Raw genomic sequence first — 115343 nt, 5'->3', positions numbered from 1 at the left:
GTTGGAACCAGTCGCGGCAGGTCACGCGGTTGCCCGACCAGTTGTGGAAATACTCGTGGGCAACGATCGCTTCGACCCGCTGGTGGGCGGCATCGGTGGCGGTTTCGGCGCGGGCCAGCACGGCGCTGGAGTTGAAGATGTTGAGGCCCTTGTTCTCCATGGCGCCCATGTTGAAATCGTTGACCGCGACGATCATGAAGATGTCCAGGTCGTACTCGCGCCCGTACACCTCTTCGTCCCAGCGCATCGATTTCTTCAGGCTGGTCATGGCGTGCTGGCACTTGTCGATGTTTTCCGGCTCGACGTAGATGCGCAGCGCCACGGTGCGCTCGCTCAGGGTGGTGAACGTGTCTTCGACGCACCACAGGTCACCGGCCACCAGCGCAAACAGGTAGGCCGGTTTCTTGAACGGGTCTTCCCAGGTCGCCCAGTGCCGGCCGTCTTCGCCGGGGCCGCTGGCAATCGGGTTGCCGTTGGACAGCAGCACCGGATAGCTGTGCTGCTCGGCCACCACGGTGGTGGTGAACTTGCTCATCACGTCCGGACGGTCGAGGTAATAAGTGATCTTGCGGAACCCTTCGGCCTCGCACTGGGTGCAGAACATGCTGCCGGACTTGTACAGGCCTTCCAGGGCGGTGTTTGTTTCCGGGTGGATCCGCACGGTGGTGTCGAGCGTAAAGGCCTGGGCCTTGGGGTGCACGGTCAGGTGACTGTCGTCCAACTGATAGTCGCTCGGGCCCAGGTCGGCATCGTCGAGCTTGAGCGAGACCAGTTCCAGGTGCTGGCCATCGAGCACCAGCGGCGGCAGCCCGGCGCCGCGCTCGGGGTTGCGGCGCATCACCAGTTGCGCATGGACCAGGCTGTGGTCCTCGAACAACTCGAAGGTCAGGTGTGTTTCGTCGATCAGGTACTCGGGGGCCTGATAATCCTTGAGGTAAATCATCTTCGGTTGTTCGGTGCGCATGGGTCGAATCCTTCTACTGATGCACGGCGAGCTGGTAGGCCGTGTATTTACGAATGTTGATCACGCCGGTGTCGAAAATCAGGTACTGGCCCTTGATCCCCAGCAGCGTGCCCTCGGCGATCGGGTTCTTGTCCAGGTTGAAGCTGACGATCTTGGTCGGGTATTGCTCCACCGGATAACGGATCTCGATGGGTTCGACGTCCGCTATGGTCTGGATCGCTTGCAGGCCGAATCGTTCCTGCAAGCCCTGCAATCCCTGGGCGCAGCTGTCGAACAGCCCGTCGCGGATCGCGGGCAGATCCACCGCCGCCGCGTCGCCCTTGAGCAAGGCGCGCCAGTTGGTCTTGTCCGCCACCTGGCTGCGAAACAGGTCTTCGACGAAGCCCGACTGCTGACGGGTGGCGACCCGCAGGATCGGCAGCGCCTGGCTCGCGCCCTGGTCCAGCCAGCGGGTCGGCAACTGCGTGGCACGGGTGATGCCGACTTTCACGCCCGAGGAGTTGGCCAGGTAGACCACATGATCGGTCATGCAGAACTGCTCGCCCCAGGCCGGATCACGGCACGTGCCGGCGTCGAAATGGCAACGCTCGGGGCTCATGATGCACAGGTCGCACTGGGCCAGCTTGGTCATGCACGGGTAGCAATAACCCTGGCTGAAGCTGGTCTTGGTCCGGCGCCCGCAATGGGTGCAGTGGATCGCACCGAGGTATTCCAGGCGGATCGTGCTGCCGATCAACGGATTGACCGGCACCTCGACCTCGCCCAGGCGAAAGGCGTATTGAACGGTCGGCCCGTCAAGGCGCGCCGACATCTTGCTGATTGCACCGCGGCCAATCTCGATCAATGGATGGCGTCCGACTTGAACAGGATATTTGGCACTTCGGTGGCTTTCGATTGGCACTCCTGCGGGCCCATGTAGCCGGTGCGCTCTTCTTCGGGCAGGTTCTGGATTTCCCAGGCGATCATCGCCTGCAAGGACAGTTCGCGCTGCTCGGCGGTGAGCTTGTTGCCATCGGCCCATTTACCGATTTCCACGGCCAGTTTCAGGCTCCGGTAGATATCAGGCGTGATGTTCTGGATCATTTCGTTGAAGGAAGACATGGGTTCTCCGCGCAATCGCGCATTCTCAAAAGACACAGGCGCCGGTCAAAGGGCCATTTTACGGCGAGCGAACAGCCCGCCCAACAACCCAGTGAAGCAGCCGACGAGCAGCCCGCCGACGTGGGCCGCGTTGGCGATCTCACCAAAACCGATCAGCGAAACCAGCCCCGACAGGCACAGCAGCAACCACACCAGCATCATCACCAGCACCCCGCGGGGCAAGTGATACGCCGGGTTCGGTGCGAGCAGTTGGTAGATCCAGCAATGGCCCAGCAGGCCGTACAACACCCCGGACAACCCGCCAAACAGCGTCGCACCGCTGAAAAAGTACTGGGCGAAATTGGAGACAAGGCTGAACAGCAATGTCAGCCCTAATAAGTTGATGCCACCCTGGCGCGCTTCGATCCGCCGCCCCAGCTCCCAATACCACATGCCGTTCATGGCGATGTGCAGGAAACCGAAGTGGATCAGCATCGGCGTCACCAGGCGCCACCACTGCCCCGCCGCCAGGCTGTCGGCCAATGGCGTGAACTGGATGTAGTCGCCAACGACGCGGAACTCGAGGAAGGTCAGCCAGCGCAGGGTTTCAAGATTATCTCCCAGCAGGGTGACCGCGCTGACGATCAGGCTCAGCAACAGCACCGCGGCCGTCACTGGGCTGCGAACCAGTTGCTGGACGAACCCCGCGCGCCGGGACGTGCTGGCGGTGTCCGGCAGTTCCAGTTGCTGATCGGGGTCGCCAGCAGGAAAACGCGCATACAACGAACGCACGTCCTCACTGATCTCGTCCGGCACCCAGAGCACCTGCTCGCCCGCCTCTTCACTGACGCGATGGGGCACCTGCATGCGTTGCAGCAGCTTGACGAAGCCGCTCAGGTCGACCGCCAGGGGCAGGCGCAAAACCGCGACAGCACTCATTGCACCACCTCCGGCCGTTCGACATCGACCCAGACGAACTTGTGCGGATCCAGGCGGCTTTCCTGGTCGAGGCGATAAGCGACCAGCTTGCCGTAGAGCACCGCACTGTAGTCCAGGCAGGCCAGGTTCGGGCGGATTGGCGCGGGTTTGCCGCTGCGCCAATAATGGCCTACGAACAACAGCGGCTCATCGACGCCATAACGCAGCAGGTTGTTTTTTTCGTCCGGCGACAGCGGCGTGCGGGCGACCGGCTCCGGCAAGGCGTCGGGCTGGAACACGATGTCGCCGTAGGTCTGCGGGTTGTCTTCCCAGAACTTGGTACGGAAAAACGAACGGGTCAGGCCATCGCCCCCGGTCAGCGTCAGGCCGTGGGGCAGGCGCATGTCCGTGCCGCGCAACAAGCGATCGAACACCGTGCAGGCGAAACTGCCCGATTCGGCCGAGGCCTGGAGGAAATGCTCGTCGATGCAACCGTCCGGGAACAACCCCCGCAGCGGTTCGATCAGGCCCGCATCCCAACAGGCATGCACCACCCGGAAACGGCCGGCGTCGACAAACAACGGCAGCTCGTAGAACCATTTGAGAAAGTCATGCCAGTCGCCGGGATGCTGCTCGAACTGGGTCAGGGTCTCGTTGAGCAGGCGGGCATGGCGCGGCGTGTGTTCGCGCACGTAGCGCTGGCCGCTGCCCGGCAATGCCGGTGTGCTCCAGCCCAGGGCGTTGAACTCGTGGTTGCCCATGATGCACAGCGCCTGGCCGGCCACGACCATGTCATGGACGATGTGCAGCGCCTCGCGAATCCGCGGGCCACGGTCGATGATGTCCCCCAGGAACACGGCCATGCGCGACGGATGCCGCCAGACCCCGCCCTGCTTTTGGTAACCGAGTCGGTCCAGCAGGTGTTCCAGGGTCAGGGCGCATCCATGCACGTCACCGATCAAATCGTAACTGCGCGCAGGATCGAGCATCAGTCGCCTCCACCCCCCAACCGACTGCCCCAGCCGAGCTTGGTCCGGCAGACTTCGTAGTAATTGTGATCCAGCGGGTGGATCAGGCGCAGCTTCTGCGCTTTTTTGCTGACGGTGATGGTGTCACCCGGCGCGCAGGTGAAATGGTTCTGGCCGTCACAGGACACTTGTGGGTAGATCTGCATATCCTTGGACACGACGATTTTCAGCTCACTGTTGCCATCGACCACGATGGGTCGCCCAGACAAGGTATGGGGGTACATGGGCACAATCACAATAGCGTCGAGCTTGGGGTGCATGATCGGCCCGCCGGCCGACAGCGCATAGGCGGTGGAACCGGTGGGGGTGGCGACAATCAGGCCGTCGGCCTTCTGGCTGCAGACGAACTGGCCGTCGATGTACAGCTCGAATTCGATCATCCGCGTGGACTTGCCGGGGTGCAGTACCACGTCGTTGAGGGCGTCGCCCTGGCCGATGGCCTCGGCGTGACGACGGACTTCGGCTTGCAGCAGGAAGCGGTTTTCCACCAGGTAGTGGCCGTCCAGCACCTCGGCGACCTTGATCTCCAACTCGTCAGGGCGGATATCGGTGAGGAACCCCAGGCTGCCGCGGTTGATCCCCAGCACCGGGATATTGTGCCGCGCCAGGGCCCGGGCGGCGCCCAGCAGGCTGCCGTCGCCGCCCACCACGATCACCATGTCACACACCTCGCCGAGCATCTTGCGCGACGAGGTCTGCAGGCCATGGCCCGGCAGGACTTCGGCGATGGTATCTTCGAGGATCACGTGCAGGTGCCGCTCCAGGAGGAAACGCTTGAGCCGGCGAACGGTGTCCAACACCTGCGAACTGCCCAGGCGACCGATGATGCCGATATTACGAAATTGCTCCATGAGGCTCCTGCGAAGGTCTGCGGCGGGCGAAAACACGATTATGGGCGAAAGCGCGCCGTAGACAAAATCCTTTAAGCCTTCAGCGCAACGGCTATGCTCGCAAGATGATCCTGTTCCCTGAATTGCTGGACCTGCCCCGTCGCCTGCGCCATCCCGAAGTGCGTGACCTCGCGTGGGCGATCATCGCCCCGCCGATGCTCATCGACACGCCCTGGTCCCAGCGCCATCCGCTGGCCGGCAGCGACTGGGTGCAGGAGCCTGGAAGACTCGAACACTGGTTGCGGCAACTGGACCGTGACAGCTATCCCTTGCTGCATTGTCTATCCCAAGGGCGGACGCGACGCCTGGGGCTGTATTACGAAAGGCTGTGGCAGTTTGCCGCGCAACACGCCCCGGGCATCGAACTGATCGCCGCGAACCTGCCGATCCGGCGCGAAGGCCATACCCTGGGCGAACTGGACCTGCTGCTGCGCGATCGCGACGGCATCCACCACCTGGAACTGGCCATCAAGTTGTACCTCGGCCCACAGCACGGTAACGGACTGGACGCCGCGCAATGGCTGGGCCCCGGCTGCCATGACCGGCTCGACCGCAAGCTGGCGCATCTGCGCGAACACCAACTGCCGATCTCGGCCCGCCCGGAAAGCCGCGAGGCGCTGGCGACGCTGGGGATCGAGTCGTTTCGCTCACACTTGTGGCTCGGCGGCTACCTGCTCTATCCCTGGCCGGGCGAGGCCGAACCGCCGAGCGGCGCCCACCCCAGGCACTTGCGTGGCCGTTGGCTGCGCCAGCGGGACTGGCCCGGATTCATCGCCCAGCGTCCGCCAGGCCGCTGGCAACCCCTGCCCCGCGCCGCCTGGCTGGCCCCGGCGCATTATCCGGCCGAGCAGACCTGGAGCACCGCGCAACTGGACGCCTGGCGATTGGCCCTGGCCCCCATGGCGCCGGCGCAGTTGATGGTACGCCTGAACGAAAACGCCGAGGGCGAATGGGAAGAAGCCGAGCGGGTGTTCCTGGTGGCGGATCTTTGGCCGAATGTGCCGGGTAGTGGCTGAGTCTTGTGCCGCCTGCCAGGGCCTCATCGCGAGCAAGCTCGCTCCCACAGGTTATGTGTTGATCATCAATTCTGTAGGCAACACAAATCCACTGTGGGAGCGAGCTTGCTCGCGATTGAAGCCAACGCGGTCTAGATGGACAACCGCACAGCCAAAGCCGCCAACGTCACCAGCAACACCGGCACCGTCAGCACGATCCCGACCTTGAAATAATACCCCCAGCCGATCTGGATGTTCTTGCGCGCCAGCACATGCAGCCACAGCAACGTCGCCAGGCTGCCGATCGGGGTGATTTTCGGGCCCAGGTCGCTGCCGATGACGTTGGCGTAGATCATCGCCTCCTTCACCACCCCAGTGGCCTGGCTGGCGTCGATGGACAAGGCTCCGACCAGCACTGTCGGCAAATTGTTCATGACCGACGACAGCAATGCAGTCAGCACGCCGGTGCCCATCGCCGCGCCCCACACGCCATATTCGGCGAATCCATCGAGCCACTGGGCCAGGTAACCGGTCAGCCCGGCGTTGCGCAAGCCATAGACCACCAGGTACATGCCGAGGGAGAAGATCACGATCTGCCAGGGCGCTTCCTTCATCGCCTTGCGGGTGGAAATCTTGTGGCCGTAGGCCGCGACGCCCAGCAGCAACGCAGCACAAACGGCCGAGATAGCGCTGATGGGAATCCCCAGCGGCTCCAGGGCAAAGCAGCCCAGCAGCAGGATCACCAACACCACCCAACCGGCGTAGAACGTTGCCCTGTCGTGGATCGCCGTCGCCGGGTCGTCCAGTTGACCGGGGTCGTAGTCGCGCGGGATGTCGCGGCGAAAGACCCACATCAGGATCGCCAGGCTGGCCGCCACGCTGACCAGGTTCACCGGCACCATGACCGCCGCATAGCGGTTGAAGCCAATGCCGAAGAAATCCGCCGAGACGATGTTCACCAGGTTCGATACCACCAGTGGCAAGCTCGCGGTGTCGGCAATGAATCCAGCCCCCATCACGAATGCAAGCGTCGCCGCCGGGGAGAAACGCAACGCCAGCAGCATCGAGATCACGATGGGCGTCAGGATCAGCGCCGCTCCGTCATTGGCAAACAAGGCCGACACCAGCGCCCCCAGCAGCACCATGAACGCAAACAGCTTGCGCCCACTGCCCTTTCCCCAGCGGGCCACATGCAGGGCCGCCCAGGCGAAGAACCCGGCCTCGTCCAGCAGCAGGCTGATGATGATCAGCGCGACAAACGTACCGGTGGCGTTCCAGATGATCTGCCAGACCAGGGGAATGTCACTGATCTGCACCACCCCGCTCAACAAGGCCAGCAGCGCGCCCAACGTCGCGCTCCAGCCCACGCCCAGCCCCTTGGGCTGCCAGATGACCAGCGTAATGGTCAGCAGGAAAATCAACGACGCGACGAGCATGCGTAACAACCAGGAAAGAGAACGTTAAAGACAGGAATCACCAGCAGTGCAATGCACAGGCGAGTGTTGTCGGCGAGCGCCTTGAAGACATCGACAGGGCTTGGGTAGTCAGGCACAGCGAACGACATCCCGGATGAGCGAACGGCGAAGGTATGGAATTCAGGCAATACAGTAAAGCAGGGATTGCAGGCGCAAATATATCGTGGCGAGGGAGCTTGCTCCCGCTGGACTGCGCAGCAGGCCCAGGTTTTGTGCTGCGGCGCAGATTTTGGGGCCGCTTCGCGACCCAGCGGGAGCAAGCTCCCTCGCCACAGAGTCTACGCGGGTTCAGATTTTCTTGTGCTGCTCGACCCACTTGCCATAGGCGTCGATGAATTTCTGCAGGAACGGCCGCAACGAATCCGACAGGTTGCCCGCCTCGTCAAACGCCGTTCCGGCGCCGCTCAAATAGGCTTCCGGTTGCTGCATGCAGGGCACGTCAAGGAACACCAGCGACTGGCGCAGATGATGATTGGCACCGAACCCGCCCATGGCGCCCGGTGAAGCGCTGATCACTGCGCCCGGCTTGCCGCTCAGGCAACTCTGGCCGTACGGACGCGACCCCACGTCGATGGCATTCTTCAACGGTGCCGGCACCGAGCGGTTGTATTCAGGCGTGACGAACAACAAGGCATCAGCCGCACCCACCTGCTGGCGGAATGTGGTGTAGGCTGCCGGCGGCGTGACGTCGATGTCTTCGTTATAAAGTGGCAATTCACCGATCTCGATGATAGTCAGCTTGAGGTTGGCGGGCGCCAAGTCAGCCAGTGCCAGCGCTATCTTGCGGTTGATCGAGGCCTTGCGCAGGCTGCCCACCAAAACGGCCACTGTGTACACGTTGCTCATGAGAGGCTTCTCGACTGTCGGCTCAAAGGAGCCTGTAGTTATAGATGATCGGCGTGACAATTGGACCAGTGGAGCGACGAAAACCGGCCGGTTCGACTATTTTTTTCATGTAGGAAAACTTACCACGCTTGGGCAAGGTCTACAGAACCGCAAATCGAGTGATCTATTTCCAGAGGTTCTAAGCAATGGCAGCAGTACTTGTCGGACAATTTCATGCGCGGGACGCCGAAGGTCGCGTCTATTCGGTGCATGAGTTCCAGGAATCGGAGCCGTCTGCGGACGGTAGCGGCAAGGATGTCGTCACTTATAAACTGGCGATCGGTGATCGCGTCAACAAACTCGACGAGGACCGATTCCTCCTGGTTCAGTCTGGCATCGAACTGAAACGCGAAGCCACAACCTTCACCAGCGAACCTGAAGCGCAGATAGCGCTATAACCGGTTGTTAGAGCAGAAGTCATGCCCGGACTTGGGTTAGGATTCAGCCACTCTATGGCTCACCCGCCGAACACGGACTTCCTGCATGCGTTTACGCCACATCGAAGTAATCCAGGCGCTGTTGCAGACCGGCCACCTCGGCACGGCGGCCGAATGGCTGCAACTGCCGGTGGCGGAGGTCGAGGCGATCCTGCGCGATGCCGAGGCCCAATTGGGCTTCATGCTGTTTGCCAGCGTGCGCGGGCGCTTGCAAGCCACCCGTGAAACCCTCGAACTGCGCGACGGCATCACGCGCGTGTACGACACGCTCGAACCGGTGCAACGCCTGGCCAGCAGCCTGAAACACCATCAGGCACCGCCCTTGCGCATTATCTGCACTCCGCCGCTGGCCCAGCAGTTGTTGCCCCAGAGCATCGCCGCCTTGCGCCGCCGCCATCCGGATGCGCCGTGCACCCTGCTCAGCCAACCGACCCGTGACATCGTCCACAGCCTGCTGTTGCGTGAAAGCGACCTGGGCCTGAGCCTGCACGACCCTGAACATCCCGACATCCATTGCCAGATGATCGCCCAGGGCAAACTGCAATTGCTCGCGCCCCACGGCTGGCTGCAACCCCGGCAAAAATACATTTCGATCCAGGACCTGGCGGGCCAACCGTTGGTAGGCCTGGATGGCCATGACCCGCTGAGCCCTGCGTTCGAGCACAAGTTGGCGGCGCTGCGTCCGGCGCCGATGATCCAGATCCGCGTCCAGACCCATCAGATGATGCGCGCCATGGTCGAGGCCGGCGAAGGCCTTGCCATCGTCGACCCGTTCACCGCCTCGGGTGCCAAGGGCGGCGGTCTGGATGTCTGCCCGCTATCGCCCGCCGTCGCGATTGGCCTCTATGCCCTGAGCCTCAACGGCGCCCCCTCTTCACCCGCCCTGCAATCGCTGCTGGAGCGGGTTACGGAACAAGCCGAGGCGTTGCTGAGCCACTGATCGACATGCCCAGCGGGTCGTCGAACAACCGGTACCAGAACAACGCCACTTCGGCGGTATGCCGGTCAATGCCGCGATAGCGCAGGTGGTCGATGCCACCGAGCACGTAACCGCATCGCTCATAGAGCCGGCAGGCGCCCAGATTGTTGTTCTGGGTCTCGAGCATGATGCCAGGCAGTTTTTTCTTGCGGCTCCAGAACTGGGCAACGTCGAGCAACGCCTTGGCCACCCCATGGCGACGGGCCGGGGCGTGCACCGCCAACTCGTCGATGTGGGCATAGCCGTTCCAATTGGTACTGATCACCAGGTGCCCTACCGGCTGGTCATCGAGGTAGGCCATGAAGATCTCGCTGTCCGGAGCGTTGCGGAAACTGCTGAACTCTTCGGGATCGATGCCATAGCACTTGCGATAGGGAACAATGGGCGTCACCGGCCATTGGCTGACAGGACGACCGATCTGCGCCGTTGCGTAGTCGTTGACTTCAAAACTGAAGTCACTGCCCCAGATGTAGGCGGCAAAGCCGTCATCGACGACTCGCACCGACAACCCGGGGTGCTTGGGATTCATGACCGGTTGCATACTGGGGAAGGTCCTCATTCCTTGAGGCAACCAACGGCGTGGTGCCATCCATTGCCCTTATCTTTCAAATCTTCACACATCAAGCGGGATCCGTAGCCTGCCCGTTCCCTCAGGGTAGAAGGTCGTGGCGATTGTGGCGAGAAATGAACGATGGATAACCTTGTGGGAGCGAGCTTGCTCGCGATGACGGCGGCACATTCAGCATTGATGCAAGCTGAACGACCATCATCGCGAGCAAGCTCGCTCCCACAGGAAGAGGTTTCATCAGTGCGTGGCGGCCTGCGACTCGGCCAACTGCGTCCACAATGCCGGAGCACCTGCGGACTTGGCGATGGCTTCCAGACGCGCGGCATGCTCGGCCAGGTCGTTTTCGCTGGCGCGGATGATCCGCGAGGGCTGGCGATCAGCGGGCAAGCGACGGATTTCCGTGGCCTGGTTGCCGGAGCCTTCGCCAGTACCATTGCCGTCCGAGGCGTTGCCGGCCAGGGACAGGCTGGTCTGGCCGCCGGTCATGGTCAAGTAGACGTCGGCCAGGATCTCGGAGTCGAGCAAGGCGCCGTGCAGTTCACGGCCGGAGTTGTCGACGCCGTAGCGCTTGCACAAGGCATCGAGGCTGTTGCGCTGGCCAGGGTGGCGTTCCCGAGCCATCATCAGGGTGTCGAGGATGGTGCAATGCCGGGTAATGTCGGCCCGGTCGTGCTGGCCCATCAGGGCGAATTCGTTGTTGATGAACCCGACGTCGAACGCCGCGTTGTGGATGATCAACTGCGCGCCCTGGATGAATTCGAAGAACTCATCGGCCACTTCGGCGAAACGCGGCTTGCCCACCAGGAATTCGTTGGTGATGCCGTGGACGCCGATGGCGCCCTCGTCACTTTCACGGTCCGGTTGCAGGTAAACGTGGAAATGGCGACCGGTCAGGCGCCGGCCGATCAGCTCGACACAACCGATTTCAATAATCCGGTGACCATCGGTCACCGGCATGCCGGTGGTTTCGGTATCCAGTACTACAGATCTGTTGGCCATCAGTGTTCAGCTCTCAACGGGCAGTCTTGCAAAAGCGCGGATCTTAACACGCTCACATAGGGGATGAACCGGAGCCTGCTTTTTGTGGCGAGGGGATTTATCCCCGCTGGGCTGCGAAGCAGCCCCGAAGTCAGAAACTGTGGTGTGTCAGGCAGATTAATAGGGCCGCTTCGCGCCCCAGCGGGGATAAATCCCCTCACCACAAATCCATCCTGTCCAGATCCTGATAACGCCTCTATCAAGCCTGCTTATAGCCCCGCACCTCATCCACCCCACGATTGGCCAACTGATCGGCCCGTTCGTTGCCGTGGTGGCCGATGTGGCCACGCACCCATTTCCAGGTGACGTTGTGGCGGTTGACCTGCTCGTCCAGCAACTTCCACAGGTCGGCGTTTTTCACCGGTTCCTTCGCCGCCGTCTTCCAGCCGCGCTTCTTCCAGTTGGCCATCCACTCGTTGATGCCTTTCATCACGTACTGCGAGTCGGTCACCAGCAGCACATCACAAGGCCGCTTGAGCTCTTCCAGGCCACGGATGGCGCCCATCAGTTCCATGCGATTGTTGGTGGTATTGGCTTCGCCGCCCCAGAGTTCCTTCTCCACGCCCTTGCACACCAGCAACGCGCCCCAGCCACCCGGGCCGGGGTTGCCCTTGCAGGCGCCATCAGTGAAGAGTTCTACGCTATCGCTCATGCCAATCTATCCAGAAAAAATGCAAAGGCCCGCCCATCGGGCCCGACAAAACCCGCAGCCCAATGCCGGCAAGAACCATCAGAAAAAGGTTACGGCTCGATGTGGCGACGATTGACCTTGGCCATTGGCAAGGGAATCAGCTTGCCCATCGGCTCGCGTCGCGCCTGACGTACCGGGCGCAACCCGACCGCGATCTTGCGCGCCACCAGCAGGTAGAAACCGCCGCCGGACAGCTGCCAGTCGCCAGCCTTGCGCTCCCAGCCGGCCAGGCGTGCCTGCCACTTGGGTGACGCAAGCGGCGGACGATAGCACCCGAAGCGGCGTTTCTCCAGCGCGAAGCCCAGCAGGTTGAGCCAGTCGCCGACCCTCGACGCCGAGATGCAGCGGGCCTGGCGCAAGGCGTCGTGGGCAAATACATGACGCAAGCCCCAGGTGCTCCAGGGGTTGATGCCGATGATCAGTAGATGTCCGCCGGGACGCACACTGCTGGCGGCCTCGCGGAGCAAGCCGTGGGGTGACAGGCAGAAATCCAGGCCATGCTGCATGACCACCACGTCGGCGGCATGCTCGCTCAGCGGCCAGGCCTGCTCTTCGCAGACGATTTCCACCCCGGGCAACGGTGCCCCCAGGCGAACGTTGCGCTGGACCTGCGGCGCCGACGGCGGCGTTTGCGCCGACGGCCCGTAATGCACCAGATAGCCGCCGAAGAACCGGCCCAACTCGTCTTCGAGCATGCGCCGTTCTTCATCCAGCAAAAATTGCCCCACCGGGCCGGACAGCCATTCACGGGCGGCGCTGATCAACGCCAGCCAGTCAGGATCAGCCTGAGCGAACGCTTCATCGGTCATTGCATTCTCCAACGCGTCAGGAAGTTCTAAGATGCGCCTTTGTTTTCCGCTTGGCGAATTCCGCGATGATACAGATCAGTGCCCTGCCCGCGTTCACCGATAACTACATCTGGTTGTTACAGGATCACTCCACCCAGCGCTGCGCCGTGGTCGACCCGGGGGATGCCGCGCCGGTACAGGCCTGGCTCGACGCCCATCCGGGTTGGGTCCTGAGCGACATCCTCATCACCCACCATCACCATGATCACGTCGGCGGCGTCCAGGCGCTGAAAAAGGCAACGAACGCCACCGTCTACGGCCCGGCCAGTGAAAACATCCCGGCGCGGGACCATGCGCTGAATGATAACGACAAGGTCCACGTGCTGGGCTGGGACTTCGATGTCCATGCCGTGCCCGGCCATACGCTGGGGCACATCGCCTACTACCACCATGGCCTGCTTTTCTGCGGCGACACCCTGTTCGCCGCCGGTTGCGGCCGACTCTTCGAAGGCACGCCTGCGCAAATGCACCACTCGCTCAGTCGCCTCGCCGCCCTGCCCGAAGATACGCTGGTCTACTGCACCCATGAATATACCCTCAGCAACCTGAGGTTCGCCGCTGCCGTGGAACCCGGCAACCCGGACATCGCCGCCCGCCTGGAAAAAGTCAGCCGACAACGCGACGAAGGCGTCATCACCCTGCCTTCGACCCTGGCCTTGGAGAAACTCACCAATCCATTCCTGCGCACCGCTGAAACATCCGTTAAACAAAAAGCGGACGAACGGAACGACCAGCGAAACCAGACGCCGAGTGAGGTTTTTGCGGCCTTGAGAGCTTGGAAAGATACGTTCTAAGGCAGCTATCGATTGATACAAAAATTCTGAAAGGTTGACCTGTTGGGGTGCGCTTCCTAGAATCGGCCGACATTTTTGCCCGGAACTTACTTCCAGCCAATGTCGTCATCTATACGCAGGTCCGTCCAGTCAGACACATTGACCCGCTTGGCTCAAGCCATCGCGGTGGCTGTGTCCGCCACTTTGGCGGGCTGCCAGAGCACGAGCCAGCTGCCGCAGACCGACGCGGCGCACACCCCGAATATCGCCGCTCGCGCCAAGCAGAAGCCAGTATGGCTCACCGAGAAACCCAGCCCCCAAGTGCCCCAGGACGTCTGGGAGCGCATGCGCCAGGGCTTCCAATTGCAGGAAACGGCCGGCGTCAACCCGCGTATCGAGCAACAGCGCCTGTGGTTCGCCAGCAACCCTTCCGTCATGGAAAACGCCGGTGAGCGCGGCAGCCTGTACATCCATTACATCGTCGAACGCCTCGAAGAGCGCAACATGCCCCTGGAGCTGGCCTTGCTGCCGGTGATCGAGAGCGCCTACAACCCCATGGCCTATTCCCGGGCGCACGCAGTGGGCCTGTGGCAGTTCATCCCTTCCACGGGGCGGTACTTCAACCTGCGCCAGACCCGCTTCTACGACGGACGTCGCGACATCACCGCCTCCACCACGGCCGCCCTGGACTACCTGACTCGCCTGCACGACATGTTCAACGGCGACTGGTTGCTGGCGCTGGCGGCCTACAACGCCGGGGAAGGCACGGTCAGCCGCGCCATCGAGCGCAACGAGAAACTGGGCTTGCCCACCGACTACTGGAACTTGCCGCTGCCCAGCGAGACCCAGGCCTATGTGCCGAAGTTGCTGGCGCTGTCCCAGGTGGTGCTCTCGCCCGACGCCTACGGTGTGAACCTCAACCCGATCGCCAACGAACCTTATTTCCAAGTCGTCGAGATCAACCAGCGCATGGACCTGTCCAAGGTCGCGGCGGTGGCCAACATCGACGAAGACGAGCTGTTCCAGCTCAACCCGGCCTTCAAGCAGCGCACCACCATCGACGGTCCCCAGCATTTGCTGGTGCCGACGTCCAAGGCCCAGTTGCTGACTGCCAGCCTGTCGACCATGCGCCCGGAAGAGTTGATCAGCCAGCGCTCGCTCAAGCCGGTTTTCGAATCCGCCGACGACAGCGAAGTGGAAGGTGCCAGGCGCACCTACCGCGTCAAGCGCGGCGACAACCTGGCCCAGATCGCCAAGGCCAACAAGGTCCAGACCAAGGACCTGCAACGCTGGAACAAACTCAGCGGCAACAAACTCAAGGTCGGCCAGACCTTGGTGATGCAGGACACCAGGGCCAGCAAGACCACCGGCAAGCGCATCAGCACCGTGGTGGCCGCCAACAGCAAGAACCAGAAGAAGCAAACCCAGTACAAGGTCAAGCAAGGTGATTCCCTGTACGTGGTCGCCAAGCGCTTCAACGTGGAAATGCAGCACCTCAAGCGCTGGAACCCGCGAATGGGCAAGGCGCTCAAGCCTGGGCAGATGCTGACGGTTTACTCGCCGCACTAAGCCATCGATGGTTGAAGGGGCTGTTTATGCCCGAGAAGCTTTTGTGGCGAGGGAGCTTGCTCCCGCAGGGCTGCGCAGCAGACCCGAATCTGGCACCTCGGTGTGACAGATGGATTGGGTCACGGCTTTTGGGGTTGCTGCGCAACCCAGCGGGAGCAAGCTCCCTCGCCACAAAGCGTTCACGCGCCGGTTTCGAGTAATCCGAGACGCTTTGGCACCCCGCCTTTTTCCTGTCGATACAAGCTGTTACTGTACAGGCCATAAAAGCCCAAGCCGCCTGGATCGGATCTCAGACTTGATACGTCCCCTCCTCCTGCTCCTGATCAGCCTGGCCTTGAGCTCTCCCGCCAGCGCAACCATCAGCGAAAGCCATGGTTATGCGCAGTTCGGCACGCTCAAGTACCCGGCCAGGTTCACCCACTTCGACTGGGTCAACCCGCAAGCGCCCAAGGGCGGAGTCTTGCGGGTCATGGCATTCGGCACCTTCGATACGCTCAATCCCTACACATTCAAGGGCAGCAGCCCGGTTTCCACCCCCAATTTCCTGCAATACGGCATCAATGAGCTGAACGAACCGCTGATGGTCGGCACTGGCCAGTATGCACCGTCGGGTGACGAACCAACGTCGAGCTATGGGCTGATCGCCCAGTCGGTGGAATACAGCGAAGATCGCAGCTGGGTGGTGTTCAACCTGCGCCCCGAGGCGCGGTTCCACGATGGCGTGCCCATCACCGCTTATGACGTGGCGTTCTCCTACCGGACGCTGCTCAAGGACGGCCACCCGCAATACCGCACCAACCTGCAGGAAGTGTTGCGGGTCGACATTCTCAACCCGCTGAAAATCCGCTTTGTCTTCAAGCGCGCGGGCAATCCGCTGCTGATCCTGCGCCTGGGTGAGCTGCCGGTGTTGCCCCAGCATTACTGGAAAGGTCGCGATTTCAAGGCGACGACCTTCGAGCCGCCCCTGGGCAGCGGGCCGTATCGCATCACCAAAGTGCAACCCGGTCGCCAACTGGTGTTCGAACGGGTCAAGAACTACTGGGGCAAGGACCTGCCGGTCAATCGCGGCAAGTACAACTACGACCGCATGGAGGTGGAGTTCTACCGTGACAGCGAAGTCGCCTTCGAAGCCTTCAAGGCCGGTGAATTCGACATCTACATCGAGCACCAGGCCAAGAACTGGGCCAACGGCTATCAATTCCCGGCGGTCAACCGCGGCGACGTGATCAAGGCACAGATTCCCCACCAGATCCCGACCCAGACCCAAGGCCTGTTCATGAACACCCGGCGCGGCACGTTCGCCGACATCAAGGTGCGTGAAGCCCTGGGGCTGATGTTCGATTTCGAGTGGACCAACCGCACCCTGTTCAGCGGCGCCTACAAGCGCACCCTCAGCTACTACCCCAACAGCGAATTCTCCGCCACCGGCCTGCCGGTGGGCCATGAATGGCTACTGCTCAAGCCGTACCGCGAACAACTGCCACCTGAACTGCTCACCGAACCCTTCAGCTTGCCCAAGACCGACGGGCGCGGCATCCCTCGGGAAACCTTGCGCAAAGCATTGGGACTCCTGAAGGAGGCCGGTTGGAGCCTCAACGGCCAACGCCTGCTGAACGCCGATAGCCAGCCCCTGAGTTTCGAAATCCTGCTGGTGAACCCGAACCTGGAGCGCATCCTGCAACCCTACGTCGAGAACCTCGCCAGCATCGGCATCCAGGCACGGCTGCGCACAGTGGACCGAGCCCAGTACAAGCAGCGCCTGGACCAGTTCGACTTCGACATGATCCTGCTGACCTTGGGCCAGACGCTCAGCCCCGGGCTGGAGCAGTGGCAGTACTTCCATTCCAGCCAGGTCGGGGTCAAAGGCAGCAAGAACTACGCCGGGATCGCCAACCCGGTGGTCGACCACCTGTTGGAAAAACTGCTCGCCGCCCAGACCCGCGACGAACAGGTCGCCGCCGGCAAGGCCCTGGATCGCGTGCTGTTGTGGCAGCATTACTGCATTCCCAACTGGTATCTCAATTATCATCGCCTGGCATACCGCAACCGGTTCGCCTTCGTCACCACGCCGCCCTACACCCTGGGCCTGAGCGCCTGGTGGCTGAAATCTTCGGAGAAAGATCAATGAAGCCTCTACGTGCCCTGCTCCTGCAGGCCAGCTGCCTGTTATTCGCCGGGCTGGCCTGCGCCGCGCCGCAGCACGCCTTGACGCTGTACAACGAGCCGCCGAAGTACCCGGCGGATTTCAAGCATTTCGACTACGTGAACCCCGATGCGCCCAAGGGTGGAATATTCCGCCAAGGCGGGTTTGGCAGCTTCGACAGCCTCAACCCGTTCATCAGCAAAGGCGTACCGGCCGACGACATCGGCCTGATCTACGACACCCTGGCCAAGCAGGGCCTGGACGAACCGTTCACCGAATACGGGTTGATCGCCGAAAAAATCGAGAAAGCCCCAGACAATGGCTGGGTGCGCTTCTACTTGCGCCCCGAAGCCCGCTTCAACGATGGCCACCCGGTACGCGCAGAAGACGTCGTCTTCAGCTTCCAGACCCTGACCAAGGACGGCGCCCCGATGTTCCGCGGCTATTACAACGACGTCGCCGAAGTCATCGCCGAAGATCCGCTCAAGGTCCTCTTCAAGTTCAAGCACACCAATAATCGCGAGCTGCCATTGATCCTCGGCCAGTTACCCGTCCTGCCCAAGCATTGGTGGGCCAGTCGAGATTTCAGCAAGGGCAACCTTGAGATCCCTCTGGGCAGCGGTCCCTACAAGGTCGCCGAAGTGAAGGCCGGACGCTCGATCCGCTATGAGCGCGTGAAGGATTATTGGGGCAAGGACCTGCCGGTCAACCGTGGCTTCTACAATTTCGACGTGCTGACCACCGACTATTACCGCGACAACACCGTGGCCGTGGAAGCGTTGAAAGCCGGGCAGTTCGATTTCTGGCTGGAAATGGCCGCCAAGAACTGGGCCAACGCCTACAACATTCCGGCGGTGACCGAAGGTCGGTTGGTCAAGGAACAGATCCCCAACGGCAACCCTACCGGCATGCAGGGCTTTATCTACAACCTGCGTCGCCCGGTTTTCCAAGACGTGCGGGTACGCAAGGCCCTAAGCCTGCTGCTGGACTTCGAGTGGACCAACAAACAGCTGTTCCATGGCGCCTACGCCCGCACCCGCAGCTATTTCGAGAATTCGGAGATGGCGGCAACCGGGCTGCCTGGCGAAGACGAATTGAAAATCCTCGAACCCTTGCGTGGCAAGATTCCCGAGCAGGTCTTCACCGAAGCCTTCCAGCCTTCGATGTGTGACGGCAGCGGCATGATCCGCGACCAGCAACGCAAGGCCTATCACCTGCTGCAGGAGGCCGGATGGCGCATCGTCGACGACAAGATGGTCGATGCCCAAGGCAAGCCCGTGGTGCTGGAGTTTCTGCTGGCCCAGACCGAGTTCGAGCGAGTCTTGTTGCCATTCAAGCGCAACCTGAGTGACCTGGGCATCGAACTGGTGATTCGCCGCGTGGATGTATCCCAGTACATCAACCGTGTACGCTCGCGGGACTTCGACCTGGTGGTGGGCAGCTTCCCGCAATCCAGCTCGCCAGGCAATGAACAGCGCGAGTTCTGGATGTCCGCCGCCGCCGACAAGCCCGGCAGCCGCAACACCATGGGCTTGAAGGACTCGGCTGTGGACCAGTTGGTGGAGCAATTGATCAACGCCGATTCGCGCAAGAGCCTGGTGGCCCATGCCCGGGCATTGGACCGCGTCCTGCAATGGGGCTACTACGTAATCCCCAACTGGCACATCAAGACCTGGCGCGTGGCCTATTGGAACCACATCGGCCACCCGAAAGTCACGCCGACCTACGACATCGGCACCACCACCTGGTGGGTCAAGCCGGAGGTCAAACCGGCCGATGAAGTAGAAAAGCAGGTCATCGAGCAGCAAGTCGCCGCCCCTGCGAGCGTGGAGTAACAAGATGCTGGCTTATATTTTTCGGCGACTGCTGCTGATCATTCCCACCCTGTTCGGCATTCTGTTGATCAACTTCGTCATCATCCAAGCCGCGCCCGGCGGGCCGGTGGAGCAGATGATCGCCAAGCTCGAGGGCTTCGAGGGCGCCACCAGCCGCATCGCCGGCGGCGGTGCCGAAGTATCGGTGGCCGGTTCTTCCTACCGCGGCGCCCAGGGCCTGGACCCGGCGTTGGTCAAGGAAATCGAACGCATGTACGGCTTCGACAAGTCGGCGCCCGAACGCCTGTGGATCATGATCAAGAATTACGCCCGCCTGGACTTCGGTGACAGTTTTTTCCGCGACGCCAAGGTCATCGACCTGATCAAGGAAAAGATGCCGGTGTCCATCTCCCTCGGCCTGTGGAGCACGCTGATCATGTACCTGGTGTCGATCCCGCTGGGGATCGCCAAGGCCACGCGCCATGGCAGCCATTTCGACGTGTGGACCAGCTCGGCAATCATCGTCGGCTACGCGATCCCGTCGTTCCTGTTCGCCATCCTGCTGATCGTGGTGTTTGCCGGCGGCAGTTATTTCGACTGGTTCCCGTTGCGCGGACTGACTTCCAACAACTTCGACGAATTGAGCATGGGCGGCAAGATCCTCGATTACTTCTGGCACCTGGCCTTGCCCGTGACCGCCCTGGTGATCGGCAACTTCGCTACCATGACCCTGCTGACCAAGAACAGCTTCCTCGACGAAATCAACAAGCAATACGTGGTCACCGCCAAGGCCAAGGGCCTGACCCGCCATCGAGTGCTCTACGGCCATGTCTTCCGCAACGCCATGCTGCTGGTGATCGCCGGTTTCCCCTCGGCATTCATCGGGATCTTTTTCACCGGCTCGCTGCTGGTGGAAGTGATCTTCTCCCTCGACGGCCTCGGCCTGATGAGTTTCGAAGCGGCCATCAACCGCGACTACCCGGTGGTGTTCGGCACCCTGTTCATCTTCACCTTGCTGGGACTGGTGGTGAAACTGATCGGCGACCTGACCTACACCTTTGTCGATCCGCGCATCGACTTCGAAAGCCGGGAGCATTGAGATGAACCTGTCCCCTCTCAATCGCCGTCGCTTCGAACTGTTCAAGGCCAACAAGCGTGGCTGGTGGTCGCTGTGGCTGTTCCTGGTCCTGTTCGGGCTGAGCCTGGGCGCCGAGCTGATCGCCAACGACAAGCCGTTGGTGGTGCATTACGACGACGGCTGGTACTTCCCGGCCCTCAAGCGCTACCCGGAAACCACGTTCGGCGGCGAGTTCCCCCTGGAAGCCAACTACAAGAGCCCCTACATCCGCGAACTGCTGGCCGCCAAGGACGCCTGGGTGCTGTGGGCGCCGATCCCCTTCAGCTACCAGAGCATCAACTACGACCTGAAGGTCCCGGCCCCGGCCCCCCCTTCTGCCATGAACTGGCTGGGTACCGACGACCAGGGCCGCGATGTCCTCGCCCGGATCATCTACGGCTTCCGCATTTCGGTGCTGTTCGCCCTGACGCTGACGCTGCTCAGCTCGATCATCGGCGTGATCGCCGGCGCCCTGCAGGGTTTCTATGGCGGCTGGGTGGACCTGGCCGGCCAGCGCTTCCTGGAAATCTGGTCCGGACTGCCGGTGTTGTACCTGTTGATCATCCTGGCCAGCTTCGTGCAGCCCAATTTCTGGTGGCTCCTGGGGATCATGCTGCTGTTTTCCTGGATGAGCCTGGTGGACGTGGTCCGCGCCGAGTTCCTGCGCGGGCGCAACCTGGAATACGTGCGCGCCGCGCGAGCACTGGGCATGCAGAACGGCGCGATCATGTTCCGCCACATCCTGCCCAACGCCATGGTCTCGACCATGACCTTCATGCCGTTCATCCTCACCGGCGCCATCGGCACCCTCACCGCCCTGGATTTCCTCGGCTTTGGCCTGCCGCCGGGCGCGCCGTCCCTGGGCGAGTTGGTGGCCCAGGGCAAGTCCAACCTCCAGGCGCCATGGCTGGGCATCAGCGCGTTCGCCGTGCTGGCCCTGATGCTGAGCCTGTTGGTGTTCATCGGCGAGTCCGCTCGCGATGCCTTCGATCCGAGGAAGTGATATGAACCAGGACAACCTGATCGAAGTGCGCGACCTGGCGGTGGAGTTCGTTGTCGGCGAACGCCGCCAGCGCGTGGTCGAGGGCGTGAGTTTCGATATCCAGCGCGGCGAAACCCTGGCCCTGGTGGGTGAAAGCGGCTCGGGCAAGTCGGTCACCGCCCACTCGATCCTGCGCTTGCTGCCCTACCCCCTGGCCCATCACCCCACCGGGACCATCCAGTACGCCGGCCAGGATTTACTGGGGCTGAAGGAAAAAACCATTCGCCATATCCGCGGCAACCGGATCGCGATGATCTTCCAGGAGCCGATGACCTCCCTCAACCCGCTGCACTCCATCGAAAAACAGATCAATGAAGTGCTCGGCATCCACAAGGGCCTGAGCGGCAAGGTCGCGACCCGCCGGACCCTTGAGTTGCTGGAGCTGGTCGGCATTCCCGAGCCCCACAAGCGCCTCAAGGCCCTGCCCCACGAGTTGTCCGGCGGCCAGCGCCAGCGGGTGATGATCGCCATGGCCCTGGCCAACGAGCCGGAACTGCTGATCGCCGACGAGCCGACCACCGCCCTGGACGTCACCGTCCAGCTGAAAATCCTCCAATTGCTCAAGGAATTGCAGGCGCGCTTGGGCATGTCGCTGCTGTTGATCAGCCACGATTTGAACCTGGTGCGAAGAATTGCGCATCGCGTATGTGTCATGCAGCGCGGTTGCATCGTCGAACAGGCATCGTGCGAAGAGTTGTTCCGCGCGCCGCAGCATCCGTACACTCGGGAACTGCTGGGCGCTGAACCCAGCGGCACCCCGGCGAACAATGTCGTCGGCCCGCCGCTGTTGCAGGTAGAGGACCTGAAAGTCTGGTTCCCGATCAAGAAAGGCCTGTTCAAACGCACGGTGGACTACATCAAGGCCGTGGACGGCATCCGCTTCAGCCTGCCCCAGGGCCAGACCCTGGGCATCGTCGGCGAAAGCGGCTCCGGCAAGTCCACCCTGGGGCTGGCAATCCTGCGGTTGATCGGCAGCCAGGGTGGGATCCGCTTCGAAGGCAAGTCGTTGGACAGCCTGACGCAGCAGCAAGTCCGACCGCTGCGCCGGGAGATGCAAGTGGTGTTTCAGGACCCCTTCGGTAGCCTGAGCCCACGGATGTGCGTCAGCCAGATCGTCGGCGAAGGCCTGCGGATCCACAAGATCGGCACCGAAGCCGAACAGGAACAAGCGATAATCGCGGCATTGAAGGAGGTAGGCCTGGACCCGGAAACCCGGAACCGCTACCCCCATGAATTTTCCGGAGGGCAACGGCAGCGTATCGCCATTGCCCGGGCCCTGGTGCTCAAGCCGGCGTTGATTCTGCTGGATGAACCAACGTCGGCGCTGGACCGTACCGTGCAACGCCAAGTGGTGGAGCTGTTGCGGTCGTTGCAAACCAAGTACAACCTGACGTACCTGTTTATCAGCCATGACCTGGCTGTCGTCAAAGCGCTGAGCCACCAGCTGATGGTGGTCAAGCATGGCCAAGTGGTCGAACAAGGTGATGCCCGCAGCATATTCGCCGCGCCGCAGCACCCCTATACACAGCAGTTGCTGGAGGCCGCCTTCCTGGCCCCAACAACTGCCGAATAACCTGAAAAGAGGAGCAACACATGGGTTTTCTCGCCGGTAAGCGCGTACTGATCGTCGGTGTCGCCAGCAAGCTGTCCATCGCATCCGGCATCGCCGCCGCCATGCATCGCGAGGGCGCTGAGCTTGCCTTCACTTATCAGAACGACAAACTCAAGGGTCGTGTCGAAGAGTTCGCACAAGGCTGGGGCTCGAGCCCTGAGCTGTGCTTCCCGTGCGACGTGGCCAGCGATGAAGAAATCGCCAAGGTCTTCCAAGAGCTGAGCAAGAAGTGGGACGGCCTGGACTGCATCGTGCACTCCGTGGGCTTCGCCCCGGGCGACCAACTGGACGGCGACTTCACCGAAGCCACCACCCGTGAAGGTTTCCGCATTGCCCACGACATCAGCGCCTACAGCTTCGTGGCCCTGGCCAAGGCCGGTCGCGAAATGATGAAAGGCCGCAACGGCAGCCTGCTGACCCTGTCGTACCTGGGCGCCGAGCGCACCATGCCGAACTACAACGTCATGGGCATGGCCAAGGCTTCCCTGGAAGCTGGCGTGCGCTACCTGGCCGGTTCCCTGGGTCCGGACGGCACTCGCGTCAACTGCGTATCGGCAGGCCCGATCCGCACCCTCGCCGCTTCCGGCATCAAGAACTTCCGCAAGATGCTGGCCGCCAACGAAGCGCAAACCCCGCTGCGTCGCAACGTCACCATCGAAGAAGTCGGCAACGCCGGCGCCTTCCTGTGCTCGGACCTAGCGTCGGGCATCAGCGGCGAAATCATGTACGTGGACGGCGGCTTCAACACCACCGCCATGGGTAATATCGAAGAGTAATCTTCACGCGCACCACGCTTGAAAAACGCCGCTCGTCCTGGAAAGGGCAAGCGGCGTTTTTTATTCGATTGCCTGATTGCACCGCCATTCCCTGTGGGAACGAGCTTGCTCGCGATGGCGGTATGTCGGTGATATGGCCCCGTGGCGAGGGAGCTTGCTCCCGCTCGGCTGCGAAGCAGTCGTGAACCGGCGGGTGCGGTGTCTCTGACGCTCCGCATTCGGCAGGTTTTGGGGCCGCTTCGCGCCCCAGCGGGAGCAAGCTCCCTCGCCACGGATTGTCGACGACCTTAAGTAAACAGCGTTACCTGTGGGAGCGGGCTTGCTCGCGAAAGCGGTGGGTCAGCTTGCATTGATATTGAATGTACCGACGCCTTCGCGAGCAAGCCCGCTCCCACAGGGATTAGCCTGTGCTAGCTGCGCAGCGCCTGCTTCTGCGCATACATCGCCGCATCCGCGTCAGCCAGCAGGTTATCGATCGACCGATGGCGCTGGGCGTCGTACTCGATCTGGCCGACGCTGAACCGAATGTCATAGCCGCGCTGCAACATCGCATTGCGCTCATGAAGGATTTCCTGGAGCCGTGCCATGATCGTCGCTGTCTCGACATGGGAGGAGCCGGTGAGCAACGCCACGAACTCGTCTCCGCCCAGACGACCGATCACATCACTTTCGCGAAAGGCGATGCGCAGCACGTCGGCGAAGGTTTTCAGCGCGCTGTCACCCTCGGCATGCCCATAGCGATCATTGATCGGCTTGAAGTCGTTGAGGTCGAAGAACAGCAGCGTCGCCGGTCGCGACAAGCGATCACACACACTCAACGCATGCTGGGCCAGCGTCCTGAAGCCGCGGCGATTGGACAACAGCGTCAGCTCGTCCATGCTCGCCATCTGCACCGCGACCATTTCCTGCTCGGCCATGCGCGCCAGGTCACGCAGCAGTTCGCGTTCTTCGTCATTGAGCCGGCGCGGCTTGGTGTCGAGCAGGCACAACGTGCCCAGCTTGCTGCCATCCTCCAACCCCAGCGGATGCCCTGCGTAGAAGCGAATGCCAGGCGTGTCCGTGACCAGTGGGTTGTCGTGGAAGCGCTCGTCCTGTTCCGCATCGCAGATCTCCAGGATCTGATCCTGCAAAATCGCATGCCCGCAAAACGAAACTTCCCGCGAGGTTTCGCTGGCCTCCAGGCCAGCGCTGGACTTGAACCACTGCCGGTTGGCGTCCACCAGCGACACCAGGGCGATGGGCACGTCAAACAGGCGCCGGGCAAGGCGGGTCAGGCGATCAAAGCGCTCTTCGGGTGCGGTATCGAGCAGTTTGAGCGAGTGCAGATTCTTGAGGCGAACGGCTTCGTTGTCCGGTTTACCTGGCGCAAGCATCGGAAACTCCATTGGCGGGACTTTCTGGAGTCTAGTCCAGGAAGTACCGCCGATGAACAGAACAGCCAAATCCAACGGGCATTTGCCGGCCAGGGCTAATACACTGCCACACAGGTTCACGACGAGGATGCTGACCGATGAAGCACGCCAACCCTGACGCCGCCCCACGCTTCTGGCGCGACGCGGCCCTGCCCTTCATCGAAGCCCGGGCCATCGACGATGGGCGCAAGGTCTGCTATTCGCGTCACTCCCATGATCACTTCTCCATCGGCGCGATCACCGCCGGGCGCAGTACCTATATCCACGGACGCTCGAGTTTCCAGGTGGAAAGCGGCACAGTGGTGCTGATGAACCCCGGCGACGTCCATGCCTGCAACCCGATCGACGATCAGCCGTGGTCCTACGTGATGTTGTACGTCGACACCCAGTGGCTCAGGGATCTGCAGCGCCGTATCGGCTTTGACGAAAACCTCGATTTCCAAGGGTTCGCCACCACCCACAGCCGCGACGCAGAGCTGTTTGCCGCGTTGGGACGGTTGTATGGGCAATTGGTGGACGAGCAACTCGACACGGCCGGCAAGCACGCCGCCGCCGAGGCTTTTTTCATGGACCTGCAACAACGCCTCAACCCGGCCGGCCGTCCGGACCGGGGCAGTCATCCAGGGCTGATGCGTGCGGCGCAATTTATCCATGACCATTGCAGCGAAGCCTTGAAGCTCGAAGACATCTGCACCGCCGCGCAGTTGTCGCCGTCCTACCTGAGCCGAGCCTTCAAGCGCCATTACGGGATGACACCCCATGCCTTCCTGGTCAACCGCCGGATCCAGTTTGCCCGGCGCCAATTGCGCGAAGGCAAGCTGATCGCCGACGTTGCGCTGGACAGTGGGTTTGCCGACCAGGCGCACTTCCAGCGCGCCTTCAAGCAACACCTGGCAGCCACGCCCGGGCAATATCGCGGCTGATACCGCAGCCCGGAAATGGGGTGAGTCCCCCTGTGGCCAGAGATTGCTCCCGCTGGGCTACGCAGTAGCCCTCGATTCTGGGCGACTGCTGCGCAGTCGAGCGGGAGCAAGCTCCCTCGCCACAACAGCATCCCTGCCTCGAAAGAGCGGACCGCAGCCACAACTGCACGCCCTCTGACATGCCCCGGGTTACCGCCACTTCAGTTCACGGCAACAACAGATACACCGCACTCATCACCAACAAGGCCGCCATCGCCCGGTTGAACAGGCGCATGGTCGCCGGATTCCCCAGCCACGAGCGCAGGAAGCTCCCCGCATAGGCCCAGCAGCCCACCGAGACGTAGCAGATCACCAGGTAGATCGCCGCAAACTGCCACACCAGCCGCACCTCGCCATCGGCGACGAATGCGCCCATTCCCGCCACACAGGCCAGCCAGGCCTTGGGATTGAGCCATTGCATCAGCGCGCCGTAGAGCATCGACGGCGCACGCCCCTCGTCCCGCCCTCCCAGCTCGCCATTGTCCATCGCCAGTTTCCAGGCCATGAACAGCAGGAAGGCCACACCCGCCAGTTGCACCACGCGCGTAAGCCCCGGCCAACGCTGCAACACTTCATGCAACCCCAACCCCATCAAGACCAGCAGCAGGACAAAACCGAGGGTAGCGCCGGCCACGTGCCGCAACGTGGCCCGAAACCCGTACCGGGCCCCGGAGCTGAGGGCGACGATATTGACCGGGCCCGGGGTAATGGAAGCCACCAGCGCAAAGGTCGCCATGGAAAATATCAAGCTCATCACATATCTTCTTCAGTTCAGGAACGAGTCCCAAAGGTAAAGGGGCCCGCTTCGGGGGTATTGAAGAAAACTGCCTTGTCATCGAGCGTCACCGTCTATTTTTTTACGCAAACTTTACGCGCTAGCCGATTAACCAAATCGATACTGTGCGGCTCAATGGATCAGGCGTTTCTCATGTCGATTGCGGTTCTGCGTCTCATCGGTTTCATCCTCGGGATTTTCCTGATTACCCTGGCGATCAGCATGGCGATTCCGCTGTTCACGCTGATGTTTTACGAGCGCAACGATGACTTGTCGGCGTTTCTTTGGTCGAGCCTGATTACCTTCGTGTGTGGTATCGCCCTGGTCGCCCGTGGACGACCGGAACATGTCCACATGCGCCCCAGGGAAATGTACCTGTTGACCACCGCCAGTTGGGTGGTGGTCTGCGCCTTCGCCGCCCTGCCGATGGTATTCATCCAGCACATCAGTTACACCGATGCATTTTTCGAGACGATGTCGGGCATCACGACCACCGGCTCGACCATCCTCACCGGGCTGGATACGGCATCCCCCGGCCTGTTGATCTGGCGTTCGATGCTGCATTGGCTCGGCGGCATCGGCTTTATCGGCATGGCCGTGGCGATCCTGCCGCTGCTGCGGGTCGGCGGCATGCGGTTGTTCCAGACCGAATCATCGGACTGGTCGGAAAAGGTCACGCCGCGCTCTCACGTCGCGGCCAATTACATTCTTTGGATCTATGTCGCGCTGACCGCCTTCGCGACCTTGGCGCTGTGGCTGGCCGGCATGACCCCCTTCGAGGCGATCAACCATGCGATGTCCTTGATTTCCACCGGTGGCTTCTCCACCTCCGACGCTTCCCTGGCGCACTGGACGCAACCGGCCATTCATTGGGTATCGGTGATCGTCATGATGGCGGGATCGCTGCCCTTTACGCTGTATGTCGCGACGCTACGGGGGAACCGGCGTGCGTTGCTCAAGGATCAGCAGGTTCGGGGCTTCATTGGATTTTTGGTCGTTACCTGGCTCGTGGTCGGTACCTGGCTGAGCCTGAACAGTGATCATGGTTGGTGGGACGCGGTTCGCATCGTGGCCGTCAATGTCACCTCTGTCGTCACGACCACAGGCGTGGCGTTGGGTGACTACACGCTGTGGGGCAGTTTCGCCCTGTTGCTGTTCTTCTACTTGACGTTCGTGGGCGGCTGTTCGGGGTCCACGGCCGGCGGGTTGAAAATCTTTCGTTTCCAAGTCGCCGGAGCACTGCTGATGGGCAGCCTGAAGCAATTGATCCACCCCCGGGCGGTGATCCGGAAAAAATACAACAACCATCCCATCGACGAAGAAATCGTCCGCTCGCTGCTGACCTTTTCGTTTTTCTTCACCATCACGATTGGCGCCATTGCCCTGGGCCTGGCGCTGATCGGCCTGGATTGGACAACCGCCCTGACCGGCGCTGCGACCGCGGTGTGCAACGTGGGCCCAGGCTTGGGCAACATCATTGGGCCGGCCGGCAACTTCTCGACCCTGCCCGATGCAGCAAAATGGCTGTTGACCATCGGCATGCTGCTGGGGCGATTGGAGATCCTGACGGTGCTGGTGTTGTTCACGCCGGTGTTCTGGAAATATTGAACGCGATGGGCATGCGTAACTGACAGACGAAAAAAAGCCGCGACACCTTGCAGGCATCGCGGCTTGTTCGGGCGATCAGCGATCGTTCTTGATCGAAGAGCTGGTCGCGTTGGTCAGGCCCTTGGTGTTGTGGGTGCCTGGCGTGGCAGTGGAAATCGCCGACGCCTTGGTCAGGCCGCGCGTATCACGGTCCTTGGCGATGGTCGACGTCAACGACGCCTTGCTGGTACGGTCGGTGCGGGTGGCACCGGTGTGCTTGCCGCTCACGCCATGGTCCCGGGTGCGGGTACGAGTGCCGGTGTGGTCGCTGGCCAATCCTTTGCCAAGGCCGCGGGCGTCGCCCGACTTGTCATGGCCCTGGCCACCGCCAATGCCAGCACCGTGGCCGCCGCCATTACCACCACCGTTTCCTCCGCCGTGACCGCCACCACCGCCATTGCCGCCGCCACCGCCACCGCCATTGCCCGCGGCGTAGCTCGAACCGATCGGCGACAGGTCGGCCGGCAACAAGGCCGAGGCACCGAACGCCAAGGCACAGACAGCAACGGCAATCAGGGATTTCTTATGTTTGGACATGATGTCTCCGAAAGACAAAAACAGCGGGTGAACCTTTAAGACTCGAAGGTTCAATTTTTGTTCGCGACCACCCGACAAACAACCAGAAAATTCACTGTCGATTTTTCGGTGGAGTCGTTCCGGTCACGGTTCTATGCTCTGCCTCATGAACCTACACGACTCGCTGCTCCCACCCCATGCCGAGATGGTCCGCGCCATGCTCGAACGAGACACCGCCTACGAGGGGGTGTTCTTCACTGCGGTCAAGACCACCGGCATCTTCTGTCGCCCCAGTTGCACCGCGCGCAAGCCGAAACCGGAAAACGTGGAATTCTTCGCCCACGCCGACGAAGCCATGTCGGCCGGTTACCGCGCCTGCCTGCGCTGCAAGCCGCTGGACGCTGCTGCAATTGCCCCGGACTGGATCCAAGCCCTGCTCAAGGCGGTGGACGCCGAACCCGACCTGCGCTGGACCGACGCCGTGCTGCTGGAGCAAGGCGTCGAACCGCTGAAATTGCGCCGCTGGTTCAAACAACATTTCGGCATGACCTTTCACGCCTACCTGCGCACCCGTCGCCTGGGCATTGCCTTGGGCGGTATCAAGGACGGCACTTCCATCGACAATGCCGCGTTCGATTCCGGCTATGAATCGTTGAGCGGGTTTCGCGACGCCTTCGTCAAATCCTTCCACATCACGCCGGGCCGCGCGGCCCTCAGCGAACCCTTGTTGTTCGCCCGCCTGACCACGCCATTGGGGCCGATGCTGGCCATGGCCGAACGACGGGGCCTGGTGCTGCTGGAGTTCCTCGACCGTCCGGCCCTGACCAAGGAACTGGAAGAACTGCAGCAGCGCTACGGCTACACGGTCGCGCCAGGGCACAACACTCACCTGCAACAGATCGAAACCGAACTGGCCGAGTATTTCGCCGGCAAACTCACGACGTTCACCGTCCCGCTGCACATGCCCGGCAGTGCATTCGCCATACGAGTCTGGGCTGAACTGCAAAAAATTCCCTACGGCGAAACCCGCAGCTACGGCGGCATCGCCACGGCCCTGGGCAGCCCGGGTGCCAGCCGCGCCGTGGGCTTGGCCAACGGGCAGAATCGCCTGGCCATCGTCATTCCCTGCCACCGGGTGATCGGTGCGGATGGCTCGTTGACCGGCTATGGTGGCGGCCAACCGCGCAAGGCGTTTCTGTTGCGGCTGGAAAAAGCCGCGGTGCAGGTTTCGCTGCCCCTGGCGTTTTGAGCGCCCCGGAGAATGAATACCTGATGCCCGTGCCCTACCACGACGCCAGCGCCTTCCTGGCCAATCTCGACGAAGACTGGCGACGGCACGTCGAGACGATCGGTCCTTGCCTGCTGCAACCCAAGCCGGCCCGGGATCCCTATGAAGCCTTGGTCCGGGCGATTGCCTACCAGCAACTGCACGCCAAGGCAGGCGATGCAATCCTGGGTCGACTGCTGGCGTTGTTCCCGGCGCAGACCTTCCCCTCCCCCACGCAGATCCTGGCGACAGACGTTGCGCAACTGCGCAGTTGTGGGTTTTCCGCCAGCAAGATCGCAACCCTCCAGGGCATCGCCCAAGCGACCCTGGACGGGGTGGTGCCGGACTACGCCACGGCGCGGGCAATGGAGGACGAAGCGTTGATCGAGCGCCTGGTCAGCCTGCGCGGCGTCGGGCGCTGGACCGTGGAAATGCTGCTGATCTACAGCCTGGAGCGGCCCGACATCCTGCCGGCCGATGACTTTGGCGTGCGCGAGGGGTATCGACGGCTCAAGGGATTGGCGCAACAGCCCAGCCGCAAGCAGATGATCGAGATCGGCCTGGCCTGGAGTCCTTATCGGACGGTGGCGGCGTGGTATTTGTGGCGGGTGCCCAAGTGATGGTGGCTGTACCGACGCCTTCGCGAGCAAGCTCGCTCCCACAGGGGATCTGCTGGGTACGCGTTATCTGTGTTCTCTGAGATTAAATGTGGGAGCGAGCTTGCTCGCGATGGCGTCCGCCTGGCAGCCAACAATCCAGGGCCAACCGTCTAGGCTGTCATGAACATCCCAACCCAACTGGAGGTTCCCATGCAGCTAGAAGGATCCTGCCACTGCGGCGCCGTGTCGTTCAGCCTGGCCTGTACCCACCCCTACCCTTATCAACGTTGCTACTGCTCGATCTGCCGCAAGACCCAGGGCGGCGGCGGTTATGCGATTAATTTGGGGGGCGATGCCCAAAGCTTGAAGGTGCGTGGTCGCAAGCACATCTCGATCTACCATGCGCGGCTAAAGGACGACGGCGATAAGCGCGCCCACCGCAGCAGTGCCGAGCGGCATTTCTGTTCCCTGTGTGGATCGGGGCTGTGGCTGTTCAGCCCCGAATGGCCGGAGCTGGTGCACCCGTTCGCTTCAGCCATCGACACGCCGCTGCCGGTACCGCCGGAGCATACCCACTTGATGCTCGGGTCCAGGGCACCATGGGTGGAGGTCGAGGCGCATAAGGGCGACCAGCAGTTCGAGGTCTATCCCGAAGAGTCGATTGCCCAGTGGCATGAACGCCTGGGTTTGACCGGTTGAGAGGCAGCGCTGCAGAAAGCCTCATCGTCGGAACGCCGCCCGGAGCAAGCTCGCTCCCACAGGGGGCGTGTGGGTTTCCAAAATCCACTGTGGGAGCGAGCGTGCTCCGGGCGGCGTTCCGACGATGGCGTCAGGACAAACGGCCCTATGCCGCAGGCACACCACTGTGGAAACGAAATTCCACATCCGGAGATTCGATCAGTTCCCGCTCGGCCTCACGGACCTTGTCGATCACCTGGGCAATGTCCTTGGCATCGCCATACTGGTAAGCCAGTTTCAGGTACCCCTGGAAATGCCGCGCTTCGCTTTTCAGCAAACCGAAGTAGAACTTGCCCAACTCCTCGTCCAGGTGCGGCACCAGGGCCTCGAAACGCTCGCAACTGCGGGCTTCGATGAAGGCGCCGACGACGAGGGTGTCTACCAGTTTGACCGGCTCGTGGCTGCGTACCACCTTGCGCAGCCCCGAGGCATAACGGCCGGCGGAGAGCTGGCGCAAGCCGATCTTGCGCTTTTTCATCAGGCGCATGACTTGCTCGTGGTGCACCAGCTCTTCCCGGGCCAGGCGCGACATCAGGTTGATCAGGTCGACGTGGGAATGGTACTTGGCGATCAGGCTCAGGGCGGTGCTGGCCGCCTTGAATTCGCAGTTCTTGTGGTCGATCAGCAACGTTTCCTGGTCGGCCAGCGCGGCCTGGATCCAGGCATCGGGGGTGCGGCAACCAAGGAATTCGTGGATTTCGGGAAGATTCATGGGGCTCACGGGCAAAGGTAGTCGAGCGAAGGGCGCCGATTATACCGGCCTGCCCCCAGACCACCAGCCACTGCCGTTGATATGCATCAAGTCGATGCCACCCCCACACCCACTAGACTGCCCCACAAGAACTATAGTTGAGCAACGCCAGCCTTTTCATTGGAGAACGCCGATCATGCAAGCCATTCGCAGCATCCTGGTGGTCATCGAGCCCGAACATGCGGAAAGCCTGGCGCTCAAGCGCGCCAAACTGATCGCCGGGGTGACCCAGGCCCACCTGCACCTGTTGGTGTGCGACAGGAAACATGACCATGCAGGCCTGCTCGGCGTGCTCAAAAGCGCATTGCTGGCCGACGGCTACAGCGTCACCACCGAGCAGGCGTGGAACGAAAGCCTCTACGAAACCATCATCGACGTGCAACAGGCTGAAGGTTGCGGGTTGGTGATCAAACAGCATTTCCCCGACAGCCCATTGAAAAAGGCCCTGCTGACCCCGGCGGACTGGAAACTGCTACGCCATTGCCCAACCCCGGTGCTGCTGGTGAAAACTGCCGGTTCCTGGAAAGACAAGGTGATCCTCGCCGCCGTCGATGTGGGCAATGCCGACGGCGAGCATCGCCACCTGCATTCCACCATCATCGACCATGGCTACGACATCGCCCTCCTCGCCAAGGCGCACCTGCATGTGATCAGCGCCCACCCCTCGCCGATGCTCTCGTCCGCCGACCCGACGTTCCAGCTCAAGGAAACCATCGAGGCCCGCTACCGCGAGCAATGCCGGGCGTTCCAGGCCGAGTTCGACATCGACGACCAGCACCTGCACATCGAAGAAGGCCCGGCGGATGTCTTGATTCCGTACATGGCGCGCAAGCTGCAGGCGGCGGTGACGGTCATCGGCACCGTGGCCCGCTCGGGGCTGTCCGGGGTGCTGATCGGCAACACCGCCGAGGCTGTGCTCGACACGCTGGAAAGCGATGTACTGGTGCTCAAGCCCCAGGAGGTGGAGGATCATCTGGTGGAGTTGGCGGTCAAGGAATGAGATGAACGCTGTGGCTGATCCAGCCTGCTTTTGTGGCGAGGGAGCTTGCTCCCGCTCGGCTGCGCAGCAGACGCCTGGATTTGTCAGGACCAGGAAATTTTTCAGGTCAAGAGCGAGGGCCGCTTCGCAGCCCAGCGGGAGCAAGCTCCCTCGCCACAAAAGCGCCCTGGCACAAAAGCTCCTTTGCACAAATGGCTGGTGGTCAGCCGCCAATCGCATCCTTCAGGAACCCCGGCGCGATGTAACGCTGGTAGTGGGCTTCGGACAGAAGGAAAAACTCCCGATCAATGGCATCGCGCAGGTCCGGCAGTTCCCAATCGCGAAATTCCGGCATCAACACCATGCCGTAGGCTTCCAGGTTATTGATCACCCGCGCGCCCCGGGCGATCAACTGATAGGCCCAGCAGTATTCCGACTGGTGCGGCACGAAGCGGATCTTGCGTGACTCCAGTTGCTGGCGCAGCAATGCGGGGTCGAAAACCTCCAACTTGGCCACCATCACCTGCACCAACAGCTGTTCGAGCCGCATCCACACCGCGCGTTTTTCCTCCTCGTTGTAGCCGTTCCAGTGGATCACTTCATGGTGGAACCGCTTGCAGCCACGGCACACCAGGTCACCGTAGACAGTGGAGCAAAGGCCGACGCAAGGGGTCTTGATGAGCTGGTTGGGCATAAGGAAACGCACACGCAAAAACAGGACAGGCCGGCATGTTAGCCCTTTGTCTAAGATTGATCACCCCTCAAACTTCCCGGCCCAACTTACCTTTAATTTTTTTTTCCCGTAGAATCAGCCAGCCTTTTAAGGCGCCAATGTCCGTTAGAAGCTGTTTTCAAAGCGTCACGAGCACAGTCGTTCCTTCAGAGCGGTGTTGGCGAAGGGTCTTTCCAGCGGGGAAAGCCCAACGCCAACCCTCATCAGCTCCCGTTCTGCAGGCGTAAAACTTTGAAAGCAGCTTCTGTGAGGAACTCCGGCAACTCTGGCGTGGAGGCCCAAAAAGCCCCCTGACGCGCATGAGTGCCGTGAGTTTCTGGATGAGCGTCCCGGACACCCATTTGGGACCACTGATGAGGGTAATAACTGTGCTTGAAGCCTACCGCAAACATATCGAAGAGCGTGCAGCCCTGGGTATCGTTCCCCAGCCGCTTAACGCCGAACAAACCGCAGGCCTGATCGAGCTGCTGAAAAATCCTCCGGCTGGCGAAGAAGCTTTCCTCGTTGACCTGATCACCAATCGCGTTCCGCCTGGAGTCGACGAAGCCGCCTACGTCAAGGCCGGTTTCCTGTCCGCCCTGGCCAAGGGCCAGGCCCAATCCCCTCTGCTGGACAAGAAGCGTGCCGTGGAACTGCTCGGCACCATGCAGGGCGGCTACAACATCGTGACCCTGGTGGAGCTGCTGGACGACGCCGAGCTGGCGCCAGTCGCCGCCGAAGAACTCAAGCACACCCTGCTGATGTTCGATGCCTTCCACGACGTGGCTGAAAAAGCCAAGAACGGTAACGTCCACGCCAAGGCCGTGCTGCAATCCTGGGCTGACGGCGAGTGGTTCAAGAAGCGCCCGGTGCTGGCCGACAAGATCAGCCTGCGCGTGTTCAAGGTCACCGGCGAAACCAACACCGACGACCTGTCCCCTGCCCCGGACGCCTGGTCCCGCCCGGACATCCCGCTGCACGCCCTGGCCATGCTGAAAATGGCCCGTGACGGCATCGTTCCGGACGAGCAAGGCAAGACCGGCCCGATGAAGCAGATCGAAGAAATGCGCGGCCAGGGCTTCCCGATCGCCTACGTCGGTGACGTGGTCGGTACCGGCTCCTCGCGTAAATCGGCCACCAACTCGGTGCTGTGGTTCTTCGGCGACGACATTCCTTACGTGCCGAACAAGCGCGCTGGCGGTTTCTGCTTCGGCAGCAAGATCGCTCCGATCTTCTACAACACCATGGAAGATGCCGGCGCACTGCCCATCGAGTTCGACGTGTCGAACATGAACATGGGCGACGTGATCGACCTGTACCCCCATGCCGGCAAGGTCTGCAAGCACGGTACCGACGAAGTCATCACCACCTTCGAAATGAAGACCCCGGTGCTGTTGGATGAAGTCCGCGCTGGCGGCCGTATCCCGCTGATCATTGGCCGTGGCCTGACCGAGAAGGCTCGCGCCGAACTGGGCCTGCCAGCGTTCGACCTGTTCAAGAAGCCTGAAGCACCGGCTGAAAGCACCAAGGGTTTCACCCTGGCGCAGAAGATGGTTGGCAAGGCCTGCGGCCTGGCAGAAGGCCAAGGCGTACGCCCTGGTACCTACTGCGAACCGAAAATGACCACCGTGGGTTCCCAGGACACCACCGGTCCAATGACCCGTGACGAACTGAAAGACCTGGCGTGCCTGGGCTTCTCGGCTGACCTGGTGATGCAGTCCTTCTGCCACACCGCGGCCTATCCGAAGCCGATCGACGTGACCACCCACCACACCCTGCCTGACTTCATCATGACTCGCGGCGGCGTTTCCCTGCGTCCGGGCGACGGCATCATCCACTCGTGGCTGAACCGCATGCTGCTGCCAGACACCGTGGGTACCGGCGGTGACTCCCACACCCGTTTCCCGATGGGCATCTCGTTCCCGGCCGGTTCCGGCCTGGTCGCGTTCGCCGCTGCCACCGGCGTCATGCCGCTGGACATGCCGGAATCGATCCTGGTGCGCTTCAAAGGCAAAATGAAACCTGGCATCACCCTGCGTGACTTGGTTCATGCCATTCCGTACTTCGCCATCCAAAACGGTCTGCTGACCGTCGAGAAGAAAGGCAAGAAAAACGCCTTCTCCGGCCGCATCCTGGAAATCGAAGGCCTGGAAGGCTTGACCCTGGAACAGGCTTTCGAACTGTCCGACGCATCGGCCGAACGTTCGGCTGCCGGTTGCACCATCAAGCTGTCGAAAGAGTCGATCACCGAGTACCTGCAATCGAACATCACCCTGCTGCGCTGGATGATCGGCGAAGGCTACGGTGATGCACGTACCCTGGAACGTCGCGCCCAAGCGATGGAAGCCTGGATCGCCAACCCGCAACTGATGGAAGCCGATGCCGACGCCGAATACGCCGAAGTCATCGAAATCGACCTGGCCGACATCAGCGAGCCTGTGCTCTGCGCGCCGAACGATCCGGACGACGCCCGTCTGCTGTCCAGCGTTGCTGGCGAGAAAATCGACGAAGTGTTCATCGGTTCGTGCATGACCAACATCGGTCACTTCCGCGCTGCCGGTAAGCTGCTGGAGCAAGTCAAAGGCCAGCTGCCAACCCGCCTGTGGCTGTCGCCGCCGACCAAGATGGACGCTCACCAGCTCACCGAAGAAGGCTACTACGGCATCTACGGCAAGGCCGGTGCACGGATGGAAATGCCAGGCTGCTCGCTGTGCATGGGTAACCAGGCACGCGTCGAGCCGAACTCCACCGTGGTGTCGACGTCGACCCGTAACTTCCCGAACCGTCTGGGTGACGGCGCGAACGTCTACCTGGCTTCGGCCGAACTGGCGTCCGTTGCGTCGATCCTGGGTCGCCTGCCGACCGTCGAGGAGTACATGGAATACGCCGGCAAGATCGACAGCATGGCAGCGGACGTGTACCGCTACCTGAGCTTCGATCAGATCGCCGAGTTCCGTGAAGCGGCTGCAAACGCCAACATCCCGGTCGTTCAAGCCTAACGCTTAAAACGCCCGACTAAAAACGCCGCCCTTCTTGCGAGGGGCGGCGTTTTTTTATGGCTTGTTTATTTCGATGCCCGGCGAGCCACCGCTATCGCGAGCAAGCTCGCTCCCACATTGGATTTTCAGCGAACACAAAATTCATATACACCGCAAAACCTGTGGGAGCGAGCTTGCTCGCGAAGAGGCCGGCCCATCCAACATCTTCATCGACTGTGACACCGCCTTCGCGAGCAAGCTCGCTCCCACAGGAAAGGCCTATGCCAAGAAGGAATAGACCAACGCTGTAATCGCCACCAACCCCACCAACACCACAAAGACATTGGAAGCCTGACCGCGATAACGGGCCATGGCTGGGACTTTGCGGATGGCATACATCGGCATCAGGAACAAGATGGCCGCGATGACCGGGCCGCCCAGGGTTTCGATCATGCCCAGGATGCTCGGGTTGAGGGTGGCGACGATCCAGCACACCACCAGCATGAACGCTGCGGTGAGGCGGTCCAGGGTCTTGGGGGCCGGGCGGCGGCCGCTCTTGACGATCAGGCCCTTGAGGCCTTCGCTGGCGCCGATGTAGTGCCCCAGGAACGATTTTGAGATGGCAACAAACGCAATCAGCGGCGCGGCAAAGGCGATGGTCGGGTTGCTGAAGTGGTTGGCCAGGTACGACAGGATCGACAGGTTCTGCGCCTTGGCCTCGGCCAGTTGCGCCGGGGTCAGGGTCAGCACGCAGCTGAACACGAAGAACAACACCATCACCACCATCAGCACATGGGCGCGCGACAGGATCTGCGAACTGCGTTCCTCGGCGTTATCGCCATAGCGACGCTTCTGGTCCACCGCAAACGCCGAGATGATCGGCGAATGGTTGAACGAGAACACCATCACCGGGATTGCCAGCCACAAGGTATGCAACAACGCCGAAGGTGCAGGCGGCGTCGACGCCGTGGTCAGGATGCCGCCGCTCCAGTGGGGAATCAGGAACACCGCCAGGAACAGCAGCGCCACGATGAACGGATAGACCATCAGGCTCATGGCCTTGACGATCGCCTGCTCGCCGCAGCGGACCACCGCCAGCAGGCCCAGGATCAGCACCAGGGACAGCACGACCCGAGGGGGCGGCTGGATGTGCAACTGATGCTCCAGGAAACTGCCCACCGTGTTGGTCAGCGCCACACTGTAGATCAGCAGGATCGGGAAAATGGCAAAGAAATACAAAAGCGTGATCAGTGCGCCGGCCTTGAGACCGAAATGCTCCTCAACCACCTCAGTGATGTCCGCGCCATCACGACCGGACAACACGAAACGGGTCAGGCCCCGGTGGGCATAAAACGTCATGGGGAACGCCAGCAACGCCAGGATCAGCAACGGCCAAAAACCGCCCAGGCCCGCGTTGATCGGTAAGAACAGAGTGCCTGCACCGATGGCGGTGCCAAACAGACCCAGCATCCAGGTGGTGTCGTGGCGACTCCATTGGCTGAGGGTGGCTGGGACTGTCGTTTCAAAGCGCTCTTCGACGCTATTGGCCTGATCATTCATCCGGTCGGATCTCCGCTTTCCGGTCACATGCACCCGGCCGGGACGAGTCGGAAAACCCCGACAGGCAGCGCCCTGGCCGAAACAGGGGCGCGATTGTCCGGGATTAGCGAGCAGAAGCAAAGACTTAGCTGAGGAGCGGTTATGCGGATCAGATGGCTGTCATAAAAATGGTCCCCGTATTTCCCTGTCTTCCCTGTGGGAGCGAGCTTGCTCGCGATAGCGGAGGATCAGCCGACATTCATGCTGGATGTGCCATCGCTATCGCGAGCAAGCTCGCTCCCACAGTTGGATTGAAGTACAGCCGCCAGAGCCAGGCCGGCTGTCAGGCCGCCTCGCGAGCAAGCTTTGCTCCCACAGACAAGAGGATCCAAAAAATGAATCCAAAAAGCCCAAGCTCCCCCTGCCCTCGACTCCTACAATCAGGTTGAATACCTGATGTTCGACAAAGCGCCCACAGGAGCCCAGCATGACCGCAACCGTTCTGGTACTGGTTGAAACCGTCAATGAATACCTGCCGATTCTCGAGCGGCAGGGTTACCACTTGGAATTGGCGCCCACGCCGGCCGAACGCAAGACCGCGATCTTCGAACACGGTGAACGCTTCAGCGCAGTGCTGACCCGCGGCCCCCTGGGTTTGACGGCGGAAGAAATCGCCGCCCTGCCCAACCTGCAGATCATCTGCGTGATCGGCGCCGGCTACGAGCAGGTAGACCTGCAGGCCGCACGCAACCGGGGCATCGTGGTGACCAACGGTGCCGGGGTCAACGCGTCGTCGGTGGCCGACCATGCCATGGCGCTGCTGCTGGCGCTGGTGCGTGACATTCCCCGGGCCGACGCGAGTGTGCGCCGGGGCGAGTGGGCCAAGGTCATGCGCCCCTCCCTGGCCGGTAAGCGCCTGGGTGTGCTGGGCCTGGGCGCGGTGGGCATGGCGATTGCCAAGCGGGCCGCCCTCGGCTTCGACATGAGCGTCAGCTACCACAATCGGCGGATGCGCAACGACGTGCCGTACGCCTTCTGCGCCACGCCCACGGAACTGGCCCGGGTCTCGGACTTTCTGATCGTCGCCACGCCCGGCGGCCTGGACACCCGGCAATTGATCAACAAACAGGCCCTTGATGCCCTCGGCCCCCATGGTTTCTTGGTGAACATCGCTCGCGCCAGCGTGGTCGCCACCACCGACCTGATCCACGCCCTGGAACATCGACGGATCGCCGGAGCCGCCCTGGACGTGTTCGACCACGAGCCCGAAGTGCCAGACGCGCTGAAACACCTGCCCAACGTCGTGCTGACCCCCCATGTGGCCGGCCTGTCGCCGGAAGCGACACGGGACACGGTGGAACTGGTGGGCCAGAACCTGAACGCATTCTTTTCCGGCAAACCGGTGCTGACGCCGGTGCCGCTACCCGACCCGCAGCCTTAAAGCACCCCTAGCAGGGTCCACAACCGCCGGGACTCGGCATCGGCACTGATCAGTTCACCCAGCAGCTCGCTCAGCGGCTTGTTGCCCCACTCCACCCCGCGCCGGATCAGGTAGGGCACCGGGCTGTGGGGCTCGGTGCGGGCCAGGTAACCGGCGATCACCAGCAACTGTCGGTAGGCCTCTTCACGATTGGCCGGCTCCTGGAAGACCTGGGCCACTGCCGCCTGTGGCTGGGATGTCGGTGAGGTAGCCGCCGGGGCCGTTTGCACCGGCACGACGGTGGGTTGCTGTGGGTGCATCGCGATGAACTCCTCTACCAGTGACAGCAACGCCTGCATCACGTCCTGCAAGGATTTGTAACCCGGCGCCAGGCTGCCCAGGTAGGCGTCGCTCCAGGCTTCGAGCCGTTGCAGGTGCTGCAGGCTCAACATCAGGCTGCCCTGGCGATGCAACCAGAACGACAAGGGTGTGCCGCGAATCAGTTCGCTGAGTTTCTTGTGATCGTTGCGCGCCGCTTCCGCCGAGGCCTTGGCGTTCTTGCTGTCGTTGACCAACACCTGCTGGCGCTGCAAGCGTTGCCAGTCGTCCAGGCAGAAACTGGCGAACGCCGAGTCCCGGCCATCGAGCAATGGCACCCGCGTCAGCAGCACTTCGCTGTAGCGACGGGCCAGCCACTCCAGCGGAATCACCCGCCACGACTGGTCGCCTTCGTCGGCTTGGGGGTGCAATTGCTCCGGATAGCGCTCGCACAGCCCCGCCACCAGCGCCAGGCTGCCCGGCAATCCCTCCAGCCCGGCCATGTGCAGCCAGGCCTCCCCCAGCCAGGCGCTGATCATCAGGTCCTTGCTGCGCTCCAGCAGCAGCGTGCTCGCGAGCCGTTCCAGGTCCGGCCACAGGGCACGCTTGATCGAAGACTGCCACACGCCGGTGGGCAGGCTGGTGTCGTCCTCCCGACGCAATTCGCGCAATTGATCGTATTCCGGTTCGTAGCGTAGATCCTGGCCACAGGGCGATTCGGCGCTGATCGGCTCAAGCAACTGAGTGACCAGTTCCGGCAAAGGCGATATCGGCAAGCTCACAGGCCCTCCTCACGGGTGGCGATGGCGGGGCTCGATGAGGTCGCCATGAAGGGTGAACGGGGGGCCCGCGTCGGCAGCGGCGGGATCGACAACGGCAGCTTGGAGCCCTGGCTCATCAACGACAGGCGCACGAACATCAGTGTCCGCTCCGCCGTGCGCGCCTGGGTCTGGGCGGTGACTGGCAATTGCAGGGCCAGGGGGAAATCGGTGTAGTCGACGTTCGGTTGGCGCTGGGCTGACGCCTGGGAGCGCATCAACCGCAGCAATGACCAAGGCCCTTGGTATTCCCAGCCCGCCTCCAGGTCGCGCACCACCAGGTTCGGTTGCAAGGGGTCGTTGGCCGGACGCTGGTAACCGTTACGGGCCCAGCGCAAGGTCAGGCTCACGGGCTGACCCACCATCCACCGCAGGTTCTGCTGATCACCGCCGGGGTAGCGGATCTGCTGGTTGCCGGCGTTCAGGCCCCAGGCGATCACCTGGTCGGCGCCGCGTTCCTCATCCCGATCGGTCCGCCAGCGCACGTCCATCTCCACGCCAAGAATGCCGCTCTTGTCCCGTACGAACAGCGGTCCGAGCCAGGTCCCGGCCTGTTTCAAACGGTTGAGGAAATCCTCGGCCGCGAGCCGCTCCGGCGCCTGACTCAACGCCAACCCGGCCTGGGCCAGGGGCAGGCGTGTGTCGATCAACGCCAGCAAGTGTTGGACCCGCGCCGGGTCGGCATCGCTGGCCCGCACATCCTGGGCAAACGGAAAGCGCCCGGCCAGGTATTGATTGAAATAGTTGGCCAGGTCATTCCAGGCGGTCGCCGCCTGGTCCTGTTGCAAGTACAGGCAGCGCTGCAGGGCGCCCTGCTGCAAGGCAATCGTGCGCTGGGCCAAGTCACCGCGCCCGCTGGGCAGGCTGGCGGTCTGCAAGATCTGCGCGCAGGACGCGGTGTCCATGGCGATAAAGTCGCGGCTCACCAATTGCTCCAGCTGGGCCGCCGAGCTGGCCGGGTTCTGGTTCTTGTACTTGAGCAATTCATCGTTGAGGGCCATGAAGCGCGCAACGTGGTCATGCTCCAGGGCCGACAGGTTGTCCTGCTGGACGATCAGCCATTCCAGGGCAGGCATTCGCTGCTCGGCGGCCTGCAGCATCACGCCGAATTGCTGGCTCAGGCTCAGCTTCAAGTCTTGTGGATCGCTGGCACCGTAGAGCTGCAAGCCGAAGTTCTTCGAACCGTCCCAGCGTTGGATATCGGCCCGCTGGCTGAACAGCGGTTGGGCATCGATTTCGTCCAGGCCACTCTTGATCTGCGCCAAGGCCCGGCGATTGAGCAGACGCTGGAAGCGGATCGCCAGGTCGCCGCGGTGCACATCCATAAAGGCTTTTTGCAGTGCCACGGCCTGGGCCGTCTGCACATTGAAGCCCATGCCGGGCAATGACGCATCGCTTTCATCCAGGCTCAACCACATGGCCCGCGCCGCGGCACCTTCGGCGGCCTGCATCAGCGCGTCACGGTAATCCGGCGGAATGCGCGGCAGTTCCTCACTGGCATAACTCTTGTAGCTGGCGAAGTAATTCAGGGCGACGCTGAAGTCATCGCTGCCATCGCCCTGGCCCATCGCATCGGGGTTGCTGTCCGACGGATCCTTCTGCATCGCCAACGCTACGAAATCGCGCTTGAACAGTGCCTGCACCGCACCGTCCAGCGCCGTGACATGGTCTTGCAAGACCAGCAGGCCGCTGCCCTGTTGCACCAACAGGTTGTCCCGGGAACCGGTCTGGACAATCCACTGATCACGAAAACTCTGCTGCAACTTCGCCGCCTGGCTCTCCAGGTCCTGCTCGATATCCGGCCCCAGCAAAGCACTGTGGCTGACCTTGTCGAGCATCTGGCTGTAACCGGGCACCAGGTCCTGGCCCTTGCCTCGACCCCAGGCGGAATTGGTCAAGCTGACCAACGTCTGTAAATCGTCGATCAGCGCCATCAGGTCTTCAAGCTCACTCAAGGAGTTGCCGCTGCCGGCCTCCAGCCGTTGCAGGTGCAGCTTGAGGTAACCGGCCTGGCGCACGAAGTTGTCCGCCAGGAAGTAATGGTCCAGCCAGCGCTGCATCAGGCCGGTGAAATTATCGGAGATCACTGGGCGAGCAGCGTTCAGATCCAGCCCTTTCAAGTCGCTGTTCTGGGCGTCGAACAGCACCCGGTTGTAGAAATGTGCGCGGCTCAAGGTCCCGGTGTTGAGGCCCAGGGACAAGGCTGTGTTGCTCAGTTGCACCAGTTCGTCCAGGGGCGCCTTGGGATCGTTTACCACCTGGCTGAACAGTTGGTTGTGCTGTTCCAGGCGTACCGCCAGGTCCACCAGCGCCTTGGCTTTCACGTAGCTCTGCCATTGCGCCGGGTCTTCGCTCTCGACGTTGCCCCGCCGCTCGGTGTTACGGATGGACTTGAGTTGTTCCAGGTCTGAGTTGAGCAGGTCCCGCAGCGGCAATATCCAATGATGCCGGGCGGTCAGGCGCAAGCCATTCTCCAGTTGCGTGTCCACGGAAGAGAACCAAGAAGTCGGAAAGACCACCGAGACGAAGCGCCAGCGCGGGGCTTTTTCCAACACGTTCCAATAGTTCTGCACGTTGTGCCGGGTCGGCTCCAGTTGCGGCTCGTCAGGGTCAACCACGAGGTGGTTCTTATGGGCGCTGAGGATCAACCGCGACAGTCCCTCGGCTTCCTCCACTGAATCATGCCAGACCCAGACCATGCTCCCCAGCCATACCAGCCCTACCACCATTGCCACCACCGCGACCAAGCGATGCCCGCGTTGGCGCAAGCGCAACATCCGTGGCACCGGCTGGGCCAGGCCCCGTTCGGCCACCAATCGCCGCGACCACAACTGCCGGGCAAACACGGTTTGCCGCTGGGCGTTGTCAGAGGCGGTGAACCCGTCGCTGCTGAGGGAAGGTGCCTGGCTGGCGGTGAAATATACCCCACGAAAACGCGGCGCCTCGCCTTGGGCATTGCCCTGGAACACCGGCTCCAGCAGGATCTGCAAAGCCCGCCGCAAGCCTTCGAAACGCTCCGGCAAGCCATAAAGATCGGTACTCAGTTGCCCCGACAGCGCACCGATCTCGATGATCGACTGCGACAGCGCGGCGTTGACCTGGTCCAGGGCCTGGTCACTCCACTGCGACTGCCACGCCGCGTCCGGCAAATACGGCGACGACCAGCCCAGCATCGACTCGCGCGCCTCGGCGGGCAGCGCGCTGACCAGTTCCTGGAACCCAGGCAGTTCTTCCATCCCGGTGATCACGACATACACTGGCAGGCTGAGGCCGAAGCGTTGCAACAGATCGATGAAACAGCGCCGGACCTTGAGGCTCAGCTCGGTGGTGTGTTCGATGTCATCGAGGGTGCTGAACGGCACGGTCCAGATCACCGCATCCAATGGCCGCTTGCTGCGCAAGCGCAACATCAGCCCGAGCAGGCGCCACCAATTGCCCCGTTGCCGGTTCATGCCCTCATCGGGCAGAAACAGTGCCTGGGGCACCACCAAGACCGCGCCGTCGGCATCGCAAAACCAACGCCCGAACCAGGCCGCCTTCTCGGTCGGTTGCAAGCGCCACTGGGCGCACAACTGGGCACCGTCGGTTTCGTTGCCGAGCATCATCAGCCAGGGCATCTGATAGCGGTCGCGAGTGCCCTGCTCCTGCTCCATGTGGCGCACCGCCCCATAGAAACTGCGGATCGCCGCCCCGCCCTGGGTCCGCAGCCACCAGACCAGGGCCGCAATCAACAGCACCACGACAACAGCGAGCAACACCAGGGCAACGAGATTGAACAGGCTCATGAGTCCTGCTCCTGGACCACCGACTCGCCCAGTTGCAGCACGGGTTCGAGTTCCAGGCGAATGTCACGCCAGAACACCTGCCCCAGACCGGTGAGCAACAACACCATCGCCAGGATCGCCAACCCCAGCCGCAAGCCGTCCGGCAACGACTGCTGCACCGGCATCCGCACCGGTGGCACCGCCGAAGACAGCGCCAGGCGCTGGCTGACATCGACATAATCGGCCTCGTGCTGCCAGGCGAAGGTGAACAGCGCCCCGCGCCATTTGGCCTGCTGGAGCTGGCCAGGTTCGCCACGCAATCGCCCCTGGAAACCGAGGATCAGGCATTGCAGGTAGACATTCGCCAGGTCCCGGGTGCCGGGCATCTGCTCATCCAGCAATTTCTTGATCGCCGCCGGCAAGCGCTCGCCGGCCTGGCGACTGGCGTACATGCGCGATTCGAGGGGGTGCTGCTGCCAAGCCAATTGCCCAGGCCAGGGGCTGAACAGCAGGGTCTCGTCCACCAACGCCACGAAGGCATAGACCAGCGCCTTGACCTGCTCGGTGGCCGCATCGCCGACGGTGGCGAAGGCTACCCGCCACAGGCGCTGGGCGCTGCGCCCGGAAAACTCCACCACCCGATTGACCAACACCGCAGGGTCGCTGTCCTTGGGCAAGTCCTGCCATTCCTGGGACCACTTCAGCCAGGCCTGGCGAAAAGCGCTGCTCAGCGGCGCCTCATGCAGACTCCGAACCGCCCCGCCACTTCCGTCTGGCATACGACTCCCCTTCTGCGATCAGGCACTTTCACCGGCTTGCGCCACGAACAACACCACCTGCCACGGGCTGCTGGCCTGGGCCGATGCCGGCGCCACAATGTGCAGCGGCAATTGCCCGTCGAACCATTGCCCGCTGGCGGCCACCACGAACAGACGGGTGTCGTCGCCGACGCTGTAGGCCACCTGTTCGTTGCGGCTCATGGCCTGGTGGGGCAAACCGCTCATGCGTTGCCGGCTCAGCAGCGGGACGTGCCGTGCCGACGCGATGATCGCCCCGCGCAACCAGTCGGCCGCCGCTTGCTCGCTGGCGCCGTTGGGCATGCGCAGGCCGATCACCAGGCGTTGATCCGGTTGGTCGTCCGGCAATTGGATCGAGAAGACCTGCTCGTTGCGCTCGAAGGCCAGGCTGCGATAGCCGGCGCGGACCAGCTCCAGAGTGGTTTCCAGCCAGTCGAGCAGCGGCTCGTAACCACGCTGCAACTCGAGAAAGTCCAGCGGTGCGAAGGCCGGGACGCCTGCCAGCGGATCGAGGGCCGACCAGCTCCCGGCCAGCCCCAGCAACAGGCCGTAGAGTGCCTGGGGCGTCGCCACCCGGGTGGTCAACGCCCCTTCGACCTCCGGCAAGCGCGCCCACAAGGCGGTCAATTGCCGGCGGATTTCCATGGCATCGTCCTGGTTGCCTGCCGCCTGGGCCTGGCGCAAGCGACCGGCGAGGAACATGCATTTTTCCCGAGCCCTGGCGCACACCCCGGCGACCCGCCGACCGAGGACCGACTCCGGCAACAGGACCGGCGTCGGCGGCGTGTACGGCACGCGCCAGAAACCGCCGCCCTCCTTGCGAATGCGCAGCAGCGGCAGGCAGATCGAATCGGCCTTGCTCAGTTGCGTGCACAGCCTCGGGTTCGGTCGCCAGACGGTGATTGACTCGGGAAACTCGCCGCTCGTGAGGTCTGGCAGCGCTTCGCCGACCACCGATTGCATGCGCCCCTTGAGCGGCAGCAGTTGGCCGGCGCGCCACAACGGGCTGACAGCCAGGTAAACGGTCACGGTGGCGTCGTCGGTCTTATCGATGGCCTCGCTGATGTCCAGCTCCAAGGTCGGCCCGACGCCCGCCTGCAGATTGACCGGCAAACCGTCCGGCAGGGTGCCTTGCAATTGCAGCAGTCGAACCTGGCCGGCGCTGAGGGCCGACGGGTCGACTTCCAACTGGCTGACGCCCCAGAACCAAGGGTTGCAAGCCCCGGCGAAATGCGCAGCCAAGGCCTCGGCGCGCAACCCTTGCAATTGAAAATGCTGGGGCAGCAATTGCATGCCCTCATGCCAGCACACCGCGTCAGGTAACAGACTCATACGACTCCCTTCGACATTCCAATGTCGCCGCGCAAGGCGGCCCGCGGTTCACTCAAGGCTGGCTGTCATCGCGCTGGCCATCGTTGACCAGCGTCATCTCGCGACTGTCGAACTTCAGCCAGGCCTTGCGCTGATCGTCCAGCCGAAGCCGGTGGGCTCCGGGAGTGTTATAGCTGGCGAAGACCAAAAGTCCAGCGGCGCGCCGGCCCTCCAACGGGAAGGGTTGACGGTCGATGAATTGCCCCGGAACCAGCTCCAGCCCCCACACCGACATGAGTTGACGATAGTCGCGCTGGAACTGTTCGCGCTCGGCGAACCATTGGCTGGCGGTGATGCCCGACAGCTGCTTGAGCAGGTCCGGGTCGTTCACCGCGATGAAATCCACCGCGATCGGCGTGTCGTCGTTGGCGCCGGAAGCGACGTCCAGGGTCAAGCTGTCGAGGTCGACACTGGGGGCGAAGAGCGAGCAACCGGTGAGTGCCAGGCTCAAAAAAAATCCATAAAAAAACTCACGCAAAATGAATCTTCCTTTTCTCAGCGGTCAAAAATTGTTTTTGCTTGCTTTTTTATAGACCTGTTCTAGCGTCTTGGATAGTTCGACCCACACGGTTGAATGGACCAGGTTCGTCAAGGGAATGACAGGTTTTCTGCCGCCCATTTGCAACCTGCGGATCAGCAAGGGAATGCGATGAGCGGGACTCCCGATGCATTGCTCCCACACATGCATCGGAGTCGGCCGCCATGGCAGAAAGTACCCAGCACAAGCTCGACAGAGTCCGCCCTCCCCGCGTCCAGATCACCTACGACGTGGAAATCGGCAACGCCATCGAGAAAAAAGAATTGCCACTGGTCGTCGGCATTCTGGCCGACCTCTCGGGCAAGCCGTTGGACCCGCTGCCCAAGCTCAACGAGCGGCGCTTCACGGAAATCGATCGGGACAATTTCAACGAGGTGCTCGCCTCCATCTCCCCCCGCGCCACGCTGCAGGTGAACAACACCCTCAGCGGCGACGACAGCAAGCTCAACATCGAGCTCAACTTCCGCCACATCGACGACTTCGACCCGGTGAAGGTCGTGGAGCAGGTCACGCCGTTGCGCCGTTTGTTCGAAGCGCGCCAACGCCTGCGGGACTTGCTGACCAAGCTCGACGGCAACGACGACCTGGACAAATTGCTGCGTGACGTGATCGCCAACACCGAAGGCCTGCAGGAGATCAAATCGGCCCGCCCACAGGACACGACGCCAGAGCTGCCGACCGTCGCCGCCAACGATGACCCTGCCCCGGCCGAGCCACAGGCCTGATCGCGCGCCTCATTCAAGGGAGATAAAGCCATGCCTGCTTCATCCAGCGCTCAAACCAGCGAGAGCACGACCCAGACCCTGTCCCTGCTGGACAAGATCATCGCCGAAGGCCGCATGGCCCACGACGACAGCCAGCAAGACTACGCCCGCGACATGCTGGCCGAATTCGCCACCCAGGTCCTCGACGAAGGCATGGCCATCGACAAGGACACGGTGGCGATGATCAACGACCGCATCAGCCAGATCGACCAGTTGATCAGCGCCCAGCTCAACGAAGTGCTGCACCATCCCGAACTGCAGAAGCTCGAAGCCTCCTGGCGCGGCCTGCACCTGCTGGTGCAGAACACCGAAACCAGCACCCGACTGAAATTGCGCCTGCTCAACGTCACCCAGAAAGAACTGCAGAACGACCTGGAAAAAGCCGTCGAATTCGACCAGAGCGCGCTGTTCAAGAAAATCTACGAAGAAGAATACGGCACCTTCGGCGGGCACCCGTTCAGCCTGCTGGTGGGTGACTACACCTTTGGCCGGCATCCGCAGGACATCGGCCTGCTGGAAAAACTCTCGAACGTCGCGGCCGCCGCGCACGCCCCGTTCATTGCCGCCGCCAGTCCGCGGTTGTTCGACATGACCAGCTTCACCGAACTGGCGATCCCCCGGGACCTGTCGAAGATCTTCGAGAGCCAGGAACTGATCAAGTGGCGCGCCTTCCGCGAAAGCGAAGACTCGCGCTACGTGTCCCTGGTGCTGCCGCACTTCCTGCTGCGCCTGCCCTACGGCCCGGACACCTTGCCGGTGGAAGGCATCAACTACGTCGAAGACGTCAACGGCACCGACCATAGCAAGTACTTGTGGGGCAACGCCGCCTGGACGCTGGCGCAACGCATCACCGAAGCCTTCGCCAAATATGGCTGGTGCGCGGCGATTCGCGGGGCCGAAGGCGGGGGCGCAGTCGAAGGCTTGCCGGCCCATACCTTCCGCACCAGTTCCGGCGACCTGTCGCTCAAATGCCCGACCGAAGTGGCGATCACCGACCGCCGTGAAAAAGAACTCAACGACCTGGGATTCATCTCCCTGTGCCACAAGAAAAACAGCGACGTGGCGGTGTTCTTTGGCGGCCAGACCACCAACAAGGCCAAGGTCTACAACACCAACGAGGCCAACGCCAACGCGCGGATCTCGGCGATGTTGCCGTATGTGCTCGCGGCTTCGCGTTTCGCCCATTACCTGAAGGTGATCATGCGCGACAAGGTCGGCAGCTTCATGACCCGCGACAACGTGCAGACCTACCTCAACAACTGGATCGCTGACTACGTGCTGATCAACGACAACGCGCCGCAAGAGATCAAGGCGCAGTATCCGTTGCGCGAAGCCCGGGTGGACGTCACGGAGGTGGCCGGCAAGCCTGGCGCCTACAAGGCCACGGTGTTCCTGCGGCCGCACTTCCAATTGGAGGAACTGACGGCCTCGATCCGCCTGGTGGCGACGTTGCCGCCACCGGTCGCTGCCTGACCACGGCGTGGCTGTGTGACTGTGTGGCTGTGTGGCTGTGTAGCTAGAGAGCTTTTTGTGGCGAGGGAGCTTGCTCCCGCTGGGCCGGGCTGGCGCTCCAGCGCGAAGCGGCCCTGTTTTTTGGGACTGCTGCGCAGTCCAGCGGGAGCAAGCTCCCTCGCCACAAAAGCTCCATTGCCACAAAAGCGCTCCAGCTACAAAAGCTATCTAGCCACAGCAAGCGCCTTGGCCACGGGTTAATTCATCGGTATCGGGCACTGCCTCATTCGTCTTCTTCAGGAGTTCCACACAATGGATGCAATCATTCTCGACCTCGGCGGCGACATCAAGGGCGATAGCCTGCTGGAGGGTTTCACGGACAAGATCGAGGTCATGTCCTACAGCCATAACGTGGCCATGCAGGTCACCAACGACGTCAGCAACTCGGAGCGCACCTCCGGCCGGCCCCACATCGGCGAATTCACCCTGACCAAATTCATCGACAGCTCCACCCCGTCGCTCAACGAATATTGCTGCGCCGGCAAGCCCATCCCGCAAGCCGTCGTCACCATCGGCCGCAACGCCGCCGAAGGCAGCGGCCAGATCATGCCCTTCATTGTCTACACCCTGACCAACGTCGTGCTGTCCAACGTCAGTGTCAGCGGCGGCACCGGCGGTAAACCCGTGGAAACCCTGTCGCTGAATTTCACCAAGATCAAATGGGAGCTCACCGCACAGAAAGACGACGGCACCAAGGAAGGCACGGCCGGCACGACCTGGGACCTGGCCGCCAACAAAATGACCAAGTAGGGAAGCCGTGCCCATGGCTGGCTTCGGGCTGCGCCCGCCCCTGTTCGAACGCCTGGCCAGCCCGGCGGACGATACCGGGCGGGCGTTCGACCGACAGGCGCTGCAAGACTCGGTGCATGCCGAGCTGTCGCGCCTGTTCAATACCCGTCGCGGCCCACGGACGCTGACCGAACCCCCGAGCATCCTCGACTACGGCATCGCCGACTGGACCGCGCTGCAACAGCAGCGCAGCGATGACCGGCGGCAACTGACCCGGGAAATCCGCCAGGCCATCACTCACTTCGAACCGCGCCTGCGCCTGGGCGACGTCGAAGTCTGCCCGGTGCCGGGCCATCCGCAGCAACTGTGCATACGGCTGTCGGGCGAGCTGCGCGGCGACCTGCATGCCTGGCCCGTGGCCTTTGTCATCGAGCACGCCGGCGACGGCCTTGAGGTGCGCCATGAGCGACTCGATTGACCCGCAATTGCTGGACTATTACCAACGCGAACTGACCTGGTTGCGTCACGCCGGGAACCTGTTCGCCGAGCGTTATCCCAAGGTCGCCCGGCGCCTGGAGCTGTCCCCCGGCGAGTGCCCCGACCCCCATGTCGAGCGCCTGCTGGAAGGATTCGCCCTGCTGGCCGCGCGCTTGCAACGGCGGCTGGACGACGACTACGCCGAATTCAGCGATGCCCTGCTCGAACAGCTTTACCCGCTGGCCATGCGGCCCTTGCCGTCGTGCGCCATCGTGCAGTTCGAACCCGACCCGAGCAAAGGCAACTTGAACGAGGGCTATCCGCTACCCCGCGACACGCCGCTGTTCGTCACCACCGACAAAGGCCAGAGCATTCACTTTCGCACCACCGCCGCAGTCCATTTGTGGCCGGTACAGGTCAGCGAAGCATTACTGCTGGGCAGCGATGAAGCCCAGGCATTGACCGGCGTGGTCCAGGCCCGCTCGGCCTTGCGCCTGGAATTGCGTTGCCTGGGGGAAAGCCAGTGGTCGGCGCTGGGGATCGACTCGCTGCGGGTGCACCTGGCGGCATCACCGATGATCAACGCCGGGCTGTACGATCTGCTGGGCGCTCACGCCATCAAGGTCTTGGCCGGCGCGCCGGGAAGCGTGCCGGAACCGTTGGCTGGCCTGCCGCAGATCGTCGGCTTCGCCAGCGACCAGGTCTTGCTGCCAGACGAAGACGGCGTGCACCCCGGCATGCGCCTGCTGGCCGAATACTTTGCCTTTCCGGATAAATTCAGCTTCTTCGACTTGCCCCTGGCCGGCGCCACCAGTGACAGCCAGTCCTTGTACCTGTACATCGTATTCGACCGCGCGCCCAGCAGTCGCCTGCCGCTCCAGGCCAGCGACATCGCCTTGGGCTGCACGCCGGTGATCAACCTGTTTCCGCGCACGTCCGAACCGCTGCGCCCGGACGGCACCCGTAGCGAGTACCGGCTGGTGGCCGACAGTCATCGGGAAAACAGCGTCGAGATCCACAGCATCCGGGGCATGCGCGCCATCTCCAGCCAGGGCGTGCGCAAAGTGCCGGCCTATTACGGCAGCCAGCATGGCAACGAGCAAACTTGCTACTGGCATGCGCGCCGGGTCAGCGGCATGAGCCCGAACCGACTGGGCACCGACTTGATGATCAGCCTGGTGGACACCCAGTTCGACCCGCTGGCCGACATTCGCGACTACAGCCTCACCGCCGAACTGCTGTGCACCAACCGCCACCTGGCCCAAAGCCTGCCGGCCGGCACGCCCCTGGGTTTCGAGCGCCCGGGGCCGGTGGCCTGGGCGCGCCTGCGCAACCCACCCAGCCCGCAAAGCCTGCCGCGCCTGGACGGTGAGTCGCGCTGGCGGCTGGTGTCGCAACTGACCCTCAACCATCTGTCGCTGGTCGAAGGCCTCCAGGCACTGGACGCGCTGCGCGAGATTCTCGAGTTACACAACCTGCGGGATGAGGCCAGTGCTCACCGTCAGATCGAAGGGGTCGCGGGACTGGGCTGCGATCGGGTCATCGCCCATGTTGGCGAAGACGCCTGGCGCGGTTGGCGAAACGGCCTGGAGGTGCGCCTGCAACTGGATCCGCAACACTTCGTTGGCAGCAGCGCGGTGCTGTTCTCCGGGGTGCTGGCGCAGTTCTTTTCCCTTTACGCCACCGCCAATCGCTTCGTGCGCACCGTGCTGGTCCAGTCCGACAAGGAGGTGAAGACATGGCAACCCCAAGCCGGCAAACCCCTGGTGCTCTGAACCTGAGCGAACGGCTGCGGCGCGACCCGCAACGCTTCGAATGGCTCCAGGCCTTGCTGTTGCTCGAACGCGAACATCCCCAGGCCGAACCCCTGGGCAGCGGCACCGCGCCGCACGCCGAAGCCTTGCGCCTGCGTGGGCCGTTGACGCCACTGTTCGCCGCCAGTGAAGTGGAGAGCCTGGGCCAGGAACCCGGCCTGCCGCCCACGTTGACCACACCGATCTTCGGCCTCGGTGGCCCGGACGGTCCGCTGCCCTACGCCTACCAGGAATGGCTGCAACAACGGGCGCGGGCGAAGGACCATGCCCCGGCGGAATTCCTCGACCTGTTCCAGCATCGCCTGCTCAGCCTGCTGTACAAGGTGATGCGCAAACATCGCATCGCCCTCGGTTTCACGGCGCCAGGCGCGTCCGCCGTACACGCGCAACTGCGCGCGTTGACCGGCCTGCTGCCCAAGGCCTTGCAGGAACGCCAGGCCGCACCTGACTCGGCGGTCCTGGCCTGCACCGCGCTGTATGCCGATGGCCGGCGCTCCCTGGCGGGGTTCGCGGCGATTGTCCGTGAACAGTTCGGCTTGCCCGTGGAGCTGAGCGCCTACGCAGGTGGCTGGCGTGAGATCCCGCCGGCCAGCCGTAGCCGCTTGCAACCGGGTGGGCGCAACCTGCGCCTGGGTCGCAACGCCGTGGCCGGCACCCGGGTCTGGGACGAACATGCCGGCGTGCGCCTGACCCTCGGCCCGCTGAGCACAGCCCAGGCCAATGGATTGCTGCCCACCGGGGAAGCCCATCCGCTGCTCGCCAGCCTTTACGCCTTGTACTTCGGCCCTGACCTGGATTGCACCCTGGTGCTGCTGATCCGCGGCACCGGCCCACTGCAACTGGACCGCCAGGCCGCGCCACGGTTGAACTGGAACGGTGGCCTGCAACGCCAGCCAACCCTCGCCGTGCAACGGATCGAAACTCGCCTTCGTCAGCCGGAGATCGCCTGAAATGGAACTGGCCAGCCTGATCGGACGCCTCAACCCGGACAACCGCCGCGCCCTGGAACGGGCTGCACAACGCTGCCTGCAGCGCAGCCACCATTACGTGGAAATCGAACACTTGTTATTGGAGTTGCTCGACATCGAGGGCGGTGACTTCGCCTGCCTGCTGCCGCGTTTCGGCCTGGAACGTGACGCGGTGACAACGGAAACCAACAAGGCCCTGGACCTGTTCAAATCCGGCAGCACCCGTACGCCCGCCCTGTCGGCGCAAACCATTGGCCTGCTGGAAGATGCCGTGGTCCAGGCCAGTGTGCTGGGCCTGGACAGCATCCGCTCGGGGCTGTTGCTGCTGGCCCTGCTGGACCGTGACGAGCGCCGCAGCCTGTTGCTCAACAGCGCCTCGTCGTTGCTGCGCATTCCCCGCGATGCCCTGCGCGCCCATCTATTGGAATGGACCGAAAGCTCACGTGAACATGTCGGTGGCGTGCGCCCGGCCAAACCCGGCGAGCCCCCCCAGAAACAGGACCCGGTGCTGGACCAGTACACCCAGGACCTGACCGCCGACGCCCGGAACGGCCGCATCGACCCCATCGTCGGCCGCGACGGCGAGATCCGCCAGTGCATCGACATCCTCCTCAGGCGCCGGCAGAACAACCCGATCCTGGTGGGCGCGCCCGGCGTCGGCAAGACCGCCGTGGTGGAAGGCCTGGCCCTGCGCATCGCCGCCGGGGATGTGCCGCCGTCGTTGCAGGAAGTCACCTTGCGTGTACTCGACCTGGGCCTGTTGCAGGCCGGCGCCGGGGTCAAGGGCGAGTTCGAGCAGCGCCTCAAGGGCGTGATCGACGCGGTACGCAGCGCCGAGAAACCGATCATCCTGTTCATCGACGAGGCCCACACGCTGATCGGCGCTGGCGGTGCGGAGGGCGGCAGCGACGCGGCCAATCTGCTCAAGCCAGCCCTGGCCCGGGGCGAACTGCGCACCCTGGCCGCCACCACCTGGCTGGAATACAAGAAATACTTCGAGAAAGACCCGGCCCTGGCCCGCCGCTTCCAACTGGTTCAAGTCGAGGAGCCGGACGAACTCACTGCCGTGGAAATGCTCCGGGGCGTGGCGAGCAAACTGGAACAGCACCACGGCGTGCAGGTGTTGGACGCTGCCATCCACGAGGCGGTGAAGCTGTCCCACCGCTACATCTCCGGACGCCAGTTGCCGGACAAGGCCATCAGCGTGCTCGACACCGCCTGCGCCCGGGTTGCCCTCGGCCAGCACGACGTGCCGCCGCCGCTGGAAAGCCTGCGCCACCGGCAGAACAGCCTCAAGGATGAAGTCGAACGCCTGCGCCGGGAACAGGCCACCGGTCTGGATCATCGCGAGCGCATCACCTTGCTGGAAAGCGAATCGACCAGCAACGTGCAGGCCATCCGTGAGTTGGAAACCCGCTGGGGCGAAGAGCGCGAAGCCGTGCGCGAACTGCTCGACACCCGGCGCGAATTGCTCGCCCTGAGCGAACGCGCCGACAGTGAAAAAGCCGACACCGAGATCGATAATCGCATCGACCACCTGGCCGCCGAACTGCTGCGCCTGGAGGCGGGCCTGGATGCCATTCGCCAGGACGATCCGCTGGTGCCCGAACAGGTCGACAGCAAGACCGTCGCCGCGGTGATCGCCGGCTGGACCGGCATCCCGGTGGGCAAGATGCTCGCCGATGAAGCCCATGCCGTGCGCACCCTCGGCCAGCGCATGGGCCAGCGGGTCATGGGCCAAGGCACCGCGCTGAACACCATCGCCCAACGCCTGCAAGCCTACCGCGCCGGCCTTACCGACCCGCAGAAACCGGTCGGCGTGTTCCTGCTGGTGGGCCCCACTGGCGTGGGCAAGACCGAAACCGCCTACGCCCTGGCCGATGCCTTGTACGGCGGTGAGCGCAACCTGATCAGCATCAACCTCTCGGAGTACCAGGAAGCCCACACCGTCAGCCAACTCAAGGGCGCCCCGCCCGGCTACGTCGGCTACGGCAGCGGCGGCGTACTCACCGAAGCGGTGCGGCGCAAACCCTATTCCGTTGTGTTGCTGGATGAAATCGAGAAGGCCCACCCGGACGTGCTCGAAGCTTTCTACAACGTTTTCGACAAAGGCCTGATGGAAGACGGCACCGGCCTGGTGGTGGATTTCAAGAACACCGTGATGCTCGCCACCAGCAACGTCGGCGCCGAACTGCTGTTGGACACGCCAGTGGCGCAACTGGGCAGCGACGCTTTCAACGAAGCCTTGCACAAGGTGCTGCTGCAAGCGTTTCGCCCGGCGTTTTTGGCGCGGATGACGGTGGTGGCGTACCGGCCGCTGGATGAAGCGACGCTGGAAGGGATTGTGTTGGCGAAGTTGGAGAAATTGCGCGGGCGCTACAAGGCGGCGACGGGCAAGCAGTTCGAATTCGATGCGGGAATCGTCAAGGCTGTGTTGGCCAAGTGCAGCGCGGCGGGGGCACGGGATGTCGAGAATGTGTTGATGACGCAGGTGACGGGGAAATTGGCGGAGTGGGTATTGGAATAACCCTACCAATGACATGAGGTGAAACATGAGATTGGCCAAGAGCATGATGCTATACGGAGCTCCAGAGACTCCGTACCTAGAAGTGGAAACCATCAACTGGGTCTATCAGAACGCGCCCACGGTCCCGCAAAGAAGCCTCAGCGGTCGCGTACTCGATTATTACCGCTGCCATTACTGCGAAATGGATGCTCGAATATTGACAAACAACGGATCGCTGCATGTCAAGGAGCACACCCAGGTCGATCATAGGACTCCGTTTTCACGCCTTATGAATACCAATAGATACGATGCTGATGTTGCTGCGCTCATCTCACACGGTTTTGCCGCATGGGGTGCCACTGCCATAGATTGGAACGACCTGGCCCAACTTCAGCTTATCTATAACGACCTGGATAATCTTTGGATCACTTGCACCAATCACAATCAGGAGAAGCGGGCCCAACCGAACTTTGATCAAAGAATGGTCATGGGGATAGGAAACCTGCTTAACAAGCAGTGACAGGGATGCTCAATGGCTAGAAGTGTCGACAGCAACACCACCCTCTCCCTCACCGCCAGCTCGCTGTCGGCGCTGTACCCCGATTCGCTGTCCGGCGAAGAACGCCTCAATGCCTTGGGTTCGCACGTTCTCAACGGCATCAACGATGGCGCTTCGTTGACCCTCACCACAGCCGTCGCCAGCCATGTCACCACGACGCTGCACAAGGATGCCTTACTGCGACCCATGGATTTTCTGGTCGCCGAAATCCGCCAACTTCCCGCCGACGCCACCGCCGAGCGTTATCAACTTTTGCTCCGCCCCTGGCTCTGGTGGCTGAGCCTGGCCAGCAACAACCGGGTGTTCCAGAACCTCGCCACGTCGGACATCGTCACGACGATTTTCAAGGCCCACGGCTTCACCGACTTCCAACTCAAGCTCACCGGTAGCTACACCCCTCGCGAGTACTGCGTGCAATACGGCGAAACCGACCTGGCCTTCGTCTCGCGCCTGCTGGAAGAAGACGGGATTTTCTGGTTCTTCAGCCATGAATCCGGCAAGCACACGCTGGTACTGGCTGACAGCAACGACGCCTTCACGCCCATCCCCAATGGGCCGACGGTGAACTACCTTGGGCAAAAAATGGGCGAGCGGGAACTGCACGGCATCCGTTCTGGGCAGGTGTGCCTGCAAGCGGTGGCCGGGGTGTACCAGGCCACCGATTATGAGTTCACCACACCGGCCACCTCGCTCTTCAGCCAGGCCGAAGCCATGGCCGGGCCGAGTTCGATGTATGAGCATCCGGGCGGCTACACCGCCAAGGCCCAGGGCGACGCACTGACCAAACAGCGGGTGGACGGGCTGCGCAGCCAGGAGAAACGTTTCGTTGGCGAAAGCGATTGCCGCTGGCTGGTGCCGGGGTATTGGTTCACCCTCGCCGGCCATGAAGACACGACGTTGAATATCGATTGGGTGGTGACGTCGGTCAGCCATGAAGCCAGCCACGACAGCTATCGCAACCGCTTCGAAGCGATCCCCAAGGCCACGGCTTATCGACCGGCCCGCATCACGCCAAAACCGCGCATGCACACCCAGACGGCCGTGGTGGTGGGCAAGGCCGGCGAAGAAATCTGGACCGATGAATACGGCCGGATCAAATTGCAGTTCCCCTGGGACCGCACCGGCAAGAATGACGAGACCTCCTCCTGTTGGGTGCGTGTGGTCTTGCCCTGGAGCGGCAAGGGCTTCGGCATGCAGTTCGTGCCGCGCATCGGCCAGGAGGTCATCGTGACCTTCATCGACGGCGACCCGGATCGGCCCCTGGTCACCGGTTGCGTCTACAACGGCGACAATGCCCTGCCCTATGCCCTGCCGGCGAACCAGACCCAATCCGGGATCAAGACCAACTCGTCCAAGGGAGGCGGCGGTTTCAACGAGCTGCGCTTCGAAGACAAGAAGGACGCCGAAGAGGTGTTTCTCCAGGCTCAAAAAGACTTCAACATCAACGTGCTCAACGACACCACTGCCACCGTCGGCCACGACGAGACCCTCACGGTGCAGAACGCCCGCACCCGCACGGTGAAGGACGGCGACGAAACCGTCACCCTGGAGAAGGGCAAGCGCAGCGTGACCATCCAGACCGGCAGTGACAGCCTCGACGTGAAGGACACCCGCACCGTCACCGTGGGCTCGGACCAGACCCACAGCACCGGTGGCAACTACGACCACAAGGTCACCGGCAACTACAGCCTGACTGTGGACGGCAACCTGACCATCAAGGTCAGCGGCACCCTGACCTTGCAAAGCGGCGGCAGCTTCGCCATCAAGAGCGGCGCGGACCTGGCGACCCAGGCCAGCACCTCCATCAGCCAGAAAGCCGGCACGGCCCTGAGCAACCAGGCCGGGACGTCATTGGAAAACAAGGCTGGCACAACCCTCACCAACGACGCCGGCATCAGCCTGGTGAACAAGGCGGCCGCCGAACAGACCGTGGACGGCGGCGGCATGCTGACCATCAAGGGTGGCCTGGTGAAGGTCAACTGATGGGAACGCAACGATGACCACGAAAAGACTGGACCTGGAACGCGGCGACAGCCGGCTGGACGGCCAACTGGTCGATGGGCGGCTCGACGGCCCGCTGCAGATCGAAGAAGCCCAACGTCCGCAAGCGAAGCTCAACTACAGCCAAGGTGAACTGCAAGGCACCAGCACCTTGTATCACCCTAACGGCAAGGTCTCGGCGGTCTTGCCGTTCGTAAAGGGAAAGTTGCAAGGCGTGGCGAGCTTCTACGCGGCCGAAGGCGGCCTGCAGCGTCAGGCCACGTATCGCCGCGGGTTGTTGCACGGTGAGGCGAACAACTACTTCCCCGACGGGCAACTGGCTGAAGCGGAGGTCTATCGCGACGGCGTGCGCGATGGCCGCTATCGCCGCCTGCACCCCAACGGCAATCTGGCGGTCGAAGCCCGCTACCTCAACGGCCAACTGCTGGAACCGGCCCAGGCCTACGCCGACGACGGCCGGCCACTGGACGCCGAGGGCAAACCCATCTCCCGGCTGCGCTGGTGGTTCAAGCGCCGGAACGACTCCCCATAAGCCTGCTGTGGGAGCGAGCTTGCTCGCGATGGCGCCAGCCCAGACAACGCTGCCCCCGTGGCGAGGGAGCTTGCTCCCGCTCGGCTGCGCTGTAGGAGCTGTCGAGTGCAACGAGGCTGCGATCTTTCCCCTGCCAACGGGGTCTGGAGCGAAAGATCAAAAGATCGCAGCCTCGCTTCGCTCGACAGCTCCTACAGGCCAGCGGGAGCAAGCTCCCTCGCCACAGGGGATTGGGTTGGCTTGGAGTGCAAGCGTTAGGGCTGAGCGGCCTGTGTGAATGGGTTGATCGCCATCGCGAGCAAGCTCGCTCCCACAAGGGTCCTGTGGTGAATGCAAAGCTCATGAACACACCCAGACCCTTTGGCCCTGAGCTGAATGCAACATTCATGAACACCACAGATCCCCTGTGGGAGCGAGCTTGCTCGCGATGGCGGCGGGTCAGTTTGCATCCATAGCGCCTGTGCCGCCCTCACCCCGGCACACTGGATGCCCATACCTTTTGCTGGGGTCAATCACGCTAAAGCGCCTGCGCAACATACCCACGTATGGTATCGAGCGCGGTTCGACGGGATGCAGACTCATTCTCCAGCGACACCCCTTTCTCATGCCGAGAGAGGCGGTGCTCGCCCAAGCCTTGACCCAAGCCATCGGAGAACGACCATGACCACGCATTTGAACACCCCTGCCGCCCAGGATGGAATGCATCCGGATTCAACCATGAGCTTGCACGCGACCTCGTACGAGGAGTTGGTCCCTTCGCGCTACGCCCTGAAGATTGGCGAGATCGACGTGCTGGTGGTCAGTGATGGGGTACTGCCGCTGCCGACCTCGACGATGTCCACCAATGCCGATCCAGCCGCCCGAGCGGCCTGGTTCAAGGAAATGTTCCTGGGCCCGGACGCCTTCGATTGGGCGTTGAACGTGCTGGTGGTGCGCAGCGGCGAGCAGACTATCCTCGTCGATGCCGGGCTCGGCGCACAATTCCCCGGCTTCCCGCGCGCCGGACAGTTTCCCAAGCGCCTGGCCGCCGCCGGTATCGACCTGGGGTCGGTGACCGACGTGGTGATTACTCACATGCACATGGACCACATTGGCGGGCTGCTGGTCGATGAGGTGAAGAGCCGACTGCGTCCCGACCTGCGGATCCACGTGGCCGCGACCGAGGTGGCGTTCTGGGCCGAACCGGATTTCACCCTCACCTCCATGCCCTCGCCGGTACCGGACGTACTGCGCGCCACCGCCACGCAATTCATGCACGACTACCACGACAAACTGCACACCTTCGAGGAAACCTACGAGGTCGCCCCGGGCGTGGTGGTCAAGCGCACCGGCGGCCATACCCCAGGGCACAGTGTGGTCCACGTAACGTCCGGCGAGGAGCGCTTGACGTTCGCTGGCGATGCCTTGTTCCCGGTGGCCTTCGACCATCCCGATTGGCAGAACGGTTTTGAACATGACCCAGAAGAATCGGTTCGCGTTCGGGTCCGCCTCATGCAAGAAGCGGCGGCATCCGGCGAGCTGCTAGTCGCGACTCACCTGCCGTTCCCCTCCGTTGGCCGGGTGGCGGTCAATGGTGACGCGTTTCGCTGGGTAGCGGCCTTCTGGGACTACTGAGTACACGTCGGGCCGGGCCAGCGCCCAAGCAGGACGCTGGCCCGAACCGGATGATCAGCCGGCGGGACGCTCGTTGATCGTGCTCGCGGCCTGGAACAGGATTTGCGCCACAAAATCGATTTCCTGCTCGGTGATGATCAACGGCGGCAAGAAGCGCACGGTCGCACCGTGGCGGCCACCCAGCTCAACGATCAATCCATGCTTCAGGCACGCCTGCTGGAAAGCCTTGGCCCGAGCCGTGTCCACCGGCGGATGGCCCTGCACGTCTGGAGTACCTTGCGGGTCGACGATTTCCATGCCGAGCATCAGGCCGCGCCCACGCACGTCGCCGATCCAGGCGAACTCACTTTGCAGTGCCTGCAAGTGTTTTTGCAGGTGAGCGCCCATCGTTTCAGCGTGCTGGACCAAGCCTTGATCGCGGATGAAACGCAAGGTCGCGGTACCTGCCGCCATTGCCAACTGATTGCCACGGAACGTGCCCGCGTGGGCACCCGGCTGCCAGACGTCCAGCGACTCGTGATAGACCATCACCGACAGCGGCAACCCGCCGCCGATGGCTTTGGACAAGGTGATGACGTCCGGCGTGATCCCCGATTGCTCGAAGCCGAACATCCGCCCGCTGCGGGCAATGCCGCACTGGATCTCGTCGACGATCAGCGGAATGCCGTGGGCCTGGGTCAACCGACGCAGTTCCTGCAGCCAGCGATCTGGCGCGGCGATCACCCCACCCTCGCCCTGGATCGGCTCCAGGATCATCGCCGCGGGTGCGGTCACCCCACTCTCCGGGTCGTTGAGCAAATGCTCGAGGTAGCGCACGTTCAACGTGACCGCTTGATCGCCGGCCACCCCGAACGGGCAACGATAATCATGAGGGAACGGCAGGCGCTGCACCCCGGGCATCAACGCACCGAGGGCATTCTTGGGCGACAGGTTGCCGCTGATGGCCAGCGTGCCCAGGGTCATCCCGTGATAAGCCCCTTCGAACGCCAGGACCGAATGCCGCCCCGTGGCGGTACGGGTCAACTTGAGCGCGGCCTCGACCGCATCGGCCCCACTCGGGCCGCAGAACTGAATGCGTGCGTGGCGAGCGAACTCGCTGGGCAGGCAAGCGAAAATTTCTTGGACGAATGCGTCCTTTACAGGTGTCATGAGGTCCAGGGTATGCATCGGCACACCGGCCGCCATGACTTGGGTGATGGCTTCGACGATCACCGGATGGTTGTGCCCCAGCGCCAGGGTCCCGGCACCGGCCAGGCAATCGACGAACACTTGCCCCCGGCTGTCCTGCACATAAATGCCATGGGCCCTTTCAAGCACCAGGGGAATGCGTCGCGGGTAACTGCGAGCGTTGGATTCCTGCTGTTGCTGACGCTCCAGCAGCGGCGTCGAATCGAGGCAGTAGGGACTCGACAGACCGGTGTGCAACAGGCGTAGCTGTTGCGCGCCACCTGCTGTGACATTCGAAAAAGCACTCATGATTTCCTCCATGGAGGCTGGGTTTGGAAGGGAACGAACAGCCTGGAAACAAACATCCGGAACGTTGCAGGACAGGCGCGGGGAGATTGCCTCCCCGCGCCCATGGGTTTACATGTCGTAGCGCAGGATCATCCCAACCGTGCGCGGTGCGCCGACGTCGATGATGGTGTCATTGCGGTTGTTGGTGACGTATTCCTTGTCGAAGGCGTTCTTCACGTAGGCGGAAACCGCGACATTCTTGGTGACTTTGTACTCGGTGTTGAAATTCACCAGCACATAGGCGTCGCTCTTACGTTCACCCGTCACTTTGCCGTTTGCGTCGAACTCGTACTCCGAAGGGGCGGTGCTCTGATAGACAATGTCCGTGCCGAAGATCAGGCGATCGTCGAAGCGATAGACACCACCCACCGAGGCCTTGTATTTAGGCGCGTAGAGGAACGCCTCGCCGCTCCTGTCCTGACCATTGTCAGCAACGAAATCCTTGTATTTGCTATCGGTAATGGCGCCACCGACATTCAGGGTCAGCTGTTCGGTGATGTCTTTTTCGACGAAGACTTCCAGGCCCTTGATATCACTGCGACCAGCGTTGTAGATATCAATGACGTTGCTACCGGCTTGGCGCACGCTGACCTGCTGATCTTTCCAATCCGTGTAATAGAGGTTGGCGCGGGTACGCAGGGTCTTGTCGAAGAACGAACCACGATAGGACAGCTCGTAGTTGGTGGTGTATTCCGGGTCGTAGGCCTGGTGACCGCTACCGGAGCGCAGGTTGACACCGCCACCGCGATAACCTTTCTGCACCATGAAACCGAGGTACTGGTCGGTTGCCAATTCGTAGTCGATGCCGAGTTTCGGCAGCACCGCATCAAACGACTTCTTGATTTTCTCGGGAACGAAGCGGCCATCTGCCTCAATATCGGTATCGTTCGTCTCGTGGTCGTAACGCAGGCCGGTGATCAAAGTCCAGCGCGGGGCGAACGTCCAGTTGACTTCGCCGAACACTGCCTTGTTTTCAATCTTGGTATCACCTTTGACGGTACGAACCAGCACGTTATCGAACAACAACCGGTCGTGGAAGTTGTTGGTGTTGTGGCCATAGTAGGCACCGACAAAACTCTTCACCGTGTCCGAGTCGTAATTCAGACGCAGCTCCTGACTGAACAGGTTGCCGTCCTGCTTACGCAGCACGACCTCGTTATCCACCGCATTCTGGTCAAAGTCCAGACGGTTGCTGTAGTCGGTACTGGTATTGGCGGTCATGCTCGTCAACGACCAGGCATCGTTCAGCCGGTAGTCCACCTTGGCGCTGAGCGTGTCCTGCTTGAGGTTGTCGTAGGCCTCGGTATTGGACGCGATGTCGTAATAGCTCGGCTTGCCATCGGCGCCGCGCATCGTCGAGCGATCACCCTGGCGATGTTCGTTATGGGCATAAGTCAGCAAGACGTCTGTGTCGTCATTGGGCAGGATCAGCAACTTACCGCGGACGTTGCTGGTGCGATGCGGGTTGGCGTCTTTATCGAGCGTGGTGTTGCGGATGTAGCCGTCACCGTCGGAATAATCCACGGCGATACGGCCGGCGATCTTGTCATCCACGATGGCCCCGCCGCCCGCCACGGCCGCACCGTGCTCACCGTAGTTGCCCATGCTGGTCTGCGCCGAGAAGCTCGGTTCGAAGGTTGGGTTCTTGGTGCGGATCACCACCGCGCCGGCCAGGGAGTTACGGCCTTGGGTGGTGGATTGCGGGCCGAGGAAAACCTCGACCTGTTCGGCATCCCAGAGCGGGACCGGACTTAAGGTCAGCGCGCGGTTCGGCTGCACGGCACCGTCGACATACACCGACACCGCACCGTTGAGGGCTGCTGGACCCTGGTCGTCGAAACCGGACACCGGCACGCCACGGATACCCCAGTTCTCGTTGCCGGCCTGGCTATAGACGCCGGGCGTACGGGCAAACACATCCACCAGGTCCTTGTCGCCGTGCTCACGCAGGTTCTTGTCGGTGACGACCACGACGCTGGACTGGGTTTTTTCGAGGCTGCGGTCGATCTTTTCACCGGTTACGGTGATGGGAGCGATCTCCATCTTGGCGGCTTCTTCCGCCGCCCAAGCGCCGTTGCTCAGACCAATGGCCGACCCTACAGCCAACGCAATTGTGTTCTTTTTGAAATTCACGCCCCACTCCCCTGCGACAGATATTTTTGGTTTTTTTGAGCTGGCCGAAGGCTGTGTGGCGCCAGCGGAGCGGAGTCTAATCCAAAAAAAAAATTAAATAAATAGTATTGATAATCCCTCTCATTTGTACCTAGTATGTCGTCTTGTATTGCCTTACATACATTACAGACGAGTCCTACAACACTGACCGCTGCCCTGCTTTCAAGGTCTTGTGACTGGTCGAAGACGCTATAAGAGGATGCACAAGGATGACCTCAATCGAACACCTGAACGGGCGTTCCGAGCTTTTTTCAATGGCGCCCACGGATGCAAGCGCCCAATCGCTACCCGTGCTGGTGCAAGGGGTACCGGGACAGTCGATCCACGACCTGGACGCCTCGATTCGCGACCGCGTGGCCCAGGTCCTGACCACCGTTGGCGGCGTGTTGTTTCGCGGTTTCACCGTTGCCACCCCCATCGACTTCAAGCGCTTCGCCGCCAGCTTCGGCGCGCCGCTGGCCAGTTACGAATTCGGTTCCACGCCGCGCAGCAAAGTCTTCGCCGGGGTCTATAGCTCCACCGAATACCCGGCCCATCAATTCATTCCCTTGCATAACGAGCAGGCCTACACCCGCCCCTGGCCTTCACGCATCTGGTTCCACTGCATCAAGGCCAGTGAAACCGGCGGCGAGACCCCGATCGCCGACAGCCGCCTGATCTACCAGCGCATGCCTGCCGAGATCCGCGAGCTGTTCGCCAGCCGCGAGCTGCTTTATGTACGCAACTACAGCGGCGCCCTGGACCTGCCTTGGGAAAAAGTCTTCAACACCCAGGACCGTGCCCAGGTCGAACGCTACTGCCAGGACAACGACATCGAGTGGGAATGGAAAGCCGATGGCGACCTGCGCACCCGCCAGCGTTGCGCCGCCGTGCAACAGCATCCCGAGACCGGCGAATGGGTCTGGTTCAACCAGGCGCACCTGTTCCATGTCTCGGCCATCGAACCGAGCGTACGCGCCAGCCTGCTGGCGGCGGTGGGTGAAGAGAACCTGCCGCGCCATGTCTATTTCGGCGACGGCTCGCCGATCGCCGACGACCTGCTCGACACCGTGCGCGAGGTCTACCGCGAGACTGCCGTCAGTTTTCCCTGGCAGCCCGGCGATATCCTGATGCTCGACAACCGACTGGTGGCACACGGTCGCAATCCTTTCACCGGTGACCGCAAAGTCATCGTCGCCATGGCGTGAATTGCACATGTTTTCTTTCGAACACTGGATCGACGTGCTGGAAACCAACGCCCAGCACTTCCCTCAGCGTGCCGCCCTGCATTTTCTGCCGGACGGCGTAGAGATCGGCGAAACCCTGACCTTTGCCCAACTGCACGAACAATCCCGTTCCCTGGCGGCCGCGCTGCAAGCGCGTTATGCCCCGGGTGACCGCGTGCTGTTGATGCTGCCCAGCAGCCTCGACTACGCCCGCGCCTTCTGTGCCTGCCTCTATGCAGGGCTGATTGCCGTGCCGTTGTTTCCACCGCCGTCGCGCAAACCGCGTCACCTCGACCGCGTCCGCAACGTGGTGGTGGATGCCGAGCCGGCGCTGATTCTCTCCCCGGCGGACTATTGCGAAGGCCTGCTGGAACTGGTGGAGGGCCGCGTCGATGTCCTGACCGTCCAGGACCTGGGCACACCACCGGCGAGCCAATGGCAACGCCCGACCATCGACGGTTCGACCGTGGCCTTCCTGCAATACACCTCGGGCTCCACCGGCTCGCCGAAAGGCGTCGAGGTGCGTCAGCGCAACCTGATCGCCAACGTCGAGCTGATGCGCCAGGCCTACGATTTCGACGAACACGGCGCCATGGTCAACTGGCTGCCGCTGTACCACGACATGGGCTTGATCGGCGGAATGCTGGCCCCGCTCTACAGCGGCATGCCGTGCTACCTGATGGCCTCCCAGACCTTCGTCAATGCGCCATCGACCTGGCTGCAGGCGTTGAGTCGCTACCGCGCCACAGCCAGTTTCGCCCCCAACTTCGCCTATGCCCTGTGCAACCGCGTGGTCAGCGACAACCTGATTGCGCAGCTCGACCTGAGCGCCTGGAAACACGCCATCAACGGCGCCGAACCGATCCACCCCGGCACCCTGGAAGCCTTTGCCCAGCGTTTTGCCGCCTGTGGTCTCAACTCGTTGGCCATCAGCCCCGGTTACGGCCAGGCCGAAGCCACCCTGTGCGTCAGCGCCACGCCGGCCGACGCGCTGCCGGTGGTGCTGCGCCTGGACAAAGCCGTGCTGGAGACCGGTCGCGTGGCACTGGCGGCCGACGATGCCGCCGCCGTGGAATTCGTCGCCTGCGGTTACCCGCAAGCCTTGCACAGCATCGCCATCGTCGACCCGCACACCTTCGAGCAATGCGCCGCCGATCGCATCGGCGAAGTCTGGCTCAAGGGGCCGAGCAACGCCGAATCCTACTGGAAGAATCCCGAGGCCACTCGCGAAGCCTTTGAGGCCCAAATTGTCGGCTCATCGGAACATTACCTGCGCTCCGGCGACCTGGGTTTCATGCACGAAGGCCAGGTCGTGATCTGCGGACGGCTCAAGGACCTGCTGATCCTCAATGGGCGCAACCTCTACCCCCACGACATCGAATTCGCCATTACCGATGCCGAGCCGGGCATCCGTACCGGACGCATCGCCGCCTTCTCGGAAATGGACCCGGCATTGGGCCGCGAGAAGTTGGTGATCGTCGCCGAGCCGCAACGCAAGTTCGTCGACCCTGCGCATCACCCGGCGCTGTTCGCGTCGATGCAAAACGCCGTGCGCGAAGCCGCCGACTGTGGCATCGACCAGATCGTGCTGGTGCAAGCCGGCACCATCCCGATGACCACCAGCGGCAAGATCGCCCGTCAAGGCGCGCGCAAGCAACTGGCCGCGGGCACGTTGAGCATCATCGCCCAGAGCGGTGCAACGCTGGCTTCGAATGGCGAGGTCCTGGACCTTGCCCAGCTCAAGCACCTGGCGAGCGAAACGCCGCAACAGGCCCAGGCCGCCTGCCGCCGATGGCTGGAACAGACACTGCACGCGGTCAATCCGTATTTTGCCGCCGACTTCGACCTCAGCCTGATCGGCCAAGGCCTGGACTCCATCGGCGTGGCCGACTTCGCCGCGCGCCTGCACAAGGACCTGGGCTGGAACCTCGACACCCAGGACTTGTTTGGGCAAACCACCCTCGGACAATGGGCGCTGGCCCTGCAAGACTTCCTGAATGAACCGGCGCCGACGGCCGAGGCTTCGACCGCGCGGGCTAACCTCAGCCAGGGGCATCAATCTTTCGCCCAGCGCCGGCTGTGGTTCCTGCGCCAACTGAACCCGGACGACACTCGCCACAACCTGGTGCTGCACCTGCGCCTGCAAGGTCCACTGGACATCGAGGCGCTGGCCCTGCGCTTGAACGCGCTGGTGGCGCGGCACGGCGTGTTGCGCACGGTGTACCGCGACGGTGTCGAGGGCCCGCAGCAACAGGTGTTGCCGGCCACGGCGGTCGCGCTGGTCCATCATGATGTGCGTGAGCAGAGCGAAGCGCAGCAACAACAGATGCTGAGCGAGCGCCTGGCCCATGAACACGCCACCCCTGTCGACCTGCAAGCCGGCCCGCTGCTGCGGGCACAGTTGCTCAGCCGACATGAGCAACAGCATGACCTGCTGCTGACCCTGCACCACATCGCCTTCGACGGACGTTCGGCGCAAGTGCTGCTGGCGGAACTGGCGGGTTCGACAGACGCCGCGCTCCCGGGGCAATACCTCGATTTCGCCCAGTGGGAAGCCCGGCACTGGAGCGAACAGCGGATCGCCAGCGAGCAGGACTTCTGGCGCGGACACCTGGCCGGCATGCCCCAGACCTTGGAACTGGGCGGCAACGGCCAGGCCCCGGGCGAACACAGCCTGGACTTCAACGTGCCCCAGGCCCGCTGCGAGCATTTGGCAACGCTGGCCCGGGAACAAGGCATGACCTTGTTCATGCTGCTGCTCGCCAGTTACCAACTGGTGCTCAAGCAACTGGGTGGCCAAGCGCAATTCTTGCTGGGCACCGATGTCAGCGGCCGGCCACTGGCCGAGCACAACGACGTCATCGGTTTCTTCGTCAACCAGTTGACCCTGCGTTGTGACGTGCGTGGCGAAGCGACCCTGGGCGGTTTCCTCGGGCGGGTTCGCGACGAAGCGCGCCTGGCCTATGCCCATCAAGGCCTGCCTTTCGACCTGGTGGTCTCGGCCCTCGCGCCGCAGCGCCGGCCCGGTCACTCGCCGCTGTTCCAGGTCAAGCTCAACTATCAACCGTCACGGGTGACCCCGACCGCCATCGCCGGCGCGCAGCTGTCCGCACTGGACGTGGCCCAGGCACCGGGGGATTTACACCTGGTGCTCGACCTGGTGCACGGCATTGAAGGTCTCGCCGCGACGCTCAAGTATCGCGGCGAATACTTCGACCAAGGCCGGGCCCTGCGCCTGCAACACCTGTGGACGTGCCTGCTGGAGCAACTCCCCAGCCTGCTGGACGAGCCGTTGCCAGCGCTGGCCGAGCGCATCGACAGCTGGGACCAGGCCTTTGCCCGTGAGCGGCAACAGTCCCAGGCGCTGGCCGGTCGCAGCCAGATGATGCAAGCCAAACGTCGCTCCTTGTCCCTTTAACCGAGTCGGATGCTTTTATGTCTATCGTGCCCCCATCGCCCCGCGCCCTTGGCGCCGTGCGTCGCAAAGCCATGAACGTCTCGGAACAACAATTGGTCACCGAGCGCCTGCTCAGCCCGGATCACGCCCTGCCCCTGGTGATCGAGCCCGCGGTCAGTGGCGTCGACCTGGTGGCCTGGGCCGCCCGGGAACGCGAGTCGCTGGAAAAGAAGCTGCTGGAATACGGCGCCCTGCTGTTCCGTGGTTTCAACGTCGCGTCCGTCGAGCAGTTCGACCAGGTGATCGCCGCGCTCTCCCCCGGCGCGCTGGAATACATGTTCCGCGCCTCGCCCCGGACACGGGTCGGCGGCAACATCTACACCTCGACCGACTACCCGGCCGACCAGATGATTTTCCCCCACAACGAGCACTCCTACTCGCCACGCTTCCCGTTGCGGCTGTTCTTCTACTGCCAAGTGCCGTCCGAGACCGGTGGCGAAACACCCATTGGTTCGACCCGTGCCGTGAAGGCCAGGATCAGCCCGCAGATCGAAGCGCGGTTCCGGGAAAAAGGCGTGCTGTACGTGCGCAACTATGGCGACGGCTTCGGCCTGCCGTGGCAAACCGTGTTCCAGTCCGAAGACCGCGGCGAAGTGGAAGCCTACTGCGCCAGCGTCGGCATCGACGTGGAATGGAAAGACAACAATCGCCTGCGCACCCGCCAACGCGGACCGGCCGTGGTGCGCCACCCGCGCACCGGCGAAGAAGTCTGGTTCAACCACGCCACGTTCTTCCACATCAGCACCTTGCCCGGGCGAATCCGCGATTCGCTGCAAAGCAACTTCAACGACCTCGACCTGCCCACCAACACCTTTTATGGCGATGGTGAACCGATCGAGCCAGAGGTCCTGGAGTCGCTGCGTGCGGCCTACCTCGACTCACTGGTGCGGTTCAGTTGGCAACAGGGGGACGTGTTGTTCATCGACAACATGCTCGCCGTGCACGGTCGCGAACCCTTCACTGGCAAGCGCGCCATCATGACCGGCATGGCTGAAGCCCTGCTGTCGAGCGACGTTGCCGTCTGACATTCAACGGGTCCACCTACCGTTCGCAGGAGGCTTGCCCGACCTATGTCCAGCAAGCCCCGGCGTTTGAGGGGTGATCCAGGCTCAAGCCCTTTTCCAGTCGAGATGAACATGAGCGGACTTCAAGGTTTTCGTATTTCCCCGCAACAGGCATCGGTCTATCCCCACATCAACGGCGCGACGCAGCACCCGTTCAGTTGCCATTTGCAATGGTCGCTGTCGCAACCGCTGGACATCGATACGCTGGACAACCGCCTGCAGGCGTTGGTGGCCGGCAGTGAAATCCTGCGCACGCGCCTGATGCCCGTGCCTGGCCTGCGCCATCCGGTGCAAGTGATCGACGAAACCGCTGCGCTGGCGGTGAGCCTCCAGGACCTGCGTCAACACAGCCGCGCCGACCAGGACGCCGCCCTGGCCCAATTCGCCAGCCAGCCTCGCGACTGGACAACCCCGTTGTGCGTCACCCTGGTGCGCCTGGACGATGAACAAACGGTCCTGGACCTGGCCGCGGCCAGCAGCCATTTCGACCTCGCCAGCCTGAAATGGCTGGCCGCCGCATTGCTGCAAGACACCGCCACCGACCTGTCCGAGACCTTGCAGTACGCCGACTACGCCGAATGGCGCTGGAGCCTGGTTGAAGACGCGCCGGACCATCCGGGCGTGAGCTTCTGGAAACCCTTGGGCGAAACCGAGCAGGCCGCCTTGCAACTGCCCCTCGAAACGACGCTCGAAGGCGGGTTCGCGCCGACCCGCCTGGACCTTACCCTACCGAGCGACCTCGCCCGCCACCCAGCCCTGATCCCGGATTTACTGCTGGCGGCATGGGCCGCGGTACTGGGACGATTGGCCGGCCAGCAACAGGTGCCGCTCACCCTGATCCACGAAAGTCGCGGTGCGGAACTGGAAAACACCCTGGGCCTGTTCGAGCAGTGCCTGCCCATGAGCATCGAACTGAACGCCCAGGCGACCTTACTGGAGCAAGGCACGCAAGTGGCTGTCACCCTGGAACGGGCGGTTGGCTGGCAGGACTACTACACCAGCACCCTCAACGGCGGATACGCCTTTGCCTGGCGCTCGGGCGATGCCCAGGAGCGTCATGCCAGCGCGGTAATGAACCCGCTGAAAGCGTGCCTGAACGTGCGCCAGTTGCCCGATAGCCTGCACGCGCAGCTGGTCTACGACCGCCATGCCCTCAGCGCCGAAGCCGCCGGCTGCCTCGCCGAGCAATGGCTGCAACTGTTGCAAGGCGCACTGGCCGAACCGCAACGGGCCTGGGCGCAGTTGCCCCTCGGTGGTGCGCTGCAATCGCGGTTGATCGGCACCGGCGCGGACGTGCCGTCCATCGAACCGGTGACACTGGTGGAATTGATTGCCCGCCAGGTTCGCCAGCAACCGAACGCCATCGCCCTGAGCGACCAGCACGGCGACCTCAGCTACAGCCGCCTCGACGCCTGCGCCACGCAATTGGCCCATCGCCTGGTCGCCGCCGGCATCGGCCCTGGGGTGCCGGTCGGCATCCTGTTCGCCCGCGGCAACGCCGCCATTGTCGCCATGCTCGCCGTCCTGAAAGCCGGTGGCGCCTACGTCCCCGTCGACCCGACCTACCCGGCCGAGCGCCGCGCCTACATGCTCGCCGACAGCGCCATCGCCCACATCGTGGTCAGCGCCGAACTGGCCGACAGCGTGCCGACCGACCTGCAACGCTTCGTGCTGGATGACCTGGCAACACCCGACCTCGGCGATTTGCCGGCGCTGCCGTTGCCGGACGCGAACGACCTCGCCTACTTGATCTACACCTCTGGCTCCACCGGTGCGCCGAAAGCCGTGGAGATCAGTCACGGCGCACTGAGCTTCTCGACCCAGGTGCGCATGGCGGCCTATGAGACGCCGGTACGTGCCTACCTGCTGCTGTCGTCGTTTGCCTTCGACAGTTCGGTCGCCGGGATTTTCTGGACCTTGGCCCAAGGCGGACGCCTGGTATTGCCCGCCCCGGGTGAAGAGCTGGAAATGGCCCGCCTGGCGCAATTGATTGCCCAGCATCAGGTCAGCCACGGCCTGTCATTGCCATCGCTGTACCAGGCCCTGCTCGATCAATTGCAGCGCAGCGGCGCAACCGACAGCCTCGCCTGCTGGATCGTCGCCGGTGAGGCCTGCCCGCCGTCGCTGATCGCGCAACACAGCAAGACCCTGCCCCATGCACGGCTGGTGAACGAATACGGCCCCACCGAAGCCACCGTCTGGGCCACCTATGAGGTGTTGGAGCCAGGCCGGAACGTCAGCATCGGCCGCCCCATCGCCGGCATGGACCTGCGCCTGCTGAACGAATTCGACAGTGCCTGCGGCATCGGCGAGCCGGGAGAAATCGTCCTCGCCGGCCCAACCCTGGCCTGCGGCTATCGCAACAAGCCCGAAGAAACCGCCAAGGCCTTCGTCACCCTGGCCGACGGCACCCGAGCCTATCGCACCGGTGACTTGGCGTGCTGGTTGGCCGACGGGCGCCTGGCCTTCCTCGGGCGCAAGGACCATCAGGTCAAGGTGCGCGGCTACCGCATCGAGCTGGGGGAAATCGAACGCCAGTTGTGCAGCCACAGCGACGTGCGCGAAGCCGCGGTGATCGTCCAGGAACAGCCCGCCGGCAAGCGCCTGCTCGCCTACATCCTCGCCGCCCACGGCTACGCACCGGACTCGGAGGCGATCAAGCGCTTCCTCGGCGAACGCCTGCCGTCGTACATGGTGCCGGCCCTGGTACTGACCCTGCCGAGCTTTCCGCGCACGCCCAACGGCAAGCTCGACACACGTCAGTTGCCCGACCCGGACCAGTTCGACGAAAGCGCCCAAGTGGCGCCGCGCAACGCCATGGAAACCACTTTGCAAGCCATCGTCGCCAAGGTCTTGAAGCTCTCGACGGTGAGCGTCACCGACAACTTCTTCGCCATCGGCGGCGACTCGATCCTGAGCCTGCAAGTGGTGGCCCAGGCCCACGAGCAAGGCATCGCGCTGTCGGCCAAGCAAGTTTTCGAACGCCAGACCATCGCCGCCATGGCCGAAGTCGCGCAAGCGCTGGACCCGAGCGCCGCCGAGCCGGACGCCGACAGCACCGAATTCAGCGCCTCGGGCCTGTCCGATGACGAAATGCAAGCGTTGATGGCCGAACTGGACGAGGCCGACCTGTGAACGGTTCTTCACCTCGCCACGCCATCACCGTTGCCCCTTTTTACGCAGGACGCTTTCAATGACCACCGAAAAAACCACCGGCAACCCGATCGAAGACATTTACCCGCTGTCGCCGCTGCAACAAGGGATGCTGTTCCACTCCCTGCTGCACGAAGACTCCGGGGTGTACCTGATGCAGGATCGCTACCGCATCGGCGGGGCCATCGATGAAGGAGCGTTCCTCGAATCGTGGCGCCAGGTGGTGGCGCTGCACCCTTCCCTGCGTGCCAGTTTCCAGTGGAAAAGCCAGAAGCAACCGGTGCAGGTCATCCATCGCCAGGTCAAGGTGCCGCTGGACACCCTCGACCTGCGCGGGCTCGCCCCCCATGAGCAGGAAGCGCGGATTCGCACGCTGCTGGAAGACGAGCAGAAAGTCGGCTTCAACCTGTCCAAGCCACCGCTGATTCGCTTCCGGCTGGTGCGCCTGGCCGACGAGTCCTACGAATTCATTCGCAGCTTCCACCACATCCTGATGGACGCCTGGTGCATTTCCCTGGTGACCGTGGACTTCCTCAAAGTCTACGAAGCGCTGTGCAACGACCGCACGCCCGAGCTGAAGAGCCCTCGGCCATTTCGCGACTACATCCAATGGCTGCAGCGCCAGGACGCGGGCAAGGCCGAGCAATTCTGGCGCGGCCAGTTGCAAGGCCTCAACGCGCCCACGCCACTGACCGTGGACAACGGCGTAACCCGCGACCGCTACACCGATGCGGTGCTGGTGGACGACCAACTGATTCACCTCGACGAACAGGAAACCCAGGCCCTGGCAGCGTTCTGCCGCGCTCGCCGGATCACCCCGAACACGTTTTTCCAGGGCGTCTGGTCGTTGCTGCTGTCGCGCTATAGCGGGCAACAGGACGTGGTCTTCGGCGTCACCGTGGCCGGGCGTCCGGCCGACCTGACTGGCGTCGCGGAAATGATCGGCCTGTTCATCAACACCTTGCCGCTGCGGGTTTCGGTGGACCCGAACGCCGCGCTCGGCAACTGGCTGGGCGACCTGCAAAAGCTCAACGTCGACATGCGCGACTTCGAACACACGCCGTTGACCGACATCCAGGGTTGGAGCGATTTTCCCCGGGGTGAGACCCTGTTCGACAGCATCCTGGTGTTCGAAAACGCGCCCATCGACGAACAGATCCTCGAAGGCGGCTTCCAGTTCAGCCTCGAAGGCATGGACCACAGCGTGCACACCCACTACGGCTTGACCGTGGTGATCCTGCCGGGCGAACAACTGGGCATCCGCGTGTCCTATGACCGCGAACGTTTCGACGCCGCCACCGTGCAGCGGCTGCTGGGCCACATCGCCAGCCTCGTGCGCAGCATGCTCGCCGCCCCCGACGCGCCGTTGGCCAGCTTCGAACTGCTGGCCGCCGACGAGCGTCAACAGTTGCTGGGCGAATGGGCGCTCAACCCTCACGATTTTCCGCTGGATCAAAGCTACGCCGAGCTGTTTGCCGCCCAGGTCGCCCAGCGCGGTGATCAGGTCGCCGCGATCTGTGCCGGCGAGTCGCTGACCTATGCCGAGCTGGACCTGCGCTCCACGCGCCTGGCCCATGCCCTGCGCGAGGCCGGCGCCGGTGAAGACCAACTGGTCGCGCTGGTCGCCCCCCGTGGCCTGGCGCTGTTGACCATGATGCTGGCGGTGTTCAAGGCCGGCGCGGCGATGCTGCCCCTGGAGGTCAATCACCCGCCCGAGCGCCTGCGGGAAATCCTCGGGCTGTCCCGCGCGCCATTGCTGGTTGCCAGCGAAGGGTGCAGCGACCTGCTCGATCAACTGCTCAGCGGCCTCGACCCGGCGCCCAAGGCGCTGTTCGCCGAGGCCTGCTGGACCGGTGGCAACGACGCGCCATTGCCGGTGCTCGCCCGCCCCGACAGCCTGGCCTACGTGCTGTTCACCTCGGGCTCGACCGGCACGCCCAAGGGCGTGATGATCGAACAGCGCGGCATGCTCAACAACATCTTCGGCAAGGTGCCGGCCCTGGGGCTCAGCGCCGCCGACCGGATTCCCCAGACCGCGTCGGTGGCGTTCGACATTTCGGTGTGGCAGTTCCTCGCCGCGCCGGTGCTCGGTGCCACTGTGCACATTCTTCCGGATGAAGTCGCCCACGACCCGCAACGCCTGTTGCAAGTGCTCGCCAGCGAGCGCTTGAACGTGCTGGAAATCGTCCCGAGCCTGATGCGCACCCTGCTCGCGCTGTGCCCGTGCGACTTGCAACTGCCGGACCTGCGCTGGGTCCTGCCCACCGGTGAAGCGCTGCCGCCAACCGTGGCCCGGGACTGGTTCGCGCGCTTCCCCGACATCGCCTTGATGAACGCCTACGGGCCGGCCGAATGCGCCGACGACGTGGCCTTCCAGCCGATCTTCGCAGCACCGGGGGCCGAGGTCAGCCACATGCCCATCGGCCAACCGACCGCCAACAACCGCCTGTATGTGCTGGACGAGGCCCAGCGGCCGGTGCCGGTGGGCGTGGCCGGGGAAATCTGTGTCGGTGGCGTGGGCGTTGGCCGCGGCTACCTGCACGATCCGCAGCGCACCGCTGAGGCCTTCATCAACCATCCTCGACTCGAAGGTCTTCTGTACCGCACCGGCGACCTGGGACGCTGGCGAGCAGACGGCGTGATCGAGTACCTCGGCCGCCGTGACCAACAGGTGAAACTGCGTGGGCACCGGATCGAGCTGACGGAAATCGAACACCGTCTCGCCCAGCATCCGAACGTGCGCGAAGCCGCCGTCCTGCTGCGGGAAAACACCGTCGGCGAAGCCTGGCTGGTGGCGTACTGGTCGGCCCATGACCAGAACGTGGGCAGTGAGGGCCTGAGCGAACACCTGCGCACGCAACTGCCGCCGTACATGGTGCCGGCGGCCTTCGTCTGCCTGGACAAACTGCCCCTGAACAATAACGGCAAGGTCGATCGCAAGGCCCTCGCCGCCCGCGAGCTGGACTGGCAGGCCGACACCCAGGAAAGCATCGCCCCACGCAATGCGCTGGAAACCGCCGTGGCCTCCATCTGGGCCGAAGTCCTGGGGCGTGACACGGTGGGCGTGGAAGATAACTTCTTCACCCTCGGTGGGCATTCGCTGCTGGCGACCCAGATCGTGGCCCGCCTGCGCACCCAGTTCAAGCTCGACCTGCCGTTGCGGGTGCTGTTCGAACAGCCGACCGTGGCCTTGCTGGCCGAGGCCATCGGCGCCCGCCAGGCCGAGGCCGCCGCACCGCACGCCAACGCACCCAGCGTACCCAAGGCCCAGCCACGCCCGCCGTTGCTGCCGCTGTCGTTCTCGCAACAGCGCCTGTGGTTCATCGAGCAACTGACACCCGGCACGACCCTGTTCAACATCCCGTTTGCCCTGCACCTCAAGGGTGAACTCAATGTTGAGGCGCTGCGCGCCAGCCTCAACGACCTGCTGGTGCGCCACGAAATCCTGCGCACCGGCATCCACAGCACCGACGGCGTACCGTGCCAACGCATCAGCCCGGCGCTGGACATCGCGCTGCCCTTCGAAGATTTGTCGGGCCTGACCGCCACCGCGCGCGAAGGCGCGCAGTTCAATGCCCTGCAAGACACCTTCGAGCAACCGTTCGACCTGACCAGCCCTCCGCTGCTACGGGCACGCTTGCTGCGCCTGGCGCCGGGCGAGCATGTGCTCGGCATCGCCCTGCATCACCTGGTCTCGGACGCGTGGTCGGCCACCATCGCCCTGCGCGAACTGGCCTTGGGTTATGAAGCCCGTTGCAACGGCGCCCCCGCCGAACTGCCGGCCCTGCCGCTGCAATACGCCGACTTCGCCCTCTGGCAGCGCGAGCACCTGCAAGGCGCCGAACTCAAGCGCCAGCTCGATTACTGGACCACCGCCCTCGACCGACGCGACAGCGATGCCAGTCCACTGCTGGCCTTGCCCACCGATCATCCACGGCCGTCGGTACAAAGCTATCGCGCCGGGATTGTCCAGCGTGAACTCAGCGCCGATCTCAGTGGCCGGGTGCAAGCTTTCGCCAGTCGCCTCGGCACCACGCCGTTCACCGTCCTCTTCGCCGGTTTCGCCGTGTTGATGCACCGCTTGAGCGGCGACGCCACGGTGCTGGTCGGCACCCCGGTCACCCACCGTGAACAGCCGGGCACCGAAGGCCTGCTGGGCATCCTGTTGAACAACCTGGCGATCCGCGCCGACTTCGAGCCGCAAGCGGACTTCACTGTCCTGGTCAAACAAGTCGCCGAACGCCTGCGCAGTGGCCTGCAACATCAGGACCTGCCGTTCGAGCAATTGGTGGACAGCCTGCAATTGCCACGCAGCCTCAGCCATGCGCCGCTGTACCAAGTAATGGTCGCCCAGCAACTGGCCATGGAGTCGCGGTTGCGCTTCCCCGGCCTGGAATTCGAAGCGCTGGACACACCGCTGCGACACTCTGAATGCGACTTGGACCTGCACGTGCTGTGCCCGGCCAATGCGCCGATCCAACTGGAGCTGATGTTCGCCCTCGACCTGTTCGTCGCAGACAGTGCTCGCCAGACCCTCGCCCGCCTGGAACACCTGCTCGAACACATGCTCGCCGAACCCCAGCGTCCGGTCGCCGCCTTGCCGCTGCTGATGGACGCCGAATGGCAACGCACCGTGGTCGAGTGGAACCGTACCGAGATGGCGGTGCCGACGCACCTGACCTTCGCCCAGTTGTTCGAACAACAGGCCGAGCGCACCCCGGAGCGTGACGCGCTGTGTTTCGAAGGCCGCAGCCTGAGCTACGGCGAATTGAACCGTAGGGCCAACCAAGTGGCCCATTACCTGCGCAGCCGCGGCGTGGGCGCGAACAGCCCGGTGGCGCTGTGTGTCGAGCGTTCGCTGGAGCTGCTGGTCGGCCTGCTGGGCATCCTCAAGTCCGGTGGCGCCTATGTGCCGCTGGACCCGACCTACCCAGCGGATCGCCTGGCATACATGATCGAAGACGCCCGACCGGCGCTGTTCCTCGGCCAGCAGGGCCTGCTGGAACAGCTGGGGGCCGAACTGCCACGCTTGCGCCTGGACAGCGACGCGGCGCTGTTCGCCGACCAGCCGGACAGCAACCCCGCCCCGCTCGCCGGCCCGCAAGACCTGGCCTACATCATGTACACCTCCGGTTCGACCGGTAAGCCCAAGGGCACCCTGGTGACCAACGGCTCGGTGGTCAACCTGGCCTGGGCGCGTATCCATGGCTTGTATCGCCGCTACACCGACCAGCCGATGCGCACCAGCTTCAACTACTCGTTCGCCTTCGACAGCTCGGTGGCCGAACTGATCCTGTTGCTCGACGGCCACAGCCTGTACCTGACCCCGGAAGACGTGCGCTACGACCCCGAGGCCCTGGCCGGTTTCTTCCGCGACACCCGCCTGGAGGCCTTCGAGTGCACCCCGGCACAGCTCAAGGTGCTGTTGGAGAGCGACGGCGTTCGCCGGGGCGAGGTGTACCTGCCGCGCTTCGTGCTGTTCGGTGGCGACGCGGTGGACGCGCAGCTGTGGCAACGCCTGCCGTCGATTGCCGGCAGCCGCTTCTTCAACACCTATGGCCCGACCGAATGCACCGTGGATGCCACCGGCTGCGCGGTGGATGACTTCCCGCAGCGGCCGATCATCGGCCGGCCCATCGCCAACGTGCGCACCTATGTGCTGGATGCCTTCCTCAATCCGATGCCGGTGGGCGTCCCGGGGGAACTGCACATCGGCGGTGCCGGCGTCACCCTGGGCTACCTCAACCGCGCCGAGCAGACGGCGAAGGTGTTCATCGAAGACCCGTTCTCATCGCAGCCAGGCGCGCGCATGTACAAGTCCGGCGACCTGGTGCGCTGGTTGCCCGACGGCCAGCTCGAATACCTGGGACGCATGGATCATCAAGTGAAGATCCGTGGCTTCCGCGTCGAACTGGGGGAAATCGAAACCCTGATCGGCGCCCAACCGGGCGTGCGCCAGGCCGTGGTGCTGGCCCGTGAAGACGTGCCTGGCGACAAGCGCCTGGTGGCCTACGTGACGTGCGACCAGCAGGCCGACATCCACGCCTGGCGCAAAACCATTGGCGCCGCCCTGCCCGACTACATGGTGCCCTCGGCGTTCGTGGTGCTCGATGAGCTGCCGCTGACGGACAACGGCAAACTCAACCGCAAGGCCTTGCCGGCCCCGGATATCCAAGCCGCGCCAGACGCCCTGGACCCGCCGCGCAGCGCCGCCGAACAACAACTGGCGGCCCTGTGGGCCGAGTTGCTGAACGTGCCGACGACGCAGATCGGCCGTGACAGCCACTTCTTCTACCTCGGTGGCCACTCGCTGCTGGCGGCGGCGCTGTTCGCCCGCCTGCGCCAACGCTTCGCCAGCGTGCCGCCGTTGCGGGCGGTGTTCGAGCACCCGACCCTCGAGGCCTTGGCCGCGCTGCTGGGCGATCCCCTGCAAGCCCCGGCGGCGACCTTCGTCCCGGCGGTTCGTCCGGCGCGCCTGCCGCTGTCGTTCGAACAGCAACGCTTGTGGTTCCTGGAACAACTGAGCGCCGGCGGTGGCGAGTACAACGTGGTCAGCGCCGTGCAACTGGACGGCGAACTCAATGCCCAGGCCCTGCAAACGGCCTTGAACAGCGTGGCCCAACGCCACGAGATCCTGCGCAGTCGCATCGTGCGCGATAGCGACGGCGAATTGCAGTTGGCGATCGACGCGCAGGTCGACATCACCGTGCAGGTGAAAACCCTGCAGGCCGCCAGTGACGAGCAATGGCAGGCACTGACCGACGCGGCGATTCACGCGGAAACCGGTCGCCGTTTCGACCTCGCCGTCGAAGTACCGATCCGGGCCACGTTGCTGCAACGCAGCGGCGGCGCCCAGTCGTTGCTGTTGCTCAGCGTGCACCACTGCGCCACCGATGACGCCTCCAGCCAGAACCTGCTGGAGGAACTGCGTCAGTTCTATACCGCCCAGTGCCAAGGCTCCCTGGCGACACTGCCGGCGCTGGCGTTGCAATACCCCGATTACGCCCTCTGGCAGCGCGAACCCGGTCAACAGACCGCGTTCAGCAGCCAACTGGACTACTGGCGCAACCAACTGGAGGACGGCGACTACCTGCTGGACCTGCCGACCGCACAGGGCCGTCCAAACCAGCTCGACCCGACGGCCGGCGCGGTGCAATTGCAATTGCCGCCCGCCCTGGTGGAACGCCTGCGGCAGTTCGCCCAGCAACGCGGCGCCACGCTGTACATGCTCATGCTCGGTGCGGCGCAGTTGCTCCTGGGGCGCTACGCCAACCAACGCGACGTGCGGGTTGGCAGCCCGGTGGCCCAGCGTCCATTCGCCGAGCTGCAGCCGCTGATCGGCTGCTTCGTCAACACCGTGGTCATGCGTGCCGACCTGGATCCGGCGCTGGACTTCGCAGGCTTGCTCGACCAGGTGCGCAACCGTGTGCTGGATGCCCAACAGCATCAGGACGTGCCGTTCGACCAGGTCGTCGAGCATTTGAAACCGTCGCGCAGCCTCGGCCAGACACCGCTGTTCCAAGTGCTGTTCGCCATGCAGAACGCCGACGCGTCGAGCCAACCATGGCCCCGGTTGCAAGTCAGCGAACGCGCGGTGACCGCCCAGGCCACCAAGTACGACCTGAACTGGGAAGTGCACGACGGCGAGGTGCTGTCGGTGTTGCTGGAATACCGCGCCGCGCTGTTCAGCGACACCACGGCCCGGCGTTGGCTGGAACAGTGGCAACAATTGCTGGAAACCATGCTCGACGCGCCACACACCCGCCTCGGTGATTGGACGCCGTTACCAGCGGCCGAGCGCCAGCGCCAGATGACCGAGTGGAACGCCACCGAACGTCACTACAGCGGCCCGACCAACCTGCACACCGCCCTGAGCCAGCAAGCGGCCCTGAGCCCCAACGCCCCGGCATTGGTGTTCGAAGGCCAGCGCCTGACGTATGCCGAACTCGACCAACGGGCGCACACCGTCGCCCGGGCCCTGCGCGCCGCTGGCGTGGGCACCGACAGCATCGTGCCGGTGTGCATGGAGCGCTCGGTGGAAATGGTCGTGGCCTTGCTGGGCATCGTCCATGCCGGCGCCGCGTGGCTGCCGCTGGATCCGGAGTTGCCGGCCACGCGCCTGGCCTTCCTGATCGAAGACGCCGACGCCAAGGTCACCTTGACCCAAGGCCAATGGCTGTCGCGCTTGCCCGTTGGGCATCAGGCCTGGACGCTGGATGCGTTGCCAAACGCTGAAGCCTTCGAACCGATCAGCGTCGAAGCCAACGACCTGGCCTACGTGCTCTACACCTCCGGTTCCACCGGCCAACCCAAAGGCGTGATGAACGAACACGGCGCCTTGATGAACCGCCTGCACTGGATGCAGGACGCCTTCCCGATTGGCCCGAACGACCGTGTGCTGCAAAAGACCCCATACAGCTTCGACGTCTCGGTGTGGGAGTTCTTCTGGCCCTTGATCACCGGCGCGACCCTGGTGGTTGCGCGTCCGGACGGTCATCGCGACCCGGCCTACCTCAGCCAGTTGATCCAACAGGAACGGGTCACGACGCTGCACTTCGTCCCTTCCATGCTCCGTGCCTTTGTCGAGGAGCCGAGCCTGGCCGACTGCCACAGCCTGCGCCAGGTCTTCGCCAGTGGCGAAGCCTTGCCAGTGGACCTGGTGCGGCGCTTCATGGGCCAACACCCGGCGGCGCTGGTCAACCTGTACGGCCCGACCGAAGCGGCCATCGACGTCTCGGTCTGGCGCTGCTCGGCGGACGATACGATCGTGCCGATCGGCAAGCCCATCGCCAACCTGCGCCTGTACATCCTCGACGAAGCCCTGCAACCGTTGCCGATTGGCAGCATCGGCGAGCTGTACATCGGCGGCGTCGGCGTGGCCCGTGGTTATCTGAAACGCCCGGACCTGACCGAAGAACGCTTCCTCGCCAACCCGTTCGTGGCCGGAGATCGGCTGTATCGCACCGGCGACCGTTGCCGCTTCCTGGCCGATGGCAACATCGAGTACCTGGGGCGTCTCGACCATCAGGTGAAGCTGCGTGGCCAGCGCATCGAATTGGGTGAAATCGACGCGGCGCTGCTGGCCCAGGCCGGTGTTCGCGACGCCGCCACCTTGTTGCTCGACCAGCGCCTGGTGAGTTTCTGGTGCGGTGACGCCGATGAGGCGACCCTGCGTGCCGACTTGAGCGACAGCCTGCCCGTGCACATGCAACCCAGCCTGTTCGTGCAGCTCGACTGCCTGCCACTCAACAGCAACGGCAAGCTCGACCGCAAGGCGTTGGTTGCCACGCCGCTGCCACACAGCCAAAGCGACCAGCCACGCACCGCGCCACGGGACGGGACTGAAACCGTGCTTTGCGAACTGTTCAGCGAAGTGCTGGGTGGTTCGGAAGTCGGCATCGAGGACAACTTTTTCCAACTCGGCGGCCACTCCTTGCTGGCCACCCGCCTGGTCAGCCGGGTCCGTGAGCGCCTGGGGGCCTCCCTGCCCTTGCCGCTGGTGTTCGCCCAACCGACGGTCGCGGCCCTGGCCGAGCACCTGCGCGCGGCCATGCCCGGTGAGTCGATCAGCGTACAACCGCGCCCGGCGCAACTGCCCCTGGGCCTGGCCCAGCGCCGCTTCTGGATGCTCAGCCGCCTGGTGCCGGAGTCCCGCGAGTACCACATGCCATTCGCCCTGACCTTGCGCGGCGAGCTGCAGGTCCAGGTCTTGCGTGAAGCTTTCGAGCAGGTCAGCCAGCGCCACCTGGTGCTGCGCAGCCGGATTGTCGACGTCGACGGCGAGCCGCAATTGCTGATCGACGACCACGGGCCGGCGCTTACGGTCACTGGCGTTGCAAGCCAGGACTGGGCCGCGACCTGCGCCAACGCCCAAGACGAACTGATGACACCGTTCGACCTGGCCGCCGCCGCGCCTTGGCGTGCGCACCTGCTGCAACGCCAGGGCAGCGACGAACACCTGTTGCTGGTGTGCCTGCACCACAGCGCCACCGACGGTTGGGCCATGCAGTTGCTCATCGACGAGCTGACCCAGGCCTACGCCGCCGGCCTGGACGGGCACTCGCCCACCTGGACCCCGCTGGAGATCGACTATGTCGATTTCGCCCTGTGGCAACAGCACCCGGACACCCAGGCCCGGCGCAGTGCCAGCCTGGACTATTGGAAAAACCACCTGGGCCAGGACGACTATCAGCTCGACCTGCCCATCGACCATCCACGTGGCGCCGAAGCCGATCGTCGCGCCCGGCAACTGACTGTCCGCCTCGGCAGCCAGCGCGCCGAAGCCATCCGGCAGTTCGCCCGTCAGCGCGGCACCACCACCTACGTGGTCTTGGCCACGGCCCTGAGCGCATTGCTGGCCCGCTACAGCGGCCAGCGGGAGATTCGCCTCGGCACCCCGGCGGACCAACGTGACCACGCCCAGACCCAGACCTTGCTGGCGTGCCTGGTCAACACCCTGGTGATCCGCAGCGACGTCGACCAACGGGCCCCGGCCGAGCAACTGCTCGCCAGCCTCGAGGCCGACCTGCGCGCCGCCCAGGCCCACGCCGACCTGCCGTTTGCCACCCTGGTCGGCGCCATTGCGCAGAATCGCGACTTGAACCGTACGCCGCTGTTCCAAGTGCTGTTCTCCCTCAACTATGGCCGAGTCGACAGCAACCAGTGGCCGGGGCTGAACGTCGAAGAGCAGATGCTGCCGGTGATCGACGCCAAATTCGAACAGAGCTGGGAAGTCCAGGACGACGGCAGCGACATGACGCTGGCGCTGGAATACCAATCGGCCTTGTACGACGAAGCGACGATGCAACGCTGGAGCGCGCAATGGTGCGCGCTGCTCGACGCCCTGGTGGCCGCCCCTGGGCGGACCCTGGTCGAGCTGTTCCCGCAACAGCAGGACCAGCAGCAACTCGACCGCTGGAACGCCACCGAACGTCACTACAGCGGCCCAAGCAACCTGCACACCGCCCTGAGCCAACAAGCAGCCCTGAGCCCCAACGCCCCGGCGCTGGTGTTCGAAGGCCAGCGCCTGACATATGCCGAACTGGACCAGCGGGCGCAATCCGTCGCCCGGGCCCTGCGCGCCGCCGGCGTGGGCACCGACAGCATCGTGCCGGTGTGCATGGAGCGCTCGGTGGAAATGGTCGTGGCCTTGCTCGGCATCGTCCATGCCGGCGCCGCGTGGTTGCCGCTGGATCCGGAGTTGCCGGCCACGCGCCTGGCCTTCCTGATCGAAGACGCCGAGGCCAAGGTCACCTTGACCCAAGCCCAGTGGTTGTCGCGCTTGCCCGTTGGGCATCAGGCCTGGACGCTGGATGCGTTGCCAAACGCTGAAGCCTTCGAACCGATCAGCGTCGAAGCCAACGACCTGGCCTACGTGCTCTACACCTCCGGTTCCACCGGCCAACCCAAAGGCGTGATGAACGAACACGGCGCCTTGATGAACCGCCTGCACTGGATGCAGGACGCCTTCCCGATTGGCCCGAACGACCGCGTCTTGCAGAAAACCCCATACAGCTTCGACGTCTCGGTGTGGGAGTTCTTCTGGCCCTTGATCACCGGCGCGACCCTGGTGGTTGCGCGTCCGGACGGTCATCGCGACCCGGCCTACCTCAGCCAGTTGATCCAACAGGAACGGGTCACGACGCTGCACTTCGTCCCTTCCATGCTCCGTGCCTTTGTCGAAGAGCCAAGCCTGGCCGACTGCCACAGCCTGCGCCAGGTCTTCGCCAGTGGCGAAGCCTTGCCGGTGGACCTGGTGCGGCGCTTCATGGGTCAACACCCGGCGGCGCTGGTCAACCTGTACGGCCCGACCGAAGCGGCCATCGACGTCTCGGTCTGGCGCTGCTCGGCCAACGACATGATCGTGCCGATCGGCAAGCCCATCGCCAACCTGCGCCTGTACATCCTCGACGAAGCCCTGCAACCGTTGCCGATTGGCAGCATCGGCGAGCTGTACATCGGAGGCATCGGTGTGGCCCGTGGCTATCTGAAACGCCCGGACCTGACCGAAGAACGCTTCCTTGCCAGCCCGTTCGTGGCCGGTGATCGGCTGTACCGCACCGGCGACCGTTGCCGTTTCCTGGCCGATGGCAACATCGAGTACCTGGGGCGTCTCGACCATCAGGTGAAACTGCGTGGCCAGCGCATCGAGCTGGGGGAAATCGACTCAGCCTTGTTGAACCTGCCGGCCGTTACCGGCGCCTGCACCCTGGTCATCGACAACCGCCTGGTGGCGTTCTACAGCAGTGCCACCGCGCAGTCGGACCTCGACACACAACTGGCGACCGAGCTGCCGGCCTACATGGTGCCAGCGGTGTGGGTGCACATCCCGGCCCTGCCCCTGAGTACCAATGGCAAGATCGACCGCAAGGCCCTGGCCGCCCTGCCCTTGCCCAACACCCAGAAAGACTACGCGGCACCGCGCAACGACCTGGAGCGCCTGCTTTGCCAGTTGTTCGGCGAACTGCTCGGCGAAACCTTGACCGGCGGCCGTGAAGTCGGCACCTCGGACAGTTTCTTCGCCTTGGGCGGTGACTCGATCCTCGGCCTGAAACTGATCTCACGCTTGCGTGAACAGGGCTATTCGCTCACGCCACGGGACCTGTTCCGTTCGCCGACCCCGGCGGCCCTGGCCCACGTGACCACCGCCCTGCTGACCCAGGCCGAACAAGGCGACGTGACCGGACCGATGCCGCTGATGCCGTTGCACCAGTGGTTCTTCGACCAGCAACAGGTCCAGGCCGCGCACTGGAACCAATCGGTGCTGGCCGACAGCGACCGTCGCCTGGAACCGGCCATCGTCCAAGCCACGCTGGACCGGCTGGTGGCCCACCACGACGCCCTGCGCCTGCGCTTCACCGAGGTCGACGGCCAATGGCAGGCGCACATCGCGCCAGTGGCTCCGGCCCAACTGACCTGCTGCCAGCAGCCGGAACAACTGCTGCAGGTCGCGCAAAGCCTGGACCTGCAACACGGCCCACTGTTTGCCGCAGCCCTGCTGGAAGGCACGCCGCAGCGCCTGTACCTGGTGGCCCATCACCTGGTGGTCGATGCGGTGTCCTGGACGCCGCTGCTGGAAGACTTCCAACAGTTGTACCCAGCCCTGGAGCGCGGCGAGCAGCCGACGTTGCCGGCGAAAACCACCTCGTATCGTCAATGGGCCGAGCACTTGCAAGCCCATGCCGCGAAGGCTGCTGCCGAACATCGCTACTGGAGTGCCCAGGCCTCTGCGAACCGACCGCCCATGGCCACGGTCGCCGAGCGCCAGACCCTCGCGGCCCGCTGGGACGCCAGCCGCACGCACCAATGGCTGACCGAATCCCACGCGGCTTACCGCACGCAACCGGAAGAACTGCTGATCGCCGCCCTCGCCGCGACCCTGGCCGAGGTCGAACAGCGCAGTGACATCGTCGTGGATCTGGAGCGCCACGGGCGTGACGCACCGTTTGCCGGGTTGGACGTCGGCCGCACCGTCGGCTGGTTCACCACCCTCTACCCGCTGCGCGTGAGCGCCAGCGGTGCCGCGGGCGATCAGGTGCGCAACGCCAAGCAAGCCTTGCGTGACGTCCCCGGCCTGGGCCTGGGCTACGGCTTGCTGCGCCAGCGCGGTGAGTTGCCGGCCAGCCACGGCGACGTGCTGTTCAACTACCTGGGGCATGAGCAAACGCCCGCGGGCTGGTTGCGCGCCAGCGCCCTGACCCCGCCGCCGGACGTGGCCCCGGTGAACCGAGTGACCCATGCCCGGGAAGTGGTGGCCTGGCTGGAGGACGGCGTGTTGCGTGTCGAATGGCACAGCGTCACGCCGAACGCCGACAGCCATTTGCCCGCTCGCCTGCTGGAACGCTTGCAGGCGCTGGTCGAACACTGCCTCGACCCGCAGGCCGGTTCGCTGATGCCGGCGGATTTCCCGCTGGCCAAGGCGCTGAACCAGAAATCCCTGGACAAACTGCTGGGCAAGCTCAAGACCAAACCCGATTCCCAAAGCTAGCGAGCGCCGCCGCGCCTGCGCAGGTCTGAGACCTGCGCGGCGCCTGGATCGACTCACTTGAGTTTTCAAGACTTTGAAATGGACCAAGCAAGCATGAACAACATCGAAGACATCTACTCCCTTTCGCCGACCCAGCACGGCCTGTTGTTCCACAGCGTCTATGAACCGGATTCGCGGGTCTATTACCAGCAATTGAGCCTGGACATGAACGGCCCGCTGCAACTGAGCGCGTTTCGCCGCGCCTGGCAGGCGCTGATGCAGCGCCACGCCGTGCTGCGCAGTGCATTTCTCTGGGAAGAACTGGACGATGCCTATCAGGTGGTGCAACAGGACGTGCCATTGCCCCTGACCGAACTGGACTGGCAAGACCGCGCCGAGCCCCAGGCCGCGCTGGAACAGTTGGCGCTGGAACAGCGGGCACAACCGCTGGAGCTGAACGACTCGCCACTGATGCGCGTGTGCCTGGTGCACCTGGCCCCCGAACGCTGGCATCTGATCTGGACCTTCCATCACATCCTCATGGATGGCTGGAGCGTCGGCATTGCCGTCCAGGAATGGCTGGCGCTGTACTACGAACACGCCCATGGCCGCCCCGCCGACCTGGCGCCGACCCGCCCTTACCGGGACTACATCGCCTGGCTGGCGGAACAGGACATGGCCGCCACCGAAGGCTTCTGGCGCGAGCAGTTGCAGGACGTCAGCGAACCAACGCCGCTGCCCACTTTCGCCGTACGCCAGCCCGCACCTGCGGGGGCACCCTTCGCCGAGCGGGAAAACCTGCTGACGGCCAGCGAAACCGAGCAGCTGGCAAGCTTTGCCCGCCAGCACGACCTGACCATCAACACCTTGATCCAGGGCGCCTGGGCATTGCTGCTGGGCCAACACGCCGGGCGTGACGACGTGGTCTATGGCGTCACCGTCGCCGGTCGTCCAGAGAACCTGGCGGCGGTGGACAGCACCGTCGGGCTGTTCATCAATACCCTGCCGCTGCGCGTGCAATGGGCTGACGCGCCGACGCTGGTGACCTGGCTGCAACATTTGCAGCAAGCCAACAGCGATCTGCGCCACCACGCCTACCTGCCGCTGGGCAAGCTCAAGTCGATGACGCGCATCGCCGCTGAACAGGCGCTGTTCGACTCGATCCTGGTGTTCGAGAACTTCCCGGTCACCGACGCGCTCAACCAGGACACCGGCGGCTTGAGCTTCAGTGCCCCGAGCAACGACCAGCAGGTCGACGGCATCACCCTTACCCAAGGCCGCAACCACTTCCCGTTGTCGCTGATCGTGGTGCCGGACAAGCAACTGCACTACCTGATCAGCTACGACCGCAGTCGCTTCAGCGATGCCGAGGTCGCGGTGTTGTCGGCACAGTTGCGCGCCATCCTGTTGGCGATGACGGCGCAAGCGCAGCGCCGGGTCAGCGAGCTGGAGTGGCTGAGCCCTGAAGAACGCCAGCAACTGCTCGCGCAGGGGCGCGGCGCGCAACTGCCGGTGCCTTCCGCATGCCTGCACCAGCGCTTCGAACAACAAGTGGCCGCCTACCCGGAACACTTGGCGGTCCGCGACCGTCAGGTTGCCCTGACCTACCGTGAACTGGACCAGCAGGCCAACCGCCTCAGCCAATACTTGCTCACCCAGGGCATCGGCCAGGACAGCGTCGTGGCACTGGCCCTTGAACGCAGCGCCGAGTTCGTGATCGCCCTGCTGGCCACCCTCAAGGCTGGCGCCGCCTATCTGCCGCTGGACCTCAAGCAGCCCGCCGGGCGCCTGGCCGACGTGCTGGTGGACAGCCGCGCCGCGCTGCTGGTCGGCGCTGCCGCCTCGCCCCTGCTCAACGGCCTGGCCGAGCACACGCCGACGCTGTGGCTGGCGGAACAGGCCGACGCCATCGCCGCCCAGCCAGACACACCACCGATCGTGCCCCACAGTCCGACTGATGCCGCGTACGTGATCTACACCTCGGGCTCCACCGGCACCCCCAAGGGTGTGGTGGTCGAGCACCAGTCCATCGTCGATTACCTGACGGCGGTGCACGCGGTGCTCAACCCGCCGCCGGCGGCCCGCTACGGCTTGCTGTCGAGCATCGCCGCCGACCTGGGCCACACCCAACTGTTCGGCGCCCTGTGCAGCGGCGCCAGCCTGTTGCTGGTGGATGAAGACAGCGGTTTCAGCCCCCTGGCACTGGCCGAACTCTTCGCCCAACACCCGGTGGATGTGCTGAAGATCACCCCGAGCCATCTGGCCGGCCTGTTGCAGGCGCTGCCCGATGCCCGCCTGTTGCCGCGCGCCCTGCTGGTCTTCGGTGGCGACGCCCTCAGCCCGGCGCTGCTGGAGCAGGTCAACCGCCTGGCGCCAGGGCTGCGGGTGTTCAACCACTACGGGCCGAGCGAAGCGACAGTCGGGGCGATTGCCACCGAACTGCCCGCAGGCCTGCGCAGCATCGCCCTCGGCCGGCCACTGCCGAATCGTCAATTGCAAGTCGTGGACGCCAACGGTCGCCTGGTGCCCACCGGGGTGTCCGGTGAGCTGCTGATCAACGGCGCCCTGGCCCGGGGTTACCTGCACCGCCCAGACCTGACTGCCGAACGCTTCCACCTCGACGCGGACCAGCAACGCTGGTACCGCACCGGCGATCGTGTGCGCTGGCAAGTAGACGGCCAACTGGCGTTCCTCGGCCGGGTCGACAGCCAGGTCAAGATCCGTGGCAATCGCCTGGAGCTGGGCGAAGTCGAAGCGCAGATCAAGCGCCTGTCGCCGCTGATCGAACAGGCGCTGGTCCGCGCCGTGGAACTGGACGGCAGCCTGCGCCTGGTGGCTTACCTCGTCGCCAGCCAGTCGCTGTCCGCCACGAAACTGCGCAACGACCTGGGTGCGCGGGTGCCGGACTACATGGTGCCGGCGCACTTCATCACCCTCGACGAACTGCCCCTCACCCGTAACGGCAAGGTCGATGTGCAGCGCTTGCCGCTCCCGCACAAACCCACGGACGACAGCGCCACCCACGTTGCCCCGCGCAATGAAGTCGAAGCGCAACTGGCCGCCATCTGGCAAGACGTCCTGAAGCTGGAACGTGTCGGCGTGCACGACAACTTCTTCGCCCTGGGCGGCGACTCGATCATCAACTTGCAGATCATTGCCCGCGCCAACCAGCAAGGGCTGAAACTCACGCCCCGCCAGCTCTTCGAGAACCGTACCATCGCCGACATCGCCCGCGTGCTGGGCGCCGATGCCAGCCAGGGCGTGGCGCACGAGAGTGCCGATGGCTATGAACTGCCACTGTCCGCCGGACAACTCGCACGCCTGCAACAAGGGCCATTGCACGCCACCTGGCGTTGCGTGGCGTTGACCCAGGCCATCGACAGCGAGCTGCTGACCCAGGCCATCAGCGCCTTGCAGCAACATCACCAGGCCCTGCGCCTGGCGCTCAAGGCCCTGCCGGAGGGCGAGTGGCAGCAACGGGTCCTAGTCGCGGCCAAGGCCCCGGTGATCGCCACCGAGAAACTGGCGACCTGCGCCCCGGCACACCTGCAAGCCCTGGCCCAGGCCGGTGTCGACGCGCTGGAACTGGAGGCTGGCCAAAGCCTGCATGCCCGTCTGCTGGAAGTGGACGGCAAATATTCGCTGCTACTGGCCGCACATCCGCTGTGCCTGGACGAAGCGTCCTGGTCGCTGCTGCTGACCGACCTCAACCTGGCCTTGGCGCAACTGCGTTATCAGCGGCCAGTGCGCCTGTCCTACGCCGGTGGCGACTTCACCCAGTGGACGCGGCACCAACTGGCCCATGCCCAGGGCGATGCCTTGGACGAGGCCTGGGAACATTGGCTGCAATACGCCGGCGTGGAACCGCTGCAACTGCCTGACAGCCAACAGCCGGCCAGCGTGAACGAACAAACCCTGCCGGCCGTCACCTCAGGCGAACTCAAGCGCCTGGGCGAAGTGCTGCAACTGGACTGGAACAGCCTGTTGGCCGCTGCCGTGGCCGAACAGTGCCGCGAGTCGTGCGGCGATGGCCTGGTCGCCCTGAGCGTGCACGATGCGCGGCCGAGTGCCGAGCGCCTGCCGGTCGATGCGCCGATTGCCGTGGCCGACCTCGATCCGGCACGCATCATGGGCCCGTTGGCCCTGGCCGTGCCTTACTTCCTCCAGACCGAAGGCGACAGCCTCCTGCAACGCTTGCAGGCACTGGCCGCGCAGATCCGCGCCTACCCGCAACACGGCGTCGACTATGGCGCCTTGCGCTACCTGTCGGACAACACCTACCTGCAAGAACCGCTGCGCGACCTGCCCGCGGCATCGGTCGCCATCCGCTGGCTGGGCAACTTCGACAGCCACCGCGAAGAACGCGGCATCCTGGCCCAGGTCGAAGCCGCAAGCCCATTGACAACGCCGACTTGCCCGCTGACCCTGGACGCCTGGTGGCAGGATGACTGCCTGCACGTACGCAGCCAAGGCACCCTCGCCGCCGACTGGGCACCACGTCTTGCACAACGCCTGGGCGAACTCGCCGGGCTGGCCAGCGCTGCCGACCTGCGCCCTGCCAGCCAGGCGTTCCCGCTGTGCCACAAGCAAGCGGCGACCCTGGCGGCCGAACCGCTGGACTGGCTGAACATCGAGGACGTCTACCCGCTGTCGTCGATGCAACAAGGCATGCTCCTGCACACCCTGCTGCAACCCCACAGCGGCATCTACCTGATGCAGCAACGCTACAGCTGGGATGGGGCCTTGCAGCGCCCGGCGATGGAAGCCGCGTGGCAGCTGTTCCTCGAGCGCCATCCGATGATGCGCACCGCGTTCTGGTGGCAGGACGACCATGAGCCGCTGCAATGTGTGTATCGCCAAACCCACCGGGCGTTCGACTGGCAGGACTTGCGCCACCTCGACGAAGAGCAACAGCGCCTGGCGATGGACCAGGCCCTCGAAGCACAACGCCTGCAAGGTTTCGACATGGCCTGTGCGCCGTTGACCCACCTGCGGGTGTTCCAACTCGATGAGCGACGCTTCGCCGTGGTGCGCAGCTTCCACCACATCCTGACCGACGCCTGGTGCTTCGGCCTGCTGATGGAAGACCTGCTGGCGATCTACCAGGCCATCGTGCGCCAGGAGCCGGTGGCCCGTCCGCGCCTGCGCTCGTTCCGCGGCTACATGAGCTGGTTGGAACGCCATGACATGGCTGCCGCCCACGCGTTCTGGCAAGCCGAAATGGCCGGTTTCAGCGAGCCAACGCCGCTGCATGTGGACAGCCCGGTGGCCCGCCCGGAGCAGGCACCGGAACAGGTCGGCGACTTCGACCAGACCCTGAGCATCGCCCAGACCCAGCGTCTGCAGCAGCTGTGCCAGCAATACCAACTGACACCCAACACCTGGATCCAGGGCGCCTGGGCGCTGTTGTTGTCGCGCTACAGCGGCAACCGCGACGTGCTGTTCGGCGTGACCGTCGCCGGCCGCCCGACCGACCTCGCCGGTGTAGAAGAAATGGTCGGGTTGTTCATCAACAGCCTGCCACTGCGCATCGATGTCGACCCGCAGGCGCCAGTGGCCGACTGGCTGCAAGCGCTGCTGTCCCACAATGCGCAGTTGCGCGAACATGAAAGCGCATCGTTGGTGGACATCCAGCGTTGCAGCCAAGTGCCGCGCGGCCAGCAGTTGTTCGACAGCCTGGTGGTGTTCGAGAACGCGCCGTTGGACATCAGCAGCGTGCAACTGGATGCCTTCAGCATCGACATCTATGAAGACCGCGTGCACACCAACTTCCCAATGACGGTGGTGTTGTACCCCGGCGACCGCCTGGGCATTCGCCTGTCCTACGACAGCCAGCGTTTCACCACGGACACCGTGCAACGCATGCTCGGGCACTTGGTGCAGTTGCTTTCGGGCATGCTCGAGACACCGCAGGCGCCCCTGGGCAGCTTGCACATGCTGCCCGAGGCCGAACGTCGGCAGTTGCAGATCGACTGCAACCGCAGCGACGTCGACTTCCCCCTGGAGCGCGGCTATGCGGCGCTGTTCGCCGAGCAAGTGCGCAGTCGCCCGCAACACCTGGCCGCCATCTGCCAGGGGCAATCACTGACCTACGCCGAACTCGACCGCCGCGCCAATGCCATCGCCCATGCGTTGCAAGCCGCCGGCGCCGGCCCGGAAACCCTGGTGGTGCTGTTCGCCGAGCGTGGCCTGGCGCTGCTGACGATGATGATCGCCACGCTCAAGGTCGGCGCGGCGTTCCAGTCGCTGGATATCCAACAGCCCCACGCCCGCCTGGCGGAACTGCTGGACCTGGGTGAAGCGCCGCTGTTGCTGGTGTGCGAGCACGCAGCCTCGACACTGGACAATGTCCTGCCGCAAATGCGCAAGCAACCCACCTGCCTGATCGCCCAGGCGCTCTGGCAAGGCAACGAGCAGCCACCGGTCACCTACGCCCACACCCCTGAGCAACTGGCCTACGTGATTTTCACTTCCGGTTCCACCGGTACGCCAAAAGGCGTGATGGTCGAACAGCGAGGCATGCTCAACAACATGTTCGGCAAGGTCCCGAGCCTGGGCCTGGGTGAGCACGACCGAATTGCCCAGACCGCTTCGGCGGCGTTCGATATCAGCGTGTGGCAGTTCCTCGCCGCGCCGCTGTTCGGCGCCACCGTGCACATCCTGCCCGATGCCCAGGCCCACGACCCCGTGGCCCTGCTCGACGCTGTTGAAGAACATCAGCTGACCCTGCTGGAAACCGTGCCGGCGCTGATTCGCGGCATGCTCCAGGAAAGCCAGGCGCACCACGCCCTGGCGAGCCTGCGCTGGCTCCTGCCCACCGGAGAGGCATTGCCACCGGCCCTGGCGCGGGACTGGTTCGCCCGCTTCCCGGCGATTGCGTTGATGAACGCCTACGGTCCCGCCGAGTGCTCGGACGACGTCGCCTTCTACCCCATCACCGAAGCGCCAGCCGACGACTGCCTGCACATGCCCATCGGCAAGCCGACCGCCAACAACCAGGTGTTCGTCCTCGATTCAGACCTGCGCATGGTTCCCATCGGCGTGCCGGGTGAGTTGTGCATCGGCGGTGTCGGCGTCGGTCGCGGCTACCTGCGCGATCCGCAACGCACCCGCGAAGCCTTTGTCCCGCACCCATTCCAGGCCGATGCGCGCCTGTATCGCAGTGGTGATATCGGCCGGATGCGCGCCGATGGCGTGATCGAATACCTCGGCCGTCGCGACCAGCAAGTGAAGATCCGTGGTCACCGCATCGAACTGGGCGAAATCGAAAACCGCCTGATGCAGCACCCGGCAGTGGACAGCGCGGCGGTGCTGGCGCTGCCCGATGCCCGTGGCGCGTTGCAACTGGTGGCCTGGTACGTGCTCGACGAAGCGGCCGACCTGGGCGGCGAGTCCACGCAACAGGCCTTGAGCGCTTACCTGGGCCAGCAACTGGCAAGCTACATGGTCCCGGCTCGTTGGCTGGCCCTTGAGCAATTGCCACTGAACGCCAATGGCAAGGTCGACCGTCGTGCCCTCACCGCCCTGGGCGTCCCCAAGGACGAAACGGCGCAGGCGCAATCCATGGCACCGCGCACGCCGACCGAACAGGTCCTGGCCGAACTCTGGCAAGAGATTCTCGGCCTCGACAACGTGGGTGTGCACGACGACTTCTTCGCCATCGGCGGTCACTCATTGCTGGCCACCCAGGTGTTGTCGCGGATTCGTCGACGGTTGAACGTGAACCTGCCGCTGCGCACGCTGTTCGAGCGTGGCACCCTCGAGCAACTGGCCGACGCGGTGGATCGACAGCGCGACGCCCAGAGCGAGGCCGACGGCGACAGCGAAATCGCCCTGGCGCCGCGTAACCAGCCGTTGCCGCTGTCCTACAGCCAGCAACGGTTGTGGTTCCTGGATCGCTTCGAAGGCCCTAGCGCCGCCTACAACATGACCACCACCGTCAGGCTGCGTGGCGCGCTGGATGTCGCGGCCCTGCAAGGAGCCTTGCAAGCGGTGTTCGAACGCCATGAGTCCTTGCGCACCGCGTTCCACCTCCACGGCGACCAGCCTTGCCAGGTCATCAGCCCGGCGCCGATGGTCGACTTGACGCCGACCGAGCTGAGTCACCTCGCCAGCGAGGAACAGGCGCAAACCCTTCAACGCCTGATCGATGAACAGGCCGGGCGTCCGTTCGACCTGCAACAGGCGCCGATGCTGCGCGCCAACCTGCTGCACTTGGGAAGCGACGATCACGTGCTGCAACTGGTGCTGCATCACATCGCCACGGACGCCTGGTCCATGGGCATCCTGATGCAGGAGTTGATCGTCGGCTACCAGGCCCGCACCAGCAGCTCGACGCCGGTGCTGCCAGTGTTGCCGATCCAGTTCGCCGACTATGCCTACTGGCAACGCAGCGAAGCGCAACAGCGCCTGCTGGGCCGGGCCATCGACTACTGGCGTCGCCAGCTCGACGGCGCGCCCACGGTGATCCCGCTGCCGCTTGACCAGCCACGCCCGGCACGTCCCGACTACCAGGGCGCGGCCCTGGAGCAACGCTTCACCGCCGCCCAGACGCAGGTGCTCAAGGCCTATGCGCAGGCACAACGGGCGACGCTGTTCATGGTCCTGCTCAACGCCTTCAACAGCCTGTTGCAGCGGGCCACCGGGGCCAATGACTTTATCGTCGGCACCGACCTGGCCAACCGCGAACATCCGGCCCTGGAACACCTCATCGGGTTCTTCGTCAACGTGTTGCCGATCCGTGCCCGCCTGAGCGAAGGCGAAACCTTCGACACCCGCCTGCAACGCTTGCGCGAAGATTGCCTGTCGGCGTTCCAGCACCAGCAAGTGCCGTTCGACAAACTGGTAGAGGAACTGCAGCCGCCGCGTACGCCAGGGGTCAATCCGCTGGTCCAGGTGTTGTTCGTCATGCAGAACACACCCAGCGGCAATGCCAGCCTGCCGGACCTTGAGGTGGAACACTTGGTATCGCCCCAGGAGAGCAGCAAGTTCGACCTCGCCGTGTTTGTCGAAGAAGACGAGGAACAAGGGCTGAACGTGCGCTGGGTGTATCGCACCAGTGTGTTGCAAGAGCAGACCATCCAGCGCCTAGAACAAGGTTTCGAGCACCTGTTGGAGCAGCTCGTCGTGGCCCCGGCGCAAGCGCTGGACCAATGGTCGTGGCGCCTTGAGGGCGGCAATGCCAGCGCACCGTCCCAGCCTGAAGCGTCGCTCGACGAGGCCTCGGCCCGCAGCGCGCGCAAGCAGTCGAAACTGAGCAAGCTCAAGCAGACCCGCGCAACCGCCGTGAGCCAGGTGGCCCACGAGCAGGTCCGTACCCGCACCCTCGACGCCGGGCAAGCCTTGCCGTTGGTGATCGAGCCCTTGCTCGGCGACCTGGACCCGGTGCACTGGGCGCTGCAAGCCCGGGAATGGATCAACGCCCAACTGCTGACCCACGGCGGCCTGTTGTTCCGCGGTTTCAACCTGCCGGATGCCGCCGCTTTCGAGCAGTTCGCCCAGGCCATCGAGCCGGACCTGTACGGGACCTACGGCGACCTGCCGAAGAACACTTCCGGCAAGAACATCTACCACTCCACGCCGTACCCGGAACAGCACATGATTCTCTTCCACAACGAGAGTTCCCATCTGCCGCAGTGGCCACGCAAGCAATGGTTCTACTGCGAGACACCGGCGCCACGTGGCGGCTGCACGCCCATCGTCGATTGCCGGCAGGTGCTGGCGCGCCTGCCCGAAGACATTGTCGCTCGCTTCAAGGCCCTGGGCCTGCTGTACGTGCGGCACTTCACCGACAAGCTGGATGTGCGCTGGCAGGACTTCTTCAAGACCGAACAGCGCGAGGAAGTCGAGCGCCAATGCCTGGCATCAGGCATGCGCTGGGAGTGGCTGGGGGCCGACAACCTGCGGATCGCCCAGCATTGCCCGGCCATCGTCGCGCATCCCGAGACCGGGGAGTTGTCGTTCTTCAATCAGGTGCAACTGCACCACACCGCCTGCCTGGAGCCGGAAGTGCGCAGCAACCTGATCAGCCTGTTCGGCCCCGGGCACCTGCCCCGCAACGTCTACTACGGTGACGGCAGCGTGATCGAAGACGCCGTGATGCAGGTGATCGGCGCGGCCTATGAAGACTGCGCGGTACGTTTCAGTTGGCAAAAGGGTGACATGGTGATGCTGGACAACATGCTGGTGGCCCACGCTCGGGATCCCTTCGAGGGCGAGCGCAAGATCTGCGTCGCCATGGGCCAGATGATGCGCCGTGAACAATTGACCGGCGGCCTGCCTGAAGCACAGCCGACTGCGGAGGTGCAGGCATGAGCGCCTTCGAGAAACGTGAAGAAGCCTTCGCCCTCTCGCCCCAGCAACGCAGCCAGTGGTTGGCGGGGTTGCCCGCAGTGCGCCTGGAACTGGAAATAACCGGCCCGTTGGCCCTTGAGCGCCTGCGTCAACGGCTCGTCGCCCTGAGCGACTGCCACGAGGCCCTGTGCCTGCGGGTGCGGCCTGAGCCGGGCTTGCTGATGCCATTGCAAGTGGTGGAATCCACCGTCATGGCCGCGGACGCCATCAGCGTCGAGGCGCACGCGGTCGGCGACGATCGCCACCGGGTGACGCTGCAACTGCCGGCGCTGAGCGCGGATCGCGGGACCTTGCTGCGCCTGGTGCAGGCATTGGCCTCGACGGATGCGCCGACGCTGGATGACGAGGCCATGACGTATACCCAGTACAGCGCCTGGCTCTACGAATTGCAGGCCGATGAAGACGCCGAGCCTGGCCGGCGTTTCTGGGCCAGCCAGGCCCTGGACGAGCCGGCCGCCGGCGAGTTGCTCTACCGCCAGGTACGCAGCGACCGCCCTGACGCCCCGGTGACCACTCGCCTGAGCGCCGATCCACAGTTGAGCGTGGCCCTCGACGGTTTTTGCCAACGTCACGACGCCTCGCCCGAGCAGGTCCTGATGACGGCCTGGGGTGTGCTGTTGCAACGCCTGAGTACCGGTGACAACCCGGCACTGACCCTGAACTGGGTCCACGATTGCCGCGACGACTATGAAGAACTCGCCGACTGCTGGGGGTTGTTCGCCAAGCCCCTGCCCCTGCGCTGGCAACCGCCGGCGGCTAGCCCGTTTGCCCAGGCGCTGGCAGACCTGCAAGCGCTCTGCGAACACGCCACGGAATGGCAGGAGTACTGCGGCGTCAGCGCTGCATTGCCGACCGAGGCTTCGCAGTACGGCTTCCAGTGGGGAGGGCAGCTGCCCGATCGACTCGACACCCTGGGCAGCCTGGCATCGACACTCACGGTGCTGGACGTACAAGCCATCCCTGCGGGCATGGAGCTGCTACTGTTGGTCGAAACCAGCGCCGGCGGTTATCGCCTGAACCTCTGCCACCTGCCGGGTCGCTACAGCGAACAAGCCGCACGGGTCTTGCTGGAGCAGTTCCAATCGCTGCTGCTCGATGCCCTCGCCCACCCCGACAAACCCCTGGCCGAGCTGTCCTTGCAGGCGCCGAGCTTCACCGCGACGCTGGCCGCCCTGCAGGACGATGTCGCCGTGTTGCCGTTTACCAGCGTGCCGGCCGGTTTCGATGCCTGTGCCGCGCAGTTCCCCGAGCACTTGGCCCTGCGCGACCACAACGGGCCACTGGGCTACGCCCAATTGCAGGCGCGCAGCAACCAGCTGGCCCATTACCTGCGCGCCCAGGGCGTGGGTCGCGAAGATCGCGTGGCGTTGTACCTGGATCGCTCGGCGCAGATGGTCCTGGCCATGCTCGCCGTGCTCAAGAGCGGCGCGGCATTCGTTCCCCTGGATGTGCATCAGCCGGCGCAACGCTCCCTGGCGATCCTGCAACAGGCCCAGCCGGTCTTCGTCCTTAGCGGTTCGGCCGGCAGCGCCCCCGCGTTGCCCGGCATCGGCAGCCTCGACCTGAGTGATGAAGCGACTTGGCAGCAAGCACCTACCACGGCAATCGACGCCGAAGTCCAAGGCCAGGATGCGGCCTATGTGCTGTTCACTTCCGGCAGCACCGGCACGCCCAAAGGCGTGATCGTCGAGCATCGGCAACTGGCCAGCTATGTCACAAGCGTGTCCCGGCGCCTGACCCTGGGAGTGGGCGAACGCAGTGCGGTGGTCACTTCGCTGGCCGCCGACCTGGGCTACACGTTGCTGTTCCCGGCGCTGCTCAGCGGCGGCGAATTGCACCTGCTGGACAAGGAAACGGCAATGGACGCCCAAGCCTGGGCAGCCTGGCAGGCGCAGTACCCGATCGACCACCTGAAGGTCGTGCCGTCGTTGCTCGACGCCTGGTTGATTCACGCTCAGAGCGCTGCGGTGTTACCGCGCAAGCAATTGATTCTCGGTGGCGAAAGCTGCTCGCGGCGCCTGCTGCAAAGCATTCGCAGCCTCGCGCCGGCGCTGACGGTCTTCAACCATTACGGCCCGACCGAAACCACCGTGGGGGTGGTGATGCACAAAGCCGAACCGGCCATGGACTATCGCCGCCTGCCCCTGAGCGACCGCCTCGACGGCATGCGCCTGTACCTGCTCGACGAGCAGCAAGCGCTGGCCGCTCCCGGGCAGAGCGCCGAGCTGTATATCGCCGGCCCGCAACTGGCTCGCGGCTACTTGGACGCACAACAAAATGCCGGACGTTTCATCGAACTGGCCCAACGGCCAGGTGAACGCCTCTATCGCACCGGCGACATGGCCCGCTATCGCCATGACGGCAGCCTGGAGATCACCGGGCGTGCCGACCGCCAAGTGAAAATCCGTGGTTTCCGCGTGGAGCTCGATGAGATCCAGGCACAGCTCGCCGGCCTTCCCGGCGTGGCCCAGGCCGCGGTCGAATGCATCCCCCGGGGCGAGCTCGGCCAGCAACTGTTCGCCTTCATGACCCTGGCACCCGGGCATTCGACCACGGTCGCGCGGCTGCATGGCCAGGCCCAGGATTGCTTGCCGGACTACATGCTGCCGACCCTGCGGATCGTCGAGGCATTACCGCTGATGGGCAACGGCAAGCTCGACCGCAAGACGTTGCAGCAATGGGCCGACAAAGTGCTCGACACCGTCGGCAGCGCCTTGCCGCGTACACCGCTGGAAGCCCTGCTCGCCGAGGTCTGGGCACAGGTGCTGGGCCTGGAACGGGTGGGCATCGACGACGACTTCTTCGAGCTGGGCGGCCATTCCCTGGCGGCGGTGACGCTTGCCAGTCGCTTGCAGACCGCGCTGTCGGCACCGGTGACGGTCAATGCGGTGTTCAACGCCCCGAGCGTCTCGGCATTTGCCGCACTGGTACAGGCCGAACTCAAGCTTTCGCCGCTGGTACGGTTGTCGGCGCCCAACGCCGTTGAAGCCGCCCATCTGTTCTGCTTCCACCCCTCCACCGGCCACGTGCAGGATTACCGCACGCTGCTGACGCCGCTTGCGGCCTGGCACCTCTGGGGCTTGCAGGCGGCATACCTGACCGACGACAGCACGACGCTGGGCGGCGATATCGAAAGCCTCGCCGCGTGCTACGTCGAGCACCTGCGCCAACAACAACCCCAAGGGCCTTATCACCTGCTGGGGTTCTCCCTCGGTGGCCTGCTGGCGATTGCCGCGGCCGCGCGCCTGGAAAGCCAGGGCGAAGAAGTGGCGTTTCTCGGTATCATCGACTCGCAATACCAGCATCAAGCGCCGGAAGACAGTGTCGAAGCGCTGCTGGAATCAGCTTCCCAAGCGCTGACGCTGGACAGCCAGGCCGTGTTACGCCAGTTGCCAACGCCGATCATGACCGCGTTGCTGGCGCAACTGGACGCCCTGCCCCCGGCGGCACGCTTGCCGGAGCTGGTCCAGTGGGCACGGCAACAAGGCCTGCAACTCGATGGCGACAGTTGGGAACATTTACAAACACGGCTGCGCTACCAGCAGCATACGCAGCACCTGCTGGCCACGTTCAAGCCCGTACGGTTGAGCTGCCCGGTGCATGTCTGGTGGGCCAGCGATACCCTGGCCCAGGCTGAATTCGCCGACCCGCACTGGGAAAACCTCAGCAGTGGGCCGTTGACCCGCGAGGTCATCGCTGCGCAACACCTGACCATCCTTGAGCAACGCGCCCTGCACGAACAATTGGCGGCGCGCCTCACGGCCATTGCTACACACGGAGTGGTTTGAAATGGATCTGTTGTTACTCATGGCTAAACGCTCCTGGCGCGCACTGCTGGTGGCGACCCTCACGGGTCTGACCTGCGGCCTCGCGGCAGCCGGCCTGATCGCCAACATCAACCACAGCCTGGAGGTGTTCGATACGCTGCGCCCGGTGGATGGCCTGCTCTTCGCCGGCCTGGTGGTGTTGGTCGCGGTGTCGCGGATCATCTCCGACATCAGCCTGCTGCGCCTGGGCCAGGCGGCGGTCAACGACATGCGCCTGCACCTGAGCGCCAAGCTGATCGACACGCCCTACGCGCAATTGCAGCGCCTGGGCAAGCATCGCCTGCTGGCGATGCTTACCGACGATACGCAAACCATCAGCCAGGCCGTGGAGTTGGTGCCGATCCTGTTGGTCAACGTCGGGATCATCGCCGCGTGCCTCGCCTACCTGGGCTGGCTCAGCATGCCGCTGCTCGGCCTGACACTGCTGCTGATCGCCTTGGGCAGCCTGAGCTTTCACTGGCCGCAACGCCGGGCCCTGACCTCGATCTCCCGTGCTCGTGAGCTCAAGGACCAGTTGTTCAATCAATACCGCCTGCTCACCGATGGCAGCAAGGAACTGCAACTCAACCATCCGCGCCGGCAGCACTTCTTCACCCGCCTGCTGATACCGGTGAGCCAGCAATACCGCCGCGATTTTGTCCGGGGGATGAGCATCTACGCACTGGTCCTGAACTGGGGTAATGCCGTGTTCTACCTGCTGATCGGTGTGGTGTTGTTCGCCGCGCCGCATTTCATCGACCTGAGCGCGAGCCTGGTCACTGGCTATATCCTGGCGATCCTCTACATGATCACGCCATTGTCGGAACTGATGCATGCCTTGCCGACCCTCGGCCGGGCCAGCGTGGCCCTGAACAAGATCCGCGCCCTGGAAGGCGAGATGCAAACCGCCGACGAGACCCTCGACACGATCTCGCCGACCCAGGTCCGCAGCCTGGTGTGCCGCCAGGTCACCCACACCTACTACCGCGAGCGCGAGGACGGGCACTTCACCCTGGGCCCCATCGACGTCACCCTCAATGCCGGCGAAGTGGTGTTCATCACCGGCGGCAACGGCAGCGGCAAGACCACCCTGGCCTTGTTGCTGACCGGGCTGTACCGGCCGGAAAGCGGCGAGATCATGCTCGACGAGCAAGTCTCCTCGAGCAATGACAACCACCATTACCGGCAGCACTTCTCGGCGATCTTCACCGACTTCTGCCTGTTCGAGAACCTGTTCGATGGCGACGATCCGCACTTGGTGAAACAGGCGCAGGACTACCTGGTCCACCTACAGCTGGACCATAAGGTGCAAATCGAGGAAGGCAAGCTGACAACCCTGGCGCTGTCCACCGGGCAACGCAAGCGCCTGGCGCTGCTCAGCGCCTATCTGGACGACCGCCCGTGCTATCTGTTCGACGAATGGGCCGCCGACCAGGACCCGGTGTTCAAGCACTTTTTCTACACCCGGATCCTGCCGGACCTGCGCGAGCGCGGCAAACTGCTGATCGTCATTTCCCATGACGACGCCTACTTCGGCCTGGCCGACCGGTTGATCCGCATCGAACACGGTAAGCTCAGCGAAGTTGCCCCACAGGCTGATGCCGCGCCCATGGCTGAAATGCTGTCTTGAGCAAACCCTGTAGGTAATGCTGTTCACTCAGGAAAAACGGCGCTTGTTTCAGAAATGAAAAGCGCCGTTTTTTTTGAAAAATCTACTCGCCTTTTTCCAGACGGGCTTGGTGAGTCCGCGTTTCCCCTGTGTGGGCTTGCTCGCGAAAGCGGTGGTCAGTTTGCGGTGATGTTGGATGTGCCGGCCTCATCGCGAGCAAGCTCGCTCCCACAGTGATTCTGTGTCGGACATGAATTTTGTGTTCACCGCAGATCCAGTGTGGGAGCGAGCTTGCTCGCGATAGCGGTGTACCAGTTTGCAGTGATGTTAGATGTGTCGGCCTCATCGCGAGCAAGCTCGCTCCCACAGTGGTTCTGTGTTGGACATGAATTTTGTGTTCACCGCAGAATCACCTTAAGTAAACAGCATTACAACAATGCGGGGAGACGTCTGGCCGAGGCTGTTCAAAACCTGCGCTCATCCCTACTCATAGATGTAATGCAGGTAGCTCACCTGCTCCGCCACTGGCAGGCGGTGCAGCTTGGGGCAGGATTCGCAGAGCACGGGCGGTTGGCCTTCGACCGGCTCGTGCAGTTGGTAATGCAGGCAGCAATGCCGGCGCAAGGGCAAGCTGGGGCAAATCTGCGGCGCCGGAGACTCGACCATGCGTTGCAGACCCCGCAGTTTCAAGCGGCCATTGTTCACCGTGACGGGCTCCAGCCACTGGTGCGCCTCGGCGAAACCCTCCCTGGACAGGTCCGGGTCCATCCTGGCGAAGGCGCCGTCCCAGATGGCGACGAAGTTGCCCCACAATATTTTCGGGGCCAGGCCACCGGCGGCGGCCAATGTGCTGAACAGTGGCGCCAGGTGCTCATGGACCAACCGTGACCAGTAAGCCGCCCGGTCATCCGCGGCCAAGTCCGACAGCCCGGCAGCCAGGCCCAGCGCCGCCGGTTGGCCGTCGTCGTGCAACAGCTGCGCGTCCTCGCCCCAGAACTCGATGGCGCAGCGACGCGTCAACACGCAGGCCAGGGTGGCGGGCAAGACAATGCTCATGTAGTTCATCGACCACTGCGACACCACGGCGGCACGGTTCACCCCCGGGTAACGCAGGGCGAATCGGGTCAGCAAGGGTTGCAGCACGGCAGGATCGGCAAGCTGGCTCAACGCGATGGAAGGCTGATCGCCAGGTGCCTGCCGGATGACCCGCTGTATCGGCGGCCAGGCCTGGTTAAGCCATTCTGGAAATTCGATAACGGGGCTCCCGTGGCTTTCCCTAATTAATGCAAACGATTAGCATTGGCTGATCCTATCCTCCCTCCCCTGCAAACTCAACGTCGTTAGCGACCAGGCTCATCAAGACTCCATGCACACACTCCGCAACTTCTGGCGTCTCGCGCGGCCTTTCTGGGCTTCCGAGGAAAAGTACCCGGCCCTGTGGCTGCTGTTGGCCACCGTGCTGATGACCCTGTGCCTGGTCGGTGTCAACATCCTCACCAACTTCTGGAACCTGCATTTCTATAACGCCTTGCAGGCCTTGGATTACCACGGCTTCCTGATCGGCAGCCTGCAATTCATCCTGCTGCAGATCGGCACGGCGGCCTTTACCGTGGGCGCGTTTCACTTTCAGCAAAAGCTGACCATCCGCTGGCGTCGCTGGGCGACCCGCAACATGCTCGATCAGTGGCTGGGCAGCCAGCGCTACCAGAAGCTGAAATTGACCGAAACCGATGTCGACAACCCCGATCAGCGGATCGCCGAAGACATCGACCTGTTCATCGTCAAGTCACTCAAGTTGAGCCTGGGCCTGTTGACGTCGGTGGTGTCGCTGTTTTCCTTCCTGCATATCCTCTGGCAAGCCTCCAGCCTCGTCAGCGTGCCATTCAACGATCAGTCGTTCGTCATTCCGGGACTGCTGGTGTGGATCGCCCTGGTGTATGCGTTCCTGGGCACCGGCCTGGCCTTTTGGCTGGGCCGCGCCCTGCCCAGCCTCAATTTCATGCAACAGCGGCGTGAAGCGGACTTTCGTTTCTCGCTCATCCGCCTGCGGGAGAACGCTGACTCGGTGGCGCAATACCGCGGCGAAGTCGTGGAGAACGAACGCTTCAACCGTCGCCTGGACGCGGCGCTGGAAAACTTCTGGGCGCTGGTGAAGAAACAGAAGCTGATCATGGGCTACTCGACCTTCTATTTGCGCAGCGCGACGGTCATCCCGATGTTCATCATGGCACCACAGTTCTTTGCCGGCGCCTTTCCCCTCGGCCGCCTGACGCAGATAAGCGCGGCCTTCGGCGAAGTGCACGCGGCCATCGCCTACCTGGTGAGCGTGTTCCCGGAACTGTCGGAATGGAAATCGGTGATCGACCGCTTGGTCGGCTTCCAGGAGCGCCTGGATAACGTCGAGGTCAAGTCCCAGGTCAGGCACGAACAGCAGGCCAGCGGTCTTGATATCAAGGACCTGGACATCTGGCTGCCCAATGGCCGGCCGTTGTTCAAAGGTTTCAACCTGTCACTCAAACCCGGCGACAGCCTGATGATTAGCGCACCATCCGGCTACGGCAAATCGACGCTGATCCGCACGATCACCGGGCTGTGGCATCACGCTCGCGGCTCGAGTGGCTATGACCGCGAGCGCGCCCTGACCCTGTCGCAAAAACCCTACCTGCCGCTGGGCAGCCTGCGCGAAGCGCTCTGGTACCCCAACCCGCCCCGTCGCGACGAGGATGCCGCGCTACGCCAGGTCATGGAGCAAGTCGGCCTGCAACACCTGGCCGATCAGTTGGAAGAGGAGCGGGACTGGTCACAGACCCTCAGCATCGGCGAACAGCAACGCTGCGCGTTCGTCAGGGCCCTGCTGGCCCGGCCCACGGTGCTGTTCCTCGACGAAAGCAGCTCAGCGCTGGATGCGGCAAACGAAGCGCGTTGCTATCAGCTGCTCAGGGAGACGCTGCCGGACACGATCCTGATCAGCGTCGGGCACAGCGCTTCCCTGGAGCACTTCCATTGGCACGTCCTGGAGCTAAAGGACGAGGCGCAGTGGGTGCATCGCAAGGTCAAGCAAGCGGTGTGAACCCGCATCCTGTGCCTACGAAATAGAGCATGGGAAAGATAGATCTGTGGCGAGGGAGCTTGCTCCCGCTCGGCTGCGCAGCAGTCGCAAAAGCGGTGTCCGCGGTGTGCCTGGCGAAACGGTGTGGCTGATTTGGGGCCGCTGCGCAGCCCAGCGGGAGCAAGCTCCCTCGCCACAGGATGCACTTGGGTCACAGGGTTCAATTCAAAATATGCCCTCTTGCTGCGCAATCAGATCCCTGAAAAAGCGCAAATGACCTGCGCGACACTCCATCCCTCTTCGCATAATTGGCATGCAGAGTTTGTGGTCTATAGTCAGACACATCCAGGCTCTTTCGCTCGGGCCTTCAGGAGCAACACCCCCTCGAGCCGTAACCGTGTCGGATGCTCACCAGCCTCCGGTCGAACAATGCAGGGAGCAAGCCATGCCGATCCAGCGGCCCGAGACACTGGGGTTGGCCCCTGGCACCGCTCATTGTGCAGAAGCCGATGGCGGTACCGAAGCCAGCACGCTTCGGCGTTTCTTCGACCAGGCCAAGGAAGCCTACATCCTGTTCCCGTTGCTGGCTGCCCTGCTGCTGGTCGTCTGGAGCGCCACCCTCTACCTGATCAAGGTTGAACATCTTCGCGCGCAGCAGAGCGCCGCGACGGCCAGCCTGGAGATGGGCGCTACCTACGAAGCGCAAATGTTGCGCGCCATCCATGAAATCGATCAGACCCTCAAGCTGGTCAAATACACCTTTGAGACCGAGGACGAGCCCAATCCCCTGCGCCGCCTCCAGGAGCGGGCCTTGTTGCCGCCGGCCTTGGTGTTCGACGTCAGTGTGGTCAATCCGGACGGCCGGCTCGTGGCGAGCACGCGGGTCAACGACCGGGAAAATATCGCTGACCCGGATGAACAGCAAACGCTGCGGCACAGCGATTCGTTGTCCATCAGCCATCCATGGAAAAGCCCAATCACTGGAGAATGGCGCTTGCGCTTCAGCCGGCGACTCGATGCCGCGGATGGCAGGCTTTCCGGGATCGCCAGGGTCGAAGTGGATGCTGCCTATTTCGTCAGCAGCTACGACGCCTCGAAACTCGGCGACCAGGGTGCGCTCGGGCTGCTGGGTACGGACGGCATCTTTCGCGTACGGCGCACCGGGGAAACGCTATCGGCCGGCGATGCGGTCAATTACACGGCGGTGGTGCCGGACGCTGAAAACACCGAGGCGAAGCTCTCGATCAACGGTTGGGACGGCGTGCGGCGCTACACCAGTGCCCGCCAGCTCTACGATTTTCCACTGGCGGTGATCGTCGGGTTGTCCGAGGAAGAACAGCTGGCCGCGGTGAACCAGCAAGCGCGTACCTATCTGTGGCGTGCCGCGGGCGGCAGCCTGGTGCTGGTATTGCTTGTGGGCCTGCTCGCCCGGATGAGCTGGCAGCTGGCGCAAAGCCGCTTGCGCGCCGCCGAAGCCCAGGTCCAACTGGCCGCGGCCGCACGCCAGGCCGGCATGGCGGAAATCGCCACCAATGTGCTGCACAACGTCGGTAACGTGCTTAACAGCGTGAATATCTCCGCCGATCTGGTCACCCGCAAACTGCGCACCAGCAAGGCCTTGGGGCTTGGCAAGGCGGTGCAAATGATGAACGAGCACGCCGAAGACCTCGGCGATTTCATCTCCCACGACGACAAAGGCAAGCTGTTGCCCGGCTACCTGAACCAGTTGGTGGACGCACTGGCGATCGAGCAACAGAGCATGACCGAAGAACTCGGCCAACTGAGCAAAAGCGTCGATCACATCAAGGAAATCGTCGCCGCCCAGCAATCCTATGCGGGTCCATCCAGCCTCGCCGAAACCGTGCAGGTCAAGGACCTGATCGAGGATGCCCTGCGCATGAACGCCGGCATCATCGCGGCGCATCGGATCACCGTGGTGAGAAACCTGGCCGACACGCCCTTGCTGCAACTGGACAAGCACCGTGTGCTGCTGATCCTCATCAACCTGATAAAAAACGCCAGCAGGGCGATGGGTGACCGATTGGAGCCGGCCCCTCAAATCATCCTTCAGAGCGAGATTCCCCAGGACGACACTTTGGTCATCAAAGTCATCGACAACGGCGAAGGCATCGTGCCCGAGAATCTGACGCGGATCTTTGCCCACGGATTTACCACACGCAAGGATGGCCATGGCTTTGGCCTGCACAGTTGCGTCCTGGCGGCCATGGAGATGGGCGGTTCGCTGGAGGCCCATAGCGATGGGCCGGGAACAGGGGCGACCTTTACGCTCAAACTGGCGATCTAGACTAGGCTTCGCTGGGTAATGGCGCGCAGTTTCAGCCGACCGTACAAGGAACAGACGAATGGCGATCCACGCAACGAGGTCACCTTGAGCCCATGGTGAAAAAAAACAATACCTTGGCCTTGGTCGTCGTGACGCTGTACGCCGGCGGCGCCAGTGCCGACGCTACCGAGACGTTCTCGCTGAGCAGTTTCGGCACGGTGGGGATCGTCCATTCCAGCGAGAAAAAAGCCGACTTCACGTCCAGCATCTTCAAGCCCAACGGCGCCGGGCATTCGCGCAACTGGAGCGCTGACGTCGACAGCCTGATAGGCGCCCAACTGACGGCCACCTTCACCCCGCAGCTTTCGGCCGTGGTGCAGGTCATTTCCGAGCAGCGCTACGACAACAGCTACCGGCCCTTCGTCGAGTGGGCCAACATCAAGTACCAGTTCACGCCGGATTTCAACGCGCGCATTGGCCGTACTGTGTTGCCGACCTTCCTGGTGTCCGACACCCGTAAAGTGGGCTATACCCTGCCCTGGGTACGCGCGCCCATGGAGGTCTACAGCCTGATGCCGATCTCCAGCAGCGACGGCATCGATGGCAGCTACCGGTTTCATGTCGATGCAATCATCAATACCGTACAGGCTCACTACGGCCAGACCGACAGCCGGCAGCCCGACGGGGCCGGCAAGGCACTGACGAGAAACTTCTGGGGAATCACCAATACCACCGAGTTCGACGTGCTCACCACGCGCATCACCTACATGAAAGCCGACCTGACCCTGGAGCAGTTCAATTCACTCTTCGACACGTTCAGAGCGTTCGGCACAGAAGGCATCGCCATTGCCGATCGCTACGACTCCGATGACACCCCCGTCGAATTTCTCGGCGTGGGCGCCAGCTACGATCCGGGCGACTGGTTCGTCATGAGTGAATGGGGGCGTCTCGATAGCCGCTCCGGCCTGGGCCGCACCAGTGCCTGGTACATCAGCGGCGGGTACCGCATCGAAGCGTTCACCCCCTACGTCACCTACGCACGCTCCCGGACCGAAACCGAAGTCTCCAGCCCGGGCCTGACGATAGCGGCCTTGCCACCGGCCTTGGCGGGCACGGCCGCCGAGCTTAACGGTGCGCTCAATTCGGTCTTGGGTTCGAACGAAGGCCAGCAGACCCTTTCCCTGGGTATGCGCTGGGATTTCACCAGGAACATGGATGCCAAAGTGCAATTCGATCACACACGTTTCAAGGGCCACTCGGTCGGTCCGTTGATCAATCCCCAACCGGACTTCACGTCGGGGGGCTCGCTCAACGTCATCAGCCTGGCTGTGGATTTTGTCTTCTGATGGAGCAGGCCATGTGGGTTGTGAGATTCATCGGATTCGCTGTGGCGGGGCTCGCCCTGGGCGCCGCCAGCGCTGCCGTCAAGGCCGACGTGGTGGTGGTCGTCGCCATGTCCAGCCCGGTGAAGACACTCGCGCGCAATCAGGTGGCGGATATTTTCCTGGGCAAGGCCAGTCGTTTTCCCGGTGGCGGCCAGGCGATTCCCATCGACCAGACAGAAGATTCCCCGACCCGCGATGAGTTCTACACAACGATCACCGGCAAGTCCGCAGCCCAGCTCAAGGCGCACTGGTCAAAAATCATCTTCACCGGCAGGGGCCAGCCGCCACTGGCGGTTTCAAGCGGCACGGAAGTCAAGAAACGTATTGCCGAGAACCCCGACACCATCGGCTATATCGACGCGCGGGAGCTGGATGACAGCGTCCGGGCACTGCCGCTCGAGCCGCAATGAATGGCGAGTCCTTACGGATCGAGGTTTGGATCAGTTGCCTGGGCCTGCAGCAATAACTTGAACTGATCGGCGGGAATCGGCCTGTTGAAATAGAAACCCTGGAACTCATCGCACGCATTGTCCCTTAGGAAATCGGCCTGCTCCTTGGTTTCCACGCCCTGGGCCACCACGGTCAGGCTGAGGGTGCGGCCCATCGCGATGATGGCCTCGGTGAGGGCTTTGTCTTCCGACACGCTGCTGGTGTCGCAGATACACGAGCGGTCTATCTTGATGACATCCAACGGAAACTGTTCGAGGGCAGAGAGCGACGAATAGCCGATACCGAAATCATCGATGGCGATACGGACCTGCAGGCGCTTGAGCCCGGTCAACACACTCAGCGCCCTCTTGACGTCCTGCATGAGCAGGCGCTCGGCGATTTCCAGTTCCAGCAGGCGCGCATCCATACCGGTTTCGGCCAATATCTCGGCCAAATCCGCCAGCAGGTCCTCATCGGCAAACTGCCGTGCCGTGAGGTTCACGGCGACGCCCAGGTGCGGCAGGCCTTGTCGTTGCCAGGCGACGTTTTGCTGGCAGGCGGTCTTGAGCACCCACTTGCCGATCGGCACGATCAAACCGGTCTCTTCCGCAATGGGGATGAACTGCATGGGCGCCACGATTCCCAGGTCGGGATGATTCCAGCGCAGCAGCGCTTCCATGCCGGTGATCAGGCCACTGCGAATGTCCCGCTTGGCCTGGTAATGCAGCTGGAACTCCTGGCGCTCCAGGGCGTGGCGCAGGCTCAGCTCCAGGGTCAGCCGTTCCAGGGAATCGGCGTTCAGTTTCGCGGAGTAGAACTGGAAGTTGTTCTTGCCACGTTGCTTGGCCTGGTACATCGCGATATCGGCGTTTTTCGTGAGGGTCTGCTCGTCCAGGCCATCCTGTGGAAACACGCTGATCCCGACGCTGGCAGTCACCCGAAACTCCTGGCCCTGAAGGTTGAAAGGCCGGGCAATCGCACCAAGGACTTTCTGCGCGGCGCTCGCCACGTCGTTGTCCTCCGACAGCTCCGGCAGCAGGATCACGAATTCGTCGCCGCCCAACCGGGCCACCGTATCGCTGCTGCGCAGACACGCCTCGAGACGCTGCGCCACCTCCATGAGCAGTTGATCGCCGGCATCGTGCCCCAGCGTGTCATTGACTTGCTTGAAACGGTCGAGGTCAAGGAACAACACGGCCAATTGCCGATCGTAACGGTCGGCCTCACGGATGCTCTGGCTCAACAGCTTGCTGAACAGGCTGCGATTGGGCAATGCCGTGAGGCCATCGTGATAGGCCAGGTACTCGACACTTTCCGCGTAGGCAATTTTCGCTTCGCCCGCACGCAAGCGGCTTTGCGCCAGTTGCCAGCTCATCCGCGCGAGAAGTCCCGCCAACAACACCAGTAGCAGGCTGGCGCCCGCCGCGCGCCAGAGATAGCGCTGCGCCTGCCGGGTCACCGCAGCCAGTTGTTCTTCCTCGGACAAGCCGACGATCACCGCCAGCGGAAAGTCGTAGAGCTGGCGGGCACTGGTATAGCGCCGCACACCGTCCCATGGGTTGATCGCGCGTACAGCCTCGGTGTTTTCCGTATCCGGCACCACGCTGGCGTAATCGATCGGGTCACCGGCCGAGATCGTTTCCCCACTGCGCCGTGCCCGGAAGATGCCGTCGATGCCCAGCAGGCCGAGCAAGCCGTGGTCGCCCAGTTTCGAGGGGTCATAACTGCTGACGAAATAGGCCGCGTCGACCTCGATCATGGCGATCCCGGCGAACCCGCCATTCCCTTCATCGAGCCGCCGACTGAAACGCAATGTCCACTCCCCCGTCGCCGGGCTTTTCCACGGGCGGCCAATCGACAGCGCCGTGTCCGGCCCTGGCGTTTGCAGCGCGTCCTGGGCCATCCTGCTTCCGGCCTCGCTCGGCTGGGTACTGGCCACGACCCGGCCGCTGGCATCGACGACGCTGACGTCAAACAAGTAGGGAGAAGGCAGCAAACCGCGTGCCTTGAGCTTGGGCAACGGGTTGGGCTCGCGCTCGGACTCGTAGGTGTACTTGACCAGCTTGAGGGTCTGGTCGATTTCACGCACCGCCCGCAGGATCTGCGCTTCGTAGGTGGCGCCGATTTCCAGGCTCGCTTCGGCAATCCCCTGCTGCGCACGAGCGTGTTCGACCTTGATGAGGTACAGGGTACCGGCCCAGATGAGCAACAGCAGCAGGGCCGCCAGCAATGGGAACAGGATATAGGCTTCCCTGGCCTGGTCGAAACCGCGCCGAAACAGATTGTTCGTCACATCGGCCCGGGCGTTTTCTCGATGGACGACACTCGGGGCCGACGTCATGACACTCGCCCGTTGGATCGCCATGGTGTGCTCCCTGCATTGTTCCCACTGACGGACTGCGGGTCACCGACCGCCTGCGGAAAACTATAGACCACAAACCGCGCCCGCCACGCCCAATCGCGCGCCGACCGTGGCTTTGCCCAGGATTCGATGACGAAGTGCAGTTGACGTCCCTGACTTATTGGTCCAGTTTCAATACAACCGTGTCCAGCAGTGCCTGGTGCTGGACACCACGCTTGATAAACCCGATTCGTTAATCAAAAGGGTCTTTGCAAGCCTATGAATGACGTACGCAGCACCTCCTCTCCTGCCATTGAAATTCGATGGATGTCCTTGTGTCGTTGATCCCTCTGGTGGTGTGTGACGACTCCAACATGGCGCGCAAACAGGTGTTGCGTGCCCTGCCGGCGGACTGGCCGGTTTCGGTCACCGAGGCGACCAACGGGCGCCAGGCCATGGACGCCATACGCCAGGGCCTGGGCCACGTGGTGTTGCTCGACCTGACCATGCCGGAGATGGATGGCTACCAGGTGTTGAACGCCTTGCGCGACGAGGGCTTGAAGGCGCAGGTGATCGTGATTTCCGGTGACGTCCAGGATGAGGCGGTGCGCCGCGTGCTGGAGTTGGGCGCCCTGGCGTTCCTGAAAAAGCCGTTCGACGAAAACGACCTGCGCCAGACGCTGGCGCGGCTGGGGCTACTGGCCCAACCCGGGCAGGTGCCGCCGCAGAATCGTTCGGCCACGAACGTGGCCATCGGTTTCCACGATGCATTCCGCGAGACCGTCAACGTGGCCATCGGCCGGGCGGCGGCGCTGATCGCCAAGGTGTTGGGGGTCTTCGTGCAATTGCCGGTGCCGAACGTCAACCTCCTCGAGGTCGGTGAATTGCACATGGCCTTGAACGATGTCGGCAGTTCCCAGCAACTCACCGCCATTTGCCAGGGGTTTATCGGCAGCGGCATCGCCGGCGAAGCCTTGCTGATCTTCCACGATTCGGAAATCGCCGATATCGCGCAATTGATGCAGCGCCAGAGCGCCGACTATTCGGACCTGGAAATGCTGCTGGACCTTTCCAGTGTCTTGATCGGCGCGTGCCTGAGCAGCATTGCCGAACAGATCGACGTGGTGTTTTCCCAGGGCCACCCGCAGATTCTCGGCCAGCACGCCGCCATCGAGGAATTGATCCGGGACAACAGCAAGCACTGGAAAAAGACCCTGGCGGTGGAAATCAGCTACAGCCTGGAGGGGCACGATATTCGTTTCGACCTGTTGTTGCTGTTCACGGAGGACTCCATCGAACGGTTGACCCATAAACTTGCCTACCTGATGAACTGAGCCATGAGCGAATCCATCGATCTGAACGAGTTCCACTGGTTGCTGGCGATCGTTCAGAGCATCGACGTCGGGGTGGTGGTGCTCGACCGCGAGTACCGCGTGCAAGTCTGGAACACCTTCATGGAGAACCGCTCCGGGGTGCAGCCCAAGGACGCCCACAACCAGCATTTTTTCAGCCTGTTCCCTGAAATCGATCGCCAATGGTTCAGCCGCAAGGTGGAAAGCGTCGCGACCCTGGGCACGCCGGCGTTCACGGTCTGGGAGCAGCGTCCGTACCTGATGCGCTTCAAGAGCTACCAGCCGATCACCGGCCAGGAAGCGTTCATGTACCAGAACACCACCCTGCTGCCGCTGCGCTCGCCGGACAACACCATCAAGCACATCTGCCTGGTGATCTATGACGTCACCGACGTCGCCACCAACCGGCATCAGCTCCAAGCCGCCAACGCACAGCTGCAACTCCTCTCCAGCACCGACCGGCTGACGGGGTTGTACAACCGCGGTCATTGGGAGAGCAACCTCAAGGCCGCCTATGCCCGGCACCAGCGCTACGGCAATGCGTTGAGCCTGGTGATGCTCGATATCGATCACTTCAAGCGGGTCAACGACACCTACGGCCACCAGGCGGGCGACAAGGTCATCGAGCATGTCGCCAGGCTGCTGCGCGAGCATGTACGCGAATCCGACGTGGCGGGGCGTTATGGCGGGGAAGAGTTCGGCGTGGTGCTGTCAGACACCGACAAGGCCGGCGCCCGGATTTTTGCCGAGCGTATGCGCCAGGCCGTCGAAGCGCTGGAGGTGCAGTACAACGACCAGGCCATCCGTTTCACCATCAGCCTGGGCGTGGCCGACCTGAGCCAGCCCGCGAACGACCACGCCGACCTGATCGCCAGGGCGGACCAGGCGCTGTATACCTCGAAGAAGACCGGGCGCAACCGAGTGACGGTGCATGACTAGCGAGCCCGCAACGGCTCAGTGCCCGATCACACCCAGTCCATCCAACACCAGCTCCTGTGGCGAGGGAGCTTGCTCCCACAGAGGGCTGGTAGCGCCACAAAAATCGAGGACAGCCATACGGCGTTTTTCAAGGTAGTTGTCGCGTCACCGTTTTGTTATGCCACTTTTGCGATCACAGTAAGCTCTCTTTCAGGGTTCAGATACACCGTCCCGACTGGCCTCCAGTTACGTGTTTCTCCTGACCA

The 115343-nt window shown here is 63.4% G+C and carries 71 protein-coding genes (1 of these 71 running past the window's edge); 44 read left to right on the top strand and 27 right to left on the bottom strand.

Annotated features, from left to right (window positions below; translation table 11 throughout):
• The 6 genes in view from pepN to ACIPQ1_RS10680 are tightly spaced (at most 45 nt apart) and all read right to left on the bottom strand, a layout consistent with a single transcriptional unit that may run on beyond the window.
• Window positions 1-964, bottom strand: partial view of an aminopeptidase N gene (gene pepN / locus ACIPQ1_RS10705; RefSeq protein ID WP_446534067.1) — the 5' portion only. The gene continues 1694 nt to the left of window position 1, outside the view; 964 of the gene's 2658 nt are visible here — the first part of the coding sequence; its start codon is at window positions 962-964; its stop codon lies off the left edge, out of view.
• 13 nt (window positions 965-977) lie between these two features.
• Window positions 978-1808, bottom strand: a complete 831-nt coding sequence (locus tag ACIPQ1_RS10700; protein ID WP_446534066.1) for a DUF2797 domain-containing protein — start codon at window positions 1806-1808, stop codon at window positions 978-980.
• Window positions 1805-2065 carry a YeaC family protein gene (locus ACIPQ1_RS10695; RefSeq protein ID WP_030142618.1) on the bottom strand — a complete coding sequence of 87 codons (261 nt, stop codon included), beginning with the start codon at window positions 2063-2065 and terminating at the stop codon, window positions 1805-1807. Before ACIPQ1_RS10695 ends, ACIPQ1_RS10700 begins: the two co-directional genes overlap by 4 nt.
• A gap of 45 nt (window positions 2066-2110) precedes the next feature.
• Complete coding sequence (locus ACIPQ1_RS10690) at window positions 2111-2983, bottom strand: rhomboid family intramembrane serine protease (protein ID WP_411387366.1); 873 nt, start codon at window positions 2981-2983, stop codon at window positions 2111-2113.
• Window positions 2980-3954 carry a metallophosphoesterase gene (locus tag ACIPQ1_RS10685; protein WP_446534132.1) on the bottom strand — a complete coding sequence of 325 codons (975 nt, stop codon included), beginning with the start codon at window positions 3952-3954 and terminating at the stop codon, window positions 2980-2982. The genes ACIPQ1_RS10690 and ACIPQ1_RS10685 overlap by 4 nt, the downstream gene beginning before the upstream one ends.
• Complete coding sequence (locus tag ACIPQ1_RS10680; RefSeq protein ID WP_003180647.1) at window positions 3951-4841, bottom strand: NAD(+) kinase; 891 nt, start codon at window positions 4839-4841, stop codon at window positions 3951-3953. Before ACIPQ1_RS10680 ends, ACIPQ1_RS10685 begins: the two co-directional genes overlap by 4 nt.
• Window positions 4842-4945: 104 nt before the next feature.
• Between ACIPQ1_RS10680 and ACIPQ1_RS10675 the strand changes: the two genes are divergently transcribed.
• The gene (locus tag ACIPQ1_RS10675; RefSeq protein WP_446534065.1) at window positions 4946-5896 is read left to right on the top strand and encodes a DUF1853 family protein; all 951 of its coding nucleotides are present in this window, start codon (window positions 4946-4948) and stop codon (window positions 5894-5896) included.
• 131 nt (window positions 5897-6027) lie between these two features.
• On the opposite strand, the gene ACIPQ1_RS10670 is transcribed toward ACIPQ1_RS10675, so the two are convergent.
• Window positions 6028-7311, bottom strand: coding sequence for an arsenic transporter (locus ACIPQ1_RS10670; RefSeq protein WP_250964418.1), 1284 nt, complete (start codon window positions 7309-7311; stop codon window positions 6028-6030).
• A 327-nt stretch (window positions 7312-7638) separates the two neighbouring features.
• Window positions 7639-8196, bottom strand: coding sequence for an NADPH-dependent FMN reductase (locus ACIPQ1_RS10665; protein WP_411387363.1), 558 nt, complete (start codon window positions 8194-8196; stop codon window positions 7639-7641).
• A gap of 185 nt (window positions 8197-8381) precedes the next feature.
• Here ACIPQ1_RS10665 and ACIPQ1_RS10660 point away from each other — a divergent pair, with 185 nt between their 5' ends.
• Window positions 8382-8633, top strand: a complete 252-nt coding sequence (locus tag ACIPQ1_RS10660) for a hypothetical protein (RefSeq protein ID WP_250964420.1) — start codon at window positions 8382-8384, stop codon at window positions 8631-8633.
• A gap of 85 nt (window positions 8634-8718) precedes the next feature.
• Entirely contained in the window at window positions 8719-9612 is an 894-nt protein-coding gene (locus ACIPQ1_RS10655; protein ID WP_186704869.1) for a LysR substrate-binding domain-containing protein, read from the top strand.
• On the opposite strand, the gene ACIPQ1_RS10650 is transcribed toward ACIPQ1_RS10655, so the two are convergent.
• From ACIPQ1_RS10650 to ACIPQ1_RS10635, 4 genes are all read right to left on the bottom strand, one after another.
• Entirely contained in the window at window positions 9578-10192 is a 615-nt protein-coding gene (locus ACIPQ1_RS10650; RefSeq protein ID WP_186704868.1) for a GNAT family N-acetyltransferase, read from the bottom strand. The two genes, ACIPQ1_RS10655 and ACIPQ1_RS10650, sit on opposite strands and share 35 nt — an antisense overlap.
• A 264-nt stretch (window positions 10193-10456) precedes the next feature.
• Entirely contained in the window at window positions 10457-11218 is a 762-nt protein-coding gene (gene dnaQ, locus ACIPQ1_RS10645) for a DNA polymerase III subunit epsilon (protein ID WP_250964422.1), read from the bottom strand.
• A 238-nt stretch (window positions 11219-11456) separates the two neighbouring features.
• On the bottom strand, window positions 11457-11909 hold the full coding sequence (rnhA, locus tag ACIPQ1_RS10640) for a ribonuclease HI (RefSeq protein ID WP_030142629.1): 453 nt from the start codon (window positions 11907-11909) through the stop codon (window positions 11457-11459).
• Between the two features lie 89 nt (window positions 11910-11998).
• Window positions 11999-12757, bottom strand: coding sequence for a class I SAM-dependent methyltransferase (locus ACIPQ1_RS10635; RefSeq protein WP_046062777.1), 759 nt, complete (start codon window positions 12755-12757; stop codon window positions 11999-12001).
• A gap of 65 nt (window positions 12758-12822) precedes the next feature.
• Here ACIPQ1_RS10635 and gloB point away from each other — a divergent pair, with 65 nt between their 5' ends.
• From gloB to fabI, 8 genes are all read left to right on the top strand, one after another.
• Window positions 12823-13590, top strand: coding sequence for a hydroxyacylglutathione hydrolase (gene gloB, locus ACIPQ1_RS10630; protein WP_446534064.1), 768 nt, complete (start codon window positions 12823-12825; stop codon window positions 13588-13590).
• Window positions 13591-13689: 99 nt separating this feature from the next.
• Window positions 13690-15138, top strand: coding sequence for a transglycosylase SLT domain-containing protein (locus ACIPQ1_RS10625; RefSeq protein ID WP_411387361.1), 1449 nt, complete (start codon window positions 13690-13692; stop codon window positions 15136-15138).
• 295 nt (window positions 15139-15433) lie between these two features.
• Window positions 15434-17266, top strand: a complete 1833-nt coding sequence (locus ACIPQ1_RS10620) for an extracellular solute-binding protein (protein ID WP_411387360.1) — start codon at window positions 15434-15436, stop codon at window positions 17264-17266.
• Window positions 17263-19116 (top strand): extracellular solute-binding protein, encoded by a 1854-nt coding sequence (locus ACIPQ1_RS10615; RefSeq protein WP_411387359.1) that lies wholly within the window; start codon window positions 17263-17265, stop codon window positions 19114-19116. The genes ACIPQ1_RS10620 and ACIPQ1_RS10615 overlap by 4 nt, the downstream gene beginning before the upstream one ends.
• Window positions 19117-19120: 4 nt before the next feature.
• Window positions 19121-20194: a microcin C ABC transporter permease YejB gene (locus ACIPQ1_RS10610; protein ID WP_186704862.1), complete on the top strand. Its 1074-nt coding sequence runs from the start codon at window positions 19121-19123 to the stop codon at window positions 20192-20194.
• A 1-nt stretch (window position 20195) separates the two neighbouring features.
• Complete coding sequence (locus ACIPQ1_RS10605) at window positions 20196-21215, top strand: microcin C ABC transporter permease (RefSeq protein ID WP_186704861.1); 1020 nt, start codon at window positions 20196-20198, stop codon at window positions 21213-21215.
• Between the two features lies 1 nt (window position 21216).
• Window positions 21217-22827 carry an ABC transporter ATP-binding protein gene (locus ACIPQ1_RS10600; RefSeq protein ID WP_411387358.1) on the top strand — a complete coding sequence of 537 codons (1611 nt, stop codon included), beginning with the start codon at window positions 21217-21219 and terminating at the stop codon, window positions 22825-22827.
• Window positions 22828-22847: 20 nt separating this feature from the next.
• The gene (fabI, locus tag ACIPQ1_RS10595) at window positions 22848-23642 is read left to right on the top strand and encodes an enoyl-ACP reductase FabI (RefSeq protein WP_186704859.1); all 795 of its coding nucleotides are present in this window, start codon (window positions 22848-22850) and stop codon (window positions 23640-23642) included.
• A 410-nt stretch (window positions 23643-24052) separates the two neighbouring features.
• Here the strand turns inward: fabI and ACIPQ1_RS10590 are convergent, their stop codons facing one another.
• On the bottom strand, window positions 24053-25015 hold the full coding sequence (locus tag ACIPQ1_RS10590) for a GGDEF domain-containing protein (protein WP_250964430.1): 963 nt from the start codon (window positions 25013-25015) through the stop codon (window positions 24053-24055).
• Window positions 25016-25152: 137 nt separating this feature from the next.
• On the opposite strand from ACIPQ1_RS10590, the gene ACIPQ1_RS10585 reads away from it, so the two are divergent.
• On the top strand, window positions 25153-25977 hold the full coding sequence (locus tag ACIPQ1_RS10585; protein WP_446534063.1) for an AraC family transcriptional regulator: 825 nt from the start codon (window positions 25153-25155) through the stop codon (window positions 25975-25977).
• A 205-nt stretch (window positions 25978-26182) separates the two neighbouring features.
• Here the strand turns inward: ACIPQ1_RS10585 and ACIPQ1_RS10580 are convergent, their stop codons facing one another.
• Window positions 26183-26770, bottom strand: a complete 588-nt coding sequence (locus ACIPQ1_RS10580; RefSeq protein ID WP_411387357.1) for a LysE family translocator — start codon at window positions 26768-26770, stop codon at window positions 26183-26185.
• A 174-nt stretch (window positions 26771-26944) separates the two neighbouring features.
• Between ACIPQ1_RS10580 and ACIPQ1_RS10575 the strand changes: the two genes are divergently transcribed.
• The gene (locus tag ACIPQ1_RS10575) at window positions 26945-28399 is read left to right on the top strand and encodes a TrkH family potassium uptake protein (RefSeq protein ID WP_446534062.1); all 1455 of its coding nucleotides are present in this window, start codon (window positions 26945-26947) and stop codon (window positions 28397-28399) included.
• 75 nt (window positions 28400-28474) lie between these two features.
• On the opposite strand, the gene ACIPQ1_RS10570 is transcribed toward ACIPQ1_RS10575, so the two are convergent.
• Window positions 28475-28975, bottom strand: coding sequence for a hypothetical protein (locus ACIPQ1_RS10570; protein ID WP_411387355.1), 501 nt, complete (start codon window positions 28973-28975; stop codon window positions 28475-28477).
• A gap of 145 nt (window positions 28976-29120) precedes the next feature.
• Here ACIPQ1_RS10570 and ACIPQ1_RS10565 point away from each other — a divergent pair, with 145 nt between their 5' ends.
• The 3 genes from ACIPQ1_RS10565 to ACIPQ1_RS10555 all read left to right on the top strand — a co-directional run bounded on the left by ACIPQ1_RS10565 (window position 29121) and on the right by ACIPQ1_RS10555 (window position 31519).
• Window positions 29121-30203: a bifunctional transcriptional activator/DNA repair enzyme AdaA gene (locus ACIPQ1_RS10565; RefSeq protein ID WP_411387354.1), complete on the top strand. Its 1083-nt coding sequence runs from the start codon at window positions 29121-29123 to the stop codon at window positions 30201-30203.
• Window positions 30204-30226: 23 nt separating this feature from the next.
• Window positions 30227-30841 carry a DNA-3-methyladenine glycosylase family protein gene (locus ACIPQ1_RS10560; protein ID WP_411387353.1) on the top strand — a complete coding sequence of 205 codons (615 nt, stop codon included), beginning with the start codon at window positions 30227-30229 and terminating at the stop codon, window positions 30839-30841.
• A gap of 189 nt (window positions 30842-31030) precedes the next feature.
• Entirely contained in the window at window positions 31031-31519 is a 489-nt protein-coding gene (locus ACIPQ1_RS10555) for a GFA family protein (RefSeq protein ID WP_250965973.1), read from the top strand.
• Window positions 31520-31664: 145 nt separating this feature from the next.
• On the opposite strand, the gene miaE is transcribed toward ACIPQ1_RS10555, so the two are convergent.
• On the bottom strand, window positions 31665-32270 hold the full coding sequence (gene miaE, locus ACIPQ1_RS10550; RefSeq protein ID WP_446534061.1) for a tRNA isopentenyl-2-thiomethyl-A-37 hydroxylase MiaE: 606 nt from the start codon (window positions 32268-32270) through the stop codon (window positions 31665-31667).
• 175 nt (window positions 32271-32445) lie between these two features.
• Between miaE and ACIPQ1_RS10545 the strand changes: the two genes are divergently transcribed.
• Window positions 32446-33309, top strand: coding sequence for a universal stress protein (locus ACIPQ1_RS10545; protein WP_186728522.1), 864 nt, complete (start codon window positions 32446-32448; stop codon window positions 33307-33309).
• Between the two features lie 202 nt (window positions 33310-33511).
• Here ACIPQ1_RS10545 and ACIPQ1_RS10540 read toward each other — a convergent pair whose 3' ends face one another.
• Window positions 33512-33982, bottom strand: coding sequence for a DUF1289 domain-containing protein (locus ACIPQ1_RS10540; protein ID WP_411387352.1), 471 nt, complete (start codon window positions 33980-33982; stop codon window positions 33512-33514).
• A 407-nt stretch (window positions 33983-34389) separates the two neighbouring features.
• Between ACIPQ1_RS10540 and acnB the strand changes: the two genes are divergently transcribed.
• Entirely contained in the window at window positions 34390-36999 is a 2610-nt protein-coding gene (acnB, locus tag ACIPQ1_RS10535; protein WP_092348756.1) for a bifunctional aconitate hydratase 2/2-methylisocitrate dehydratase, read from the top strand.
• Between the two features lie 258 nt (window positions 37000-37257).
• On the opposite strand, the gene ACIPQ1_RS10530 is transcribed toward acnB, so the two are convergent.
• Entirely contained in the window at window positions 37258-38538 is a 1281-nt protein-coding gene (locus ACIPQ1_RS10530; protein ID WP_446534060.1) for a serine/threonine transporter, read from the bottom strand.
• Between the two features lie 466 nt (window positions 38539-39004).
• Here ACIPQ1_RS10530 and ACIPQ1_RS10525 point away from each other — a divergent pair, with 466 nt between their 5' ends.
• Window positions 39005-39958 carry a 2-hydroxyacid dehydrogenase gene (locus ACIPQ1_RS10525; RefSeq protein WP_250963356.1) on the top strand — a complete coding sequence of 318 codons (954 nt, stop codon included), beginning with the start codon at window positions 39005-39007 and terminating at the stop codon, window positions 39956-39958.
• On the opposite strand, the gene tssA is transcribed toward ACIPQ1_RS10525, so the two are convergent.
• From tssA to ACIPQ1_RS10500, 5 genes are read right to left on the bottom strand one after another with little or no spacing between them, the layout of a single operon-like run.
• Window positions 39955-41037, bottom strand: coding sequence for a type VI secretion system protein TssA (gene tssA / locus ACIPQ1_RS10520; protein WP_446534059.1), 1083 nt, complete (start codon window positions 41035-41037; stop codon window positions 39955-39957). The genes ACIPQ1_RS10525 and tssA overlap by 4 nt on opposite strands.
• A complete protein-coding gene (locus ACIPQ1_RS10515; protein WP_446534058.1) occupies window positions 41034-44858 on the bottom strand; it encodes a type VI secretion system protein in 3825 nt (1274 codons plus the stop codon). The genes tssA and ACIPQ1_RS10515 overlap by 4 nt, the downstream gene beginning before the upstream one ends.
• On the bottom strand, window positions 44855-45616 hold the full coding sequence (locus ACIPQ1_RS10510) for a DotU family type IV/VI secretion system protein (RefSeq protein WP_186704844.1): 762 nt from the start codon (window positions 45614-45616) through the stop codon (window positions 44855-44857). Before ACIPQ1_RS10510 ends, ACIPQ1_RS10515 begins: the two co-directional genes overlap by 4 nt.
• Window positions 45617-45634: 18 nt before the next feature.
• Window positions 45635-46966 (bottom strand): type VI secretion system baseplate subunit TssK, encoded by a 1332-nt coding sequence (tssK, locus tag ACIPQ1_RS10505; RefSeq protein ID WP_186728517.1) that lies wholly within the window; start codon window positions 46964-46966, stop codon window positions 45635-45637.
• 52 nt (window positions 46967-47018) lie between these two features.
• On the bottom strand, window positions 47019-47483 hold the full coding sequence (locus ACIPQ1_RS10500) for a type VI secretion protein (RefSeq protein ID WP_411387347.1): 465 nt from the start codon (window positions 47481-47483) through the stop codon (window positions 47019-47021).
• 224 nt (window positions 47484-47707) lie between these two features.
• Here ACIPQ1_RS10500 and tssB point away from each other — a divergent pair, with 224 nt between their 5' ends.
• The 11 genes from tssB (at window position 47708) to ACIPQ1_RS10445 (ending at window position 61019) form a co-directional block, all read left to right on the top strand.
• Window positions 47708-48268, top strand: coding sequence for a type VI secretion system contractile sheath small subunit (tssB, locus tag ACIPQ1_RS10495; protein WP_207967163.1), 561 nt, complete (start codon window positions 47708-47710; stop codon window positions 48266-48268).
• Window positions 48269-48298: 30 nt separating this feature from the next.
• Window positions 48299-49780, top strand: coding sequence for a type VI secretion system contractile sheath large subunit (tssC, locus tag ACIPQ1_RS10490; RefSeq protein WP_186704840.1), 1482 nt, complete (start codon window positions 48299-48301; stop codon window positions 49778-49780).
• Window positions 49781-50071: 291 nt separating this feature from the next.
• A complete protein-coding gene (locus ACIPQ1_RS10485) occupies window positions 50072-50569 on the top strand; it encodes an Hcp family type VI secretion system effector (RefSeq protein WP_186704839.1) in 498 nt (165 codons plus the stop codon).
• Window positions 50570-50582: 13 nt separating this feature from the next.
• Window positions 50583-51026, top strand: a complete 444-nt coding sequence (gene tssE, locus ACIPQ1_RS10480) for a type VI secretion system baseplate subunit TssE (protein WP_186704838.1) — start codon at window positions 50583-50585, stop codon at window positions 51024-51026.
• Complete coding sequence (gene tssF, locus ACIPQ1_RS10475; protein WP_446534057.1) at window positions 51010-52800, top strand: type VI secretion system baseplate subunit TssF; 1791 nt, start codon at window positions 51010-51012, stop codon at window positions 52798-52800. The genes tssE and tssF overlap by 17 nt, the downstream gene beginning before the upstream one ends.
• A complete protein-coding gene (gene tssG / locus ACIPQ1_RS10470) occupies window positions 52764-53789 on the top strand; it encodes a type VI secretion system baseplate subunit TssG (protein ID WP_446534056.1) in 1026 nt (341 codons plus the stop codon). The genes tssF and tssG overlap by 37 nt, the downstream gene beginning before the upstream one ends.
• Window position 53790: 1 nt before the next feature.
• Complete coding sequence (gene tssH, locus ACIPQ1_RS10465; RefSeq protein WP_446534055.1) at window positions 53791-56334, top strand: type VI secretion system ATPase TssH; 2544 nt, start codon at window positions 53791-53793, stop codon at window positions 56332-56334.
• Between the two features lie 25 nt (window positions 56335-56359).
• The gene (locus ACIPQ1_RS10460) at window positions 56360-56833 is read left to right on the top strand and encodes a hypothetical protein (RefSeq protein WP_250963367.1); all 474 of its coding nucleotides are present in this window, start codon (window positions 56360-56362) and stop codon (window positions 56831-56833) included.
• 12 nt (window positions 56834-56845) lie between these two features.
• Window positions 56846-58855: a type VI secretion system tip protein TssI/VgrG gene (gene tssI, locus ACIPQ1_RS10455; RefSeq protein ID WP_411387343.1), complete on the top strand. Its 2010-nt coding sequence runs from the start codon at window positions 56846-56848 to the stop codon at window positions 58853-58855.
• 13 nt (window positions 58856-58868) lie between these two features.
• The gene (locus tag ACIPQ1_RS10450; RefSeq protein ID WP_446534054.1) at window positions 58869-59405 is read left to right on the top strand and encodes a toxin-antitoxin system YwqK family antitoxin; all 537 of its coding nucleotides are present in this window, start codon (window positions 58869-58871) and stop codon (window positions 59403-59405) included.
• 660 nt (window positions 59406-60065) lie between these two features.
• Window positions 60066-61019, top strand: coding sequence for an MBL fold metallo-hydrolase (locus ACIPQ1_RS10445; protein ID WP_411387341.1), 954 nt, complete (start codon window positions 60066-60068; stop codon window positions 61017-61019).
• Between the two features lie 54 nt (window positions 61020-61073).
• Here ACIPQ1_RS10445 and ACIPQ1_RS10440 read toward each other — a convergent pair whose 3' ends face one another.
• Window positions 61074-62495 carry a diaminobutyrate--2-oxoglutarate transaminase gene (locus tag ACIPQ1_RS10440; RefSeq protein ID WP_250963370.1) on the bottom strand — a complete coding sequence of 474 codons (1422 nt, stop codon included), beginning with the start codon at window positions 62493-62495 and terminating at the stop codon, window positions 61074-61076.
• 108 nt (window positions 62496-62603) lie between these two features.
• Entirely contained in the window at window positions 62604-64667 is a 2064-nt protein-coding gene (locus ACIPQ1_RS10435; RefSeq protein ID WP_411387340.1) for a TonB-dependent receptor, read from the bottom strand.
• A 248-nt stretch (window positions 64668-64915) separates the two neighbouring features.
• Here ACIPQ1_RS10435 and ACIPQ1_RS10430 point away from each other — a divergent pair, with 248 nt between their 5' ends.
• The 8 genes from ACIPQ1_RS10430 to ACIPQ1_RS10395 all read left to right on the top strand — a co-directional run bounded on the left by ACIPQ1_RS10430 (window position 64916) and on the right by ACIPQ1_RS10395 (window position 103340).
• Entirely contained in the window at window positions 64916-65893 is a 978-nt protein-coding gene (locus ACIPQ1_RS10430; RefSeq protein WP_434702305.1) for a TauD/TfdA family dioxygenase, read from the top strand.
• 7 nt (window positions 65894-65900) lie between these two features.
• On the top strand, window positions 65901-69329 hold the full coding sequence (locus tag ACIPQ1_RS10425; RefSeq protein ID WP_446534053.1) for a condensation domain-containing protein: 3429 nt from the start codon (window positions 65901-65903) through the stop codon (window positions 69327-69329).
• Between the two features lie 17 nt (window positions 69330-69346).
• Entirely contained in the window at window positions 69347-70393 is a 1047-nt protein-coding gene (locus ACIPQ1_RS10420) for a TauD/TfdA family dioxygenase (RefSeq protein WP_186704826.1), read from the top strand.
• Between the two features lie 111 nt (window positions 70394-70504).
• The gene (locus ACIPQ1_RS10415) at window positions 70505-73567 is read left to right on the top strand and encodes a non-ribosomal peptide synthetase (RefSeq protein WP_446534052.1); all 3063 of its coding nucleotides are present in this window, start codon (window positions 70505-70507) and stop codon (window positions 73565-73567) included.
• Window positions 73568-73625: 58 nt separating this feature from the next.
• Window positions 73626-87572 (top strand): non-ribosomal peptide synthase/polyketide synthase, encoded by a 13947-nt coding sequence (locus tag ACIPQ1_RS10410; RefSeq protein WP_446534051.1) that lies wholly within the window; start codon window positions 73626-73628, stop codon window positions 87570-87572.
• A gap of 93 nt (window positions 87573-87665) precedes the next feature.
• Complete coding sequence (locus ACIPQ1_RS10405; RefSeq protein ID WP_446534050.1) at window positions 87666-97865, top strand: amino acid adenylation domain-containing protein; 10200 nt, start codon at window positions 87666-87668, stop codon at window positions 97863-97865.
• Complete coding sequence (locus ACIPQ1_RS10400; RefSeq protein WP_446534049.1) at window positions 97862-101692, top strand: non-ribosomal peptide synthetase; 3831 nt, start codon at window positions 97862-97864, stop codon at window positions 101690-101692. Before ACIPQ1_RS10405 ends, ACIPQ1_RS10400 begins: the two co-directional genes overlap by 4 nt.
• A gap of 1 nt (window position 101693) precedes the next feature.
• A complete protein-coding gene (locus ACIPQ1_RS10395) occupies window positions 101694-103340 on the top strand; it encodes a cyclic peptide export ABC transporter (RefSeq protein WP_446534048.1) in 1647 nt (548 codons plus the stop codon).
• 462 nt (window positions 103341-103802) lie between these two features.
• On the opposite strand, the gene fhuF is transcribed toward ACIPQ1_RS10395, so the two are convergent.
• Window positions 103803-104486: a siderophore-iron reductase FhuF gene (gene fhuF / locus ACIPQ1_RS10390; RefSeq protein WP_250963381.1), complete on the bottom strand. Its 684-nt coding sequence runs from the start codon at window positions 104484-104486 to the stop codon at window positions 103803-103805.
• A 199-nt stretch (window positions 104487-104685) separates the two neighbouring features.
• Between fhuF and ACIPQ1_RS10385 the strand changes: the two genes are divergently transcribed.
• The 4 genes from ACIPQ1_RS10385 (at window position 104686) to ACIPQ1_RS10370 (ending at window position 110447) form a co-directional block, all read left to right on the top strand.
• Window positions 104686-106389: an ABC transporter ATP-binding protein/permease gene (locus ACIPQ1_RS10385; protein WP_411387332.1), complete on the top strand. Its 1704-nt coding sequence runs from the start codon at window positions 104686-104688 to the stop codon at window positions 106387-106389.
• Window positions 106390-106813: 424 nt separating this feature from the next.
• Window positions 106814-108673 (top strand): ATP-binding protein, encoded by a 1860-nt coding sequence (locus ACIPQ1_RS10380; protein WP_446534047.1) that lies wholly within the window; start codon window positions 106814-106816, stop codon window positions 108671-108673.
• Window positions 108674-108765: 92 nt separating this feature from the next.
• Complete coding sequence (locus ACIPQ1_RS10375; protein WP_250963384.1) at window positions 108766-109998, top strand: porin; 1233 nt, start codon at window positions 108766-108768, stop codon at window positions 109996-109998.
• Window positions 109999-110009: 11 nt separating this feature from the next.
• Complete coding sequence (locus ACIPQ1_RS10370) at window positions 110010-110447, top strand: phosphate ABC transporter substrate-binding protein (RefSeq protein WP_446534046.1); 438 nt, start codon at window positions 110010-110012, stop codon at window positions 110445-110447.
• 11 nt (window positions 110448-110458) lie between these two features.
• Here ACIPQ1_RS10370 and ACIPQ1_RS10365 read toward each other — a convergent pair whose 3' ends face one another.
• Entirely contained in the window at window positions 110459-112831 is a 2373-nt protein-coding gene (locus tag ACIPQ1_RS10365) for a bifunctional diguanylate cyclase/phosphodiesterase (RefSeq protein ID WP_411387328.1), read from the bottom strand.
• A 299-nt stretch (window positions 112832-113130) separates the two neighbouring features.
• Between ACIPQ1_RS10365 and ACIPQ1_RS10360 the strand changes: the two genes are divergently transcribed.
• Window positions 113131-114141 (top strand): response regulator, encoded by a 1011-nt coding sequence (locus tag ACIPQ1_RS10360; RefSeq protein ID WP_411387327.1) that lies wholly within the window; start codon window positions 113131-113133, stop codon window positions 114139-114141.
• A gap of 3 nt (window positions 114142-114144) precedes the next feature.
• Entirely contained in the window at window positions 114145-115098 is a 954-nt protein-coding gene (locus ACIPQ1_RS10355; RefSeq protein ID WP_446534045.1) for a diguanylate cyclase, read from the top strand.
• The last annotated feature ends 245 nt before the right edge of the window (window positions 115099-115343 follow it).

The sequence above is a fragment of the Pseudomonas sp. LARHCG127 genome (assembly GCF_052871455.1).
The sequence above is the reverse complement of the archived record's forward strand: the minus strand, read 5'-3'. Positions and strand labels throughout refer to the sequence as shown.

Coding starts and splice junctions, on each gene's coding strand:
- ACIPQ1_RS10695 (WP_030142618.1), bottom strand. CDS start 2,065: ATGTCTTCCTTCAACGAAATGATCCAGAACATCACGCCTGATATCTAC.
- ACIPQ1_RS10690 (WP_411387366.1), bottom strand. CDS start 2,983: ATGAGTGCTGTCGCGGTTTTGCGCCTGCCCCTGGCGGTCGACCTGAGC.
- ACIPQ1_RS10680 (WP_003180647.1), bottom strand. CDS start 4,841: ATGGAGCAATTTCGTAATATCGGCATCATCGGTCGCCTGGGCAGTTCG.
- ACIPQ1_RS10675 (WP_446534065.1), top strand. CDS start 4,946: ATGATCCTGTTCCCTGAATTGCTGGACCTGCCCCGTCGCCTGCGCCAT.
- ACIPQ1_RS10670 (WP_250964418.1), bottom strand. CDS start 7,311: ATGCTCGTCGCGTCGTTGATTTTCCTGCTGACCATTACGCTGGTCATC.
- ACIPQ1_RS10665 (WP_411387363.1), bottom strand. CDS start 8,196: ATGAGCAACGTGTACACAGTGGCCGTTTTGGTGGGCAGCCTGCGCAAG.
- ACIPQ1_RS10660 (WP_250964420.1), top strand. CDS start 8,382: ATGGCAGCAGTACTTGTCGGACAATTTCATGCGCGGGACGCCGAAGGT.
- ACIPQ1_RS10655 (WP_186704869.1), top strand. CDS start 8,719: ATGCGTTTACGCCACATCGAAGTAATCCAGGCGCTGTTGCAGACCGGC.
- ACIPQ1_RS10650 (WP_186704868.1), bottom strand. CDS start 10,192: ATGCAACCGGTCATGAATCCCAAGCACCCCGGGTTGTCGGTGCGAGTC.
- dnaQ (WP_250964422.1), bottom strand. CDS start 11,218: ATGGCCAACAGATCTGTAGTACTGGATACCGAAACCACCGGCATGCCG.
- rnhA (WP_030142629.1), bottom strand. CDS start 11,909: ATGAGCGATAGCGTAGAACTCTTCACTGATGGCGCCTGCAAGGGCAAC.
- ACIPQ1_RS10635 (WP_046062777.1), bottom strand. CDS start 12,757: ATGACCGATGAAGCGTTCGCTCAGGCTGATCCTGACTGGCTGGCGTTG.
- gloB (WP_446534064.1), top strand. CDS start 12,823: ATGATACAGATCAGTGCCCTGCCCGCGTTCACCGATAACTACATCTGG.
- ACIPQ1_RS10625 (WP_411387361.1), top strand. CDS start 13,690: ATGTCGTCATCTATACGCAGGTCCGTCCAGTCAGACACATTGACCCGC.
- ACIPQ1_RS10615 (WP_411387359.1), top strand. CDS start 17,263: ATGAAGCCTCTACGTGCCCTGCTCCTGCAGGCCAGCTGCCTGTTATTC.
- ACIPQ1_RS10610 (WP_186704862.1), top strand. CDS start 19,121: ATGCTGGCTTATATTTTTCGGCGACTGCTGCTGATCATTCCCACCCTG.
- ACIPQ1_RS10605 (WP_186704861.1), top strand. CDS start 20,196: ATGAACCTGTCCCCTCTCAATCGCCGTCGCTTCGAACTGTTCAAGGCC.
- ACIPQ1_RS10600 (WP_411387358.1), top strand. CDS start 21,217: ATGAACCAGGACAACCTGATCGAAGTGCGCGACCTGGCGGTGGAGTTC.
- fabI (WP_186704859.1), top strand. CDS start 22,848: ATGGGTTTTCTCGCCGGTAAGCGCGTACTGATCGTCGGTGTCGCCAGC.
- ACIPQ1_RS10590 (WP_250964430.1), bottom strand. CDS start 25,015: ATGCTTGCGCCAGGTAAACCGGACAACGAAGCCGTTCGCCTCAAGAAT.
- ACIPQ1_RS10585 (WP_446534063.1), top strand. CDS start 25,153: ATGAAGCACGCCAACCCTGACGCCGCCCCACGCTTCTGGCGCGACGCG.
- ACIPQ1_RS10580 (WP_411387357.1), bottom strand. CDS start 26,770: ATGAGCTTGATATTTTCCATGGCGACCTTTGCGCTGGTGGCTTCCATT.
- ACIPQ1_RS10575 (WP_446534062.1), top strand. CDS start 26,945: ATGTCGATTGCGGTTCTGCGTCTCATCGGTTTCATCCTCGGGATTTTC.
- ACIPQ1_RS10570 (WP_411387355.1), bottom strand. CDS start 28,975: ATGTCCAAACATAAGAAATCCCTGATTGCCGTTGCTGTCTGTGCCTTG.
- ACIPQ1_RS10565 (WP_411387354.1), top strand. CDS start 29,121: ATGAACCTACACGACTCGCTGCTCCCACCCCATGCCGAGATGGTCCGC.
- ACIPQ1_RS10560 (WP_411387353.1), top strand. CDS start 30,227: ATGCCCGTGCCCTACCACGACGCCAGCGCCTTCCTGGCCAATCTCGAC.
- ACIPQ1_RS10555 (WP_250965973.1), top strand. CDS start 31,031: ATGCAGCTAGAAGGATCCTGCCACTGCGGCGCCGTGTCGTTCAGCCTG.
- miaE (WP_446534061.1), bottom strand. CDS start 32,270: ATGAATCTTCCCGAAATCCACGAATTCCTTGGTTGCCGCACCCCCGAT.
- ACIPQ1_RS10545 (WP_186728522.1), top strand. CDS start 32,446: ATGCAAGCCATTCGCAGCATCCTGGTGGTCATCGAGCCCGAACATGCG.
- ACIPQ1_RS10540 (WP_411387352.1), bottom strand. CDS start 33,982: ATGCCCAACCAGCTCATCAAGACCCCTTGCGTCGGCCTTTGCTCCACT.
- ACIPQ1_RS10530 (WP_446534060.1), bottom strand. CDS start 38,538: ATGAATGATCAGGCCAATAGCGTCGAAGAGCGCTTTGAAACGACAGTC.
- ACIPQ1_RS10525 (WP_250963356.1), top strand. CDS start 39,005: ATGACCGCAACCGTTCTGGTACTGGTTGAAACCGTCAATGAATACCTG.
- ACIPQ1_RS10515 (WP_446534058.1), bottom strand. CDS start 44,858: ATGAGCCTGTTCAATCTCGTTGCCCTGGTGTTGCTCGCTGTTGTCGTG.
- ACIPQ1_RS10510 (WP_186704844.1), bottom strand. CDS start 45,616: ATGCCAGACGGAAGTGGCGGGGCGGTTCGGAGTCTGCATGAGGCGCCG.
- tssK (WP_186728517.1), bottom strand. CDS start 46,966: ATGAGTCTGTTACCTGACGCGGTGTGCTGGCATGAGGGCATGCAATTG.
- tssB (WP_207967163.1), top strand. CDS start 47,708: ATGGCAGAAAGTACCCAGCACAAGCTCGACAGAGTCCGCCCTCCCCGC.
- tssC (WP_186704840.1), top strand. CDS start 48,299: ATGCCTGCTTCATCCAGCGCTCAAACCAGCGAGAGCACGACCCAGACC.
- ACIPQ1_RS10485 (WP_186704839.1), top strand. CDS start 50,072: ATGGATGCAATCATTCTCGACCTCGGCGGCGACATCAAGGGCGATAGC.
- tssE (WP_186704838.1), top strand. CDS start 50,583: ATGGCTGGCTTCGGGCTGCGCCCGCCCCTGTTCGAACGCCTGGCCAGC.
- tssF (WP_446534057.1), top strand. CDS start 51,010: ATGAGCGACTCGATTGACCCGCAATTGCTGGACTATTACCAACGCGAA.
- tssG (WP_446534056.1), top strand. CDS start 52,764: ATGGCAACCCCAAGCCGGCAAACCCCTGGTGCTCTGAACCTGAGCGAA.
- tssH (WP_446534055.1), top strand. CDS start 53,791: ATGGAACTGGCCAGCCTGATCGGACGCCTCAACCCGGACAACCGCCGC.
- ACIPQ1_RS10460 (WP_250963367.1), top strand. CDS start 56,360: ATGAGATTGGCCAAGAGCATGATGCTATACGGAGCTCCAGAGACTCCG.
- tssI (WP_411387343.1), top strand. CDS start 56,846: ATGGCTAGAAGTGTCGACAGCAACACCACCCTCTCCCTCACCGCCAGC.
- ACIPQ1_RS10450 (WP_446534054.1), top strand. CDS start 58,869: ATGACCACGAAAAGACTGGACCTGGAACGCGGCGACAGCCGGCTGGAC.
- ACIPQ1_RS10445 (WP_411387341.1), top strand. CDS start 60,066: ATGACCACGCATTTGAACACCCCTGCCGCCCAGGATGGAATGCATCCG.
- ACIPQ1_RS10440 (WP_250963370.1), bottom strand. CDS start 62,495: ATGAGTGCTTTTTCGAATGTCACAGCAGGTGGCGCGCAACAGCTACGC.
- ACIPQ1_RS10430 (WP_434702305.1), top strand. CDS start 64,916: ATGACCTCAATCGAACACCTGAACGGGCGTTCCGAGCTTTTTTCAATG.
- ACIPQ1_RS10425 (WP_446534053.1), top strand. CDS start 65,901: ATGTTTTCTTTCGAACACTGGATCGACGTGCTGGAAACCAACGCCCAG.
- ACIPQ1_RS10420 (WP_186704826.1), top strand. CDS start 69,347: ATGTCTATCGTGCCCCCATCGCCCCGCGCCCTTGGCGCCGTGCGTCGC.
- ACIPQ1_RS10415 (WP_446534052.1), top strand. CDS start 70,505: ATGAGCGGACTTCAAGGTTTTCGTATTTCCCCGCAACAGGCATCGGTC.
- ACIPQ1_RS10410 (WP_446534051.1), top strand. CDS start 73,626: ATGACCACCGAAAAAACCACCGGCAACCCGATCGAAGACATTTACCCG.
- ACIPQ1_RS10405 (WP_446534050.1), top strand. CDS start 87,666: ATGAACAACATCGAAGACATCTACTCCCTTTCGCCGACCCAGCACGGC.
- ACIPQ1_RS10400 (WP_446534049.1), top strand. CDS start 97,862: ATGAGCGCCTTCGAGAAACGTGAAGAAGCCTTCGCCCTCTCGCCCCAG.
- ACIPQ1_RS10395 (WP_446534048.1), top strand. CDS start 101,694: ATGGATCTGTTGTTACTCATGGCTAAACGCTCCTGGCGCGCACTGCTG.
- ACIPQ1_RS10385 (WP_411387332.1), top strand. CDS start 104,686: ATGCACACACTCCGCAACTTCTGGCGTCTCGCGCGGCCTTTCTGGGCT.
- ACIPQ1_RS10380 (WP_446534047.1), top strand. CDS start 106,814: ATGCCGATCCAGCGGCCCGAGACACTGGGGTTGGCCCCTGGCACCGCT.
- ACIPQ1_RS10375 (WP_250963384.1), top strand. CDS start 108,766: ATGGTGAAAAAAAACAATACCTTGGCCTTGGTCGTCGTGACGCTGTAC.
- ACIPQ1_RS10370 (WP_446534046.1), top strand. CDS start 110,010: ATGTGGGTTGTGAGATTCATCGGATTCGCTGTGGCGGGGCTCGCCCTG.
- ACIPQ1_RS10365 (WP_411387328.1), bottom strand. CDS start 112,831: ATGGCGATCCAACGGGCGAGTGTCATGACGTCGGCCCCGAGTGTCGTC.
- ACIPQ1_RS10360 (WP_411387327.1), top strand. CDS start 113,131: ATGGATGTCCTTGTGTCGTTGATCCCTCTGGTGGTGTGTGACGACTCC.
- ACIPQ1_RS10355 (WP_446534045.1), top strand. CDS start 114,145: ATGAGCGAATCCATCGATCTGAACGAGTTCCACTGGTTGCTGGCGATC.